At 62.5% G+C, this 97046-nt stretch carries 92 protein-coding genes, 1 tRNA gene and 3 pseudogenes; 41 read left to right on the top strand and 55 right to left on the bottom strand.

Annotation, left to right across the window (positions count from 1 at the left end; translation table 11 throughout):
* Positions 1–190 precede the first annotated feature (190 nt).
* The 5 genes from ACO2Q4_RS22000 (at position 191) to ACO2Q4_RS21980 (ending at position 5838) form a co-directional block, all read left to right on the top strand.
* A complete protein-coding gene (locus tag ACO2Q4_RS22000; RefSeq protein ID WP_311760488.1) occupies positions 191–1795 on the top strand; it encodes a peptide ABC transporter substrate-binding protein in 1605 nt (534 codons plus the stop codon).
* 75 nt (positions 1796–1870) lie between these two features.
* A complete protein-coding gene (gene oppB / locus ACO2Q4_RS21995; RefSeq protein WP_311760489.1) occupies positions 1871–2788 on the top strand; it encodes an oligopeptide ABC transporter permease OppB in 918 nt (305 codons plus the stop codon).
* Between the two features lie 3 nt (positions 2789–2791).
* Positions 2792–3715 carry an ABC transporter permease subunit gene (locus tag ACO2Q4_RS21990; protein WP_311760490.1) on the top strand — a complete coding sequence of 308 codons (924 nt, stop codon included), beginning with the start codon at positions 2792–2794 and terminating at the stop codon, positions 3713–3715.
* A gap of 1 nt (position 3716) precedes the next feature.
* On the top strand, positions 3717–4835 hold the full coding sequence (locus ACO2Q4_RS21985; protein ID WP_423321950.1) for an oligopeptide/dipeptide ABC transporter ATP-binding protein: 1119 nt from the start codon (positions 3717–3719) through the stop codon (positions 4833–4835).
* A complete protein-coding gene (locus tag ACO2Q4_RS21980) occupies positions 4825–5838 on the top strand; it encodes an oligopeptide/dipeptide ABC transporter ATP-binding protein (protein ID WP_395133508.1) in 1014 nt (337 codons plus the stop codon). Before ACO2Q4_RS21985 ends, ACO2Q4_RS21980 begins: the two co-directional genes overlap by 11 nt.
* Before the next feature lie 64 nt (positions 5839–5902).
* Here ACO2Q4_RS21980 and ACO2Q4_RS21975 read toward each other — a convergent pair whose 3' ends face one another.
* The 3 genes from ACO2Q4_RS21975 to acs form a co-directional block, all read right to left on the bottom strand.
* Positions 5903–6271, bottom strand: a complete 369-nt coding sequence (locus ACO2Q4_RS21975; protein WP_311760521.1) for a response regulator transcription factor — start codon at positions 6269–6271, stop codon at positions 5903–5905.
* A 58-nt stretch (positions 6272–6329) separates the two neighbouring features.
* Complete coding sequence (locus ACO2Q4_RS21970; protein ID WP_311760493.1) at positions 6330–8120, bottom strand: MFS transporter; 1791 nt, start codon at positions 8118–8120, stop codon at positions 6330–6332.
* Between the two features lie 271 nt (positions 8121–8391).
* Positions 8392–10347 (bottom strand): acetate--CoA ligase, encoded by a 1956-nt coding sequence (acs, locus tag ACO2Q4_RS21965; protein WP_395133510.1) that lies wholly within the window; start codon positions 10345–10347, stop codon positions 8392–8394.
* A gap of 243 nt (positions 10348–10590) precedes the next feature.
* Between acs and ACO2Q4_RS21960 the strand changes: the two genes are divergently transcribed.
* On the top strand, positions 10591–11079 hold the full coding sequence (locus ACO2Q4_RS21960) for a HugZ family protein (protein WP_423321949.1): 489 nt from the start codon (positions 10591–10593) through the stop codon (positions 11077–11079).
* A gap of 36 nt (positions 11080–11115) precedes the next feature.
* On the opposite strand, the gene ACO2Q4_RS21955 is transcribed toward ACO2Q4_RS21960, so the two are convergent.
* From ACO2Q4_RS21955 to ACO2Q4_RS21945, 3 genes are all read right to left on the bottom strand, one after another.
* Positions 11116–13074, bottom strand: coding sequence for a glycosyl hydrolase family 28-related protein (locus ACO2Q4_RS21955; protein ID WP_423321948.1), 1959 nt, complete (start codon positions 13072–13074; stop codon positions 11116–11118).
* A 24-nt stretch (positions 13075–13098) separates the two neighbouring features.
* Entirely contained in the window at positions 13099–13410 is a 312-nt protein-coding gene (locus ACO2Q4_RS21950; RefSeq protein WP_423321947.1) for a hypothetical protein, read from the bottom strand.
* A gap of 137 nt (positions 13411–13547) precedes the next feature.
* Positions 13548–15137 (bottom strand): lysine--tRNA ligase, encoded by a 1590-nt coding sequence (locus ACO2Q4_RS21945; RefSeq protein ID WP_395133513.1) that lies wholly within the window; start codon positions 15135–15137, stop codon positions 13548–13550.
* 86 nt (positions 15138–15223) lie between these two features.
* Between ACO2Q4_RS21945 and ACO2Q4_RS21940 the strand changes: the two genes are divergently transcribed.
* Positions 15224–15646: a tellurite resistance TerB family protein gene (locus ACO2Q4_RS21940; RefSeq protein ID WP_311760498.1), complete on the top strand. Its 423-nt coding sequence runs from the start codon at positions 15224–15226 to the stop codon at positions 15644–15646.
* Between the two features lie 3 nt (positions 15647–15649).
* On the opposite strand, the gene ACO2Q4_RS21935 is transcribed toward ACO2Q4_RS21940, so the two are convergent.
* The 7 genes from ACO2Q4_RS21935 to ACO2Q4_RS21905 all read right to left on the bottom strand — a co-directional run bounded on the left by ACO2Q4_RS21935 (position 15650) and on the right by ACO2Q4_RS21905 (position 25449).
* Positions 15650–17119, bottom strand: a complete 1470-nt coding sequence (locus ACO2Q4_RS21935; protein WP_423321946.1) for a D-alanyl-D-alanine carboxypeptidase/D-alanyl-D-alanine-endopeptidase — start codon at positions 17117–17119, stop codon at positions 15650–15652.
* Positions 17116–17721, bottom strand: coding sequence for a nicotinate-nucleotide adenylyltransferase (locus tag ACO2Q4_RS21930; RefSeq protein WP_311760500.1), 606 nt, complete (start codon positions 17719–17721; stop codon positions 17116–17118). The genes ACO2Q4_RS21935 and ACO2Q4_RS21930 overlap by 4 nt, the downstream gene beginning before the upstream one ends.
* Before the next feature lie 3 nt (positions 17722–17724).
* The gene (locus tag ACO2Q4_RS21925; RefSeq protein ID WP_423321945.1) at positions 17725–19395 is read right to left on the bottom strand and encodes a formate--tetrahydrofolate ligase; all 1671 of its coding nucleotides are present in this window, start codon (positions 19393–19395) and stop codon (positions 17725–17727) included.
* A 76-nt stretch (positions 19396–19471) separates the two neighbouring features.
* Positions 19472–20602 carry an OpgC domain-containing protein gene (locus ACO2Q4_RS21920; protein WP_311760502.1) on the bottom strand — a complete coding sequence of 377 codons (1131 nt, stop codon included), beginning with the start codon at positions 20600–20602 and terminating at the stop codon, positions 19472–19474.
* Positions 20599–22770 carry a glucans biosynthesis glucosyltransferase MdoH gene (gene mdoH, locus ACO2Q4_RS21915; protein WP_423321944.1) on the bottom strand — a complete coding sequence of 724 codons (2172 nt, stop codon included), beginning with the start codon at positions 22768–22770 and terminating at the stop codon, positions 20599–20601. Before mdoH ends, ACO2Q4_RS21920 begins: the two co-directional genes overlap by 4 nt.
* Before the next feature lie 4 nt (positions 22771–22774).
* Entirely contained in the window at positions 22775–24352 is a 1578-nt protein-coding gene (locus ACO2Q4_RS21910) for a glucan biosynthesis protein (RefSeq protein WP_311760504.1), read from the bottom strand.
* 203 nt (positions 24353–24555) lie between these two features.
* The gene (locus ACO2Q4_RS21905) at positions 24556–25449 is read right to left on the bottom strand and encodes a hypothetical protein (protein WP_423321943.1); all 894 of its coding nucleotides are present in this window, start codon (positions 25447–25449) and stop codon (positions 24556–24558) included.
* Positions 25450–25582: 133 nt separating this feature from the next.
* Between ACO2Q4_RS21905 and ACO2Q4_RS21900 the strand changes: the two genes are divergently transcribed.
* The 7 genes from ACO2Q4_RS21900 (at position 25583) to ACO2Q4_RS21870 (ending at position 32133) form a co-directional block, all read left to right on the top strand.
* Positions 25583–26014, top strand: coding sequence for a PepSY domain-containing protein (locus ACO2Q4_RS21900; RefSeq protein WP_423321942.1), 432 nt, complete (start codon positions 25583–25585; stop codon positions 26012–26014).
* Positions 26011–26673 carry a response regulator transcription factor gene (locus tag ACO2Q4_RS21895; protein ID WP_311760507.1) on the top strand — a complete coding sequence of 221 codons (663 nt, stop codon included), beginning with the start codon at positions 26011–26013 and terminating at the stop codon, positions 26671–26673. Before ACO2Q4_RS21900 ends, ACO2Q4_RS21895 begins: the two co-directional genes overlap by 4 nt.
* Entirely contained in the window at positions 26670–27995 is a 1326-nt protein-coding gene (locus ACO2Q4_RS21890; protein ID WP_423321941.1) for an ATP-binding protein, read from the top strand. Before ACO2Q4_RS21895 ends, ACO2Q4_RS21890 begins: the two co-directional genes overlap by 4 nt.
* Positions 27996–28101: 106 nt before the next feature.
* Positions 28102–29442: an NAD(P)-dependent oxidoreductase gene (locus ACO2Q4_RS21885; RefSeq protein ID WP_423321940.1), complete on the top strand. Its 1341-nt coding sequence runs from the start codon at positions 28102–28104 to the stop codon at positions 29440–29442.
* Entirely contained in the window at positions 29429–30664 is a 1236-nt protein-coding gene (locus ACO2Q4_RS21880) for a glycosyltransferase (RefSeq protein ID WP_423321939.1), read from the top strand. The genes ACO2Q4_RS21885 and ACO2Q4_RS21880 overlap by 14 nt, the downstream gene beginning before the upstream one ends.
* A 19-nt stretch (positions 30665–30683) precedes the next feature.
* Positions 30684–31982: an NAD-dependent dihydropyrimidine dehydrogenase subunit PreA gene (gene preA, locus ACO2Q4_RS21875; RefSeq protein ID WP_423321938.1), complete on the top strand. Its 1299-nt coding sequence runs from the start codon at positions 30684–30686 to the stop codon at positions 31980–31982.
* Between the two features lie 61 nt (positions 31983–32043).
* Positions 32044–32133, top strand: a tRNA-Ser gene (locus ACO2Q4_RS21870).
* A gap of 141 nt (positions 32134–32274) precedes the next feature.
* Here ACO2Q4_RS21870 and ACO2Q4_RS21865 read toward each other — a convergent pair.
* From ACO2Q4_RS21865 to ACO2Q4_RS21855, 3 genes are all read right to left on the bottom strand, one after another.
* Positions 32275–33039 (bottom strand): hypothetical protein, encoded by a 765-nt coding sequence (locus ACO2Q4_RS21865; protein ID WP_423321937.1) that lies wholly within the window; start codon positions 33037–33039, stop codon positions 32275–32277.
* Complete coding sequence (locus tag ACO2Q4_RS21860; RefSeq protein WP_423321936.1) at positions 33036–33257, bottom strand: hypothetical protein; 222 nt, start codon at positions 33255–33257, stop codon at positions 33036–33038. Before ACO2Q4_RS21860 ends, ACO2Q4_RS21865 begins: the two co-directional genes overlap by 4 nt.
* Positions 33258–33879: 622 nt before the next feature.
* Positions 33880–34215 carry an excisionase family DNA-binding protein gene (locus tag ACO2Q4_RS21855; RefSeq protein ID WP_423321935.1) on the bottom strand — a complete coding sequence of 112 codons (336 nt, stop codon included), beginning with the start codon at positions 34213–34215 and terminating at the stop codon, positions 33880–33882.
* 112 nt (positions 34216–34327) lie between these two features.
* Between ACO2Q4_RS21855 and ACO2Q4_RS21850 the strand changes: the two genes are divergently transcribed.
* Positions 34328–34585: a hypothetical protein gene (locus tag ACO2Q4_RS21850; RefSeq protein WP_423321934.1), complete on the top strand. Its 258-nt coding sequence runs from the start codon at positions 34328–34330 to the stop codon at positions 34583–34585.
* 500 nt (positions 34586–35085) lie between these two features.
* Here ACO2Q4_RS21850 and ACO2Q4_RS21845 read toward each other — a convergent pair whose 3' ends face one another.
* From ACO2Q4_RS21845 to ACO2Q4_RS21730, 24 genes are all read right to left on the bottom strand, one after another.
* On the bottom strand, positions 35086–35565 hold the full coding sequence (locus ACO2Q4_RS21845) for a hypothetical protein (RefSeq protein WP_423321933.1): 480 nt from the start codon (positions 35563–35565) through the stop codon (positions 35086–35088).
* Between the two features lie 2 nt (positions 35566–35567).
* Positions 35568–36173, bottom strand: coding sequence for a hypothetical protein (locus ACO2Q4_RS21840; RefSeq protein WP_423321932.1), 606 nt, complete (start codon positions 36171–36173; stop codon positions 35568–35570).
* Positions 36174–36203: 30 nt separating this feature from the next.
* On the bottom strand, positions 36204–36557 hold the full coding sequence (locus tag ACO2Q4_RS21835) for a phage tail assembly chaperone (protein WP_423321931.1): 354 nt from the start codon (positions 36555–36557) through the stop codon (positions 36204–36206).
* On the bottom strand, positions 36557–38974 hold the full coding sequence (locus ACO2Q4_RS21830) for a phage tail tape measure protein (protein ID WP_423321930.1): 2418 nt from the start codon (positions 38972–38974) through the stop codon (positions 36557–36559). Before ACO2Q4_RS21830 ends, ACO2Q4_RS21835 begins: the two co-directional genes overlap by 1 nt.
* A 9-nt stretch (positions 38975–38983) precedes the next feature.
* Positions 38984–40639, bottom strand: coding sequence for a terminase large subunit (locus ACO2Q4_RS21825; RefSeq protein ID WP_423321929.1), 1656 nt, complete (start codon positions 40637–40639; stop codon positions 38984–38986).
* Positions 40639–41031: a phage terminase small subunit P27 family gene (locus ACO2Q4_RS21820; RefSeq protein ID WP_423321928.1), complete on the bottom strand. Its 393-nt coding sequence runs from the start codon at positions 41029–41031 to the stop codon at positions 40639–40641. Before ACO2Q4_RS21820 ends, ACO2Q4_RS21825 begins: the two co-directional genes overlap by 1 nt.
* Positions 41028–41345: a head-tail adaptor protein gene (locus ACO2Q4_RS21815; protein ID WP_423321927.1), complete on the bottom strand. Its 318-nt coding sequence runs from the start codon at positions 41343–41345 to the stop codon at positions 41028–41030. Before ACO2Q4_RS21815 ends, ACO2Q4_RS21820 begins: the two co-directional genes overlap by 4 nt.
* Positions 41342–41749 carry a DUF3168 domain-containing protein gene (locus tag ACO2Q4_RS21810; RefSeq protein ID WP_423321925.1) on the bottom strand — a complete coding sequence of 136 codons (408 nt, stop codon included), beginning with the start codon at positions 41747–41749 and terminating at the stop codon, positions 41342–41344. The genes ACO2Q4_RS21815 and ACO2Q4_RS21810 overlap by 4 nt, the downstream gene beginning before the upstream one ends.
* Positions 41746–42204, bottom strand: a complete 459-nt coding sequence (locus tag ACO2Q4_RS21805; RefSeq protein WP_423321923.1) for an HK97 gp10 family phage protein — start codon at positions 42202–42204, stop codon at positions 41746–41748. The genes ACO2Q4_RS21810 and ACO2Q4_RS21805 overlap by 4 nt, the downstream gene beginning before the upstream one ends.
* Positions 42204–42500, bottom strand: a complete 297-nt coding sequence (locus ACO2Q4_RS21800; protein ID WP_423321921.1) for a head-tail connector protein — start codon at positions 42498–42500, stop codon at positions 42204–42206. The genes ACO2Q4_RS21805 and ACO2Q4_RS21800 overlap by 1 nt, the downstream gene beginning before the upstream one ends.
* A gap of 30 nt (positions 42501–42530) precedes the next feature.
* Entirely contained in the window at positions 42531–42977 is a 447-nt protein-coding gene (locus ACO2Q4_RS21795) for a hypothetical protein (protein WP_423321919.1), read from the bottom strand.
* A 3-nt stretch (positions 42978–42980) separates the two neighbouring features.
* Positions 42981–43460 carry a hypothetical protein gene (locus ACO2Q4_RS21790; RefSeq protein WP_423321917.1) on the bottom strand — a complete coding sequence of 160 codons (480 nt, stop codon included), beginning with the start codon at positions 43458–43460 and terminating at the stop codon, positions 42981–42983.
* Entirely contained in the window at positions 43457–43753 is a 297-nt protein-coding gene (locus tag ACO2Q4_RS21785; protein WP_423321915.1) for an HNH endonuclease signature motif containing protein, read from the bottom strand. The genes ACO2Q4_RS21790 and ACO2Q4_RS21785 overlap by 4 nt, the downstream gene beginning before the upstream one ends.
* Before the next feature lie 83 nt (positions 43754–43836).
* Positions 43837–44217: a hypothetical protein gene (locus ACO2Q4_RS21780; protein WP_423321913.1), complete on the bottom strand. Its 381-nt coding sequence runs from the start codon at positions 44215–44217 to the stop codon at positions 43837–43839.
* A gap of 12 nt (positions 44218–44229) precedes the next feature.
* Positions 44230–45750, bottom strand: a complete 1521-nt coding sequence (locus tag ACO2Q4_RS21775) for a phage major capsid protein (protein ID WP_423321911.1) — start codon at positions 45748–45750, stop codon at positions 44230–44232.
* On the bottom strand, positions 45750–46136 hold the full coding sequence (locus tag ACO2Q4_RS21770) for a hypothetical protein (protein ID WP_423321909.1): 387 nt from the start codon (positions 46134–46136) through the stop codon (positions 45750–45752). The genes ACO2Q4_RS21775 and ACO2Q4_RS21770 overlap by 1 nt, the downstream gene beginning before the upstream one ends.
* The gene (locus ACO2Q4_RS21765) at positions 46123–47349 is read right to left on the bottom strand and encodes a phage portal protein (RefSeq protein ID WP_423321907.1); all 1227 of its coding nucleotides are present in this window, start codon (positions 47347–47349) and stop codon (positions 46123–46125) included. The genes ACO2Q4_RS21770 and ACO2Q4_RS21765 overlap by 14 nt, the downstream gene beginning before the upstream one ends.
* Positions 47350–47411: 62 nt before the next feature.
* On the bottom strand, positions 47412–47636 hold the full coding sequence (locus ACO2Q4_RS21760) for a MerR family transcriptional regulator (protein ID WP_423321905.1): 225 nt from the start codon (positions 47634–47636) through the stop codon (positions 47412–47414).
* Between the two features lie 169 nt (positions 47637–47805).
* Positions 47806–48018, bottom strand: a complete 213-nt coding sequence (locus ACO2Q4_RS21755; protein WP_423321903.1) for a hypothetical protein — start codon at positions 48016–48018, stop codon at positions 47806–47808.
* Between the two features lie 119 nt (positions 48019–48137).
* A complete protein-coding gene (locus ACO2Q4_RS21750) occupies positions 48138–48650 on the bottom strand; it encodes a hypothetical protein (protein WP_423321901.1) in 513 nt (170 codons plus the stop codon).
* Positions 48651–48870: 220 nt separating this feature from the next.
* Entirely contained in the window at positions 48871–49083 is a 213-nt protein-coding gene (locus ACO2Q4_RS21745; protein ID WP_423321899.1) for a hypothetical protein, read from the bottom strand.
* An 8-nt stretch (positions 49084–49091) separates the two neighbouring features.
* A complete protein-coding gene (locus ACO2Q4_RS21740) occupies positions 49092–49274 on the bottom strand; it encodes a helix-turn-helix transcriptional regulator (protein ID WP_423321897.1) in 183 nt (60 codons plus the stop codon).
* Positions 49275–49378: 104 nt separating this feature from the next.
* A complete protein-coding gene (locus ACO2Q4_RS21735) occupies positions 49379–50224 on the bottom strand; it encodes a hypothetical protein (RefSeq protein ID WP_423321896.1) in 846 nt (281 codons plus the stop codon).
* Entirely contained in the window at positions 50224–51444 is a 1221-nt protein-coding gene (locus ACO2Q4_RS21730) for a tyrosine-type recombinase/integrase (protein WP_423321894.1), read from the bottom strand. The genes ACO2Q4_RS21735 and ACO2Q4_RS21730 overlap by 1 nt, the downstream gene beginning before the upstream one ends.
* Positions 51445–51934: 490 nt before the next feature.
* Between ACO2Q4_RS21730 and ACO2Q4_RS21725 the strand changes: the two are divergent.
* The 5 genes and pseudogenes from ACO2Q4_RS21725 to ACO2Q4_RS21705 all read left to right on the top strand — a co-directional run bounded on the left by ACO2Q4_RS21725 (position 51935) and on the right by ACO2Q4_RS21705 (position 56151).
* Positions 51935–52765, top strand: a pseudogene (locus ACO2Q4_RS21725) (DUF3883 domain-containing protein).
* On the top strand, positions 52762–53889 hold the full coding sequence (locus ACO2Q4_RS21720; RefSeq protein WP_423321892.1) for a hypothetical protein: 1128 nt from the start codon (positions 52762–52764) through the stop codon (positions 53887–53889). The pseudogene ACO2Q4_RS21725 and the gene ACO2Q4_RS21720 overlap by 4 nt, the downstream one beginning before the upstream one ends.
* Positions 53886–54995 (top strand): radical SAM protein, encoded by a 1110-nt coding sequence (locus ACO2Q4_RS21715; RefSeq protein WP_423321890.1) that lies wholly within the window; start codon positions 53886–53888, stop codon positions 54993–54995. The genes ACO2Q4_RS21720 and ACO2Q4_RS21715 overlap by 4 nt, the downstream gene beginning before the upstream one ends.
* Complete coding sequence (locus ACO2Q4_RS21710; protein WP_423321888.1) at positions 54986–55579, top strand: PolC-type DNA polymerase III; 594 nt, start codon at positions 54986–54988, stop codon at positions 55577–55579. Before ACO2Q4_RS21715 ends, ACO2Q4_RS21710 begins: the two co-directional genes overlap by 10 nt.
* Positions 55576–56151, top strand: coding sequence for an AAA family ATPase (locus tag ACO2Q4_RS21705; RefSeq protein ID WP_423321886.1), 576 nt, complete (start codon positions 55576–55578; stop codon positions 56149–56151). The genes ACO2Q4_RS21710 and ACO2Q4_RS21705 overlap by 4 nt, the downstream gene beginning before the upstream one ends.
* A gap of 145 nt (positions 56152–56296) precedes the next feature.
* Here ACO2Q4_RS21705 and ACO2Q4_RS21700 read toward each other — a convergent pair whose 3' ends face one another.
* The 3 genes from ACO2Q4_RS21700 to ACO2Q4_RS21690 all read right to left on the bottom strand — a co-directional run bounded on the left by ACO2Q4_RS21700 (position 56297) and on the right by ACO2Q4_RS21690 (position 61027).
* Complete coding sequence (locus ACO2Q4_RS21700) at positions 56297–58330, bottom strand: molybdopterin cofactor-binding domain-containing protein (protein WP_423321884.1); 2034 nt, start codon at positions 58328–58330, stop codon at positions 56297–56299.
* 668 nt (positions 58331–58998) lie between these two features.
* Positions 58999–60135, bottom strand: a complete 1137-nt coding sequence (locus ACO2Q4_RS21695; RefSeq protein ID WP_423321882.1) for an MFS transporter — start codon at positions 60133–60135, stop codon at positions 58999–59001.
* A 10-nt stretch (positions 60136–60145) separates the two neighbouring features.
* The gene (locus tag ACO2Q4_RS21690) at positions 60146–61027 is read right to left on the bottom strand and encodes a sugar phosphate isomerase/epimerase family protein (RefSeq protein WP_423321880.1); all 882 of its coding nucleotides are present in this window, start codon (positions 61025–61027) and stop codon (positions 60146–60148) included.
* A 195-nt stretch (positions 61028–61222) separates the two neighbouring features.
* On the opposite strand from ACO2Q4_RS21690, the gene ACO2Q4_RS21685 reads away from it, so the two are divergent.
* Complete coding sequence (locus ACO2Q4_RS21685; protein WP_423321878.1) at positions 61223–62812, top strand: GMC family oxidoreductase; 1590 nt, start codon at positions 61223–61225, stop codon at positions 62810–62812.
* 21 nt (positions 62813–62833) lie between these two features.
* Positions 62834–63712, top strand: a complete 879-nt coding sequence (locus ACO2Q4_RS21680; protein WP_423321876.1) for an alpha/beta hydrolase family protein — start codon at positions 62834–62836, stop codon at positions 63710–63712.
* A 33-nt stretch (positions 63713–63745) separates the two neighbouring features.
* Here ACO2Q4_RS21680 and ACO2Q4_RS21675 read toward each other — a convergent pair whose 3' ends face one another.
* The 5 genes from ACO2Q4_RS21675 to ACO2Q4_RS21655 all read right to left on the bottom strand — a co-directional run bounded on the left by ACO2Q4_RS21675 (position 63746) and on the right by ACO2Q4_RS21655 (position 68158).
* A complete protein-coding gene (locus tag ACO2Q4_RS21675; protein WP_311761655.1) occupies positions 63746–64123 on the bottom strand; it encodes a VOC family protein in 378 nt (125 codons plus the stop codon).
* A 3-nt stretch (positions 64124–64126) separates the two neighbouring features.
* The gene (locus ACO2Q4_RS21670) at positions 64127–65128 is read right to left on the bottom strand and encodes a glycoside hydrolase family 3 N-terminal domain-containing protein (protein WP_311761656.1); all 1002 of its coding nucleotides are present in this window, start codon (positions 65126–65128) and stop codon (positions 64127–64129) included.
* Complete coding sequence (locus tag ACO2Q4_RS21665; protein WP_311761657.1) at positions 65109–66500, bottom strand: aspartate ammonia-lyase; 1392 nt, start codon at positions 66498–66500, stop codon at positions 65109–65111. The genes ACO2Q4_RS21670 and ACO2Q4_RS21665 overlap by 20 nt, the downstream gene beginning before the upstream one ends.
* Before the next feature lie 11 nt (positions 66501–66511).
* Entirely contained in the window at positions 66512–67207 is a 696-nt protein-coding gene (locus ACO2Q4_RS21660; protein WP_311761658.1) for a hypothetical protein, read from the bottom strand.
* A 117-nt stretch (positions 67208–67324) separates the two neighbouring features.
* A complete protein-coding gene (locus ACO2Q4_RS21655; RefSeq protein ID WP_311761659.1) occupies positions 67325–68158 on the bottom strand; it encodes a helix-turn-helix domain-containing protein in 834 nt (277 codons plus the stop codon).
* Positions 68159–68311: 153 nt separating this feature from the next.
* On the opposite strand from ACO2Q4_RS21655, the gene ACO2Q4_RS21650 reads away from it, so the two are divergent.
* From ACO2Q4_RS21650 to ACO2Q4_RS21615, 8 genes are all read left to right on the top strand, one after another.
* A complete protein-coding gene (locus ACO2Q4_RS21650; protein WP_423321873.1) occupies positions 68312–70114 on the top strand; it encodes a thiamine pyrophosphate-binding protein in 1803 nt (600 codons plus the stop codon).
* A gap of 102 nt (positions 70115–70216) precedes the next feature.
* Positions 70217–71524 carry a histidinol dehydrogenase gene (gene hisD / locus ACO2Q4_RS21645; RefSeq protein ID WP_311761661.1) on the top strand — a complete coding sequence of 436 codons (1308 nt, stop codon included), beginning with the start codon at positions 70217–70219 and terminating at the stop codon, positions 71522–71524.
* Between the two features lie 70 nt (positions 71525–71594).
* A complete protein-coding gene (locus ACO2Q4_RS21640; RefSeq protein WP_423321871.1) occupies positions 71595–72848 on the top strand; it encodes an ABC transporter substrate-binding protein in 1254 nt (417 codons plus the stop codon).
* Positions 72849–72906: 58 nt separating this feature from the next.
* On the top strand, positions 72907–73803 hold the full coding sequence (locus ACO2Q4_RS21635) for a carbohydrate ABC transporter permease (protein ID WP_311761663.1): 897 nt from the start codon (positions 72907–72909) through the stop codon (positions 73801–73803).
* A complete protein-coding gene (locus tag ACO2Q4_RS21630; RefSeq protein WP_311761664.1) occupies positions 73793–74671 on the top strand; it encodes a carbohydrate ABC transporter permease in 879 nt (292 codons plus the stop codon). Before ACO2Q4_RS21635 ends, ACO2Q4_RS21630 begins: the two co-directional genes overlap by 11 nt.
* Positions 74672–74674: 3 nt before the next feature.
* The gene (locus ACO2Q4_RS21625) at positions 74675–75772 is read left to right on the top strand and encodes an ABC transporter ATP-binding protein (RefSeq protein WP_311761665.1); all 1098 of its coding nucleotides are present in this window, start codon (positions 74675–74677) and stop codon (positions 75770–75772) included.
* 10 nt (positions 75773–75782) lie between these two features.
* A complete protein-coding gene (locus ACO2Q4_RS21620; RefSeq protein ID WP_423321868.1) occupies positions 75783–77306 on the top strand; it encodes a GMC oxidoreductase in 1524 nt (507 codons plus the stop codon).
* Between the two features lie 412 nt (positions 77307–77718).
* Positions 77719–78264: a L,D-transpeptidase family protein gene (locus tag ACO2Q4_RS21615; protein ID WP_423321866.1), complete on the top strand. Its 546-nt coding sequence runs from the start codon at positions 77719–77721 to the stop codon at positions 78262–78264.
* A gap of 217 nt (positions 78265–78481) precedes the next feature.
* Here the strand turns inward: ACO2Q4_RS21615 and ACO2Q4_RS21610 are convergent.
* A pseudogene (locus ACO2Q4_RS21610) lies at positions 78482–79047 on the bottom strand (tyrosine-type recombinase/integrase); the annotation flags it as partial.
* On the opposite strand from ACO2Q4_RS21610, the pseudogene ACO2Q4_RS21605 reads away from it, so the two are divergent.
* From ACO2Q4_RS21605 to ACO2Q4_RS21570, 8 genes and pseudogenes are all read left to right on the top strand, one after another.
* Positions 79037–79231: pseudogene (locus tag ACO2Q4_RS21605) on the top strand (transposase); the annotation flags it as partial. The pseudogenes ACO2Q4_RS21610 and ACO2Q4_RS21605 sit on opposite strands and share 11 nt — an antisense overlap.
* Before the next feature lie 493 nt (positions 79232–79724).
* Positions 79725–80783 (top strand): ABC transporter substrate-binding protein, encoded by a 1059-nt coding sequence (locus tag ACO2Q4_RS21600; RefSeq protein ID WP_423321864.1) that lies wholly within the window; start codon positions 79725–79727, stop codon positions 80781–80783.
* Positions 80784–80798: 15 nt separating this feature from the next.
* Complete coding sequence (locus ACO2Q4_RS21595) at positions 80799–81704, top strand: ABC transporter permease (RefSeq protein WP_423321862.1); 906 nt, start codon at positions 80799–80801, stop codon at positions 81702–81704.
* A 3-nt stretch (positions 81705–81707) separates the two neighbouring features.
* The gene (locus ACO2Q4_RS21590; RefSeq protein ID WP_311761671.1) at positions 81708–82490 is read left to right on the top strand and encodes an ABC transporter ATP-binding protein; all 783 of its coding nucleotides are present in this window, start codon (positions 81708–81710) and stop codon (positions 82488–82490) included.
* On the top strand, positions 82487–84028 hold the full coding sequence (locus ACO2Q4_RS21585; RefSeq protein WP_423321860.1) for an amidohydrolase family protein: 1542 nt from the start codon (positions 82487–82489) through the stop codon (positions 84026–84028). Before ACO2Q4_RS21590 ends, ACO2Q4_RS21585 begins: the two co-directional genes overlap by 4 nt.
* Positions 84029–84046: 18 nt before the next feature.
* Positions 84047–85615 carry an amidohydrolase family protein gene (locus ACO2Q4_RS21580; RefSeq protein ID WP_423321858.1) on the top strand — a complete coding sequence of 523 codons (1569 nt, stop codon included), beginning with the start codon at positions 84047–84049 and terminating at the stop codon, positions 85613–85615.
* A 516-nt stretch (positions 85616–86131) separates the two neighbouring features.
* Positions 86132–87397: an NAD(P)/FAD-dependent oxidoreductase gene (locus tag ACO2Q4_RS21575; protein ID WP_423321856.1), complete on the top strand. Its 1266-nt coding sequence runs from the start codon at positions 86132–86134 to the stop codon at positions 87395–87397.
* Positions 87398–87486: 89 nt separating this feature from the next.
* The gene (locus ACO2Q4_RS21570) at positions 87487–88458 is read left to right on the top strand and encodes a LysR substrate-binding domain-containing protein (protein ID WP_311761675.1); all 972 of its coding nucleotides are present in this window, start codon (positions 87487–87489) and stop codon (positions 88456–88458) included.
* Here ACO2Q4_RS21570 and ACO2Q4_RS21565 read toward each other — a convergent pair.
* The 6 genes from ACO2Q4_RS21565 to ACO2Q4_RS21540 all read right to left on the bottom strand — a co-directional run bounded on the left by ACO2Q4_RS21565 (position 88436) and on the right by ACO2Q4_RS21540 (position 93945).
* Positions 88436–89215 (bottom strand): ABC transporter permease, encoded by a 780-nt coding sequence (locus ACO2Q4_RS21565; RefSeq protein ID WP_311761676.1) that lies wholly within the window; start codon positions 89213–89215, stop codon positions 88436–88438. The two genes, ACO2Q4_RS21570 and ACO2Q4_RS21565, sit on opposite strands and share 23 nt — an antisense overlap.
* Before the next feature lie 2 nt (positions 89216–89217).
* Complete coding sequence (locus ACO2Q4_RS21560; RefSeq protein WP_395133599.1) at positions 89218–90027, bottom strand: ABC transporter permease; 810 nt, start codon at positions 90025–90027, stop codon at positions 89218–89220.
* 32 nt (positions 90028–90059) lie between these two features.
* Positions 90060–91148, bottom strand: a complete 1089-nt coding sequence (locus ACO2Q4_RS21555) for an ABC transporter ATP-binding protein (protein ID WP_423321853.1) — start codon at positions 91146–91148, stop codon at positions 90060–90062.
* Positions 91149–91538 (bottom strand): RidA family protein, encoded by a 390-nt coding sequence (locus ACO2Q4_RS21550; RefSeq protein ID WP_423321851.1) that lies wholly within the window; start codon positions 91536–91538, stop codon positions 91149–91151. It abuts the gene before it with no gap.
* Between the two features lie 18 nt (positions 91539–91556).
* Positions 91557–92636 carry a polyamine ABC transporter substrate-binding protein gene (locus ACO2Q4_RS21545; RefSeq protein ID WP_395133605.1) on the bottom strand — a complete coding sequence of 360 codons (1080 nt, stop codon included), beginning with the start codon at positions 92634–92636 and terminating at the stop codon, positions 91557–91559.
* Positions 92637–93063: 427 nt separating this feature from the next.
* Positions 93064–93945, bottom strand: a complete 882-nt coding sequence (locus ACO2Q4_RS21540) for a LysR family transcriptional regulator (RefSeq protein WP_395133607.1) — start codon at positions 93943–93945, stop codon at positions 93064–93066.
* A 114-nt stretch (positions 93946–94059) separates the two neighbouring features.
* Between ACO2Q4_RS21540 and ACO2Q4_RS21535 the strand changes: the two genes are divergently transcribed.
* From ACO2Q4_RS21535 to ACO2Q4_RS21525, 3 genes are all read left to right on the top strand, one after another.
* Entirely contained in the window at positions 94060–95433 is a 1374-nt protein-coding gene (locus ACO2Q4_RS21535) for a nucleobase:cation symporter-2 family protein (protein ID WP_311761682.1), read from the top strand.
* Positions 95434–95459: 26 nt separating this feature from the next.
* A complete protein-coding gene (locus tag ACO2Q4_RS21530) occupies positions 95460–96827 on the top strand; it encodes an amidohydrolase family protein (protein WP_423321848.1) in 1368 nt (455 codons plus the stop codon).
* A 59-nt stretch (positions 96828–96886) separates the two neighbouring features.
* Positions 96887–97046: 2Fe-2S iron-sulfur cluster-binding protein (locus ACO2Q4_RS21525; RefSeq protein ID WP_423321951.1), on the top strand; the 160-nt coding region annotated here is incomplete at its 3' end.

Raw genomic sequence — 97046 nt, 5'->3', positions numbered from 1 at the left:
GACTTGCCGGAACGCGCGCCGCCGGTCACCATCGTGATGCGTGGGATGCTTGTCATGACCGAGTTGTTTCACATGCGGCAGCATCGGGAAAGCCGCAATCGCGCTTGCTGCCTGACAGGTTCCACGCTAACGTTGACTTTCGCCCGCGGTGGAGGACCGCGGCGACAATAACATCTTCAGAGAGGTTTCAATGAAACGCCTGTTCCTGACCACGGCCCTGACCCTCGGTCTGACCGCGCCCGCCTTTGCCGTTCAGCCGGCCGCGGGCGAGAAGCTTGCCGAGAACCAAACCTATACCTTCTGGCTGCTCGACGCGATCAAGACCTCGGATCCGCACAAGAACACGGATGTCGAAGGGTCGGACATCATCCGCCAGCTGTTCGAAGGTCTGCTCAACGAAGATGCCAAGGGCGCGCCGATTCCGGGCGTCGCGACATCGTTCGACCTGTCGGACGACAAGATGACCTATACATTCCACCTGCGCCCCGAGGCGAAATGGTCGAATGGCGATCCCGTCATCGCGGGCGATTTCGTCTATAGCTGGCAGCGCCTCGCCAATCCCGAGACGGCGTCGGAATATGCCTGGTTCATGGAGTTGATGAACGTCGAGAACGCGACCGCCGTGGTCAAGGGCGAGAAGAAGCCCGAAGAGCTGGGCGTGAAGGCGGTTGACGATCACACGCTGGTGGTCAAGCTGACGACCCCCACCCCGTATTTCCCCAAGATGGTGACCCATGCCTCGACCTTCCCGGTCAATCCGAAGGTCGTCGAGGCCGAGGGTGACAACTGGACCCAGCCCGGCAAGCTGGTCGGCAACGGCGCCTATGTCCTGAAAAGCCACGATCTTGGCGTTCAGATCAGCATGGACAAGAACCCCAACTATTGGGACGCCGCCAATGTCGTGATGGAGCATATCAAGGGCCTGACCGTGAACGACAACAACGTCGCCCTGACCCGCTTCCAGGCCGGTGAGCTTGACCGCGTGCAGATCCCAGCCGGGCAGTACCCGCGGCTTGAGAAGGAGTCGCCGAACGAGGCGATCTCGATCCCCTATTCCTGCACCTATGCCTATCTCTTCAACCTGCGCGACAACGGGCCCGAGGCGCTGAAGGATGTCCGCGTCCGCAAGGCGCTGTCCTATGCGATGCAGCGCGATGTCGTGGTGAACCAGATCCTGCAGGGCGGCCAGAAGCCCGCCTATAACTGGACCCATTGGGCGATCGAAGGCTTCAAGATGCCCGATATCGACTATGCCAAATGGACCCAGGCCGAGCGGCTGGAAAAGGCCAAGGCGCTTCTGGCCGAGGCAGGCTATGGTCCCGACAAGCCGCTGAAGCTGACGCTGCAATACAATACCGACGAGAACCACAAGAAGATCGCGGTCGCGGCGCAGCAGTTCTACAAGCAGCTGGGCGTCCAGATCGAGCTGAACAACGTAGAATGGAAGGTCCATACCGACCGCTTGCAATCGGGCGATTTCCAGATGGGCCGCTATGCCTGGTGTGCGGATTACAACGAGGCCTCGACCTTCCTTGATTATTTCCGAACCACGGGGATGAACTACGGCAAATATTCGAACCCGGCCTTCGACAAGCTGATGGACGAATCCAAGACGTCGGAGGATCCGAACGCGCAATACACCGCTGCCGAGCAGATCCTGGCCGAGGACATGCCCCTGATCCCGATCTATCAATACGCCAAGGTCGACATGATCCGTGACGACATCAAGGGTCTTCCGACCGAGAACGTCATGAACGACTGGTATGCGAAGGACATCTACCGCATCCAGAAATGACCCGGCCCGGTGGCGGTCCCCGTTTCGGGACCGCCCCGCGGTTGTCGTCCGGCACCTCGTTTCAGGAACCTGTACGTGTTCGGTTACATTCTCCGGCGCATCGCCGTCGCCATCCCGACGCTGCTTCTGCTGATCGTCGTTTCCTTTCTGCTGATGCATGCCGCGCCCGGCGGTCCCTTCACGCAGGAACGCGCCCTGCCCCCGCAGGTGCTTGCCAATCTGAATGCGAAATACGGGCTGGACGATCCGCTATGGCGCCAGATCGTCAACTATGTCTGGGGCATCGTGGCGCATTTCGATTTCGGCCCCAGTTTCGTCTATCCCGACCGCTCGGTGAACCAGATCATCGCCGCGGGCTTTCCGGTCACGTTGACCTATGGCGCGCTGTCCTTTGCGGCGGCCGTGCTGGTCGGGGTCTCGCTGGGGGTGACGGCGGCGATCCGGCAAAATTCGTGGATCGACTATCTTGCCGTCGGAACCTCGATCGGAGCGCAGGTCCTGCCCAACTTCGTGATGGCACCGATCCTGGTCCTTGTCTTCACGCTGTGGCTGGGTTGGCTGCCGGGCGGGGGATGGGGTGGCCCCATCTTCTGGATCATGCCCGTCATCGCCATGTCGACAAGCTTCATGGCCTCGATCGCGCGGATCACGCGTTCCTCGATGCTGGAGGTGCTTGGCTCGAACCACATCCGCACCGCGCGGGCCAAGGGCCTGCCGGAACGCAAGGTGATCTTGCGCCACGCGCTGAAGCCCGCGCTGCTGCCGGTGATCTCGTATCTGGGTCCAGCCTTCGTGTCGATGATCACCGGGTCGGTGGTCGTCGACATGTATTTCTCGACCGGAGGCATCGGGCGCAGCTTCGTCGATTCCGCGCTGAACCGCGACTATGCGGTGATGATGGGGATCACCATCCTGGTCGGCGCGCTGACCATCCTTTTCAGCCTTGTGGTCGACGTGCTTTACGCGTGGATCGACCCGAAGATCAGGTACTAGGCCATGATCGACACCCAACAGATGAACTCGCTGGCGGCCCGCATGGCCGAGGCCGAGGTCAAGGGCCGCAGCCCCTGGGCAGATGCCCGCCGCCGGTTCCGCCGCAACAAGGCCGCCATGGTCAGCCTGGTCGTGCTGGTCGTGGTCATCCTGTTCGCCATCTTCGGCAGCCATCTTGCCGCCTGGTCGAACGAGGAGATGGATTTCTCGGTCATGGGTCAGGCCGCGCAGCTTGGTGCGCCGTCCTGGGCGAGCGGCCATTACTTCGGCACCGACGACCTTGGCCGCGACCTGTTCTCGCGCACGATACAGGGCACCCAGGTCTCGCTGATGGTCGGGCTGATCGGCGCGGGCATTGCCGTGGTCGTCGGCACACTTTACGGCGCGACGGCTGGCTATGTCGGGGGCCGCACGGATGCGGTGATGATGCGGATCGTCGATATCCTGCTGGCCATCCCCTATATGTTCGTGCTGATCCTGCTGCTGGTGGTCTTTGGCCGCTCAATGTCGATGCTGTTTCTCGGCATCGGCCTGATTTCCTGGCTCGAAATGTCTAGAATCGTTCGCGGTCAGACTCTTAGCCTGAAGAATCGAGAATTTATCGAGGCCGCGCGGGCGACCGGCGTTCCGGGGTGGAAGATCATCATCCGGCATATCGTCCCGAACCTTCTGGGCGTGGTCGCGGTCTATGCGACGCTATTGGTGCCGCTGATGATCCTGTCAGAAAGCTTCATCAGCTTCCTTGGCCTTGGCGTGCAGGAACCCCTGACCTCCTGGGGGGCGCTGATTTCGGAGGGTGCGGGCACCATGAACTATGGCACGCTGTGGCAACTGGCCTTTCCGCTGTTCTTCTTCTGCATCACGCTGTTTGCCTTCTTCTTCGTCGGAGATGGGCTGCGCGATGCGCTTGACCCGAAGGATCGCTGAGATGAGCCTTTTGCAGATCCGCGACCTGAACGTCCGTTTTACCACCACTGATGGCGAGGTCTCGGCGGTCAATGGCATCGACCTGGACCTGGCGCGGGGCGAGACGCTGGGAATTGTCGGCGAATCCGGTTCGGGCAAGTCGCAACTCGCCTTTTCGATCATGGGGCTGCTGGCCCGGAACGGCCGCGCCACCGGCTCGGTCAGCTTCGACGGCACCCAGATCCTGAACGCGCCTCCGACGATCCTGAACCGCATCCGCGCGGAACGCATCGCCATGGTCTTTCAGGATCCGATGACCAGCCTGAACCCCTATATGCGCGTATCGGACCAGATGGCCGAGGTGCTGGTCCTGCACAAGGGCATGACCAAGCGCGAGGCCGTGGCGGAATCCGCCCGGATGCTGGAGGCGGTCAAGATCCCCGATGCGCGAGGCCGGATCGGGCTTTACCCGCATGAATTCTCGGGAGGTATGCGCCAGCGGGTAATGATCGCGATGGCCCTGCTTTGCCGCCCCGACCTGCTGATCGCGGACGAGCCGACGACCGCGCTGGACGTCACTGTGCAGGCCCAGATCATGGAACTGCTGGCCGACCTGCAGCGCGAATTCGGCATGGCAATGATCCTGATCACGCATGACCTGGGTGTCGTCGCGGGGTCCTGTGAACGGGTGATGGTCATGTACGGCGGCCGGGTGATGGAGCGCGCGCCGGTCGATCCGCTCTTTGCCGATCCGGCCCATCCCTATACGCAGGGCCTGCTTGCCGCGATCCCGCGCGTGGATCAGAAAGGCGATCAGCTTTCCGCGATTCCGGGCAGCCCGCCCAACATGACCCATCCGCCCGCGGGCTGTCCCTTTGCCCCGCGCTGCGCCTATGTCATGGACGAATGTCGCGTTCAGATGCCTCCGTTGATCGGCTTCGCAGCGGACCGGGAACGCGCCTGCCACGCGACACTTGCGACCGTGCGCGGCGGGCATGCACCGCAGGCGGATTTGCCAGAACCCGCCGCCGCCGATCTGGCCGAAGAGACGTTTTCCGATCCCCATGATTGGGTGCCGCAGGGTGCCGTCCTGGGCACCGGCGCCGCCGGAAACCCGCAGGAGCCTGCAGATGACCGCTAGACCCCTGATCTCGGCGCGCGACCTGCGTGTCACGTTCGAACTTCCCGGATCGGGTGATCTGCCATGGACGCCGCCTCGATTGCTGCAGGCGGTGGGCGGGGTCGATTTCGACCTGATGCCGGGCGAGACACTGGGCATCGTCGGCGAATCCGGCTCGGGCAAGTCCACTCTGGCCCGAGCCCTGATCGGGCTGGTCCCGTCGACGGGCCGAGCCATCTGGCAGGATGGCACCAACCTGATCGGACTTTCGCCCCGCAAGATGCTGAAATACCGCAGCGAGATCCAGATGGTCTTTCAAGACCCGCTGGCCAGCCTGAACCCGCGCATGACCGTGGGCCAGATCATTGCCGAGCCTTTGACCACGCATCACAAGGGTCTGGGCCGGGACGAGGTCAAGCGTCGCGTCAAGGACATGATGGACCGCGTCGGCCTGTTGCCGAACCAGATCAACCGCTATCCGCACGAATTTTCGGGCGGTCAGTGCCAGCGGATCGGTATCGCACGTGCGTTGATCGTCCAGCCCCGGCTGGTAATCTGCGACGAGCCGGTTTCGGCGCTGGACGTCTCGATCCAGGCGCAGGTCATCAACCTGCTGGCCGAGCTTCAGCGCGATCTGGGCCTTGCCCTGATCTTCATCGCGCATGACCTGTCGGTGGTGAAGCATATCTCGGACCGGGTGCTGGTGATGTATCTGGGCCGGGTCATGGAACTGGCCGATGCCGAGGTGCTGTATGGGTCGCCGCAGCACCCCTATACGCAGGCGCTGCTTTCCGCCGTTCCCATACCCGATCCGCAGTTGGAGCGGCAAAAGCGGATGATCCCGCTGAAGGGTGAGCTGCCTTCGCCCATGAACCCGCCCTCGGGCTGTGTGTTCCGAACGCGTTGCCCCCGCGCCCAGCCCCTTTGCGCGGCCGAACGCCCCCTTCTGCAAGGCGCGGCGCATCTGACGGCCTGCCACTTTCCGGGCGCATTTCGACCCGAGGAACTGGTGCAAATCGCCTGATGCAAAAATGAGGGACCCGGCGCACAGGCCGGGTCCCCGCTTTCCATCCCTGTCAGTTTCTTGTTCAGGCCGCGCCCAGAAGGCGGGCCATTTCATCGCGCAACTCGGCCAGTTCGAACGGCTTGGCGATAAAGCCGTCAGCTCCCAATTCCATCCCCCGCCTGCGCTCGACAACCGAGCCGCGGGCCGTCATCAGCAGCACGCGGATGTCGCGCAGGCCAGGATCGGCACGCATCGCCTCGATGATCTCATAACCCGAAACATCGGGCAGCATCACGTCCAGCAGCACGAGATCGGGGCGGTTGCCACGGATCACGCTGAGCGCCTCGGCGCCGCTGGCCAGGCGCTGGTGGCGGTGGCCCGCGCGGGCCAGAAGGAATTCCAGTGCGAGGGCGATATTGTCCTCGTCCTCGACGATCAGGATGTTTGCCATCATCAGGCCCGGTTGGAAAAGGTCCGGGCCCGCTGTCGCAGGCCCGGCAAGGCGGTCGTCAATCCTTGAAGATGTCCTTCTTGTGGGTGCCGTTCGGAACGAAGATCGCCCCGATCACCACCGTGCAGGCCGCAACGATGATCGCATACCACAGGCCTGCATAGATGTTCCCCGACTGCGCCGAGATCGCAAAGGCGGTCGCAGGAAGCAGGCCACCGAACCAGCCGTTGCCGATGTGATAGGGCAGCGACAGGCCGGAATAGCGGATACGGGTCGGGAACAGTTCGACCAGCATGGCCGCGATCGGGCCATAGACCATCGTCACCAGGACGATCAGATAAGTCAGGATCAGGACCACCGAGAGTTTCTGGATGGTGAAGATGTCGAAGAAGTGGTTGGCCTTGGCGACGGTGGTGTTCGCCTCGGCGGTCAGCGGATAGCCGGCACCGCTCAGCGCGGCGTTCACCGCCTTTTCGAAGCCGGATTTGGCTGCGGCCAGGTCGGCGCCGGTCAGCGTTGCCGCGTCATAGGACGGGATCACGGTATCGCCGATCTTGACCTCGGCCACGCCACCCGTCGTGGCTGCACTTACGGTTTCATAGTTCACCGAAGATTTCGCAAGCAGCGCCTTGGCGATGTCGCAGGACGAGGTGAACTTGGCCGTCCCGGTCGGGTTGAACTGGAACGAGCAGGTGTCCAGGTCGGTCGAGACGGTGACCGGAGTCATCTGCGCGGCCGCCAGAGCCGGGTTCGCGGTCTTGGTCAGGATGTGGAAGACCGGGAAATAGGTGATCGCGGCCAGAAGGCAGCCCCCAAGGATGATCGGCTTGCGCCCTATCTTGTCCGACAGCGCGCCGAAGAACAGGAAGCCGCCGGTGCCCAGGATCAGCGACCACGCCACGAAGACGTTGGACGAGAAGCTGTCGACCTTGACCACGTTCTGGATGAAGAACAGGGCATAGAACTGGCCGGAATACCAGACGACCGCCTGGCCCGCCGTCAGGCCCAGCAGGGCGATCAGGGCGATCTTGCCGTTCTTCCAGGTACCGAAGGCCTCTTTCAGCGGGGCTTTCGACTGCGCGCCTTCTTCCTTCATCTTCTTGAAGGCCGGGCTTTCGTTCATCTGCAGGCGGATATACAGCGAGATCCCCAGCAGGAAGATCGAACCCAGGAACGGGATCCGCCAGCCCCACAGGTCAAACGCCTTGATCATCTTGGGCGTGCCGTCCGCGTTCAGCACAGCCTGGCCGGTCGCATCCAGAACCGGCGTCGGATCCCAGTTGCCGTTGATATAGCTTTGCACGATCAGGATCACGATCAGCGACAGCAGCAGGCCCAGCGTCGCGGTGGTCTGGATGAACGCGGTGAAGTAGCCGCGCTGCCCCTGGGGCGCGTGTTCGGCCACATAGACCGCGGCGCCGCCATATTCGCCGCCAAGCGCCAGGCCCTGCGCCATGCGCAGGATGATCAGGATGACCGGCGCGGCAACGCCCCAGCTGCTATAGCCCGGCAGCAGGCCGACCAGGAATGTCGAAAGACCCATGATCAGGATGGTGGCAAGGAAGGTGTATTTCCGTCCGATCAGATCGCCCATTGCGCCAAAGACCAACGCGCCGAAGGGCCGGACGATGAATCCCGCCGCGAAGGCCAGCAGAGCAAAGACGTTGCGCGTGGCTTCGGGGAACGAGGTGAAATACTGCGCCCCGATGATCGCGGCGAGCGAGCCATAAAGATAGAAGTCATACCACTCGAAGATGGTCCCCGCCGAGGAGGCGAGAATGACCTTCTTCTCCTCGGCGGTCATGGGCCGCGAGCGGGTGCTCGCCACATCCGTCTGATTATATGCCATATAGGCTCCTCCCTGTTGCCAGTCTCCTCTGACCGGCTGTTGTCGGATTGAACGGGACCGTCCCCTGCCGCGGCATGGCCGCAGGGCTGATGAGGGGTCCTGCCCTCCTCGATGCTGGTAGTCCGCACTTCCTGCGGTTATTCAGTTCCCGTGTCCGAAAACCTCCCCCTTCGGGCACGGCCTTCTGCATGGGACGCAGCGCGATCAGGCCTGCGTCAGCCGGCTTTCTGCCGGCGGATGCACCGGGCCGTGGGGCCCGGTGCCACGTTCATTACGGCCGGTTCATCCGGTTCTCGATCAGATCCTCGACCACTGCCGGTTCGGACAGGGTCGAAATGTCGCCAAGCGCGCCATAATCGTTTTCGGCGATCTTGCGCAGAATGCGGCGCATGATCTTGCCCGAGCGCGTCTTGGGCAGGCCGGGCGCCCACTGGATCAGGTCGGGCTTCGCGATCGGCCCGATTTCGGTGCGGACCCAGGTTTCCAGCTCGCGCTTCAGCTCGTCGCTGGGATCGACCCCGTTCATCAGGGTGACATAGGCATAGATGCCCTGCCCCTTCAGGTGATGCGGATATCCGACCACTGCGGCCTCGGCGACCTTTTCATGGGCGACAAGGGCGCTTTCCACCTCGGCCGTGCCCATCCGATGGCCCGAGACGTTGATCACGTCATCGACCCGACCGGTGATCCAGTAATACCCGTCCTCGTCCCGGCGGCAGCCGTCGCCGGTGAAGTAATAGCCCGGATATTGCTGGAAATAGGTCTCCATGAAACGCTCGTGGTCGCCCCAGACGGTACGCATCTGGCCGGGCCAGCTGTCGGCGATGCAAAGCACCCCCTCGGCCGGATTGCCCTTCAGCACCTCGCCGGTCTGGGCATCCAGCACCTCGGGCTTGACCCCGAAAAAGGGCAAGGTCGCCGAGCCTGGTTTCGCCTCGATCGCGCCGGGCAGCGAGGTGATCATGTGACCGCCGGTTTCCGTCTGCCACCAGGTATCGACGATCGGGCAGCGTCCCTTGCCGACATGCTTGTCGTACCAGACCCAGGCCTCGGGGTTGATGGGCTCACCCACGGTGCCCAGAATGCGCAGGCTGGTCAGGTCATGCTTGTCGACCCATTCCGGTCCCTGTCCCATCAGCGCGCGGATGGCGGTGGGGGCGGTATAGAACTGCGTGACCTTGTGCTTTTCGCAGACCTGCCAGAAGCGGCTGGCATCGGGCCAGGTCGGCACACCCTCAAACATCACGGTGGTTGCGCCATTGGCCAGCGGACCATACAGGATATAGCTGTGGCCGGTGACCCAGCCCACATCCGCGGTGCACCAGAAGACGTCGCCGTCGCGATAGTCGAAGACATACTTGAACGTCATCGCCGCATAGGCAAGATACCCGCCCGAGGTATGAACGACGCCCTTGGGCTTGCCGGTCGAACCCGAGGTATAAAGAATGAACAGCGGATCCTCGGCGTTCATCGGCCGCGGCGGGCATTCAGGGCTGACTTCGGACATCAGCTTCAGGACGTCGACATCGCGCCCCTCGATCCATGTCGTCTGGTCCCCGGTATGCTTGACGACCAGGCAGCGCACCCGATCCGAGCAATGCAGAAGCGCAGCGTCGGTGTTGGACTTCAGCGCCGTGCGCCGGCCGCCCCGTGGCGCGGTATCAGCGGTGATGACAAGCTTTGCCCCGCTGTCATTGATGCGGTTGGCCAGAGCGTCCGGAGAAAATCCTGCGAAGACAACGGAATGTACTGCCCCGATCCGCGCGCAGGCCAGCATCGCATAGGCCGCCTCGGGGATCATGGGCATGTAGATGACGACCCGGTCGCCGCGCATGACGCCCTGGCTCAGCAGCACGTTGGCGAAACGGTTCACCCGGTCCGACAACTCGGCATAGGTGATGTGGCGGGTCGGCGCCGTCGGATCGTCGGGTTCGAAAATGATCGCGGTCTGGTTTGCGCGCGTCGGCAGGTGGCGGTCGATGCAGTTGACCGCGACGTTCAGGATGCCGTCCTCGAACCACTTGATCGAGACCTGGCCCATCGTGAAATCGGTATTCTTGACGATGCTGTAAGGATGGATCCAGTCCAGCCTCTTGCCCTCGCGCGCCCAGAATCCTTCGCTGTCAGAGATGGATTCGTCATAAAGGCGTTCGTAATCCGCGGCGTTCACCAGCGCATCCTCGAAGCCGGCGGGGATCGGGTGTTTGGCAGTATTCTCAATGGACATGGCGGGCCTCCTCTACTCGCTCGTCGAAGGCCTTGCAGGCGCGCCACTCCCCCTGGCACGACCGTTTCCTGGCAAGGCTCCGGTTGTGCGATACGTTAATACCAACCTGACATGTCCGTAAACCTTTTTTTCATAACGACAATTTTGTAAATTAATTCACTGCATGGTCGGTGAAATAGTAAAACTTTGACAAAGCGAGCAATGGCCTTGCATCGGGTTAAACACAATGCTGAAACTCTCGTCATGGAAACCAACCCGATCCGCCCGACCGACGATCAGGCACGCGAACTGGCCCGGCGGCTGATCGCGCAGATGCGGCATGCCGCCCTTGGAACGCTGGATTCAGAAAGTGGCATTCCCCTTGTCACCCGGATCGCGGTGCAAGCGGATGCGGACGGCACGCCGCTGGCGCTGCTGTCGGGACTGGCCGCGCACAGCCGAGCGCTGGCCGCCGATCCGCGCGTCGGATTGCTGGTCACGGACGACGCCGCGGCCAAGGGCGACGCCATGACCCATGCGCGCTTGTCGATCCTCGCCAACGCCGAACTGGCGCCCCCTGATCCGCAACGCCGCGACCGCTGGCTAGCCCGCGATCCCAAGGCCACGGTCTATATCGACCTTCCTGATTTCCGCTTCTGGCGGTTGGTCCCGGTGTCGGCCTTGCTGAACGGCGGCTTTGGCCGCGCTTTCCACATCCAGCCGGCGGACATGGTGAAACCCCCGGTGGCCTAAGGCCACCGGGAGCGTTGAGATTTGTGCCATCTCAGCCTATTCGGGGCTGTCCATCCTGACGCGCAGTGCCACGGATCCCTTGGTGGCCGCGCTCCAGTTGATGCCGATCTGCTTCTTGCTGCTGCCTTGGGCAAGCTGGAACCAGGGCATCTCCATGACCCGCCCGTTCGAAGCCGTCGTGATCGGCCCCGTCGCCACCAGTGACTCGACCCGCTTGGCCCAGCCGTTGAAAGGCAAAGCCACGTCCACCGGCACCAACCAGCGCGACGCCGCCGAGCTTTGGGTGAAGCTGACATCCACGGGGTTCGCGACATAGGTCAGCACGCCGTTGAACATATTCCCTTGGAACTGGATGTTACGCATCCGGGTATAGTCCAGGTTGGCAAAGGTCGTATCGACCTTGTCGATGCGGTTGATCTTGTTGTTCAATGACTTGAAGACGTTTCCCAGAACTGCAAGGCCATGGATGAAATGGCCGGTGCCATAGGGCTTCACCACCAGCCAGTTGAATCCCAGGCCGGTATCCGATGCAAGAAAGGTGTTCCCGGTGACCGTCAGGCCTCCAAAGGAATACTCGTTGCCCTCGAAATTCGGGCGCGCGTCATGTTCGTTCGTCCACTCGATCGAGCAGTTGTCGATATAGTTGCCGGTAATGGTCGCCTGCACATTGGGCTGCGTCAGGATCAGCCCGCCAAAGCGGACGCCATTCTGTGCGGCGTCACCCTGAAACCAGTGGTTCCCTTCGATCATGTGTCCACCGCCGCTGGCCACCATGAAGTGACCAAAGCGGATGAAGCGGCTGTGGCGGACCTTGGTATCATTGTTGTTGACGTTCAGCGCGATCGTGGTGCGGTTCTGCGCCAGCTCGCCCATTTCGTTCGACAGGAACTCGCAGCGATCGACCAGCATCCCCTGGCACGCGGTCCCGATTGAGGTGATGCCGCGGTCCTTTGGACGGGTGAAATAGCAATCGCGGAAGCAATTCATCGATCCGTTCTGCGCCAGCATGACGCCGCTGGCATTTCCGTCCAGAAGGAACTCCACATCGTCAAAATTCAACCGGCTCAGTTGTTCCATTTCGGAAAAGTCGAAGGCATAGCGGTAGCGCTCGAAAGTATAGCTGCGCGTGCCCGCCCCGCCATAAAGCGGCTGGGACAGCGTCAGGGTGCTCGCAGCGATGTTGCGCGCGCGGACATAGACCTCGCGACCGACACCGTTCCCGATCACGCGCGAACCAATCTCGATGCCCGACACGTTCGAGACAGCAGTCATAACCAGCGGATTTGCCGGATTATATGTCGCCTTGGCCGCGACAGAGCCGGTATTCCACGCGGTTCCCGGCACGATCGAGATCTGGCCGTTGGTGATGACCCTGCGGTTGGCAAAGCTGCTCAACCCCGGCGCAAATTCCGAGGTCTTGATCGGCTGCGTCAGATGGACCGTCCGCCCGCACAGGTCCAGCGAACCGTGATCGGTAAAGCCGAACAATGCCTGCAACGCCCGACGCATCCCTTCGGTCTCGTCCCCGAAGGCCGCAGCATAGGTCGGATAGTCGTAGCGGCCTGTCAGCACCAGCTTGGCTGCCCGCGGCATCTTCAGCGTGCCGACGAACCGGACCGGAGCGCTCAGGTTCAGGTCTGAGCCGATGTAGTAACTCCCCTCGGGCACCAGAATCTGGCCTGATCCTGCCGCCTGGTTTGCCGCGACAAAGGCCGCACGGTCGTCGACCACACCATTCCCGACCGCGCCGAAGTCCCGGACATCGACCCAGTCGAGCATCCCGGGCACGAAAGCCGCTGTCACGTCCTCGATCACCATGTTCTCGATGCGGATGGCGCCGTTGTTGTCGCCCAGAAGGTCCAGACCGAAATAGCCGAAAGCGGCGTTCCGGCCCCAGGCCATGTCGACGCCCGGCCTGCTGCCACTGCCGACGATGGCTGAAACCTCGACAACTTCGCCGTAATTGGCGACGGTAAAGGTTGGGCCGACCTGCACGACATTGGCAAGGTTCGCCCCGCCCTAGGCAGCAGCAAACCCCGCGATGCGCACTTGGGGGATGTTCCCGGCGATCACCTTCATGCGGGTGGAAATACGCAGATAGATGCCGGGGTTGATCGGCGTCTGCCGCATATGTCGCAGCGACGTCACGTTTTCCGTCTTCAGGATTTCAAGGCAACTCCCGAAATCCTCGTCGGCGGGCACGACTGAGGCATTTGGTTGGGCTGCCCAGGTCGGCGATCCCGCGCTGCCGTCGGTGCGCGACCAGAATTGCAAGCCCAGCCGGAATTCACGCGGCATCAGCGTTTTGCTGCCAACAATGGCGATCGTCATGCCAATATCTCCCTTTCCCAATCAAGCGAGGCCGGGGCCGCGCGTTCGGGTCAGAAACTGGCAATCTCTTGTTAACGAAGCTTTAACCATGCGCGCGCGGCAACGGGGCCGCGCGCAACAGGAGTGGGAGCAGGGCCTTAGTTCGCCGGTTCGGCGACCAGCTCGCCTGCAAGCGCCCGTTCGATCAGCTTGCGGGTTTCCCCGACGCCGTAAAGCGCGATGAAGCCACCGAAGCGCGGGCCCTGATCGGCACCAAGCAGAACCTGGTAAAGCGCTTGGAACCAGTCCTTCATCGGCTCGAAACCATGCTCGCGACCGATGGCGAAGACCATCGTCTGCAGCGCCTCGGCATCGGCTGGCTGATCCCACGCGGCCAGGCGGCCCGCCAGATCCTCCATCGCGCGGCGCTCGATCTCGGTCGGGGCGCGGAAAGTCCGGGTCGGCGCGACGAAATCGTTGAAGTAGCGCACAGCGAACTCGGCTGCGGCATCCATGGCCGGGTTCGTCTCCGGGCTCGCCTCGGGCGCGTAGCGGCGGATAAAGCCCCAGAGCCCCGTCTTGTCCTTGGCCCCCGCGACCGAGGCAAGGTTCAGCAGCATCTGGAACGGCACGACCATGTCCGAGGCCGGAACCTCTCCGCCATGGATGTGCCAGACCGGGTTCGCCAATTGCTGTTCGGGCGTCTGGTCGGGATAGGCGCGCAGTTGCTGATGATATTCGTCGACGGCTTTGGGGATCACGTCGAAATGCATCCGCTTGGCGGTCTTCGGCTTCTGATACATGAAATAGGACAGGCTCTCGGTCGCGGCATAGGTCAGCCACTCGTCGATCGACAGGCCATTGCCCTTGGATTTCGAGATCTTCTGCCCATGCTGATCCAGGAACAGTTCATAGGTGAAATGCTCGGGTTTGCGACCGCCAAGGATTTCGCAAATGCCGTCATAGATCGGCGTATTCGTCGAATGATCCTTGCCATACATCTCGAAATCGACGTCCAGCGCGGCCCAGCGGGCGCCGAAGTCGGGCTTCCACTGCAGCTTTACCTGACCGCCGGTGACCGGCAGCGTCAGTTCCTGCCCGTCCTCGTCAAAGGTGATGGTGCCGTTTTTCGCGTCGACATGCTTGATCGGAACGTAAAGCACCTTGCCGGTCTTGGGGCTGATCGGCAGGAAACAGGAATAGGTCTGCTGGCGTTCTTCGCGCAGGCTGGCCAGCATGACTTCCATGATGGCGTCGTAGCGTTCGGCCGCCAGCAGAAGCGTGGCGTCGAACTGCCCGGATTTGTAGAACTCGGTCGCGCTGATGAATTCGTATTCAAAGCCGAACGTATCCAGGAAGCGGCGCAGCATCGCGTTGTTGTGGCCACCAAAGCTGTCATATTCGCCGAACGGATCGGGCACCGAGGTCAGCGGTTCCTGCAGGTGTTCGTGCAGCATCTCTTGCTGGGGCACGTTTTCCGGAACCTTGCGCATCCCGTCCATGTCGTCCGAGAAGCAGAACAGCCGCGTTGGGATGTCCGAGATCATCTGGAAGGCGCGACGGATCATCGTCGTGCGCGCAACTTCGCCGAAGGTACCGATATGCGGCAGACCCGAGGGACCATAGCCCGTTTCAAACAGGACATAGCCCTTTTCTGGGTCCTTTTTCTCGTAACGCTTCAACACACGGCGGGCCTCTTCAAAGGGCCAGGCCTTGGATTTCATCGCGGCGTCACGCAGAACGGTCATTTCGGGTCTCCATTGCTGAACCTTCCCCGTATTGAAACCATACCAAATGGTCAATAATTACCCCCGAAACGCAACGGAGTTTTGCCATGGTCGACAACCTGCCCTCTTTCTCGCCCTGTGACGCGCTGGTGGCGGTCATGGTCGGGGTCTCGGCGTCGGACCAGAACCTCCGCACGGCGGAGCTGGTGGCGATCGAGCGCGCGGTGAACCACACGCCGGTCTTCGCGAATTACGACATCGACCGCATCCGGGCGATCTCGCAGACCGTCATCTCTCTGTTCGAGGAAGAGGACGGGCTGGATGCGCTGTTCGGGCTGGTCCGCGACTCGCTTCCCGAAAGGATGTACGAGACCGCCTATCTTCTCGCCTGCGACGTCGCCGCATCGGATGGCCGGCTGGGCGAGGTCGAGGCCGAGATGCTGGCCGAGATTCGCGACCAGCTTGACATTGACCGCCTGCATTCGGTGGCCATCGAATTCGCGACGCGGGCGCGCCACCGCATCCTGTAAGGCTCAGCGAACGACGCTGGCCTGACCTGCCGCGACAGCCGGACCTGCGATCTGCGCGGGTCCGCGATCAAGCCAGCCCTCGATCATCGCCTGCTGCATGATCTTGGACCGTCGTGTCCAGCTTCTGACGCCTTCGGGCAGTTCGCGCCCCTCGTTTGCGGCCCGGCGTGGTTCATCGCCGGTCAGGATGGTGAAGGCGATCTCGCGCCCATCCGCGGCCTTGGCATAACCCGACAGGTTCGACACGAAGTTCAGCGTCCCGGTCTTGGCAAGGACGGTGATGTCGCTGTCCTTTGCCTGCCCCTTCTCGTCGCGCAGGGGGATGTGCTTCAACAGGTCCCGCAGGCCGTCCCGGTCACCCTCCTTCACCAGAAGTCGCGTCAGCGAGACGGCGGTCAGCCGGTTCTGGGCGGACAGGCCCGAGTGGTCGTGGAATTCAAAATGATCCTCGGGCAGAATGGTGCGCAGCCAATCCTGCATCTGCTGTGCCGAAGCCTGCGGGCTGGCCGCCCCGCTGGCCGAAAGCCCGATCGCCTCGGCGGTCAGGTTGGTCGAGTATTTCAGCATCCCGCGAATGATCTGGGACAACGGGGCGCTGGACAGCGTCGCGACCTCGGTCCCGTTCGGTGCGGCATCCTGCACCTCAGGTGTTGGCAGAACCAACCCCTTGGCGCGGCAAAGCGTCTGGAACACGTCACCTGCATAAAGTTCAGGGCGGCGGACGGGCAACCAGCGCGCGCCGGATTTCCCCATCGCGCTGCGCGCCATGGTCCAGCTTTCCTTCTTGCCGCTGCCATCATAGGTGAACAGCGGCGAGGCGCGGTCCGCCGCCCCGACGGCGACGGTATAGGACCGCGGCGACTGGCTGCCGCCCCGGGCCTCCAGCATGAACTGCCCGGCTTTCCAGCCCAGATGGACCCGGTTGAAGTTCAGGATCATTCCGGAAATTGCCGGATTATAGGGCAGGTAATCGTCCTGCTCTTCGGCGATGCGGTCGCGGCGCGGCAGCGCCCCACCCCAGACAAGGAACCTTTTGGGCGGGGTTCCCTGCCACGCCTTTGCCGTATCGGCGGCAAGCCTGGCCAGCCCGTCGGTATCCAGCAGCGGATCCGCGCCCCCGGCAAGGATCAGGTCGTCGCCGCTGCGCAAAACTCGGGTGACGAAGCGATGGTCCGGCCCCAGCTTTTGCAACGCGTAAAGACTTGTCACCACCTTCAGCGTGCTGGCCGGGGCCATCATCGCATCGGCATGGCGCTCAGCCAGGACAGCCCCCGTTGCGGCATCCATCACCGCGAAGGAAACCTCTCCGCCAAGCTTCGCCTTGGCCACCGCGGCCTCGACATCGAACAGCACCTCCGGCAGCGTCGCCACCGGTGCAACCGCCCCGATCTGGGCCTGCGCGCGCGCCAGCACCGGATACATGACGACCGTGGCCCCCAGACCGGCCAGCAGGCCCCTTCTTGTCAAATTCATCCGTTCCCTCCGGCATCATTCGCCCGGATTGCAGTCGAGGACTGCTTGTTCAGCGGCACGTTTATCATGGCCCAAGCCGGCGGGGAACGATCGGCCAACCCGCCTGCATGCATTTCCGGTACACGATTTCGCCATAAAATGCGAGCGGTGCGGGAAAATCTCGCGGGCATCCGCCACCCCGGACGTGCGATGATACCGATCGGCACGCGAGACGCGATCTCGGTCCAGCGGTCCCATTTGTCGAATTGGACCAGATTGTCGGCCCCCATCAGCCAAACGAACCGCACCCCGGGATATAGCCCCTGCAAGGCGGCGATCGTATCCGCGGTCATGCGGGTGCCAAGCCGGGTCTCGATATCGGTGACGCTGACACGAGGATCGCGCAGAACCTGACGGGCCCGCGCAATCCGCTGATCCAGCGGCGCAGGACCGTGCGGCTTAAGCGGGTTGCCGGGGCTGACCAGCCACCAGACCCGGTCCAGACCGAACCGTCGCAGCGCCTCCTCGGTGATGTTGACATGCCCTTCATGCGCGGGGTCGAACGAGCCTCCAAGCAGTCCGATCCGCATTCCTGCGCGCGCGTAAGGCAGCCCCACACGCACCGTTCAGAACAGTCCGTCGATCCGGCCGCGTTCGTCCAGCCCGATCCGCACGGCCGCAGGAACACGCGGAAGGCCGGGCATGGTCATGATGTCGCCGCAGATCGCGACGACGAATCCGGCCCCGGCGGACAGGCGTACCTCGCGCAGCGGGATGGTGAAACCGCTGGGCGCGCCAAGCGCAGAGGGGTCGGCCGAAAAGGAATATTGCGTCTTCGCCATGCAGACCGGCAGAGAGCCATGGCCCGCAGCCTGCCATTCGGCCAGCTTCTCGTGGATCGCGGGAGGTGCCTCGACGTGATCGGCGCGGTAGATGCGCTTGCAGATCGTCTCGATCTTCTGCCACAGCGACATTTCGTCAGGGTAAAGCTTCTCGAAGCGCGCCTCGTCGCCCTCGGCCAGTCGCGCGACGGCACGGGCCAGCTCTTCGGCGCCCTTGCCGCCTTCCGCCCAGTGGCGACACAGGACCGCCTGCACCCCATGCCCCGCGCAATAGTCACGGACGGCCGCGATCTCGGTTTCGGTGTCCGAGGTGAAGTGGTTGATCGCAACGACGACGGGCAGGCCATAGCCGCGCAGGTTCTCGATATGGCGGCCCAGGTTGGCGCAGCCTGCTTCCAGCGCGGGCACGTTTTCGGTCCCCAGATCGGCGCGCGCGACGCCGCCATTCATCTTCAGCGCGCGGACAGTCGCGACCAGCACCACGGCGGCGGGGGAAAGCCCTGCAAGGCGGCACTTGATGTCCAGAAACTTCTGCGCCCCCAGATCCGCGCCGAAACCAGCCTCGGTCACGACGTAATCCGAGGTCGCAAGCGCCGTGCGCGTCGCCACCACCGAATTGCAGCCATGCGCGATATTGGCAAATGGCCCACCGTGAACCAGCGCGGGATTGTTCTCAAGCGTCTGGACAAGGTTGGGTTGCAGTGCGTCGCGCAACAACGCCGTCATTGCCCCATCGGCCTGCAATTCGCGCGCGGTCACGGGCTGGCGGTCGAAGGTCTCGGCAACGATGATCCGCCCCAACCGCGCCTGCAGATCCGCCAGGTCCGAGGCAAGGCACAGGATCGCCATCACCTCGGACGCCACGGTGATGTCAAAGCCGCTTTCGCGCGGATGCCCGTTCGACGGACCGCCAAGCGCGACAGTCGTCTGGCGCAGCGCGCGGTCGTTCATGTCGATGACCCGCCGCCAGGTTACCCGCCGCGGATCGATGCGCAGGGCGTTGCCCCAGTGGATATGGTTGTCGATCAATGCGGCGAGCAGGTTGTGCGCACTGGTGACGGCATGGAAGTCCCCCGTGAAATGCAGGTTCATTTCTTCCATGGGGACGATCTGGGCCATGCCGCCACCTGCGGCACCGCCTTTCATGCCGAAATTCGGACCAAGGCTGGCTTCGCGGATGCAGATCGTCGCCCGCCGCCCGATCCGGTTCAGCGCATCGCCAAGTCCGACGGTAGTTGTTGTCTTTCCCTCGCCCGCGGGGGTCGGATTGATCGCGGTGACAAGGACAAGCCTGCCATGGCGATGGCTGTTCAACCTGCCGATGAATTCATGCGTGATCTTGGCCTTGTCATGGCCATAGGGCAGGAAGTCATGCGGGCCCAGCCCAAGCTTGGCCGCGATCTCTCCGATCGGGCGCTTGCGGGCTTCGCGGGCGATTTCGATGTCCGATTTCATGCTGTCCCTCATGGTCAACCTGGCGCGCCGCTGCCTTGCGGACGGCAGCGCGTGGTCGACGTTTCCTTGCTTGGCGTTAACGGGTCAAGAGTGCGCGAAAGCGCCCCATCCATTGGTCCCGTCTCAACCACAGCGCCGAGGACACCCAAAGGGCAATAATGACCCACGCATCGATGCCCAGCCGCAGCAGGAAGCCCATTCCGCCCTCGGGGACGGTCATGTCAAGCGCGTCGCCCCAGATCGACAGAAGAACGCAGGTGACAAAGGACCAAAGCCCGCCGCGCCCGATCTCGGACAGGGCGCGTCCCAACTCGGTATTGGCCATCCATTCGAAGGCTGGCGCCAAAGGCACCGTCACCAGCCAGCTTGCGGCAAGGATCGAGATCAACCGCAAGCCGTCCAGCGACCACTTGTCGATCGAGCCATAGACCAGCTTCAGCATGTCCGCGGCGGGTTTTGCGGGCTCGCCGATCCGCCAGCAGACGATGATCGCCAACCCGAAAAGCAGGATCGAGACGGAAACCCCCGTCAGGACGCCCGACCTTTGCCGCAGCACCGGCATGATCTGGCTGCGGAACGCACCAAGCGCGACCCCGATGAAGAACAGAAGCTGCCAACCGAAGGGATTGAACAGCAGGCCCTGCTGTTCTCGCTGGTTCGGGATCAGAGTGTTCAAAGGCCCGGAAAGCCACCAGATTCCGACCGAAACCGCCATCGCGGTGAATGGCATGCGCAGCAGGAAAGGCACGGTGACGGGTGCCGTCAGGATCAGCAGCACATAAAGCGCCAGCACGTCCAGCAGGTTCGGCTGCATCCACATCAGCGCGACCGTCGCGATGTATCCAGCCGGGTTCTCGATGATCCAACGGGCATACTGGAACCAGACGGCGGTGTGGTTCAGCTTCAATTCGAACAACAGCCGCGACAGCAGCGCCAGCAGGACCGCCCCGATGATCAGGGCAAGCCAGACCTCATAGGCGCGTTTCAGGAAACGCCATTGCGCGGCCCGGCGCCCCTGCCGCGCCTCGACCTTGATCCAGACCATGCCGACCAGAAAGCCCGACAGCAGCACGAACAACTCTGCCGCGTCAAAGACGGTGAAATTGGCAAGGGTCAGGTTTCGCATGATGCTGAGCGGCATGTGATCCAGCATGATGCAGACCAGCGCATAGCCGCGCAGCATGTCCAGCGTGACGATCCGTTTCATTTCGGCAACTTCGCGAAGATGTCGACCAGGGTCCGGTTCTCAAGCATGGCAAGCTTTTCGGCCTCGGTCAGGAAACTCAGGGCCTCGGCCTGGGTGCCGGCATGGGCAAGCTTGGCCTCGGCCGAGATGGCGTCCAGCCGGCCCGCCGCCGGGCCGGAGGGCGCCCCTGCCCGCAGAAGCGAGGCGACGCGCGCCTGCATGGCCGGATCGCGGCCTACGGCGGCCAGGCCGTCTCGTGGCAGTGTGCCGGCGATGCGGTAATCCAGGGCGTTGGCGGCGGTCAGGATCTCTGGCGGATCGCGCTCTTCGGGCGTGACCAGAAGGCCGTGGCGGCGCGCCCAGCGGCCAAAGACCGGGCTGGCGGACCAGCGCGAGGTCATGGGCGACAGAATCAGTCCCGCCAGAATCGGCGACAGCCAGATCAGCTGGCCGGGGGAAAGGATCGCCAGCACGATCAAAGTGCCGATCCCCAGCGTCATGTGCAGCGAATGGCGGCGCAGCACCACCGACCATTGGGGCATCTGCCCGGCGCGGACCTGCGCCTCCCACCCGGAATCCCGCCCGCGCAGGATGTCGATGATCTGGCGGGTCTGGATCAGCATCTGAACCGGCGCGATCAGGGCCGAGAGCGTGATCTCGAACAGGGCCGAGGCCAGCAGCCTTGCGCTGCCCCCAGAATTCCGCGCGAGCGGCCGCAGCCAGGCGCGGAAGATGCCAATGAACTTCGGAATCAGCAGGAAGCACATCGCGGCAATGAACAGCCACAGCATCCGTACCGGGTCGAAGGTCGGCCAGTCAGGGAAAAGCTGGTAGGTCTGTGGGAAGTAATCCGGGCGTGACAGAAGCACATTTGCCGACAGCGCCAGTCCCACCAGAAGCATCGCCAGCCAGATCGGCGACATCAGGAAGCCCATGATTCCGATGACGAAATGCGCGCGGCTGACCCAGGTGAACCCGCGCGAGAAGATCAGGCGCGAATGTTGCAGATTGCCTTGCGCCCAACGGCGTTCCCGAACGGCCATGTCCAGCAGCGTGGGCGGGCTGCCCTCGAAGCTTTCGCGCAGGTCGTGGTCCAGCCGCACCTTCCAGCCCGCGCGGCGCATCAGCGCCGCTTCGACGAAGTCATGGCTGAGAATCGTGCCCCCGAAGGGCGGCTTGCCGGGCAGTTCCGGCAAGCCGCAGCATTCCGCAAAGGCCTTCACCCGGATGATCGCGTTATGGCCCCAGAAATTGCCGTTGTTGCCGGACCAGGCGGCGACGCCGCGCGCGATGGCGGGGCCATAGATGCGGCCTGCAAACTGGGTCAGGCGTGCAAAGATCGTCTGGCCTCCGACCAGCATCGGCATGGTCTGGATCAGGCCGACCGCGGGGTCGGCATTCATGCGCGCGGACAATGCCTTGATCGTGGTCGCGCCGACGACGCTGTCGGCGTCCAGCACCACCATCTGGTCATAGCGACCGCCCCAGCGAGTGACGAAATCGGCGATGTTTCCAGCCTTGCGCCCCTTGTTGCTGCGTCGCCGCCGATACCAGATCGGAACTGGAGATATGTCTCGCAATCTGCTGATTGCAATCATTTCCTCGAATACGGCGCTGGGTTGGCGGCTGTCGGACAACACGAAAATTTCGGTCCGGTGGCCCAAGCCCACGCGATACAAGTCGCGCGCTAGCGCCGCGAGCAGACCCGCGGTCGCCGCGGCATCCTCGTGATAGACGGGCATCGCCACGGCCAGTCGCGCCTCGTTCTCGCCCTCGGGTGTCGACAGGCGCGGCGCCAGGAAGCCCGCGATCATCGACGCGAACGAAAACCCGACCCAGGTGAAGGTCAGGCCAAACAGGACCAGCAGGACCGTCTGCAGAAAGGTCGGGTTGTCGCCGAAGACGGCGCGCATCTCTCGCAGGCCGGCCCAGGCGATCGCGGCCGCTCCGCCAAAGGCCACCAGTCGCGCAAGCATGGTGCGCAGGCTGGGCCAGCCGCTGTCGGGACCGTGCGGGGGCCTGCCGCGGAAATCCTGATCCGGCATCTCCAGATGGGCTTCGGGCGGGGTCGCGGGGCCGCCCGTCAGTTCAAGGTCAAGCGCCGCCCACTCCGCCTCTTCGGACAGGGGCAGGTCAACGCCGCCGTCGGCAGGCGATTGCAGCGGCATCAGCGGTTCGGTCTCGTTCACAATGTCACTCGCGCGTCCAGCGTGCGATCCACGTTTCGCTTAACGGGCCGTCCGGTCCATTCAGAACCGCCGAAAGGTCGGCGGGTTTCGTTCCGTCGGGAATATATTCAAAGGCCAGCCGCATTCGTCCCTGCTCGGGCAGGCGCAGCAGGTAGCTGTGCCCGATACTGCCGCTTGAAGCGCGGACCTGCGGAACCGGATCGTCGGCCCCGAACAAATCCAGGTCGAAGTCGATGACATAGGTGCGGGCCGTCGCGTTGTTTACAGATTGCCCCGACATCGTCTCCAGCACGCGCGCGATCGGGGCGCTGTCCGGCGGCTCGGGCGAGAAGCTGAGCATATAGTTGAAGTCGTAACGCTCATTCGCCTTCAGCGCGTCGGCGGGCTGCCAGAAGGTAACGATATTGTCGTTGAATTCGTTCTGCACCGGGATCTCGACCAGCGAGACGGTACCTTTGCCCCAGCCATCCTGCGGCGCGATCCAGGCCGAGGGCCGCTTTTCGTAACGCGCCTCGGCATCCTGATAGGCGTCGAAGTTGCGCGCACGCTGGGCTAGACCAAAGCCCAGCGGGTCCTGATCCACGAAGGCCGAGACCTGCAGCGTATTGTGCCCCGACAGAACCCGCCACAGGCGCTGCTCGCCCCCCGTCAGCATTTGCAGCCCGTCGCTGTCATGGACCGCCGGCCGATAGTCGTCAACGCGCGTGCGATCCGTCGGACCGAACCAGTACATCGAGGTCAGGGGCGCGATGCCGGCATTGGTCATGTCCTGCCGCGGGAACAACGCGACGCGGGTATCAAAGACCGTCTCGGCGCCCGGCGTGACGCGGAATTCATAGGCACCCGCGACCGAGCGGCTGTCCAGCAGCGCGTGGATCAGGACCGAGCGCTCCTGACCGCTCGGCTTGTGGATCCAGAAACCGCGGAACAGGGGAAACTCCTCTCCCTCGGCGGTGCCGGTGCCGATCGCCAGCCCGCGGGCCGAAATGCCGTAAAGCGTCCCGCGCGCCACGGCACGGAAATAGCTTGCACCCTGGAATACCGCGAATTCGTCCATCACGTCGGGGCGGTTCAGGGGCGCGCGCAGGCGGAAACCGGAAAAGCCCATGTTTCCGATGGTTTCGTAGTCGACGCCGTCAGGAAAAAGCGTCTGATCGAACTCGAACATATGGGGATCGAACTTGACCGGGATGACGATCCCCTCCTCGTCCACCAGGCTGATATCGACCGGCTCGTGGAAGATCGCTCCGGGCGGCAGAAGGTCCAGCGCAAAATCGCGGCTGCCCAGCCAGGGGTCCCGATCGCGACGGAAACGGATGCCACGATACTGGTCATAGGTCAGGTTGCCGAAGCTGCCCACCAGGTCCGCATCGCGATAGGCATAGGGGTTGGCCGCAAGATCGCGCGCCATGGCCGCCACATCTTCGAAGCCGAAGGGCTTGGGCTTTTCGGGGACCGGCGCCTCGGGCGCTGCGGGAGTCGCCGGAGCCTCTTGTGCGAAGGCCGCGCCAAGGCCCGAGCCGAGCGCCGATGCGGCCGTCATGGCGGCTCCGGCAGAGATGACGAACTCACGACGATACATTCACTTGTCCCAACTTTAGGTCCATCCCCCTCAGGGTCCGGAAATTCGGTGCGGATTTGGCATTGTGACAACAATCAGGCAAGCCTTTTCGAGACCTGTGGCGAGCCCTTGCCAAATCTTGATCGAATTTTTCCAAATAGAAAAGGCGCGGCAATTCACCGCGCCCATTCCAGCCGACAAGTTTCGACCGTCTTTGGTATCGCTTAGCGATTCAGCTCTCGAACGACGCGGCCATTCGGCGCGATTTCGACCAGCACCGGCTCGCCTTCGGGGTTCGTGGCCTGGGCCACCGTGACCCGCCCCTGCTGGAGAATCTGGCCCAGTTCGGTGTAGCCCGCCTCGGTCAGGGTGGAGCGGATGGCATCCGGGGTCAGCGGATCGCCGCCTGCCGGCGGGTTCACGCCGTCCGGGCCGTCACCGGGGCCCATGCGGCCTTCATGGCGCGGGCCCTTGTGGTCCCGGTCGCCGCGGTCATGGTCGCCGTGGTCGCGGCCACCGTCGCGGCGCCAGTGACCACGATCGTCGTCGCGGCCCCGACCGTCGCGGTCGCCGTCATGACGGCGGTGATGGCGATCACCGTCCGGACCCATGCCCGGCCCGTGACCTTCGTCGTCACCACGGCCAAAGCGCATCAGGGTGCCGTCCTCGGCAAAGGCGGCGCGCACCGATTTCGACTTTGCGTCCTGCCCTGCCAGCATGACGCCGCGGTCGCCAAGGAAGATCGCCTCGATCTGACCCAGTTCGCCGAAAATCTGCTGACCGCGCACGGCCTGCGGCACCAGTCGCTCGACCAGCGCGGACGGCAGCGGCGCGTCATCGCGGCTGCGGATGCCGCGAAGGCCACCCTGTTCGTCCAGCATGATCCCGATCTCGGTGCCGTCCGGCAGCTTGCCGGACACGCGCGAGCCGTGGCGCGACGACTTGCTGGTCAGATCGGTGAGCCCCGCATCGCGCAGCGCCTCGGGCAGCACCACCTGCGCCTGCGCCCCGGCCTCGGCAGCCTCGGGCTGCTGCGGTGCGGTCTGGGCAAGGACCGGCCCGGCCAGCAGCGACATCAGGGCCGCCGCGGCGACCGATGAGGTGAAATATCTGCTCATGTCTTCATCCTGGTTCTTGTTGTCCATCGGGGCGGATGCGCCCCATGCGAATCACATCTAGCCGGCCTGTCACCAACCGAGTTCCAATGTCCCGTTTGGCTTTCGTTTGGATTTCTCGCAATATGGTCTTCGCATGTTCCGGCTTGCTCCGATACCCGCCCTGATGCGCCCTGCGCTGATCCTTGCCGCGACCGGTCTGGCGCTGCTTGTTCCGCTTGCCGGACTGCATGCGGATCCGGACGATCGCGGCTATTCCCGCGATTACGACGACGATACCGAACGCGAGTTCGACTTGCTGGAGCAACCCGGCTTTCGCATCATCCCCTTGCAGGATGCCGTGCGTCGTGCGACCGACCGCTTCCGCGGTCGCCTGATCGCCGCCCGGCTGCGCCCCCCCTATCCCGAGGAGGAGGAGCGCGGGGTTGAACTGGTCCACGAATTGCGGCTGCTGACCCCCCGGCGCGACGTGCTGCTGATCCGTCTGGACGCGCGCACCGGCGACTTTCTGGAGGTTCGCGGCGCGGGCCTTGCCGAGGCCCGCCGCAAGAATGGAGACGACGAATGAGATGCCTGATCGTCGAGGACGACCCTGTCCTTGCGACCCAGCTGGCCCAGGCGCTGGGTGATGGTGGCTTTGCCTGCGACACGGCGGCGGACGGGGAACGCGGCGAATACCTGGGTGCGACGGAAAGCTATGACCTTGCGATCCTTGACCTTGGCCTGCCGGGTCTTCCCGGAATCGAGGTGCTGACCCGCTGGCGCGAGGCGGGCGTCTCGATGCCGGTGCTGATCCTGACCGCACGGGGCGACTGGACCGACAAGGTCGCGGGTTTTCGCGCCGGGGCCGATGACTATGCGGTAAAGCCCTTCCGGCTTGACGAGGTGGTCATCCGCGCCCAGACACTGGTGCGCCGCGCAGCGGGGCATGCGCAGGCCGTCATCAAGGCGGGACCGCTGAAGCTGGACAGTCAGCTTGGCGTCATTACGCGCAATGGGATGGCGCTGCGGCTGACCGGGTTCGAAACGCGGATCCTGTCCTATCTTATCCATCACCAGAATCGCATCGTCAGCCGGACCGAGCTTTCAGATCACCTGTATGACGCCGCCGCCGACCGCGACTTCAAGTCGATCGAGGTCGTCATCGGCCGCTTGCGCAAGAAGATCGGCGAAGGCCTGATCGAGACGCGGCGCGGCGAAGGCTATGTCCTGCGGGCTCCGGATTGAAACGCCCCCGGTTCTTTCGAGATTCGATCCGGGCGCGGCTGATCGGCCTGTCCGCGCTGCTGATCGGTGCGGCGCTGGTCGCCGGATACCTGACCATTGCCGCCATTCTGGACAGCTTCATCACCGACCGTTTCGACGCGGAATCCGAAGCGGTGGCCGATGCGCTGATCGCCGGGGCTACCGTGGACGACGCGGGTCGTCTGGTCGCGGGGCCTGCACCCACCGACCCGCGCTTTGGCATCCCCCTTTCCGGCTGGTTCTGGCAGATCCAGCAGGATGGCCGCGTCGCCGCGAAATCGGCCTCGCTTTTCGACATCGTCATGACCCCGCCCGAGGCGGATTTCATCGGCGGGGCCGGAACCGGTCCGGGGGGCCAGCCGCTGCGCGTGCTGCGTCATACCTTTACCCTGCCCGACAGCAACTCGGTGATGGCGGTGGTCGTATCGGCCCCGCGCGCGGAAATCGACGAAAGCGTGTCGCGCCTGCGCAGGCCGCTTGCCGTATCCTTGTCCGTACTGGGGCTGGCTTTGGCGCTGGCCAGCGTGCTGCAGGTCGCGGCGGGGCTGCGCAGCCTGGACAAGCTGGGGCGCGACCTGCGCGCGATCCGTTCGGGCAAGGCCGATCACCTGCCCCTGCCCCCGGTATCGGAACTGCGCCCGGTCGCGTCTGAGATCAACGGCCTGCTGGAGCAGAACCGCCGCGTCCTGTCGCGGACGCGCGAGCATGTCGGGAACCTTGCCCATTCGCTGAAGACGCCGCTTGCGGCGCTGGACAACACCCTGCCCGCCGACCACCCCGGCCACGCGCTGGTCGCACGCATGGACCGCCAGATTGGTTGGCACCTGCGCCGTGCCCGCAGTTCCGGCGCATCACGCGTTCTGGGGCAGCGCACCCCCGTGACACCGGTGGCCGAGGATATCCTGATGGTCCTGCGCGGCCCGATCCGCGACTCCGGTCTGCAAATCGATCTGGACCTGCCCCCCGCGCTGGCCTTTGCCGGAGAGCGGCAGGATCTTGAGGAGATGATGGGCAACCTGATCGAGAACGCGGTGAAATGGGCGAATGCCCAAATCCATATCTCGGGCCGTCCCGATGGCACCGATCGTCTGCTGGTGCGGATCGAGGATGATGGCCCCGGCATGTCGGCCGAGGATCACGCCCTTGCGATTGCGCGGGGTGGCCGGCTGGACGAAAGCGGTCCACCCGGAACGGGGCTGGGGCTGGCAATCGTCGCCGATCTGGCGGCACTGCATGGCGGGCAATTGCGGCTGCAGCGATCTGACCTGGGGGGACTCGCGGCGATCCTGGCTTTGCCTGCCTGAAATATTCGCAGTCCTCCGGTTCCCGGTTTTTTACCATTTGATAAAAAAACGGACCTGTGCCAGCCTGATTCCAACAAAAGAACAAGCAAGCAGGGAGGTCACGCGGATGACCAACAGCCAGCTCACGCCCGGCGTGGTGTCGGGACGTTTGCCAGCATCTTCCTATGCCGAGAATTTCGCGGATGTCGCGCCCCCGCTTGTCGGGAACGAGGCGCGGATCGCGGCGGACAGGTGCTATTTCTGCCATGATGCCCCTTGTGTCACGGCCTGTCCGACCTCGATCGACATTCCGCTGTTCATTCGGCAGATCGCAACCGGAACGCCCGACGCGGCGGCCCGGACCATCTTTCACCAGAACATCCTGGGCGGCATCTGCGCCCGCGTCTGCCCGACCGAGAACCTGTGCGAAGGTTCCTGCGTGCGGATGGAGGCCGAGGGCAAGCCGGTCGAGATTGGCGCGCTGCAGCGCTATGCCACGGACCATCTGATGGCACAGGATGAGCATCCTTTCCGTCGCGGCCCTGCGACCGGTAAAAGGATCGCGGTCGTGGGGGCCGGCCCCGCCGGGCTTTCCGCCGCGCACCGCCTTGCGGCCAAGGGCAATGACGTTACCCTGTTCGATGCGCGGCCCAAGCCCGGCGGCCTGAACGAATATGGGATCGCCAGCTACAAGGCCGTCGACGGCTTCGCCGGGCGCGAGGTAGAATGGCTGATGGGCATCGGTGGCATCACTTTGGAAAGCGGCAAGGCGCTGGGTCGCGACATCACACTCGACGCACTGCGCGAAGGGTTCGATGCGGTGTTCCTTGGGCTGGGCTTGCAAGGCGTGAACGCGCTGGGAGCTGAGGGTGAAGAGCGTGGCAATGTCGGTCATGCCGTTGATTTCATCCGCGATCTGCGCCAGACCGGCGATCTGTCGAGTCTGCCCATCGGGCGGGATGTGGTCGTGATCGGGGGCGGCATGACCGCGATCGACGCGGCCGTGCAGGCCCGGCTTCTGGGGGCGCAGAACGTCACCATCGTCTATCGCCGCGATCAGTCGCGCATGTCAGCCAGCCGGCACGAACAGGACCATGCCACCCAGTCCGGCGTCCGCATCATCTGCAACGCCGCGCCCGTGAAGGTGCATGGCAATGGCACGGTCAGTGAAGTCGAGTTCATGTATACAAGCGAAGGCCCGAACGGGCTTGAGGATACCGGTCAGCGATTCCGCCTGCCCGCCGACCAGCTGCTTCGCGCCATCGGCCAAAAGCTGGATGGCGCGCCGGCGGACCTGGCCATGTCGGGCGGCAAGATTGCCGTCACCGGGCGTGGCCGCAGTTCCTTGGCCGGTGTCTGGGCCGGGGGCGATTGTGCCGCGGGTGGGGATGATCTGACCGTGACCGCCGTTGCCGAGGGTCGCGATGCAGCCGAGGATATCCACGAGGCGTTGAATGGCCGTGCCTGACGATTCCCTGCTGCTCGGCTTCAGCGCCCCGCTGTTTCGCGATCCGGGCGGGCGGCTTCTGGCCGAGCGGCAGACAATCCTTGGGCTCAAGGCATGGCGTGACAACTTTTCGCACGTCACGGCCTTTTCAATCTGCCATGACGGCCCCGCGCCGCCGGGCTGGCAGGATGTCGAGGCCGAGGGCATCGGCCCCGAGGTCGAGACGGTGCCCCTGCCCAATACCTATCGGTTCAAGACCTTGATGCGCCAGCGGCGCGAACTGTCCGAGTCGATGCGTGTCTTGATGGGAAAGGCGCGCTACCGGACCTTCGCCTATGGCGGCTGGATCGGCGATCCGGGTGAAATCGCGGCATCGGTCGCGCGACGAAACGGGCTGTCTCATGCCATCTGGTTCGACCGTGTCGAATCCCAGGTCGCCCGGACCGAGGCCGGGGCTTCACTGGCGGCCCGCACCAAGGGAAATCTGCGCGCGGCAGTTTTTACCTATCACGAAAATCGGGCCGCGCGCGCTGCCGACCTGACACTGCTGCATGGCGCGACGGTCTTCGATCATTTCAAGGGCATCGCCCGCAACCCCCACCAGGTCGAGGATATTCACTATACCGAAAGTGACCATGCCCCCGCGGACTTCATCGAGCGCAAGGCCACCGAAGTCGGCGATGGGGTCCTGAACATTCTTTACTGCGGTCGTGCCGCCGCGATGAAGGGGCCGCTTGACTGGATCCGCACCATCGCCGCGCTGAAGGAACGCGGCATTTCATTCCGCGCCCGCTGGCTTGGCGACGGAGAGATGCTGAACGAGATGCGCGTCGCCGCCGCCCGCGCCGGACTGACCGGAACCGACCTGACGTTCGAGGGGTTCGTCAGCGATCCCGACAAGGTTCGCGAGGCCTATCGCAAGGCAGATCTGCTTCTGTTCTGCCACCTGACCGACGAATCCCCACGCAACCTGATCGAAAGCCTGCTCTCCGCCACGCCGATCATCGGCTATCGCGATCCCTATTCCGCTGGACTGGTAGAGGAAAAGGGCGCGGGCATGCTGGTGCGCCGCGGCGACGTGGCGCGACTGGTCGAAGCCGTCGCCGCGCTGGCCACCGACCGCGCGCGCCTTTCCGACTTGATCCGGCGGGCAGGCGCGTCGGCCAGACATCTTACCCAGGCCAATGTCTTCCGCCGCCGCAGTGAAATCATTCGCAGCCAACTGAACCAGCCACGTCGCTGACGTAGCCAGAGAGGGTCACATGTCCAGTCTCAGCACCGAATTCGTGGGGATCAAGTCGCCCAATCCGTTCTGGCTTGCCTCGGCCCCGCCCACCGACAAGGAGATCAACGTCCGCCGGGCCTTTCAGGCCGGTTGGGGCGGCGTCGTGTGGAAGACCCTGGGATCCGAGGGGCCGCCCGTCGTGAACGTGAACGGCCCGCGTTATGGCGTTGTCTATGGTGCCGACCGGCGCGTCCTTGGCATCAACAATATCGAACTGATTACCGATCGCCCGCTCGAGGTGAACCTGCGCGAGATCAAGTCCGTCAAGCGCGACTATCCCGACCGCGCGCTGGTCATCAGCCTGATGGTGCCCTGTGACGAGGAAAGCTGGAAGGCAATCCTGAAGCAGGTCGAGGATACCGGTGCCGACGGGGTCGAACTGAACTTCGGCTGTCCCCATGGCATGGCCGAACGCGGCATGGGTTCCGCTGTGGGCCAGGTGCCGGAATATATCGAGATGGTGACACGTTGGGTGAAGCAGCATTCCCGCATGCCCTGCATTGTCAAACTGACCCCGAACATCAGCGATATCCGTAAGCCAGCCGAGGCCGCGATGCGCGGCGGAGCCGATGCGGTCAGCCTGATCAATACGGTGAACTCGATCACCTCGGTCGACCTCGACCTTTTCGCGCCGCAGCCGACCATCGACGGCAAAGGCAGCCACGGCGGCTATTGCGGCCCCGCGGTCAAGCCGATCGCGCTGAACATGGTGGCCGAGATTGCGCGCAACCAGGCGACCCGCGGTCTGCCGATTTCAGGCATCGGGGGCATCACGACCTGGCGCGACGCGGCCGAGTTCATGGCGTTGGGGGCCGGAACCGTGCAGGTCTGCACTGCCGCTATGACCTATGGCTTCAAGGTGGTTCAGGAAATGATCTCCGGCCTGAAGGAGTACCTGGAGGACAAGCAGATCTCGATGTCGGACCTGATCGGACGTGCGGTCCCGAACGTCACCGACTGGCAGTATCTGAACCTGAACTACACCACCAAGGCGGTGATCGATCAGCAGGCCTGCATCGGATGTGGGCGATGCTATGCCGCCTGCGAGGACACGTCGCACCAGGCCATCGCCATGGGCCCGGGCCGCGTCTTCACCGTCAAGGACGATGAATGCGTGGCCTGCAACCTTTGCGTCGATATCTGCCCTGTCGAGAATTGCATCACCATGCGTGAGCTTGCCGTGGGCGAGATGGACCCTCGCACCGGCCGCACCGTCCAGCCCTATGCCAACTGGACGACGCATCAGAACAATCCGATGGCGCAGGCGGCAGAATAAGTCGCCCTGGCCTTCGGCACCCCTTGTTCCCCGTACGGCTTCGCGCTAGTCCCATGCGGTCGGAGGAGTGGCAGAGCGGTTTAATGCACCGGTCTTGAAAACCGACGTGGGGGCAACTCCACCGTGGGTTCGAATCCCACCTCCTCCGCCATTTATTTGTGTAAGTGTATGTTTTTACTAAATAAATTGGCAGCTACGATATAGCGACCCCTCAGTCATTCCCCCATCCGATTTGGGAATATCCCGGACGATTCGGGAAGGATGCCCCCGACCTAAGCCGGGGGCGATCTGGTCAAATCACTTCCAGCAACGCCGCGCCGAGCATTCCCGCAAGGCTGGTCTTGTGAGTGAGGCTGTCGTCCATATGGCCGAGATAACAATCTGTCCGATGCATGCGGCTGAGCGCTGCACAGGCCGCGGCCTTGATCTTGACGCCTTCCATGGTCCGCGACGGTTCCGTAACGATCCTGCGGACCAAGGCAAATAGATCGCTTGAGGTAGTGTTGCGCTTTTTGTGGATCTCGGCAAAGCCGCTCTCGCGAACGATCCGCGCGCGTTCGGCCAGATAGCCGGGAAGCAATGCCAAACCAAGCTCGGCAGTGGCTATTTCCTGATATCGGTATCGGCGGAAGCCTTTGCCGAGAGATCGTTTGCGCTTGTCGTCCTTCGCCAATAATGCACGGGCGCGATCGATATCTTCTTCCATTTCGGCGGCAGTCTTGATGCTCCACGGCGCCGCTTCACCGTCCCGGATCAGGCCGCATCCGACGAGATCGCGCTCAAGCTCGCGACCGTAGCCAAGCCCTCCCCATTTGTTGCAGCATTGCTCCGGGGCGAGCGGCCATTGCGGGGACCAGAACTCCCAAGCCTCGAACCAAGCCGCGCGGGCTTCCTGATAGGCTTGTTCGATCTCGGGCAACTTCTCCCCGAGGACTAGCAACTCGGGGTTCTCTTGGGTCTGCGCTTCTGCCTCCACCGCGCGATCGAGTGCAGCAACCGGGACCGTGCCAGCAGCAAAAGCAGCTGGGGCGAGCTTAAGAAATCCACGGCGCTTCATGCTTCACCCCCCAGCCGGGCAAGCCGGCGATGAGCGGCGCGCAGGGCCTCACGTTGGAAGCGCACGGCGTTACGGATGGAAAAGAAGCCGCCCGCGCCGGTTTCGATCTCGTCCAGCGCCAGGCGCAGCTTTTCAGAGATCAGGACGCGTTCGCTGTCCTTCATCGCATTCTTCGGGACGGCCGAGTTTGACGGCGCGTTGTGGGAAATGGTGATCATGTCGGTTCTCACAGTTTGGCTTTCCACAGCCGTAGCTGGTAGCGGACCAGCAGCCGGGGGTTGGAAACCTGCTGTGAGACAGGTCGGATGACTTTAAGGTTTCCCTCTGGACATAGCATCCGCCCCCGGCCATATTGGTCGGGACGCAGATGCCCGCCAAGGCATCCGTCAATTCAACCGCGAGCGCCCGCGCCAACGGATGCTCAACCTCGCCAAAGGTATGCGGTCTATCACAGTCAGGGTTTCCACACCCACTGACTAGGCTACACCCACATGACGATCGGATGCAAGTCTTGCCCTTCGGGGCTATCGGCTTGCCTGCGCTGTCGACGTCAGCTTAGGTGTGGGAACGAAACCGCTGAGGTGTTCCAACTTGCCGATGACAGTCGAAACCAGAGCAGTTCGGCTTGTAGCTGCACTTGAGCGGGCCGGAAGGCCGGTGAGTTCGCTGACGATCACCCGCGAAGAAATTAAGGTTACCTTCACTGACCACGAAGAACCCGTTGTAAGCCCCATCGATCTTATCGATTGGCGTCAAATTCCGTTCGCCAAGAAGAGACCCGATAGAAAATAGTGCCGAGGCTAAGCGGATGGGCCGGTCAGATCCTCTCAGAAGGCGGTGCTAATCCAGCTTGCTGCGCGACTTTTTCAACGCCGCCGCAGCTTTTTGCGCTCTGTCCATGGATTGGTCTTCGTCATCTTTCATGGTTCGCCTTCTGCGCGGTGTCGTATGCCGAACGAATATAACGTCTCCGGTCGGTGGCTGCGCTGGTGCTTTCTTCTCGATAGCGGCCGCCGCTTCGTATTCTTCGACAGCAGCATGTGGGATGCGATACAATTTTCCTACTCGAAAGGACCGGATTTGCCCCGATGCAGCCATGTTGCGCACCATTGTGGCTGAACACTCCCAGCGGTCCGCCAAAGTTTCGGGAGTGAACGGCCGTCGTTCATCGAACATCGTTTTTCTCCGTACCAAAGGCCAAAAAGTTTATGTCTAAATCTAGCGTTTGCAATTGATTTCAGTCGTTTGAATCCTATGTCACGAATCCGGTTCACAACGGAGTTACCAAATGCCTCGCGTTCTAGATGAAACAAAACGAGATGAACTACTTGCGACGATCGTCGAAAGCTACCCGGATGAGGTGGATGTGGGTGCGCTGGGTATCGATGATGAGGGCGTGTGTCGGGCCACGCTTGCCTACATGGAAGAAAATGGCTTCATAAATGTTCGGTGGATACCGGCGATGGCAGGCAAGTCACCGCTTAACGTATCGGCGACTGCATACGGCTATGACTATGCTGAAAAGGCCGGTCTTCTCGAAGATTGAACCGTAAGGTATGCGCAAATTTGCGCATACCTTATCCGTTCTCACTGTTGCCACTCGCACAAACCGTTCCATCGCGCCTCAGAAAGTCATCACCCTAGCCAGTATCCGGTCGAGGCGGACGGGCGTGAGGCGCTGGACGTAGCGGCGCTTCGGGCGTCCGACGCTTGCGGCAAGAGCACAGGGATGGCAGCAGAAGCGGTGCTTGCGGTATGACCGGAAAACCTTTCCGCAATGGTCGCAGGAGCGAGGCGTTCCAATCACCTTGCGCCGCGCGCAGAACGCCGCATAGGCGCATCGATCGCTGCAATAGACCGCGTGTCGCCGCATCGTCACCGGCATATCGTGCCCGCAGTGAGCGCATTTGCGATCAGCGATTTCTTCCAGTCGCGCCGCCTGTTCGAGCGCAATGCGACTCGCGTTGCAGCATTTTGCCGAACAATACTTCTGGCTCGCCCTCGCCCTGTCCGGAAGGTCGCGGCCACACTGCTCGCAATGATGCGTCAGATCCAGCGGATCGCTGACCTCACCACGCGATCCTCGTCCATCTCCTTGAGACGAGTGATCCGGGCGCCGTGCGCCACTGCGCAACTGTTGCCGCAGAACTTGTGATGTCCCTCGGGCAATGGCTTGTGACAGCGAACGCAAAGGGTCCGCTCGATCAGGGTTCCGGCGTGAACGGTCCATTCAGGTTGTCCTTCATTCCAGCTTGGTCGCGTCGCCCGAACGACCGAGAACGCGTTATCCAGAAGCTCGCGGGCCATGCCGTCGGCGTCCTGCCAGCGCCAGCCAATGCGGCACAGGTCAGCGCGGATCGCCGCCCGAAGCGGTCCTTCCAGGCCGAACAGCGTGGCCGTCGCCCCCGCCTCAAACGCCAGACGGATCGCCGCGACTAGCTCTTTCACCAGCGCATCGAAGCGGCCCGCGCCAAGGCGACCACGGCGGGCCTCGGTCTCGCGCCGGGCCATGATGCGATCGTGCATCTTCATCCGCGCCAGCGCACGTTGTAGCCGTTGGCATAGAGCGGCAGGCGCTCCAGCCCTTTGTCGCCGGGATACCGTGCCTTCTGGTCTGCATCAGTCCATCGGCCACGCGGCGCCATGTTGCGGCGGAAAAAGTTTCCCTCAGCCTCAATGCGGATCGTCCGCTGATTGGAGCCAGTCGCAGACCAGGGCATGCGCTGCATCGTTCCCGAATAGAGAGCCATTGGACTGCCAACCGGCTGACCATGCTGGATCTCGCTGCCAGAAACCTCCACGTCATCCATAGCGAACAATTGCAAAAACACGGTCACGGCGCGATCGCGAACCCGGTCCTTGGCACTCAGCGCCAGCGCCAACATCTCGGGCGTGGCAGCGACATCGAACGTCACTTGCTGTGCGCTTACCTGATAGGTCGAGCTGATCTCGCTGATGGTGATCAGATCCCCGAGGCCCTGCCAAGTATGACCTGCAACCTCCAGATCGCCAAAGCCAGTCCACCAACGTTTGGGGCTGTCCAGAAAGTCCATGTGAACCAGCACCGCCTGTCCGATACGACCGGAGCGCAAAACCTCGTCAGGGATCGCAAGAAGATCTTCACGTGCGCCCATGCTGGCGTCCTTTCATCATGTTGATTGGGTTCATCCGAGCATCGCGTCCAGAAGCGCGGTCGTAAGCGGCATCTTCGAGATTGGCGGCAGCACGTTCACCCCGTCCGGTGCCTTGGTCCGGGAATAGGCGTGATCGAGCCACGCGACATCCATCGCCAGCAGCGCGGCAACGTGCCTCGGCTCCAGCGGCAGGCGCATCAACTGGCACCATGCAGCCATCTCCGAGGGCTGGATCGGGTTAGGCCCTGCCGGGTTGTAGGTGCGGGTGCCGGAGAGGCTATGGAAGGCGTTCCAGATGGCCCGGCCAGCCTCGGGGGGCGCCACCTTCTGCCCGGCCAAAGCGGCTTTCACGGCAGCGCATAGTTGCTTGGTAAGCCGGTCCATCAAGCGTTCCTTTTTTGATAGTCCGACAGCCAGTCGGGAGTTTGCCTCTTGGCGCTCTCAAGGATCGCCTTGCCTGCCTTGGCAATTTTTGCGTCCAGCTCCTTGTCGCCGCTGGTGCCGCGCAGATCGATGGTGGAGTGGTAGGTGACGCTTCCGCCTCCGCTGCGGCCGCCGCCGCCCTGCCCGCGGGTCAGGTCCTGGACCCGTTCGCGGGGGTGCATCATGGCGAGGAAGCCGCCCTTGCCATCGAGGCCGCCAGAGCGGGGACCATCCGGGGTGTCGCCTCCGCCGTCGAAGGACAGCAGCTTTCCTAGTCCTGCGAGGAAGCCGTTGCCGCTGCCCGCAAGCCCGGCCATCGACTTCTGGATCTGCACCTGAATGATCTGCTGGATCAGTTGCAGCACGGCTTCCCTTGCCGCATCGGCCCCATCCATCGCTGCGGTGAAGATGCCCGCCACTGCTTCAGCGCCGGCTTTTCCAGCCTCTTGCACCTTTTTCAGCCGTTCAGCCGCATCGTCGGCGTTCTGCCCGGCCTTGGCATAGGCTTGCGCTAGCTGGTCGATCTGCGCCTCAAGCTCGGGCGTGATCGTCAGTCCTTCCTCCTGCGCGGAGGCGAGGAGCCGTGCCTTCTCGCTGGCATAGGCCATGGTGTCGCCGTAGTTCTCATTGCTCAGGGCCGCGGCTGCGAGAACCTGCGTCTCGATGTTCAGGGCCTCGGTGCGTTCTTTGATTTGCTGCACGTCGCGATCGAAGCCCTTGAGGCCACCCGAGCCGCCCTTGCCCTTCGACTTGCTGCCACCCCTGCCAGAGGCAGAGCGGGCCGCATCTCCGGCCAGAGACGCCGCGGCAAAGTCCGCCACCTCGGCATCGGTCAGGGTCGCCCCCATCTGCTGGGCGCGCCTGCGCACATCAGCCTTCTCCCGCTCCAGTGCGATCTGTTCCTTGGTCGCGGTGTTGCGGGCAGTCTCGGATGCGGTGAACTTGTCGTTTGCCTCGGTCATCGCCCCGGCGCTGTCCATTGAAGCCTGTTCCGCAGCCTGCCGCTGTCGCATGGCGTCCAGGTTCTTCTGATCCGCAGAGACCCCCGCAGCGCTGGCAAGCGCTCCCTTCATGCGCGAGGCGAGGGAGATGATGCCCGCGATCACGCCGCCAAGCCTGCCAAGCTGGCTGATGACGCCCTCAAAGCTCACCCGGTCGCCGGCCTCCAACTCGTCAAAGGCGTCCTTGGCCTTGACCTGCAAGTCACCCAGCTTGACCGCGAAATTCTCGCCGCTGATCTCGCCGTCACGGAAAGACCGAACCACGTCGTCCATTTCCGCCGAGACTTGCCGCAGGGCATCCGCAGCCCCGTCATAACCCCATACATCGAGCTTGCCGATCGCATCTCGGATCGCCATGCCTGCCGTGGTCGCTTCTTCGCCAAGCGCTTGATACTGGCCTTCCAGCGCGCCGAGTGCCTCCGCATTCTCGTCAACGGCATCCCGGTTGCGGGCCAAGGCATCATAGATCTCATCACCAAGGATCGCCCGGCCCTCGGTTTCGCTGTCGAAAATCTTGTCCAGCTTGGCGCGCAGATCGGTGATTTCCACCGCCGCATCGGCGGCCCCGACGATCAGGCGCTTGAAGAAATTCCCCGCCGTGGTTTGAAGGTCGCGGAAACGCTGGTCCAGTTCCTCGGCCTTCGCAATCAACTCTTGATCGAAGACCGCCCCGGTTTCATGGGCGCGATCAATGGTCGCCTGCAACGCGCCTTCGCCCTGACCGAGAAGCTCCACGAAGCGTTCGCCGCCAGTGCCGCCAAAAATCTCGTCGGCGATGCGGATCTGCGCCGCCTTGTCCATGCCCTCCAGCCGTTGCATGATTTCCAGCATCAAGGCCGAAGGGTCTTTCAGCTTCTTCTTCAGGTCCTCGGCCCGCAAGCCAAGCCGACCGAAGGCCTCTGCCGCCGGCCCGACGCCCGTGGTGATGAACTCGTCCGCGCGCAGGGAAAGTTCCTTGAAGCCATCGACCAAGGAATCAACGCTGATCCGGTTCGCCTCGGCGACATATTTCCATTCCTGGAAGGCCTGCGCCGAAAGACCGGCGCGCTTTGCCTCGTTGCCGATTTCCGCCATACTCTTAATGACCTGTCGCGAACTGCCGACGACCTCGGCCAGCCCGCCCACTGCCACGCCGCCCAGGAAGCCACCGGCCAGAGCCTTGCCCAGGCTGCCAACGCTGCCCGTCACGCTGGCGACTGACTGCCGGATATTGGCGGCAGACCGCGCCATGTCCTGTTCCATCTGCCGGGTGGCAGATCGGGAACTCTTGCGCAGGCCCTGATAGGTGCGGGTGCCACTGTTCTCGGCCCGCTTCATGTTCTTCTCGAAATCGTTGATGCGGGCTTCGAGCCGCACAACTAGCTGTTCGTCAGCCATCATTCCCTCCTAGACCGGTCCCCAGAGATCTTCGGTGAACCAGCTTGCCTTGGTGGTCATTGCGTTCTCATTGGCGGATGCGCGGGCGACGGCCATAGCAGAGGCCACTGCGCCGTCGATCGAAAGCCAGCGCTTCGGCTTGGTGAACTTCACGACATGGCCGTGGTCGTTGCGCTTCACCACGACATTGGCGAAGCAGTGCCGCAGGACCGGATGTCCCCCGTGGAAGAACTCGCCGCCAAGAAGGGCGCGTTCCAGTTCCAGCACCGCAGGCATCATCAGCGAGGGCACCTGCCGGAAATCGACCGCGGGCAATCCGGCCTCAAGGATCTTCGGCTGCACCTGGCGCGCCATGTGCGGGTCGAAGGCGATCTCCTGCACATTGAGCTCATCGCAGAGTTCGATGATGCGGCTTTCGATCTCGGCATAGTCGATGACGTTGCCGGGGGTCGCGGTGATCAGGCCTTCCTCTTGCCAACCGACATAGTTCGCGCCCGACTTGTCGGCCCGGCCCGAAACGCCGTCATCGCTCTCGGTGAAGTCGTCGCCCTCTTTCCCCTCAATCATCTCCTCGGGGCAGAAGAACCACGGCTTCACGAAATAGCCCTCGGCCAGCCGCCAGCAGGCGACAATCACCGAGAGGTCAACCGTCGAGGACAGGTCAACACCGAGCCAACACGGCTCATCCTTCAGGGCTTCCAGGTCGAAATCCTTGGCCCCGGCGTCGTAAATATCCATGTCCACGAAGGGATCGGTGGAGGCATCGAGCCAGATATTCAGCTTCAATTGCTTGAAGGATTGTCGGTCGCCGATGCTGCGCTGCGAGCGCTTGGCGTGGCGGCGGAAACCGGCAAGGCTCGGATAGCCATGTTGCAGGCCGGGGTTCACCCGGTGCCAGAGATCCTCGTCCTCCCAGTCCTCGCGCCGGTCAGCCTCGAACAGGATGGGCAGGATGGATTCGTCATCGACCTTACCCCGCGCGACATTGCGGGCATCCTCGAAAAATTCGAAGGCCAGATTGTCCTGTCCCCGCCCAGCGGTCGAGGCGACGACAAGCAAGCTGTCATCGATCTTCTCAAGGCCGGTGGTCAGGGCCTCCCAGAGGTCGCGGCCCTTCCAGATGTGGATCTCGTCGGCCAGCACGAAGCCGGGTGTGCGGCCATGCTGCGGCCCGCCATCGCCGGAGATGACTTCAAGGTAGGAGGCTTCCTTACGATAGAGCAGCTTCTTCGGCGCGTTGTGCGCGTCGTAAATATTGACCGCTGAGACCAGCCGCTTGTCCTCGCGGATGATGCCCGCCGCCTCGCGAAAGCCGATGCCGGCCTGCTTGCGATCAGCCGCGGCGAAGATCGCCTCGCCGCCCGGTCGCCGCTCCGGACCGATGGTATGTAACAGCGCCAGTGCCGCCGACAGCGAGGTCTTGCGGTTGCCGCGCGGCAGTAGCAGCGCCACGGTGTTGACGATGCGGGTTCCGTTCTCGTGCCGGGGTCCATAGATCCGGCGAACGATGCGTTCCTGCCATGGATCGAGTTGAAAGGCCCGGTTCGGCAGGATGGATTTCGGGTGGCGCAGGGCGCGCAGGAATTGCACCGCGCGCTCGCCATGGCCGAAGGGATCGGGGATCTCCGATCCGTCATACATCCATTCAGGGAAGGTGTCGGCCATCAGACAAGCCCCAGCGGGTTCGGGCTGTCGTCGCCGTCCTCGTCCTCGCGTATCGCAGGACGGGAACGGGAAACCGGTGTCAGGCCAAGTTCCGCCGCAAGCTGGCGGGCCGATGCCATAGCCTTGTCCTGCACCCGGATCAGCTTGAGCATCATCTCCGGGTCGGTCTCGATCTGGATCTTGGCCTCGGTCTCGCGCACGCGGCCGATGCAGATGCAGTAATTCTCCAGCCCGCCGAGGTCGGCGTCGGTCAAAATCTTCCGGTCCAGAAGAATTGGCATCACCCGGTCCCATTCCTTGCGGGCTTCCTCGGCCAGCCATTCGGGGGCGGCGGTAACTTCCGCAATTTCTTGCGGAAGTGCTTCGCGCAGTTGCGGCTTGGTGCCCTTCATTCCGGCCACCTCACGCAGCGCAGTTCGATGCCCTTGCGGCGGCCGATGGGCGTCACCTGCTTGATGTTGAAAGCGCCACCGTTCCAGATCACGCGATCGGCGGTGGTGATGCCGTCGAAGAAGCGGGCGCGGAAAATCACCAACTCCTCATCGCTGGCCCCGAAGCCGCGAATGAATTCTTCTGTGGTCTGATCCACCCGCTCGGTCCGAAGTTGAGCCAGCGAGGCCCAGGCTTCCACGGGCGTGCCTGCATCGTTGATGGTGGTGGTGACACGCTCGATGCGGATGGTTTCGACCAGCTTGCCCGACTTCACGCCGCCACCTCCGAAACCAGCACCTCAACCACGACCACGCCGTGCGAGTGCTCGCCATCGGGGTCGCGTAGGAAGCGCATCGAGGAGACGCAGGCATCGGCGCAGTGCAGCCCCGGAGCCAGCGTCAGACGGGCGGAGTGGATCGCGGTGCGGATGGCACCGCCGATGGTCTTCACCCCCTCCAGCGAGGGTTCCTTCTTCCAGACATGCAGGGTGTGATAGACGCGAGTATGCGTGCGGCGCAGGCTGGTACCCTCGTCCACGGCCTGACTGTCACCGAGGACGATTGCTGGCAGGACCGGCGCGGGCTGGTTCGTGTCGAGGATCTGGGCAGGCGGAACACCCACCGCCGAGGTGGTCAGGCGGGCGCGGATGGCTTTCTGCACTTCGAGATCGATGTTCATTTGGCCTCCCGTATCGCCTTGCCGATTGCCCGCTTGATCCGACCGAGGGCGCGCTTGCGACCGAGACGGAAGCCCGGCCAGAAGAACGGTTGCGCGGCGGTGCCTGGGTGCGTGCCCGCCTGCGTGCCGCTGGTGAGCATTCGAGCGCGGGTGCCAAACTCGACCAGGTGGGCATAGCGCACATCGGTATTGCCGACGGTGATGACGGCCTGGTTCTCAGGCACGGTCATTGAGCCGCCGGGCTGGGAATAGGGCGGGGTCGTGCCGCCGGGTCCAGTTACCTTGATGCTGTCGATCAGCGCGCCGGTGTCGCGTGAAGACTGAGCGGCAAGCCGCTGTAGCGTGGCGATCTCCTCCGCTGATTTCACCAGCGCAGGCTTGACCGCATCGCGTGCCGCTTTCGGGATCGCCTGCATCCGCGCCTGAAACCGGGCGAGACCTCCATCATCGGCCATCAGAAGCTCCATTCCCGATATTCGTTGACGATCTCGGTCACGCCGAAGGGCAAGAGCTTGTTCATGTCGGTGGCAGCTTCGCGGTTTTCATACCACCAGGCGGCAAGCTGCATCACTGCTTCGACCAGAGCGGGCGGCACATTCGCCGTCACCGCGCCGTCCGCTGGCGCAGGCCAGCGGGTGCGCATGGAATAGCCCAGCAGCCGGTCGATATGGTTCTCGGCTGCATCGACCTTTCCCTCGATCAGCGCGTCATCTTCGTCCTGACTTGGGGTCAGCCCGAGTTGCGCTTTCATATCCTTAAGGGGGATGAAACTATCGGGCATTCAGGCCTCCGCATTTCGGACAAGAGCGCTGGTGGGCAGAAGGTCGGCCTGTAATTTCATGATGGAATTGGCGCCGTCGAAGACCTCCAGCAGGCTCGTCACCAGCGCAAACCACGACCGGGTGGAACCGTTGGCATCCACAAGCCTGAATGGGTAGTGGTCGGGAGACCGCGCCGCCCGCCACAGGACGATCTGCCCTGCGTCTTCGGGATCGTTTGCAAGGACGATCTGCATCGGTGAGGGGGCCTGGTGGCTTTTGACAGTGAGAAGGCGCGCACCATCGTCGCAGCCCGCTGCCAGCGCCTGCGCCGTCTCCCACTCCACGCCGATCATTCCGAGTGCTTCGGTTTCCCCGATCTCCACCCAGCCGGCACCAGGCAGCGCCCCCGGCCACTCAGTGGGAGCGTCTGCGATATAGAGGCGCGCGCCAGCGGTGGGATAGAGCATGGCTCAGGCCTCGCCCGCGTCCACCTTGACGATGTTCGAGTTGACCCAGAGCGCGATGTTCAGCTTCATCACCGAGTTGGCGCTGTCGAACTGTTCCGCCGCCGAGGCTACCTTGGCGACGAAGTAGCGCTCCGAAGGGGTTCCGCCCGCAGGGGCATCGTTCAGCACCATCTTGAAGGCATAGTCGAGCGGGGTCTTTTCCGCCGCAATGACCGCGATCTGGCCGAGATCGGCCGAGTCGATGCCGCAGACGACCTCCATGCTGCCCGCATTGCGGGTGCCTTTCAGGCGGCGGGTGCGGGCCGAGTTGATGCCGTCGAAGGTGATCTCGGCGGCGGTATCGCCAACCGTGCCGAGGCCTTCCGTCTCGCCGATCTCCACCCAACCGGTGGTCGGGAAGTCAGAGAGGATGAAATCGGTCTGCTTCGTGGCAAGTGCTGCGCCGATGAAGATCTTGGTGCCGTTTACTGCATAGATGGTCATTTCTGAACCTTTCCAGAAAGACGGCGCTCCTCGCGTTGCTTCGCGCCGGAATGACAGGGAGTGCAGAGGCGCTGCCAGTTGGTCTTGTCCCAGAACAGTTTCTGGTCGCCTCGGTGCGGGGTCTTGTGATCCACCACCGCCGCGCGGGGCTTGCTGAGATCCAGCGCCTTGCCGCAGCGGGAACAGAACGGGCAGCGTTCGAGAAAGGCCCTGCTGGCCTTCTCCCATTCGCCCGTATAGCCGCGCTCGCGGCTGGTGGGTCGCTTCTTGTCAGCGCGCGCGTCACGCTCCACCTTCCGCTTCGCCTGGCAGGCACAGGTAGCGCCCGAAGGAACTACCTTGCCGCAGGAGCAGATACGGGGCGCGCGGGCTGCCATCAGGCGACGGGCCGGGTGTTAGGCGAGGTGATCGCCACAGCGCCCGCTGCAATGCTGGTGCCGCCTGCCTTGGTAAGGGCAAGGCGCACGTAGCGCTTCCAGCCGCGGTAGCCGAGGCGATAAGCACTGTCCGCCGCCAACGTGGCGGGGGCAGAGCTGTCCACCTGTTCAGCTGCAACGTCCGCCCAGCCGCTGGTGCCGGTGTCGCTTTCCTGAAGCTTCAGGCCGAAGTCGCCCGCGCTGGCAATTGCGCCGGTGTTGACCAGGAAGGCCACACCGCCGGTTTGCAGAAGGTCGATCGCCGCGCCGTTGGCTGCCGCTGCCTGAACCGCAGGGGCCAGGGCCGGGAGGGCTGCGATATTCGAGAAAAGGTCACGCATCGGTCATGCTCCTCAGCTGGTCGCCATGCGAAGTTTGCGGAAGCGCGCGGGTTGCAGCACTCCGCCGCCGACACGCCGGGTGGCGTGGATGCGGGTGATGCCGTTGATCGCGCGGGTGTAGGGATCGACCAGGACAGACATCTGGGCGCGGTCGATGATCCGATAGGCTTGCAGGTCGCCGTAGAGGATGGGTTCCTCGCCCGAGGTGCTGTCGGGCATGTCCACCATCTCGACCACGGGGCGGCCGAGGATCGTCTCGGGCTGCCCGGCCTGATAGCTGGGCTGCCACAGATAGTTGTTCTGACCATCCTTGAGGGAGCGCACGACGCCCAGCGTGGTGCCGTTCATCACCCATGCGCCGCGGTTGCGATATTGCGCCGGCAGCGCATACATCAGCTTGATCAGCGCATCGGTCGAAAGATTGGTGGCGTGGCCGTTCGCCGTGGTCGGGATGTCCGGATTGACCATCAGGCCTTCCGGTTCCAGAACGCCTTGGCCCCACAGGAAAGCCGTCGCCTCCTTCTTGCCGAAGTCCTCGGCCAGGGCGAGGCGCACTTCGGTTTCCGCTTGCGGCGCGTCTTGCAACAGGCGGTTCGAGATTTCCACGAAGGTCGCAAGTTCCTTGATGTCGATTTCCTTCTGGCCGAAGCTGATCTCCGACTCGGTGCGGGTCTGGGTCTCACCCACCCAGCGGGCATTGGTGATATCTCCGCGCGTCGGGTAGATCACCGAGGGCGCCGAGGTCGAACGCACCGAGGCATATTGCCGGATCGGGCTATACTCGATCAGGTCGCGGATGATCTCGGAGGACATCTCCGGTGGGGCGAGATAGCCGCCCTGCGGGTCGCTGGCGACAATAAGGGCCTTGCGGTCAACCTCCGGGATGTTCTGGCCGACGCGGAGATAGTTGGCGAAGGCCTTCCGTTCCTCGGTCGGTTCGTCATCGGCCTTGGTTTCGTTCTGGGGGCGGTTCAACTTCGCCTCCAGCTTGTCGAGCCGCGCGATGATCGGCGCGGGATCGGCCTTTTTCTCAAGATCGGTCATCTTGGCTTCGAGCGCCGCGATGTCCGGGGTTTCGGTGGTGTCGGTCATACTCATGTCCTTTGCTGACGTGATGCGCGCGCCGGGATGCATCGGCACCGCGACCACGCTGATTTCCAGAAGCTCGACGGTGTGGAGATCGCGGCCACCGCCCCGCCGTGCTGCCTTTCGGGTGGCCAGATAGCCGATGGACAGGCCTTGCAGCGCCTTGGCGAGGATCAAGTCCCGGATCTCGCGTGCTCGCTGGACGGATAGGGTTAGCTGCCCCTTGACGGTCAGCCCCTCGACGGTCTCGACGCCTTCTTGCCAAACCCCGATCACCTCGCCCTGATCGTGGCCGGCCAGCATCGGAAGCGGAAAGGAAGCGCCGGCGAAGGCCCCCTTGTGAACGATGTCGCCGCCACGATCCGCGGTGCCGAATACCGAGGCCAGACCCTCGATACGGCCTTCCTCGTCAACGCTGAAAGCGGCCTTGCATTCGATCCGCTCCATCAGCGCCCCCTGAACGCGGCACGGTCAGAGGCAAAACCATCGACCTGCTGTTGCACCCACAGAGCCGCCTTGAGCAGGCGCAGGACGTTGGCGTGGTTGAACGGGACCGGTTCGCCGTCTTCCTTCACGTCCCAGCCGAGAACGCAGCGGGCCAGTGAGTTGAGGCGGGCCTTCTCGCGATCGAGGGCAGAGACCATGCCATCGGCATCTGCCGCGGCTGCGAGGTCATCCACCATCTGAAGCCGTGCGCGCGCTTGGGTGGCACTATCGGGGCCGGCGATGCGCAGAGTGATCCCGGTTGCCTTGCCGGACACAGGGTCCAGCAGGTCGAAGTCACGACCGCGATCCTGATCCTGCGCGTCTGCGAGAATGTCATTCAGTTGCATTGTCGTCCTCGTCAGTGGGCTGACCTTCTTCTGATCTGGAAGAAGGTTTCGCAGGGGTCTCGGAGATGTGCGGGTTCAAAAACTCGTCGCCGCCTTCGCGGGGCGGCAGGCCGATCCATGCCCGGCTTTCGTTCGGATTGATGACCTGCGACGAAATCAGGCTGCTGATCGTCGTGGCGCGGGTCTGGAGATCCGCCCGCGTCAGGTCATCACGATCGAAGCGAATGACGTGGTTCTGCCGCTCCTCGTCCGAGAACAGCGCCCGGCGCAGCGCGCCTTCCAAGCCTCTCAGCCAAGGCTCCAATGTGTAGCTCAGGAACTCGCGGCCCTTTTGTTCCGAGTTCGACCAGGTTGCGCGCTCCAGGTCGCCCAGCATCGGCGACGGGATGTTGAACGCACGACCAATCTCCTGGATCTGGAACTTGCGGTTTTCGAGGAATTGCGCGTCGGTCGAGGCGAAGGTGAAAGGCTCGAAGGTCATTCCGTCGAACAGGAACGCCGTGCGACCCTGATCCTCGCCCTCATGCGCCACGCGCCACGCCGCACGCGCCGCCTTGATGGCTTCCTCGCCCATGCCTTTGGGGATCATCAGCGCGCCCGAGGGACGGGCACCACGACCGAACAGCTTGGCCGCATGACGGTCCAGCGCCACGGCAATCCCGATGGCTTCCCGTGCCAGTGACAGGGGCGCACGTTCCAGAGGCGGCAGAAGATGGATCACGTCACGCGCGGGAACGGGCCGATTGCCAACCCGATACTTGCGCTCGCCGGTCTCCAGATCGAGGTCGAAGGTCAGCACAGAGCGGCGATAACGGATAATCTCTTGCGGCCGGTCGTTCGGGCGGTTGATCCACGCCAGCCCGCCGCGATCGTCCATCAGGGCGTCCCTGACGATCTGTCGGATCATCTCGAAGCCGGATGTCCAGTCGTTCGACTCGTTGCGCAGGAGATCCAGAACCGGATGGTCCGGCACGTCGATCTCGGTCTCGCCCTCGATGCGTTTGACGTAAACATCGAGCGAGGCGACAGCTTCGGAAATCAACTGAACTGCGTTCGCCACGGCGGGAACCTGCATTGCGTCCGCTTGGGACACGACGATGCCGGTTGAGGTGGCCTCGGTCAGACCGAAAATGGCCAGCACCGCCTGATCAGGCGAGGCCAGCGACTTCTGTTCGGTCGGCTGCACTTTGCGGGTGAAGGGCCACAGTTTCATAGGGCCATGATACGGCCCCACGATTTACCACGTCAGATTGCAAAACCTTGCAAAACATAGGTTTATCTGGCGCAGAGCCAGTTTTTCAGCGCGATCCGGGTGGAGTAGTAGCGACCACCTGGCTTGCTGATGGGCGCGTCTGTCTTTCTATGCCAACGGCGCACCGTGTCAACGCTGACGCCGGCCACGCGGGCGATTTCGGGCAGTCCCCAGAGCGCCCGATCCGGGTCCAGCACCTCGTCTGCACGCCAGCGATCGAGCGGCGGTTGATCGAAATTCTGCGTCACTTCGAAAACTCCAATTTCGTCATATCTTGCACGCGCTTCCCCGCGCCGGTCCCCACCCTTGGGGCAAAGGTCCAGACCACCCCCCGGTTGCGTCCCGCGATGCTGCTGCTGCCTGCGCCCCAGACGCCGTTCCGCCTGCCGGCGGGCGCTTTGCGCCGTTCATGCTGGATCATGTCGCCACCCGGTCAATGACGGGCAGACCGTGCACTCGGGCGACCCTTTCAGCATCGATGATGGCGTCTTCGTAACTGCGCCCGCTCCAGAGCAACTGATGCGAGATCTCGCCACTCACACCGAGGTCAACGATCAGGAGCGTGACGAACAAGTCGGGGCCGATGCAGACGATCGCCACATAGTCCAGGCAGTTGGCAGGCCGGGTCATCTTCACCTCTGGTAGTGGTAGATAAGGATGTCCTGATTTTGATGACTGGCGAGGTCCTGAAATCGGCTGTTTTCGTCTTGGTTTTGATGACTGGCCGTCATGGTTTTGATGACTGGGGTTCACGTTTTCGTCCTCATTTTGATGACGTTACGTCCTGATTTTGATGACGGGGTTTTGTTTTCACGACCGTTGCGACCAGTCGGGTTCACCGGGGCATGCCCACTGACAGGGAAGTCATGTCCGGGGCGCCAATGCAGATACAGCTTCTTGCCAGAGTTGCTGTCGCTTCCCGGTATCGCCAGTTCGGTGATCTCATAGGTGGGCGGCGCACCCTTGCCCTCGACGCCCATCCGGCCATGGCTGGTCAGTAGAAGGAAGCCCTTGGCCTGTAGGTCGTGGAAGGCCCGAGCCGCTGTATCGCGACCGCAACCCACGCGCTCAGCGGCCGTGCGGACTGCCAAGCTGATCTTGCCGTTGTTATTCGCCTGAGGGCCTTTCCATTCCATCTTGATCCACGGATAGAGCGCCTGCCCGGTTGCGGTCAGCGCGCGCCATGCGGGCGTCTCCATGGTGCTGCGGAGCATCTTGGTCCAATGCTCCGTGGCTGCCTCATTCTTGCGGTCGCGCCCCATTACTTACCCCGCGCATGCAGTTGCCGGTGATGCTGCCGGCAGAGCCAACGCACATCGCCAGGGCGGTCATAATCAGGATGATGAGCCTCGGCCTTGGCCCCGCATTGTTCGCAGGGCTGGGGCGTGAGAACGCCGAGGCGCTTGAGAGTTTCGACGTAGAGGTGAGCGGCGTAGCGCCGGGGATTTGCCCGACGCCATTTCTGTTGACGGGTGGGGGCTTTCAAAGGCTGCCCTCCACCAGTCCCGTCAGCCCTTCGTCAGAGAGAGCCTGGCGAACCTGATTGGCGTGGCCGGGCGAAAGACAGAAGATGGTCTCTTCCAATTCCCCAGGGCGATTTACCAATACGGCGTGCTGGCCGCAAAGGGTGGTGACGCGGAAATGCCCCTTCGGCTTGAGAAGGAGCAGTTCGTCCAGAGTGCGTGCGATAATCATTAATCACCTCACGCAGCCACAGGACGCGAGGCCAGCCACTCGAGGATCTGCTCCTCAGGCCACGCGACGGCTTTTCGGGTGAGTTTGATGGGCTTGGGGAATTCCCCGTCGCTCATCATGCGATAAATGGTCGAACGGCCAAGGCCGGTGAGAGACTCAACCTCAGTGCGGCGAATGTAACGAGATGCCATAACGGATTCTCCTGCATGGTAAGGGCTTATGCAGGAATAATAATGGCGCGCCCTGCTGGGACATTGGCGGGCACTGTCACAGATTTCATTGGGACAGTGCGGGGCTATGTCCCAGAATTATGCCGATACCACGCCTTCCTGTTGGCATCCCCGCTCTTTCCAATTCCCCGTCTGGCCGCAATGTCGGCAGCTTGTGCGGGCTTCTTGCCTTGAGCGATAAGACGAGACATCTCATCCAAGATCGCTTCACGACTAGCGACTGCCGCCATGGCGCGTGCTTCTCCACCGGCCTTCGCTGCGGCCATAATTGCATCTGCTTTAACGGCGCCACTTTCCACGCCATAGACTAAACATTCTAAGTCACGGAGGATGTAGCCGGCCGAAAAGTCGTTTCCGGTAATGTAATAGTGGAAATCATAAAGCGCCGCTAAATATGCAGGAGAGGAATGAGGCAGCTCAAGATAGCAGTATTCAAATTCCGCAGCCGTTGCCCAGTTCTCACCGAATTTTTTCTTTATGCGGCTAACACGCTTAGGCCCCAAAAACTCTAGCACATGAGGAGATGTTACAAGGCCGTTGTTTATACCTGCGTCCTTCAGAACTTGCCAAGGCAGGGCGCCATCACTATCACCTATATTTAGCCAATCCCCCGCTGCGTCAGTATCCATCAAATTTTCTATTCGAGTTCGCATATATGCGGAGTGCCGCCTCATGTCCAATTTATCGGTAATATCGGCTCCTGGAGGGAATTGATCAACGAAGTCGCGCGCTGAGTCTTCGGAATCAAATGGAAAGAAGGACGTTTTCGACGGAAGTGTGCCGGCCTTCGTGGTTATCATCACCAGCCAAGTTGGTTCGTTTGATGGGTAGGAGGAGTTTGGGAAATGTCCGGGAGCAAACACTTCGGCATGCTTGAGAATAGTTTTTCTTGCGGCGTCCCTGATTTCCATCACCCAATCCTCACGACTTTGGCGCTCTGGTCCGCCAGGTAGAATGCCCACGCCTCGCCAAGAGCGCGGCGCTTATCCATCAGTTCCGAGCGAGCATAAGCCGCCTCGGCCTTGTCCTTGATCGTGTGCGCCAATGCAGCCTCAGCGACCTCTCGTGCGAACGTGGTCTTCTCCTGAGTCCAAGTGCGGAAGGACGTGCGGAAGCCGTGAATGTCGATGTCATATCCGTTCTCACGCACGAGCTTGAGAAGCGTGGCGTCTGAAAGGGGCTTGCCTTTCACCGTTCCGGGGAAGACCAGCGCCTCGGGGTCCATGTGATCGGAAATGGTCTTGGCCTGTTCCAGCACCTCTGCTGCCGCCTCTGCTAGTGGCACGCTATGCGCCTTCTTCGCCTTCATCACCTCGGCCGGCCGCGTCCACACGGGACCACCTGCGGCCTTCCAATCCACCTGCCCCCATCGCGCCAGCCTGACCTCGCCAGAGCGGCTGGCGGTCAGGACAAGAAGCCTGAGGGCGAGCTTAGTGGAGATCCCTGCCCCACTACTCTCTATGATCTGCATGCAGGTCGCCACATCGGTATAGGCCAGTGCTTTGCGGTGCGCCTTCTCCTGCTTGTCCTTGGGCAAGGCCTGCGTGATCGCCATTGACGGGTCATCCTGTCGCCAGCCCTTCGCCACCGCCCATTTCATGACCATCCCAATCCGCTGCTTAAGGCGACGGGCTGTCTCCCGCTTGGTGTTCCAGATCGGGGAAAGCACGGCCAGCACATCAGCGGTCGTCACGTCGCTGACCTTCCTTTTGCCGAGGCGTGGGAATGCATAGGTTTCGAGAGTGGTGATGAACTGCTGCCCATGCTTCACGTTCCGCCACGTGGGGAGGTGGAGCTTGTGAACGGTGCGGGATGCCTCAGCGAAGGTCGGCACTTCCTCAGCGTCTCGGCGGGCTTGCAACGGATCTATGCCGGCGTGAACGGTCCGCTTGTTCTCCAGCGCGGCCTCTCTCGCCTTCGCCAATGTGACGACAGGCGGGCTTCCCAGACCAAGCTCCCGCCGCTTGCCGTGGACCGTGATCCTCTGCACCCAGGACCGGGCGCCGTTCGGCTTGACCATGAGGTAAAGCCCCAACCCGCCGCCGTCATGATACTTGCCAGGCTCAAGTGGATTTTTGACTTGCATCGCCGTCAAGCGGTTGCTTGGTCTTCGGGTTGTGGTTTCCTGCAAATGATCCCCCTGCCGTTCCCCCTGCATGATTGTGAAGGTATGGGACGAAGCGGGAACATTCAAGACATATCGACCTACCTTTATCGTTAGTTTTCATGGGGGTTAGGACGACGTGGGAAGGCGCGGGAAGGTCTCCTTGTGGACACCTCCTCCGCCACTTGGCTTGGCAAAACCAATCTCCTCGCATGGCGGCACTCCTATTTTCTCGTTGTTTTCGAGGGTTATGGCTGTGCGCCGCTTCACCGACGATGATCCATTAGGTGCGAACTTCGTTCTCCACTCGCCAAATTCTCCAAAACTGTTGCCTGAGCCATTTTCGGTGAAGTGAGCATATCGGTATGTTTTAGCTAAATAATTTTGCGACACTTCGTCGAGTTCGATCTCTGTTCCAAGCCAAGTGGAAGGTACCGAAATCGAGCATTCGCCAAGCTTTGGCGTCGGATCAACTTTGCCGGTGACAGCCGGATGCTCCCGCCCTAGCCTCACACACATGACATCCGAGAACTGGTCAGACGCTGAAAACGACATGATCGTCGCGGCTTGGTTCACCATGCTCGGCGCCGAAATCGGCGGAACTGCCTATAACAAGGCGGCTCAGAACCGGGCATTGCAAGCGGCCCTCGGCCGAAGTCGGGGCTCGATAGAATTCAAGCTCTGCAACATTTCGGCAGCTGCGAAAGCATTCGCCTTGCCGGTGATCGAGGGATACAAACCTCGGTTCAACTTTCAGATGTCACTTGCCGAGGCGATCTCCCGCTGGCTGGCGAAGCATCCGGCAGGGGAGGTCGCGCTCAGCCCGCGATCTCAATCCGGTCTGGCGGAGGTCGGTCCGCTCTTCGTTGGTGTCGCGCTCACGCTGCGCAACTCTCCCTCGCCCATAGAGCTGACCCAGCTTTAGGCCGTCGCGCGACGCTTCGACGTGGCCGGGCGGGATGCCCGCAATCGAGCGCTCGGCCATGCGGGCGAAGAGCGCGCCTTCCATCATGAGCGCATGGTGCTGCGACAGCACGGCCGGTATGACCTGGCAGGAAGGGTCCGCTGGGTTTCGGCTGAGGATGGCGATGGAGCCGGCTATGATATCGCAAGCTTCACCCCCGAAGGACGAGAGCGGCTGATCGAAGTCAAGACCACCACGGGCTGGGAGCGCACCCCTTTCCATATCTCGAGCAACGAACTCGAGGTCGCCGAATCCCGGCGCGAGGACTGGTGCCTGTTTCGACTCTACGACTTTGCCCGGGAGCCGCGCGCCTTCGAGCTGAGGCCTCCGCTGGAGGCCCATGTTGCGCTGACCCCGACCAGCTTTCAGGCGAGCTTCCAATGATCGATCAGACACCCGCTGAGCGCCACTTCGCCCGCACCGTCGGCATCGATTACTCCGGGGCGGAGACAGCCGAGTCGAGCCTGAGGGGGCTGCGGGTTTACCGCTCGGACGATGATCTCGCGCCGGAGGAGGCCGCACCTCCGCCAGGCGCAAGGAAATACTGGACCAGACGCGGTCTCGCGGATTGGCTGATCGCACTCGTCTCGGACGGAATCCCCACGATCATCGGTATCGATCATGGCTTCTCCTTCCCGATGCGCTATTTCGAACGACATCGCTTGGAGCCCGACTGGTCGTGCTTCCTCGAGGACTTCTGCGCCCATTGGCCCACCGATGCACCCAACACCTATGTCGATTTCATCCGCCACGGTGCCATGGGAGCAGGACGAGATCGGCAGGGCGAACGACGCTGGAGGCGCCTGACCGAAGAGGCCGCCGGGTCCGCGAAATCGGTCTTTCACTTCGACGTCCAGGAATCGGTGGCCAAATCCACACATGCCGGGATCCCATGGCTTCGTCACATCCGTGCCGCTCGGCCCGAGCTTCACTTCTGGCCCTTCGACGGCTGGTCGCCAGCGCCCCGAACCTCAGTAATTGCCGAGGTCTACCCGAGGCTCTGGAGCGCTGCTTACCCACTCGAGGGACGCAGCGCGGATCAGCACGACGCCTATTCGGTTGCCCGCTGGCTGCAGGAGGCGGATCGGGACGGTACCCTTCAAAGCGCGTTGCGGCCACCTGAGCCGCAACCGATCGCCACGACGGCTATGGTGGAAGGCTGGATCCTCGGAGTGGAGTGGTCTGAAGCGCCCAAGCTGAGCGCGAGGAGGACGAAGGTTAAATCGACCCCGCACCGCACAGTATCACTGGGAATCTCGGTCGAAGATCTTAGCCTACTGGAGTACGATCTTCCGGATCATTCTGGCGAGGACGGCCTGCACTACGGTTACAACGTCTACTTCCTGGAAGGCTCCGACGCTGAGGGCCTCGCGCGTGTTTCAGGGCTAGGCGAACAGGATTGGTTGCGGATCGGTCCGCTGGGTGCCAACGATGGCGAGGCCGAGCAGGACCGTTTGACTCGACCTCGGCCATATCTGTTCATCATCGCGCGGAAACGTCATACATGAAAGAACTGAGGATCGCTGGCCACGAACTACCTGCCGCCTTGCGGCAGGTTGTCGACTACCGGAAATCCGGCCTAAGTCTTAACCATGTTGTGGGTTGCCCGCTCGATTGCGGTTATTGTGTTCGGCATCTCTTCGACAACTTCGACATGAAAAAGCCTCACCTAGTCATGTCGGATGAAGAGGCTATTGCAACGCTGGTTGGCCACTGGGCATTCAGGGCGCACGGGACCCCCATCCAGATATTTAACCGTGCCACCGACCCCTTTCTCCCCACAGTCAAGGATCATCTCTTCCGCTGTCTGGAGAGCCTTGATGAGCGCGGACTGAGGAACCCCGTCCTAGTGATCACGCGATGGCACGTGCTGCCTGAGGACGTCGGGCGCTTGGCTCGCCTCAAGAATCTAAGAGTGACGGTGCTCGTAACTTGGTCCGGGATAGAGGATGCAAAGATTGAGCCTGTCGACTGCGCGATCGCCGAGGAATCCCTCCGGGTATTGGCGAACGGAAGGGGCCGGGTGCACTCGATCCTCTACTGGCGACCAATCGTGGCGGGGTTGAATGACGGAGATGAACACATCGCGAGGGCAAGGGAGCTTGCCGCGCTCGCCGATGCCACGGTGTTCACCGGGTTGTTCTATCGCAACGAGATCCGCGACTATTTCGAGTCCATCGGGGTGCCCGATCTCTATGACGATGTTGCGCGGCGCAAGATCCTTCCCAAGGCCGTCGAAGCGAAGATCATCGCAGCCTTTGATACTCTGCCAATCTTTCGGAAGACGTCCTGCGGTATCGCCTATGCCCATGGCATCCCAGACTACAATGGCCACTACGGAATTCGGGAAATCTGCGACATCTGCCCTTCGCGGCAATTGGAGGTTTGCAAAGATGCTCATCGTGTACCCGACGAAGCGGAAATCCATGCTCTGGCGCTGAAGGCAAGCCTATATACTGATCAGATCACTTGGGACGACCGAAGGATTGTGGTTGCCGAAAGTCAGGAACAGCAGCGATACTTCATGCAGCACTCTCTGAATTTCCAAGTTCATGACCGCAATCAACCGCATTACTACGGACGGCATGGGAAGGCTGACATCGGATGGACTTGAGCCGAGAGACCTTCTGGGCGGTCGACGTTGAGGGCAACGGCGCCACGCCACCGGAAATTGTCGAGATTGCAATTGTCGAAGTGCGCGACCTCATGCTGGAGCAACGCCGCTTGGAATGGCTCGTCAAACCCCAAGGGCAGATCTCGCCGCGGGTTACCCGTATACATGGCATCACCGATGAGGATGTAGCTCGGTCCCCCGACATCGAAGAGATTGCCGATGACATAATGACCTGGACCAGTGAGGGCAAGATTCTTGGCCACAACGTGAAGGTCGAGGTAGACGCGATTACGCGGGCAATTCCGGAGTGGCGACCGACGGTGGCCATCGACACGCTAAAGCTCGCCCGGATCGCCTTACCGGGACGAAGTTCCTACAGCCTCGAGAATTTGGGCAGCGATCTTGGCCTGAGCGAGATCGCGGCGCGGGAGAGCGGCAAGCGGCACCACTCGGCATTGTTCGATTCAATCCTGACAGGCCTGCTCTTCATCCGCCTAGTGTCCGAACTTCCCGAAGGCCGGAGGCAGTCGGTGCTTGCCAACTGCGACATTCTGAACTCCAATCAAGGAGAGCTGCGGCTGTGAAGCGACCCTTCAAAATCGGCGTGGCCGGCTCGCATTCCACAGGCAAGTCCACCTTAGTGAAGGCCCTCGGTGATCGTCTTGTGGGCCGGGGTCTCAAGGTGGGCCATGTCGATGATCTCGCGCGGCGCGCCCGTGACCTCGGGTTTCCGATCTTGCGCGATCACACCTTCGAAAGCACAATCTGGATCATGGCGGAGTGCATGAGGCAAGAGGCCGAGCAGTCCCGTTCCTGTGATGTCATCCTGGTCGACCGGCCCGTTCCTGATGCTCTCGGTTATCTGAATGCTGCACTCGCCGTCACCGGCAGGAAAATCGATCCAGCTCGGCTTCTAGAGCTCGAGAGCATAGCGCGCGCCCACATGGGCGAATACGACGTTCTCGTCGTTACCACCCTCGACACTTCGATACCGCTGGGACCAGGGCGGGATGACGATCCGTTATTCAGAAAAGCTGCGTCGGATGCTGTGGCGAGTTTGATCAACGAAGCCCGCCCGGATGCACTGTCGATGACTTCGGGCAATCCTGCAGAGATGATCGAAACGATACTCGGGAAACTCGAAATGCGTGCGTGATGGAAGTACGATCGACCAATTGGGATCTGCGCGGAAACGGGTGGATGAGAGTGCGACACGTTGCAAGGGCATAGAACGGAAGCACACGACTGATCACTGGATAACTGGCTCACCGAACTCGCGATGGGTCAACGTCCGCAAGCCTTTACGCGGCAGAATGAATCGCAGTTTCTTCTTTAAAGGCAAACCGTCGTGAAATACACACGCTGTCCCTCCGCGGGCCTCGCGATAGCTCTAGTGTGAGCAAGCTATCCTCTGGAAACGCTGGGCTGAGTTCAAGCTTGAGATATTCGAAGAGTTGACGGTCGTGCACTGCAATCATCACTTGCCGTCCATGCTCCTTGGAGAGCGTCCTCAACAGCGCTGAAAAATGGGCGATATGAACGTCATCCATGGATTGTACTGGATCGTCTAGGATCATCCATGGCAGTTCGTTAGGAACGCAGAGATGAAGCGCGATGAACAAGGTCAATGCAGCGGTATTGAGATTGCCGGCACTCAACATGGCACCCGGCGTTCCGCCCTCATTACCGCCATCTCGATGTTCTGTGACAAGCTTGGGTTGAATTTTCTGCGTGGATGCTTCTGGGATCGAGCATGCCCCGAAGCTGCCGCCCGAACCCGCGCCAAGGGGCAGTTGGCTCTCGCCCAGCTCGACCCGGACTTGAGCTATGGGTACGCCCAGCATCTCTCCTGCGATCTGGCCCAGGATCGCGTAACTGCCGGTCCCGATATCGGTCTGGTCGCTCTGCACCAGAAGGCTGCCATCTGCCTCGAGCCGCACCCGCGCTGCCGCCGGCATCAACATGTTGACCCGCGCTGCCGAGGCCACGCCCATGCCCACCCACCACTCGCCATCGCGGCTCATGCAGGGGCGCGGCTTGCGATTTTCCCAGCCGAATGCCCGCGCACCCTGATCCAGTGCCTCAACCAGCATACGCGAGGAATAGGGCCTGTCCTTGCCGGGCTGGCTGGCGGGCAGGTTGCGCTTGCGCAGCTCGACCGGATCGATCCCGGCCTTCTCGGCAAGCTCGTCCATCGCAGCTTCCCGCACTTGCATGCCCACGGCCTCGCCCGGTGCGCGCACCGAGCCCGAGGTCAGCCGGCTGATCCGGGCGATGTTCACCACAAGCTTGCGGTTCGCGCCGCCATACAGGAACTCGGTAGCTTGGGTGACAGGCTCGGCGAGTTTCTCATCGGGCAGATTCGATACCCATGCCTCATGCCCGAGCCCAGTCAGTCGTCCGTTGGTGTCGGCGGCAAGTCGCAGCCGTTGCCGCGTTTCCGAGCGACGCATGATGGTGGCAAAGACCTGCTGTCGGGTCAGGACGACACGCACTGGGCGTCCCAGTCCCCGCGCGGCGATGGCGGCAGCGATGGCATCATGCGAGATGCCCAGTTTCGATCCGAAGCCACCGCCGACATAGGGCGAGACGATGCGGACATTGCGCGGCGATATGCGCAGGGAATCCGCCAACTCCTTCACATTGTGCGAGATCATCTGAAAACTGCCCCAGAGGGTCAGCTCATTCCCCTGCCATTCTGCGATCGAGGCATGCGGCTCCATCGCGGCACTGGCATGGCCCTCTGTCGCATAGGTCAGATCGACGCAATGGGCGGCCTGGGCCATCGCCTCCTCGAGATCGCCCAGCACGACAGGTTTGCGGGCGGGGTGATATTCCGAGCTTTCCGGATCAAGGGGCACCTTTGGCGCGGATTCGTAGTCGATCCGCAAGGTGTGCGCCGCATGGCGGGCCTGCTCGAAGGTTTCGGCGACGACCAGCGCGACGGGCTGGCAGTAGTATTCCACCTCGCCCACGTTCTGCACCGGCGCCTGCCCTGCCGTCCCCTGTGCCGGGCGCCGCAGCATAAGCTTGTCGGCAAAAACTCCCAAAACGCCCGGCATCGACCGGATTTGGTCGTCATGCAGGCGTAACACCTTGCCCTGCGCAATCTTCGCCGTGACAAGCACCCCCTCGGCGCAGTTTTCCGGACGATATTCGGCGGCATAAGTGGCCGTCCCCGTTACCTTCAACGCTGCTTCCGGACGATCGAGCGGCTTGCCAATGATGCCCTGCCGGGTCTCGTCCCAATGCGCCGATATCGTTGCAAAATCATTCTGTTGATTGGCAGGGCGTGGATGAGGAAATGAGAGAAGATCAAGACGGCCCCCGGACACGAGGTGAGAACTTCCCCGGCTATCAGCATGAGGCGGGCGACAGAGCATTTGTCGTGGCACAGCACTTCAACGATTTCGTTCAAGAGCATCTGACATGCGCACGCATGATCTGTGCATTCCACAGATCATTCTGCACTTCATCAATAGCAGCTAACGTATCCTGCAGTTCATTGAAGACAAATGAGACGATTTCTGGCCACGGCAGCGATTTTTTCATGAAGGGATGGCTACTCCCCTACGGATTGGACCGCAATGAACTCGTGAACGAGGGTTTGGCCAGAGGACGATTACAAGTCACTTGAAAAGATAGTTTGAGGGGCCCTTGACCTGATCACTTTGCAACTGCCTCTCCACTACATCAAAGGCGAACCGACGTCCTACGGCGTGGTGTTCTTCACCTCGAGAGGCGATCTTTGCCAGAAGCAACCCGCACCTTCCCCAAGCAGGTTGGCTAAGAGTTCAATCTTCTGATGCGACTTTGCTGACGGACCAGGTCATCGGCGACAATCAGGCGTCCGTAGTGAGTAATCGGGCTCAACGCGGTTCTGCCCCCCTGACGTGCGCGGGGCGGCGATCCCGGACGCGAGGTCGGCGCCCAGCGCTGAGGCAATACAGGTATTCGCCTGTCTCTCCTCCCGCAGAAGAAAGGCTTTACCAGTACTGACATATTATCCGAGTGCCGCCTTGCCGAAGAACATCATCGCTGCAACGCTTGTCAGAACCAGCATCAGGCTGAACTGCAGGGAGGAGGCCTCGGCTACGAAGCCGATCATTGCAGGGCCGAGCAGAATGCCCGCATAGCCCATCGTCAGCACACGTGACAGCGAACGCCCGCCATCGGCGGCACCAAGGCGACCAGCCGTCGAAAAGATCAGCGGAATGATGTTCGACATACCCAGCCCGCAGAAGATCAGCGCCACAAAAGCGGCTAAAACACTGTCCGACAGCAACAAGCCCGCAAGCGAGACCGTCACCAGCATCGTTCCCAGCGCAAAGAGCCGCAACGGACCCAAGACCTGATTGACGCGGTCGCCCGCCAGCCGTCCCGTCAGCATGGCTGCAGCAAAGACACCGTAACCCGCTGCCCCCGTGCTTTCTGTTGTTCCCAATACGCGCACCAGATAGACCGCCGACCAGTCCATGATCGCACCCTCGGCTAGAAAGATCACGAAGGCGAGCAACCCGAGCCGTAACGCGCTCAGACCGGGCTTCGCAGCCGCGGACCGGTGGTCAATGGTCGCATTGTGGTCGGGCGCGGGAGACGTGCGCAGGAATGTCGCCGCGGCAATCGCGAGAATGATGCAGCCTGCGCCCAGAAGGATTGAGGAACTTCCCATTCCGCCCCGCGCCAACGCGGCATAGGCCATGGCCCCCGCCAGCGTGCCGCCGCTGAACATGGCGTGAAGCGTGGACATGATCGGCCGCTTGGCCCGCGCCTCGAGATCGGCAGCATGGCTGTTCATCGAGACATCGAGCGCGCCGAAGGCCGCGCCGCACAACCCCGCGATCACCATCGCCACGCCGAACTGGGCGGCCGTGGCGACCAAGGCAATCCCCATTCCGAAGAGGCCGACCGCAAGCGTGGCAAGGCGAGCGGCCCCGATGCGCGCGATCATCTGCGGCGTGCGGTTCATCGCGAGGATGGCACCCGCCGCATAGCACAGGAGTACAATGCCGATGCCGCTTTCGTCCAGCGCCGCGCGGCGACCCAGCGCGGGCAGGTTCGCGCCCCAGGTACCGATGCCGAAGCCACCGGCAAGAAAACACGCGCCAAGAGTGATCCGTGCCGTCGAATAGCCAGTCAATTCTTGTGCCTCAATGGATCAGATCTTCAAAGAGTCTCTTCATTTCGGCAGCCACTCGGAAACTGTCGTCCTGATGCTGTCTTCGGCAGAAAAGCTCGCCGCTCCACCACCCGACATAGCCAGTTGATTTCACCGCATCCACCCATTCGCGCAAGTTCAGCACGCCCTCACCCGTGGCCACGTCGCGCAGCACACCTTCGTCCGGAATGCCGCCAAAATGGGGGCGCGAGTCGCACAGATGGACGCCGTAGATCAGGTCCCTGTCGATCAACGCCACATCTTCCGGCCTGTCGCCCGACGCATAACAATGCCAGAAATCGACCACCATTTTCAGGTTCGGCCGCCCGGCACGGTCTAGCAGTTCAAGTTGGTCCGCTATCCTGTTCAGCGGGCACCATGCCAGCGCCTCGAAATAGAGAATTAGCCCCTTTTCAGCTGCCATGTCGGACAGACGGGCAAGATTGGCGGCGGTGATGCGCATCTGCTCGTCCCTGGTCAGCCCTAGGACGCCGCAATATCCATCCACCGCCTGCCCCGCCGCATGCGCACGGACCGCGGCCAGCGACACCGGCCCAGTGATCGCCTGCACCCCCTTTGCCCCGGCGATGTCCGCCAGCTGGAAGAGAGCCTCGGCCTCCTGCATCAGCGCCGCCTGATCCGCCCCGTGCCTCTCGATATCGAGGAGAAAGCCGATGCCCGGGATGTCGAATGGGCGCAGGCGTTCCGCGAGATCCGCCTCGGACCAGCCTGCGGCGAGGAAGGCGCGCATCTTCGCCGCCGAAAGCTCGATCCCGTCATAGCCAAGTTCGCGAGCGATCTTCAGGTCCATCGCCATGGTCGCGTCCCGTGCGACCAGGGAATGGAGGACAATTTTTTGGTCTGATGCGCTCACGATGGCCTCCTTTGCTTTACCACGGGCAACTCTCTGCCGCGCGCTCGGCTCGGGCAATTTCGCAGCACCGCTAATCATGACGCATTCTGGCGCATTCGAGGCGTCCATCTGCGTCAGGACAATTGAGCTTGCGAAATTGTGGCAAGGCAGCCGCATCCGCTTAACTCCGGTATCAGAGCGGAAAGGATGCACGGGATGACAGAGGCGGATTACATCATCGTCGGCGGCGGATCGACCGGTTGCGTCATGGCCTCGCGCCTCAGTGAGGATCAGGATGCCCAAGTCGTCCTGCTCGAGGAAGGACCGCGCGACCGCAATCCCTACATCCATATCCCTGGCGCCTATTACAAGACCGCGCAAGGCCCGCTCTTGAAGCGCATGCCGTGGGAGCCGACGGACGCCCAGAACCGCGAGGAACAGCCGACGATGGTTCAGGCCAGCGTGCTGGGCGGCGGCTCTTCGGTCAATGCGATGATCTATATCCGCGGCAATCCCGACGATTACGCGATGTGGGAGAGTCTTGGCGCGACCGGCTGGGGCTATGGCGATGTCCTGCCCTATTTCCGCAAGGCCGAAGCCAACAACCGCTTCTGCAACGAGGCGCATGGCATCGACGGGCCGCTCGGTGTCTCTGACATTGACCATATCCACCCCCTGACCCGCGCATGGCTGCAGGCCTGCCAGCAAAAGGGGCTTCCGCTGAACCCGGATTTCAACTCGGGCGATCAGGCGGGTTGCGGGCTTTACCAGATCACCGCGCGGAACGGGCGGCGCAGCAGCGCTGCGGTGGCATATCTGAGGCCCGCTAGGAAGCGGCGCAACCTGACGGTCACGACCGGGACAAGAGTCCAACGCATCCTGATCGAAAAGGGCCGCGCGGTAGGCGTCGAGTATGTCACGGGCGGCAATGTCCGGACCCTCCGTGCGCGACGCGAGGTCATTCTGTCGGCCGGGGCTATCAACACGCCAAAGCTACTGATGCTGTCGGGGATCGGGCCTGCCGAGGAACTCCGCCGCCACGGGATCGCGGTCACTCATGACCTGCCCGGCGTGGGCCAGAACCTTCAGGACCACATCGAGATCTCGCTGATTTACCAGTTGAACGGACCCCATAGCTACGACAAGTACAAGAAGCCGCATTGGAAGGCGCTGGCGGGCCTCAACTACCTGCTGTTCAAGGGCGGCCCGGCGGCGTCGAACCTGATCGAGGGCGGGGCGTTCTGGTGGGCCGATCGCGCCGAGAAACATCCCGACATGCAGTATTTCATGGTCGTCGGTGCCGGAATCGAGGAAGGGGTCGAGGCGGTACCCGGTGGCAATGGCTGCACCATCAACCTCGGTCAGATCCGCCCGCGCTCGCGCGGGGAGGTGCGGCTGACCGGCGCCGACCCGGCGATGCATCCGCGCGTGATCCCGAATTACTTCGGCGATCCCCAGGATCTGGAAACGATCACCGACGGCACGCTTTTTGCGTTGGAATTGATGGAGCAATCCGCCATCAGCCGCTATGTCGCGCGCCGCCAACTGCCCGAGGCGGGCCCCATCACCCGCCAGCAGGTGCGCCGGTTCTGCCAGACCGCGGCCCATGCCGCGCTGCATCCGGCGGGCACCTGCCGCGCGGGCCGCGACGACATGGCCGTGGTAGATCCCGAACTGCGCGTCCACGGCATCGACGGGCTGCGTGTCGCCGATGCCTCGATCATGCCGACACTGATCTCGGGCAATCCCAATGCGGTCTGCATCATGATCGGCGAAAAGCTCGCCGACATGATGCGCCGCGCCTGATCCCCAACGAGGAATGAGCACATGACCCTGAGACTGGTGGCCTTTGGCCTAGCGGCGCTGTCGGCCACGATGGCCGTGGCGGGCGAAGAAGCGGTGACCGTGGAGCGGGCCAACAAGCGGATCGCGGGCATCCTGAACCGGCCTGACGGCATCGAGAACCCGCCCATCGTGCTGATGCTGCACGGCTTCACCGGCTCAAAGAACGAATTCACCGTTGCGGGAACCGAGACGGGCCTTTTCACCCTGATGGCAGAGGAGCTCGCCAAGGCTGGAATCGCCTCGCTTCGGATCGATTTCGCCGGATCAGGCGAAAGTTCGGGAACGTGGGAGCAGACGACCTTCTCGGGGCAGATTGCCGATGCGGTCGATGCCTTCGACTATCTTCAGATCATGCCGGGTGTCGATGCCCACCGCATTGGCATATTGGGCTATAGTCAGGGCGGACTGGTCGGCGCGCATCTGGCGGCCGCCCGCCCCGAGACGCGTGCGGCGGTGCTCTGGGCACCTGTCGCCAATCCGATGGCGACCTATGCGACCATCATGGGCAAAGAGAAGGTGGCCGAGGGCCTTGCCGCCGCCAGCGACCAGCCCGTCACCGCCAGCCTGTCATGGGGTGGGGAGACCACGCTGAATGGAGCCTTCTTCCACGAATTGCCAGAGGCGTCGGCGGCGGGGGCGCTTGCATCATACTCCGGCCCGCTCCGGGTGATCGCCGGTCGGAACGAGACCATCGTTGCCCCACAACCCTATCCTGCGCAGCAATTGCTTCGCTATCACACGGGGATCGAGGACCTCGTCCTTCTCGATTCCGACCATGATTTCGGGGCCGGGACATCGGACGCGCTGGTCCGGGCCGAGCTTGCGCCGCAGACTGTCGAGTGGTTCCGCGACAACCTTTGACAAGGGCGGGCCCGACCAGGGCCCGCACCGTGATCAGACGGTGATCTCGATCAGGGTACCGTCGGGGGCGGCGATCGTCGCCTCGAAATAGCCGTCGCCGGTCCAGCGCGGCCCCGAGAGCAATAGCCCCATCGCGGCAAAGTCCCCGGCCTTGTCGCGAACCGCCTGCTCGCTGCCAAGGGCCAGCGCGACATGCGCCCAGCCCTCGGCTTCGGGCGGGGCCGCGACGATCCAGGGGCCCGTCATCAACTCGATCCGCGCCCCCTCGGGCAGGCTCAGGAAAACCGAGCGGAAGCCCGGCCGGTTGAGGCTGGTATATTCGGACGACGCCGCGGCGCCAAAATGCCGGCACCAGAATTCGGCTGCGCCCGCGAGGTCACGGGTCCATAGCGCGACATGCTCGATCCGCATCGCTCAGACCCCGGTGCTGTCGGCAAGGGCGCGGACGCGGGCGGCAGCCTCGGCCAGTCGCGCCTCGGGCAGGGAGCCATCGGCCACGGCGGAGAGGATGCGCGCGCGGATGTCCCGAAGGTCGTTCGCGGCCGACAGAAGCAGCAGGTCCGATCCCGCTGCCAGCGCCGCGACGGCCGCGCCTGCCACGTCCCGCTCGCCCCGCAGGGTGCCGATGGCGTCCAGATCGTCGCTGACAACCAGCCCGGCAAAGCCCATCCCGCGCAGAGCGGCAATGGTCGGGGCGGAGAGCGAGGACGGCATCACCGGGTCCATCCCCGGCACCAACGCAGGGCCGGTCATCATCGCCCGCGCGCCGGCATCGATTGCTGCACGCATCGGGATCATTCCCGGATCCAGATCCCCGGCCCTGCCGCTGACCGTCGCGACCTCGATAGCCGGGTCGCCGTCGATGTCGTGATGTCCAGGAAAATGCTTGGCGCAGACGACGACGCCCGCCTTCTCGACACCCCGGATAAATGCGGCGCCGATACGCGCAACTTGATCCGGATCGGTCCCAAGCGTTCGGCCCGTGAGCCACGGATTGCGGCCCGTTACTACGTCCAACACCGGGGACAAGAACATCGTCACCCTCATCCCGCGCGCAGCTGCGGCAATGTCGAAGGCGATGCACTCGATCTCTGCCGTAGAGGTCGAGTTCAGGTCAACCGGCAGTTCCGCGACCAGACCGTGAAGTCGGCAGATGCCTCCGGGTTCCTGATCCAATGCGATCAGCGCGGATCCGGCGCGGTCGCGGATCTGCTGGGTCAAGTTGCAAATGACATCGGCAGTCTCGGTTGCACGACGCGCCTCGGACATGGCGCGGCCGACATATTCGTCGCGAGTCTCGCCGATCAGAAAGGCGCGCCCGCCCTCGTCGAGAAACCGCGCCAAGGGATCAGTCAGGGTAAGATCGTCAATCGCGGGCAAGAGGACGGCATAAGCGTCAAAATTGGGGTTTGTCATGGGTATCCGTAGCAAAAGTAAGCGGGCCAAGCCCGTGGTTGCGCAAAGCCTCGTCAAGCGCTGTTCCTGCGGCGACGGATGAGGCGATGGCAGCGGCGACCTCGGGGCCGACCAGGGTCGTCAGCCCCGCGATCAGCGTCTGCGGGGCCGAGAGATGCGCGGCGCAGGCGGCAGGATCGGGGCGGATGCCCTCGACGCAGCGCCGGGCCAGGATGCGCGCGGCACTGGAGATCATGCCGATGCTGGTCAGCAGGCAATGCGCGATCAGCGGCTCGAAGGGATTGCGCTGCAACTGCCCCGACTGCGCGGCCATCCCGACCGAGGCATCGGCCCCGGCGACATGGATCGCTACTTGATTGATCATTTCCGGGATGACCGGGTTCATCTTGCCCTCAACCAGCGGCGAGCCGTGTTGCACGGCTGGCAGGATGATTTCACCCAGCCCCCCGCGCGGACCACAGGAGAGCAGGCGCAGGTCGCTGGCGATCTTGGACATGGTCAGCGCCAAACCGCGCAGCATGGCCGAGAATTGCACCAGATCGGCGGTGCTCCACGCGGCCGAGACCAGATCCTCGGCCCGGCGCAGCGGCAATTCGGTCAGGCGCTGCAATTCGGCAATCACCGCATCGGCAAATTCGGGCTGGGCGGTCAGGCCGCTGCCGACCATGGTGCCGCCGAGGTTCAGCCCGGCCAAAGCCTGCGAGGCGGGCGAGATCCGCGCGCCCTCTTGCCGCAGCGCGCTGCCGAATGCGGCAAATTCCTCACCCAAGGTCATCGGTACGGCGTCCTGCAGATGGGTGCGGGCAAGCTTCAGGATGCCCGCGAATTCCTGCCCCTTGGCGGCAAAGGCGTCCGCGAGATCCCGGATGGCCGCTTCCAGCCCCGGCGCGGCCTGCATCAAGGCGATGCGCAGTGCGGTGGCATGGACATCTGTCGTCGATTGTGACCGGTTCACATCGCGGACCGGGTGCAAATGCTCGTATTGGCCGCAGGCATGGCCCATCAGTTCCAGCCCGCGATTGGCGATGACCTCATTCATGTTCATATGGCTCGAGGTGCCGCCGCCGCCCTGAAACACGTCGACAATGAACTGGCCGGCATGCTGGCCCGCCATCAGCTCGTCACAGACCCGGCCGATCACCTCGGCCTTGCGCGCCGAAAGCTTTCCCAGACGGTGATTGGCCATCGCCGCCGCCTTCTTGGTCAGAGCCATGGCATGGATCAGGGGCGAAAGCGCCTCGATCTGCATGCCCGACACCGGGAAATTCTCGGCGGCGCGCAGCGTGTTGATCCCGTAAAGCGCCTCGCCCGGCAGCTTACGGCTGCCCAGCTCGTCCGTTTCGGTCCGGGTCCATGATCCTTCGGAGATCATCGCGAAACCTGTCAGCCCTGCGGGTGCAGTTCGACCGCGAGCCAGACCGAGTCGGTATCGGCATAGTAGCGGTGCCAGGGATAGGTCCACGCGCTCGGGCCGGTGACGCGGCAGAACGGGTCATGCGAATAGCCGATCGGCATCACAACATCCTCGTATAGCGTCGCGGCATCGCGTTCGCGGAACTTCTGCATCCGGCCAAGGCCGTGGATCTGGGTATGCACCTCAAGGAAGGGGTGCTCGTTATGGATGAAGCAGTCGGTATCGCCCGGCGACCACCACAGGTTCAGCTTCAGCTCGAACTGCTGCGGCGCCTCGGCGGTCTTGCGTTCATTGGTGAAGACATGGGCATCGGTCGTCACCATGCCGATGCTGTCCTGGGCCGAGATGAACAGCGGCGTGTCACGCGGAAAGCTCTTGATCCGGTTGCCAAGCCAGTCCCAGCCGCGAAACATGCAGCCGCCGAGATTGGTGGCCTGACGCACCTTGATGATCGCCGCGCGCTCGGCCGACATGATCGTCCCGCCCTTGAGCCAGGTCGATTTCCAAGCCGGGACGACGCCCGGATGGTCGGTGCCGGTCACCATGGGCTCGGGGCTCAGGTTGACGACGATGGCATCCTCGACGGCAAAATCGCGGGCGTTTTCAACAAGCTTCGCCAGAATGAAGTCATCGGCAAAGGCAAGGTCTCGAGTCTGGTTGTACATGGCGGGCGCCTTGATCGGGTTCTGTTGCACCCAAGACAGCACGGAACCATGGCGCAAACCATTGCGCGACAGATGTAAAACTGACGCAGACTGACGCGGAAAAATCCGCCCCCCGCGTCAGGCCGGTTTGATCATGTCGGGGCTTTCACCCAGATACTCGCGCGCCTCGCGCGGGATCGACGGGTCGTTCATGTCAAGCGTCGTCGTCGACTGCAATTCGGCCCGGCTCAGGAGCCCGGCCTTGCGATAATGCAGCACCGCCCGGGTCGAGAAGGGCTGGCGGAACATGGTCGCCGCCACCCCGCTGACGATGCCGAACATGAAGCGCTTCGAGCTGCGCTGGACATTCGAGAAGATGCCGAAGGTAAATTCGTTCCGCTGCACGGTCTCGAAGTCGATGGTGAAGACCCTGTCCTCCACCGGGAAGGTGAAACCGTGGTACTTGAAGATGTATTCGGTCCGGGCCGGATTGTCGTAGCTCGGAAAGCGTTCGATGTAATAATGGTTCAGAAAATCGCCGTTCTGGAAGATGCAGAAGGCCGAGCGCAGGATCTTGCGCGAATAGATCGAGGAATATTGGTAGCGGTCATAGCAGCCGACATATTCCCCCATGTCGATCTTGGTCGAGACGGCGACCGTGTCGAGAAAGCGCACGACCTGCGGCGCGCGGCGCAGATGGTCCAGCACGTCAAAGAAATTGCCGTCGACCAAAGCGCGGAAATGCTCATGCTCGGCGAAAAGCACGTCGGGGCCAAGGCCGAAGTAATTCGCGATGACACGGATATTGCCCGATGAGGGCATGTGCCGCCCGGAAAGATACTTGTTGAACTGCTGCCGGTTGATCCCAAGCTTGCGGCAGATCTGCGAGATCGACCCCTGCCGGTCGCAGAGCAGCCGCAGATTGGCAGCGAAATTGGTCATCTTGTCGTCACTGCCGGCCGTTTCACTCATCATCCCATGCCTTCGCACTCGGTGCGTCAGTTTGCGCCATGATTCATAGCGATGCGAAATTGCGACAAAATCGTCAAGCCCGCAGCATCAGGGAAAGTGAAATCAGACTTGCACCTGACCAAGATCGGTGCAGCCAACCAGACGGGGAATGCGATGAAACTTACCGGTGGCCAGGTCGTGGCAAAGGCGCTGAAGGATTACGGCGTGGAATATGTGGCGGGCGTTCCGGGCCACGGCATCTGGGCGCTGTTCGACGCCTTCCTGCAGGAAGGATCAGAGATTCCCTTCATCCAGGTCATGCATGAGCAAAGCGCCGTGCATATGGCGGATGGCTATTTCCGCGCCTCGGGGAAACCGATGGCCTGCTCGACCTCGGTCGGGCCGGGTGCGGCGAATACGATCATCGGCCTTGCCACCGCCTATTGCGACTCGACCGCGGTGTTCTACGTCTCGGGCTCGCCCCAGACCTACATGCAGGGCCACGGCACCATGCAGGAGCTGGAGCGCCAGCAGGACAATGCCTTCCCCCGCATTACCGAGCAGGTGACAAAACGGGCATGGCAGGCGCAATCGACCACGGCGCTGCCGACGATCATGCACCGCGCCTTCAACGAAATGCTGACCGGCCGCCCCGGCCCGGTCCATGTCGAGGTGCCGATGGATGTGCAGGTCGAGGCCGCAGATGTGACGATCCACCCGCTGGAGAAGCGGATGCCGCTGGGCGTCGCCCATCCCGACCCCCGCGCCATTCAGGCGGCGGTCGACCTGCTGCTGGGCGCGCGGCGTCCGGTCATCGTCGCCGGAGGCGGCGCGATCACTGCAAATGCCTCGGCCGAGTTGACCGCGTTGGCTGAACGGATCGGGGCCGCCGTTTCGATCACCTGGAACGGTAAGGGCGCGATAGCCGAAGACAATGAGCTTTTCATCGGTGCGGTCGGGCAGACCGGCACGACCTGCGGCAACAAGATCACCGCCTCGGCCGATGTTGTGATCTCGGTCGGTTGTCGCTTCACCGACTGGTCGGCCTCGTCCTATGCCAAGGGCGTCTCCTTCAGCTTCCCTCCCTCCAAGCTCATCCACATCGACCTTGACCCGCGCGAGATCGGTAAGACCTATCCGACCGAAGTCGGCATTGTCTCGGACGCCAAGATTGCGCTGGAGCAAATCCTTGCCGCGATCCCGGCCGAGGATGGCCAAAAGTTGCGGGCGCGGAATGCCGATTTCCATGCCGATGTCGCACAGGCCAAGGCCGATTGGCGCGCGCTGGTCGAGCCGCGCGAGTCTAGCCGCGAGACGCCCTTTACCTCGCAGCGGCCGCTGGTCGCGCTGCGCAAGGTACTGCCGCGCGACGGGATCGTCGTTGTCGGTTCGGGGAATACCCAAGGCTCCGTGAAGCAAAGCTTCCCGGTCTACCTGCCGCGCACGCATCTGACCTCGGGGTCCTACTCGCCGATGGGCTGGGCGGTTCCGGCGGCGATGGGCGCGAAGCTTGCCTGCCCCGATCAGAAGGTCGTGGCGATCGTCGGCGACGGCGATTTCATGATGTCGCTGCCGGAAATGGGCACGGCGGTCATGAACGGGATCAACGTGGTGTTCCTGGTGCTGAACAACCAGGGCTACATGTCGATCCGCGGTGGGCAGCGCAAGTTCATGGGCCGGCATGTCGCGTCGGAGTTCAACCGCCATGCCGGAAACGGCGAGCCCTATTCCGCCGATATCGCGGCCTCGGCCCGGGCCTTTGGGCTTGAGGCGTGGAAGGTCGAGAAGGACGACGATCTTGAACGCGCGCTGCAGGCGGCGCTGGACACCGAGGGACCGACGCTGGTCGAGGTGATCGTCTCGCGCGACGCGGCCGGACCCTTCGCGACCGGCTGGTGGGATTTCCCCTCGCCCGCCTATTACGAAAAAGAACAGGAAGCCTACGCCGAGATGCGCGCGAAAGAGCAGATGTTCTGACCTGCGCGGGGGCGGCGCGCCCGCCCCCGGCCTTCTTTTCTTCTCCCTTCCAGAAATCAGATCGGGTGGCCGCTGCGGCGCACCCCGTGAGGTAGATTTGCCATGATCCGGCATCTGAAAACCGCGCGCCTCAGCCAAGGCGACCAGACCGACCCGGCGGTGACCGAGGCTGTCGAAAAGCTGCTGGCACAGGTTGCGGAAGGCGGCGACAAGGCCGTCCGCGAACTCAGCATCAAATTCGACGGCCTCGACCGCGAGAGCTACCGCCTGACCGACGCCGAGATCGCCGCCTGCATCGACGGGTTGACCTGGCAGGAACGTCACGACCTCGACTTTGCGCAGGAGCAGATCCGCAATTTTGCGCAGGCGCAGCGCGACTCCATGTTGGATCTTGAGGTCGAGACGCTGCCGGGCATCATCCTCGGCCACCGGAACGTGCCGATCCGAAATGTCGGCTGCTATGTTCCGGGGGGTAAATATCCGCTGCTCGCCTCGGCCCATATGACGGTACTGACCGCGAAGGTCGCGGGTTGCGGGCGCGTCATTACCTGCGCGCCGCCGTTCAAGGGCAAGATCGCCGAGAAGATCGTCGCGGCGCAGGCATTGGCCGGGGCGGATGAAATCTATTGCCTTGGCGGCGTGCAGGCCATCGCGGCCATGGGCATCGGCACCGAGAGTATCGCGCCGGTCGATATGCTCGCCGGCCCCGGCAATGCCTTTGTGGCCGAGGCCAAGCGCCTACTTTTCGGACGCGTCGGCATCGACCTTTTCGCCGGTCCGACCGAGACGCTGGTCATTGCCGATGACACGGTCGATGGCGAGATCTGCGCAACCGACCTCTTGGGGCAGGCCGAGCACGGCGCGAACTCGCCCGCCGTGATGATCACCAATTCCGAGAAACTGGCGCGCGACACGTTGGCGCAGATCGACCGCCTGCTGGCGATCCTGCCCACCGCCGAGATCGCGCGGCAGGCGTGGCAGGATTATGGCGAGATCATCCTGTGCGACACGCTCGACGAGATGGTGGCCGAGGGCGACCGCGTCGCCTCGGAACATGTTCAGGTGATGACCGCGGACCCGGATTACTTCCTGAACAATCTGACGAATTACGGCGCGCTGTTCCTTGGGGCCCGCACCAATGTCGCCTTTGGCGACAAGGTTATCGGCACAAACCACACCCTGCCGACACTTAGGGCCGCGCGCTATACCGGCGGGCTTTGGGTCGGCAAGTTCCTGAAAACCTGCACCTATCAGAAGGTCCTGACTGACGAGGCCTCGGCCATGATCGGCGCCTATGCCTCGCGGCTCTGTCACATGGAGGGCTTCGTCGGCCATGCCGAGCAAGCCAATATCCGCGTCCGCCGCTACGGCAAGCGCAACGTCGGATACGGAGCCGCTGTCGATGCCTGAACCCATCACATCCCGAGACGCGCGGAACGCCGCCGGGCTTTCTCATCTCATCCAACACGGGGAATCCACCATGAGAAAACTGTCCTCCACCCTGATCACCAGCACGCTGGGTCTTGCCGCCGCGCTGCCGGCGCACGCCGAAACCAAGATCGAGGTGCTGCACCACTGGGTCTCGGAATCCGAAGTCGCGGCGCTGAACACCATCCGCGAGGCACTTGCCGCCAAAGGCTATGGCTGGCAGGACAGCGCCGTCGGCGGGATGTCCGGGGGCAACATGCAGCAGGCGCTGCGCTCGCGTCTCGCCGCAGGCAACCCGCCCGGCGCGATGCAGTTCATCGGCTGGGAGGGCATCGACTGGTCCTCCGAAGGCGTGATGCGCGATCTGAACGACCTCGACAAAGCCAATGGCTGGGAGGCGACGATCGCGCCCCAGGTGCTGCCCTTCGTCAAGAATGGCGAGAACCTGATCGCGGTGCCGATCAACATGCATCGCCAGAATTGGGTCTGGGCCAACAAGGCCGCCTTCGACAAGGCCGGGATCGCCGAACCGAAGACTTGGGCCGATCTGATCGCGGACGGCGATAAGCTGAAGGCCGTAGGGATCATCCCCCTCGCCATGGGTGACGAGCCCTGGCAGATTCAGGTGATCTTCGACGCGCTGGTCGCGGATATCGGGGGCCCCGATTTCTACCGCAAGGCACTGGTGGATCTGGACCCCGAGGCGCTCAACTCGGACACCATGAAGCAGGTCTTCGACACGCTGCGTCAGGTGCGGGGTCTGGTGGACGATGGCTTCAACGGTCGCGACTGGGCGGTGGCGACCGGCATGGTGATCGACGGGCAGGCCGCGATGCAGGTCATGGGCGACTGGGCCAAGGGCGAGTTTCTGGCCAAGGGCCTGAAGCCCGGCACCGACTTCCTGTGCTTTGCGACGCCGTCGGAGACACCCTCGTTCCAGTTCGTGATCGACAGCTTCGGCATGTTCAAGGTCTCGGACCCCGAAGTGTCGAAGGCTCAGGTAGCGCTGGCCGAGGTCGTCATGGACCCCAAGGTCCAACATGATTTCAACCTGATCAAGGGCTCGATCCCGGCGCGCACCGACCTTGGCGTCGACGATTTCGACGATTGCGCCAAGAAGGGCTTTGCGGAACGCGCGACCGCGATCGAAGGCAATGCGATGCTGGGCGGGGCGACACATGGCTTTGCGGCGCAGCCGCAATTCGCGGCCGTGTTCGGCGACGTCGCCGCCCAGTTCTTCGTCAACGAAATGTCCTCCGAGGACGCAGTGCAGTTGCTGGTCGATGGCATCGATAACGCCCGCTGATCCGCAGCCCGCTGATCTCAGGATCGGCGGGTCCACCCCCACCCCGCAGAGGATCGTCATGGCCCGAAGGAAAAGCATCGCGGACCGGTTCGCCGACTGGTTGCCGCGTCTGGTCATGGCCCCAAGCCTTTTCGCGGTCATCGTGGGGGTCTATCTCTTCATCGCCTGGACGGGCTGGATTTCGCTCTCGTCCTCCAAGATGGTACCGCAATACGATTTCGTCGGACTGGAGCAATATTATCGGCTCTGGGCCACGCCGCGCTGGCACACCGCCGTCGCGAACCTCTTCATCTTCTCGGCGCTGTTTCTGACCGTTACCATCGCAGTCGGGCTGCTCATGGCGATCCTTCTGGACCAGAACATCCGGGCCGAGGGCGCCCTGAGAGCGATCTACCTCTATCCAATGGCTTTGTCCTTCATCGTGACCGGCACCGCATGGAAATGGATCCTGAACCCCAATCTCGGGATCCAGAAGGTGGTGAACGGACTCGGCTGGGAAAGCTTTGTCTTCAACTGGATCACCCAACCCGATTTCGCAATCTATACCATCGTGATCGCGGCGGTCTGGCAAAGCTCGGGCTTCGCCATGGCGATCTTTCTGGCCGGGCTGCGCGGCATCGACAATTCGGTGATCAAGGCGGCGCAGATCGAGGGGGCATCCCTGCCCCGCATCTATGCCAGCATCATTGTGCCGATGCTGCGCCCGGCCTTCCTGTCGGTGATCGTGCTTCTCAGCTACATCTCGATCAAGAACTTCGACCTGGTTCTGGCGATGACCAATGGCGGTCCGGGCAGCGCGACCGAGGTGCCCTCGACCTTCATGTTCTCATCGGTCTTCCGGAGAAACCAGATGGGTGTCGGTGCCGCCAGCGCGATCATGATGCTGATGACCGTTGCCGCGATCATCGTCCCTTACCTTTATTCCGAGCTGAAGGAGGGTCGTGATGGCCATTGAATACGGCTCTGCGGCACGCTCGCGCATGATCGGGCGCATGATGATCTATGGCGGATTGATCGGGCTTGCGGGTTTCTACCTCATGCCGCTCTGGGTCATGGTCGTGACCTCGCTGAAACCGCTGGACGAGATCTATGGCGGCTCCTTTATCGGCCTGCCGAAAATCCTGACCTTTGAGGCCTGGGCCAAGGCGTGGAGCCAGGCCTGCATCGGCACCGCCTGCACAGGATTGAAGCCCTATTTCGTCAATTCGCTGATGATGGTCGTCCCGGCCGTCCTGCTTTCGACCGGGATCGGGGCGCTGAACGGCTATGTCCTGACGAAATGGCGCTTCAGGGGATCGAACCTGATCTTCGGATTGCTGCTCTTCGGTTGCTTCCTGCCGTTCCAAGCGGTGATCCTGCCGATGGCGCAGGTTCTGGGCGCACTGGGCCTGTCAGGGACGATCTCGGGCCTCGTGCTGGTCCATACCGTCTATGGCATCTGCTTCACGACGCTTTTCTTCCGCAACTACTTCGTAACCATCCCGGACGAGCTGACCAAGGCGGCGCAGATCGACGGTGCGGGCTTTCTCCGCATCTTCTTCTCGATCATGCTGCCAGCGGCGCTGCCGATCATGGTCGTGTCCTGCATCTGGCAGTTCACCCAGATCTGGAACGACTTCCTGTTCGGCGTCTCGTTCACCGCAGGCGAGTCCTCGCCCGTCACGGTCGCGCTGAACAACGTGGTTAACGTGACCATGGGCCGCAAGCAATACAATGTCGACATGGCCGCAGCCATGATCGCCGCCCTTCCCACCCTTTTCGTCTATGTCGTCGCGGGCCGCTATTTTGTCCGTGGACTGACTGCCGGCGCAGTGAAAGGCTGACCGATGGCTACTTTGGAAATAGATCGCGTCCGCAAGGCCTATGGCACGATGGAGGTGCTGAAGGAGGTCAGTATCTCGATCGGCAGCGGCGACTTCCTTGTCCTGCTCGGCCCGTCGGGCTGCGGGAAATCGACGCTGCTGAACATGATCGCGGGACTTGAAACCATTAGCGGGGGCGAGATCCGCATCGACGGCGAGACCGTCAACGACCTGTCGCCCAAGGACCGCGATATCGCGATGGTGTTCCAGTCCTATGCGCTTTACCCCACGATGACCGTGCGCCAGAACATCGAATTCGGCATGAAGATACGGGGCGTCCCGCCTGCCGAGCGCGAGCGCGCGACCCGCGACGCGGCCGAACTGCTACAGATGTCGCATCTCTTGGACCGCAAGCCCTCGCAACTGTCGGGGGGACAGCGCCAACGGGTCGCGATGGGCCGCGCGCTGGTGCGCCACCCCAAGCTCTTCCTGTTCGACGAGCCGCTGTCGAACCTTGACGCGAAGCTGCGGGTCGACATGCGGACCGAGATCAAGCGCCTGCATCAGCGCCTTGGCACCACTATCGTCTATGTGACGCATGACCAGATCGAGGCGATGACCCTTGCCACCCGCGTCGCGGTGATGAAGGACGGGATTGTCCAGCATCTGGACGAGCCGCAATCCGTCTATGACCGTCCGGCCAACGTCTATGTGGCGCGCTTTGTCGGCTCGCCCGCGATGAACATCATCCCCGGCAGATTGGTCGACGAACCGGGTGGTCCGGTGTTGGTCATGGACCAGCCGAACGGCGGCAAGTCACGGATATCGGGGGTGGCTATCAGCGACGCCGCTCGCCAGCGCTACTTGGGCCAGCCGGTACTAGTGGGTATCCGCCCCGAAGGCTTTTCGGTCGCGACGGACGCTCCCGATTGCGTCGAGGTGATGATCGAAGTGGTCGAGCCGACCGGTCCCGACACGCTGGCCAACTTCACCTTGGGCGGCGCCGATGTCATCGCGCGGCTCGCGCCCCTCGCCGTAAGTGCGGGGCAGACCGCACGGCTCGCGGTCGAGACCGCAAAGGTTGTTCTCTTCGACCCCACGACAGAACTGCGCATTGATTGAGGCACGCGAAATGACCACCGACAGCGACGTGATCATCATCGGCTCGGGCATCGGCGGCAGCACGCTGGCTTCGGCCATCGCGCCCTCGGGCGTCCGGGTCCTGATCCTCGAAAGGGGCGAATATCTGCCCGACAGCCCCGACGCGCGCGACGATGTCGCGATATTCGAGAAGGGCGTCTACCGATCCTCCGAGGAATGGACGGGCTCCGACGGGCAGAAATTCCTGCCCGGCAACTACTACTATGTCGGTGGCAATTCGAAATTCTACGGCGCGGTCATGTATCGCTACCGCGCAGAGGATTTCCGGCCAAGGCGGCATCTGCGCGGCAATTCCCCCGGCTGGGACATCTCCTATGCCGAGATGGAGCCCTGGTATGCCAAGGCCGAGGCGCTGTTCCGCGTGCGCGGGACGGCGGATCAGGACCCGACCGAGCCTCCCCGGTCGGGTCCTTTCCCCTACCCCGCCGTGCCGGATGAGCCTGCCCTGCGGCAGGTGCGCGAAAGGCTTAAGCGTGCTGGTGTCCATCCGGCAAGCCTGCCCCTTGCCATCGACATCGAGGCCTGGCTGGCACGGGGCAAAACGGGTTGGGACGCCTTCCCGAATACCGGCGGCGCGGGCAAGATCGACGCCGAGGTCGGCCCGCTGGCCGAGGCCCTGACGCATCCGAATGTCACGCTGATGACCGGGGCGCAGGTGACCCGCCTTGAAACCGACGAGTCGGGCAGCCGCATCACTGCCGCCATCTTCCGCCGGAACGGGCGCGAGGAGCGGCTGACGGCCCGCCATTTCGCCGTCGCCGCGGGTGCCGTGCAATCAGCGGCGCTTCTCCTGCGATCGACCAATGCCGCGCATCCAACAGGCCTCGGCAACCGCTCCGACCAGCTCGGGCGGAACTTCATGAACCACAATACCAGCGCGATGATCACGCTGAACCCACTGATCCGGAACGACTCCGTCTATCAGAAGACCCTGTGCTTCAACGATTTCTACAATGACGACCCCGAGGCGCATGCGCCACTCGGAAATGTCCAGCTCTTGGGTCGCATCACCGGCAATATCCTGAAGGCGCAGATCCCGGGCCTGCCGCGACCGCTCGCACGCCTCGTCGCCGACCGCGCCTTCGGCTGGTTCCTGACCAGCGAGGATCTGCCCAATCCCGACAGCCGCGTCCTTGTCCGGGGCGGGGATATCGTCGTCGACTGGCAGCGGTCCAACATGGACGCGCATCATATGCTTATCCGGCGCACCCGGCAGGTCATGCGACGGGCGGGCTTTCCGGTGACCCTGGTGCGCATCTTCGGCAACCGCACCACCTCGCATCAATGCGGCACGGCGCGGCTGGGCATTGATCCGGCCACCTCGGTTGTGGACCCCGATTGCCGCAGCCACGACATTGCGAACCTGTGGGTGACAGATGCCTCGGTGCTGCCGACTTCGGCGGCCGTCAACCCCGCGCTGACCATCGCGGCGCTCGCCCTTCGCGCAGGACAAGCGCTCGCGCACGACTGCCGCACTCGCCGCTCATCCTGTTGAGATAAGGAACGCCATCAAGACGTACGCCAACAATCTGAACGACGCGGCGAAGGAGCCATCCGCTGCAGGCATGTGGGGGTTGAGATTCTTCGACATCAGTCTCATCCCCTCCGCCAGTTATCCTTGTAAAAAAACAATAATCGGGCACAACAGATGATCTAGCCCGGATAATACCCGTCTAAACGTATAGCGGTAAAGGTACCTCAGGCCGGGACCACTTCGCCATAGACCATAAAGTGTCCACGCGGGCCAACTACGCTTAATTAGTGCTTGGTGGGTCAACCGACACCATACACAGTGTCGATATGTCTAGATGCGGCGGAACGGAAGGTCGCGACTCTCAAAACACTTGCATCGGCGTAGGTGTGGCCTCATCCACGGAATACTCCCTTCTGCGGCAACCGGAGGCAAGGTGCTGAAACCGCTACTCCTTCTTCTTGTGCTCTGCAGCCTGGGCGCTGTGGGCTATGCCAAGGTCATGGCGCGCCTTGCGCCGGGGACGCCGCCCGCAGCCGCCGCTCCGACCGAGCAGGCCGACCTCATCACCGTATCGAAGGCCGACCGACAGATGCATCTGCTACGCGACGGCAAGGTGATCCGCACCTACCGGATCTCGATGGGGTCCAATTGGGACCGGGGCCACAAGTACGCCGAAGGGGACGAGCGCACGCCCGAGGGGAGCTACGTGATCGACTGGCGCAACCCCCGCTCCATGGCACATCTGAGCCTGCATATCTCCTACCCGTCGCCCGAGGACCGTCAGACGGCGGAACGGGCCGGGCCCGATCCAGGCGGCAACATCATGATCCATGGCCTGCCGAACGGTTGGGGAGCGCTCGGCCCGGTGCATCACCTGATCGACTGGACCGACGGCTGCATTGCCGTCACCAATGCCGAGATGCGCGAAATCTGGTCGCTCGTCCCGAACGGCACACCGATCGAGATCGAGGGCTTGTAACGAAGCCCAGATCGCGGCAACCCCAGATGCGGTGCCGCGGTCGGGTCCCTGTCCTGCCCTCTCCGCCTGCTGGGTCCCAAACGCTGTCTTTCCGACACCCGATTTTCTGCGTCACTCGCCAAATGACCGCTTCCGGGAGCGACGCCGCGCAGCATGCGCCGCAGTCTAGCGACAGGAATGGGCCGACCGACAAGCATTGTAGCGGCCGGAGCACCGTCTACAAATCAATCCCTTCTGACAATGTGAGCGCATCTCATGATTGATGCCGAGATATCGAACTGTGCTGTCCATCTTGGTGTGGCCCAGCAGAAGCTGCACCGCCCGCAAATTTCCCGTATTTTTATAGATCTGCGCCACTTTCGTACGGCGCATCAAATGAGTGCCATACGGGCTTGGCTCCAATCCGATCGACATCACCCATTCACGCAGAATCCGCGCGTACTGCCGTGTCGACAGATGCGGGCTGTGGTGCAGGCGACTGGGCCACAGATAATCGAGGCCAATCATCTCCGGGTCGGCGATCCAGCACTCAAGGGATTGACGCGTTGTCTCAGTGTTTTCGAAGCGGACCGGCTTGCCGGTCTTGCTCTGGATGATCGATGCGCGCTCTTTCACTAGGCACAGGGCGAAAACATCGCGGACTTTGAGACAGACCAGGTCACAGTCTCGCAACTTGCTGTCGACGGCCAGATTGAACAGCGCCAGATCGCGTTTGTTGCCCGCCATTTCCAGACGAACGCGGATCGACCACATGTGCCTTGGCAGCAGCGGGCCCTGCATCCCCGGCCGGAAATCGCGCGGCAAGCCCATCAGGTATGACAAGCGTCGCTACAAACGCCGTAACAGGATCGAGATCATGTTCGGCCGTCTGAAGGATTGGCGAAGGGTTGCCACTCGCTACGAACGATCACCAAAGGTCTTTCTGTCAGCAGTCGCCCTCGCCGCTACCATCATGTTCTGGCTATGATCCTAGAACGAGTCCTGATCCAAGGGCGCGACCCGGCTTTTCCCCACCGTCGAGCCGGAAGGCCATGACCGTCAGAACAAAAAACGAAGACAGCGAGTTTCGCCCTTTAAGACGAGGCATCGGGGTTGTCTCAAACGTGCAGTTTCGGCTGACCAACATTGGGTGACAGGGCAAGAGGGGGCGGCCCAACTCCGTTGCAGGTGACGGCAGATCCGCCATCTGCCGATTATTCGCGCAGCGGACGATCCGCGTCTGAGCAACCTTGAAACTTTACCCTCGAGCCGCATTTTGCAGTTCTTCCCGAGAGGCGGCGCAGGATAGCCATTGGGTCAGCGCAGGGAGGGCAACCCCGCCCGATGAGACGCTCGGCCATCTGGCGGTGTTTCACCCTCTTCTTCTGGTTGGCGTGCCAAGTGTCATTGGCGATTTGGCAAGGCGCGTCCGGCACGAAGACGCCCGTCACATCGTCACGCTCCAACAGTGAGGGTTCGCGATGTGCGACAGATGTGGGAATAGCTATCACAACATGATGCAGGCCAGCCGCCGTGGCTTTCTGAAGGGTGGCGCGGCCGCGATGGCCAGCCTTGCCATACCGGCAGGTCTTCTGGCTCCAAAGCAGGCGGCAGCCGCCGGCCTGACGACGATCAAGGCGACCCATGGCGCGGGCCTGTGCAACCTCGGCATCTTCATCGCCAAGGAACGCCACCTGACCGAGGCCGACGGGGTCGAGCTGGATTTCGTGGTGACCCCGACCACCACCGACGTGGTGACGCTTTTCGGCGCGGGCATGGTCGATATCTCGGTCATCCCCTATTCGAACTTCATCACCCTGGTCGATGCCGGAGCGCCGGTGAAGATGATTGCCGGCGCCGGGGTCGAAGGGTGCATCCTGATCGGGGCCGAGGGCATCAAGTCCGCAGCAGACCTCAAGGGCAAGTCGATCGGCACCTTCCAGGCGGATACGCTTGAAGTCCTGGCCTACGACTACCTGGCCAAGGACGGTGTGGCCTTCGCGGATGTCGATGTGAAGTATTTCAACACCTCGCCCGAACTCGCGGCCGCCTTCATCAACGGCGCGATCGACGCGGTTTGCCATATCGAGCCCTATGCGACGCAATGCCTTGAGCAGCGTGCAGGCGCGACGATCCTCAGCGACGGGATCGACCTCTACGGCAAGGGCTATGCGGATTGCGTACTGGCGGCTCGCACGCCCCTTCTGGAAGAGAATCCCGCAGCGGTGAAGGCGGTGATCAAGGGCATGTTGACGGCTCAGCAGCAGTCCGAGCAGGATATCTCGAAGGCGCTCGAGGAGACTGCCGGGACCTATTACAAGTCATCGTTCGAGGCGCTGAAGCTTGCTCAGTCGCGCCAACCCGTCAAGATCGACCAGCGTGACAATGACCGCTTCTTCGCCGACCGCTCACAGTCGATGAAGGACATGGGCTATGTCCGCAACCTGCTTCCACCCGAGGCACTCGACTGGACACTGCTGAGCGAGGTGATTTCGGAGAATGCCGATCTCTATGCCTCGCTGAAGCTGAAGACGGCCTGACGAAAGGGATCTCTCATGACCGATGGAACCGTGGAAACGCGGCAGGACGGGGTGGGCCGGAACATGCAGCAGAAGCCCCGCAGCCCCGGCGCATGGATGCGCAAGGCCGAACCTGTGCTGTGGTCGCTGACATCGCTCGCGATTTTCGTCGGCCTGTGGGAGTTCGCGTGGTGGCGGGGCTGGGCAAATCCGCTGCTGCTGCCACCACCGCATATCTTCCTGGCGAACCTTCCAGACCAGTTTCGCTTCTTCGATCCGACCGGCGCGCGGGCTGGGGCACTGGGGCAAGGCGGTTCGATCTGGTCGGTCCTTGGCGTGATCGGCTGGACCGCGCTGCGGGTCACGGCTGGCCTGATCCTGGGCTTTGCGCTGTCACTGGCGACCGGACTTGCCATCCGTTACTTCCGCATTTTCGGCAAGCTCAGCCTGCCGCTGGTTACCATGCTTGCCCCGATCTCGCCCGTGGCATGGATCCCGGTCGCGGTCTTCGTCTTCGGGATCGGCAATCCGCCCGCGATCTTCCTTGTCTTCATCGCGATCTACTTCGTGATGACACTCGCGACGCTTTCACTGATCGACAGCGTACCCAAGAACTACATCCAGCTTGCCAAGATCATGGGCTGCTCCAAACGCCAGATCTATCGCCACGTCATCCTGCCCGCGATCCTGCCCGAGCTTTTCGTCACATTGCGGGTGAACCTTTTCGGCGCGTGGATGGTGGTCCTGATCGCCGAGGCCGTGGGCGTCGGATCCGGTCTGGGGCAGGTCACGATGATGGCACGCAACACGTTCAACGCCAGCCTTGTCTTCTTCACCATGACACTGATCGGCATCACCGGCTTCCTCTTCGACCAGGCGCTGCGCCTGATCCAGCGGAAGGTGCTGTGGTGGGTCGGTCCCGGAAATGCAGGAGGTCTTTGACCCATGCTTGGATTGTCGATCAAGAATGTCTCGAAAATCTGGAATGCGGACGGGCCTGACCCGGTCCCGGCGGTCAGCAACCTGACGCTGGATGTCGCACCGGGCGAATTCGTCGTGCTGCTTGGCCCCTCGGGCTGCGGGAAAAGCTCGCTTCTCTATATTGTCGCGGGGCTGGAAAAGCCGACTTCGGGGAATGCCAGTTTCGACGGAATCGAGATCACCGAACCCTCTCCCGATCGCAGCCTGATCTTTCAGGAAGCCTCGCTGTATCCGTGGCTGACGGTGCGGGATAACGTGACCTTCGGGCTGAAGATCGCGGGCCACCCGCCCGCGAAACGGACGGAGGCGGCGGAACGCCTGCTGAAGCTGGTCGGCCTTGCCAATTCCGGCGGCAAGCGCCCGCATGAATTGTCGGGCGGGATGCGGCAGCGCGCGGCGCTGGCACGGGCTCTGGCGATGCGGCCCCGGGTGCTGCTGATGGACGAACCCTTCGCCGCGCTCGACATCCAGACGCGGGCAAGAATGCAGCAGCATCTGCTGGACATCTGGGAGAGTTCGAAGGCCTCGGTCCTTCTCGTCACCCATTCCATCGACGAGGCGCTGGCACTGGCCGACCGCATCGTTGTCTTCACCTCTCGCCCCGGCCGCATCAAGGCCGAGATAACGCTCGACATGCCGCGCCCCCGCGACCTGCGCAGCCCGGAAATGATCGAATGCGCCCGCCGCTGCGAAGCGCTGCTGGCCGAAGAGGTCGAGAAAGCCTTCAGGGAACAGGAACTCGCATGAGCGTCGAAATCGTAACCGCGCGCTGGATCGTCACCGGCGCGCAGGATGAAACTACCCCCGTCATCCATGATGATGCGGCGCTGGCCAGCCGCGACGGCATCGTGCTGGCGGTCGGACCGGCGGCCGAGATCAAGGCCGCGTATCCCGAGGCGACCGTCACCGATTACCCGCACCATTTGATCATGCCGGGGTTGGTCAACAGCCACCATCACATCGGCCTGACGCCCCTGCAGCTTGGTTCGCCGGACTACGCGCTGGAGCTATGGTTCGCGGCGCGCCTTTCGATGCGCAAGCTGGACCCTTATCTCGACACGCTTTATTCGGCCTTCGAGATGATCTCCTCGGGGATAACCACTGTCCAGCACATCCAGGGCTGGGCGACCGGTGATTTGGGTGAGGTGCTGGGCGCGGCGCGGGGTGTCCTTGGTGCGTATGAGGCAGTGGGGATGCGCGCCTCCTACTGCTATGCTGTGCGCGAGCAGAACCGCTTCGTCTATGAGGCGGACGAGGATTTCTGCGCCCGCCTGCCCGCTGAGGCCAGTCGCGTCATGGCCGCGCATCTTGCCCGGCAGAAGATGAGCTTCGCCGATTTCATGACGCTCTATGACGAGCTGAAGGCCGGCAATCGCAATCCGCGCGCCCGCATCCAGCTTGCACCGGCGAACCTGCACTGGATGACGGATGACGGCCTGCTCGCCATCAAGGAGAAATCCGACGCCGAAGGCGTGCCGATGCACATGCATCTGCTCGAGACCGCCTATCAAAAGGAATATGCCCGCCGCCGCACCGGAACTACGGCGGTCAAGCACCTTGAAAAACTTGGCCTCCTGGGTCCGCAGCTGACCCTCGGCCACGGCGTCTGGATGACCGAGGAAGATATCGAGATCTGCGCAGGGACCGGCACCTGCATCTGCCACAACTGTTCCTCGAATTTCCGCCTGCGCTCCGGCGTCCTGCCGCTGATGGAATTGCAGCGGCGTGGCATGGTCGTCGGCATGGGCATCGACGAGGCCGGGATCAATGACGACCGAGACATGCTGCAGGAAATGCGGATGGCCCTGACCGTCCATCGCGGTCCCGGCATGGATCATTCTGCGGTGCCCACGCCAACGCAGGTGCTGCGCATGGCATCGGAACATGGCGCGCTGACGACCGCTTTCGGGGCCGAGATCGGCCGCCTTGACCCCGGTCGGCGGTTCGACGCGGTTGTCCTCGACTATTCCTCGGCCACCTGGCCATATCAGGACCCGGACATCGCGCCCCTCGACGCGCTGATCCACCGCGCCAAGACCAAGGACGTCCATGCGGTTCTGGTCGATGGCGAGGTGATCTATCGCGACGGCCAGTTCACACGGATTAACCGCGAAAGCATCCTAGCCCAGATCGCCGAGGCGCTGGCAAAGCCCCGCGATACGTCCGAGCAGGAGACGCATTGGTTGCGCGCGCAGGTCTTTGGCGAGGTCGAGAGGTTCTACGACGGCTACGTCCCGGCGGACACGCCCCGCATCCCCTTTCAGCAAGGCTCTTCCCGCGTCTGACGCGGCCAGGAAACCATCATGACAACGATAATCCGCAATGTGCGCCTGCTGGACCTCGACCGGCAGGAGGGCATGACCTCAACCTGCGACATCAGCATCACCGGGGGGCGCATCGCCGGGATTGGCGAGTGCCTTGCCATTCCCGAAGGCGCGAAACTGATCGAAGGAAACGGGAACCTGCTGATGCCGGGCCTTGTCAACGGTCACTTCCATTCGGCCGTGAACCACATGAAGGGGCGGCTGCCGTCGCTGCCGCTCGAAGTCTTCATGCTCTACGAATGCCCCGAGCTGGACGTGCTGCGACCGACCCCGCGCGAGGCCTATCTGCGCACCATGCTGGGCTGCATCGAGATGCTCAGATGCGGTACGACCTCGGTCCAGGATGACTGCTTCTTCGTGCCGCGCCCCGAACCCGAGATCATCGACGCCGTGGCGCAGGCCTATGTCGACAGCGGCATGCGGGCGCGTCTTGCGTTGGATCAGCCCGAGGTCAGCGAGCTGGAAAAGCTGCCCTATCTGCGCGAGTTGCTGCCCGACGACCTGCGTCCCGAGCTTGGCCGACCCTCGCCCACATCGCGAGATGACCTGCTGGGCCTCTACGATCATCTCCTGTCCCGATGGCACGGTGCGGCAGGCGGACGGATCAAGGCGGCGGCCTCATGCTCGGCACCACAGCGCGTCAGCCCCGAATACTTCGCGGCGCTTGACCAGTTAAGCCGTGACCACGATCTGCCCTTCTATGCCCATATGCTTGAAACCAAGTTGCAGCGTGTCTTCGGCCGCGAATGCCTGAACGGGCGTTCATTGGTCCGCCATACCGCCGATCTTGGGCTGCTGACGGAACGGATGAACGTGATCCATGCGATCTGGGTGGACGACGCCGACCTTGACCTGCTCGCGGAAAGCGGGGCGTCCGTGGCCCATAACCCGGTGTCGAACCTGCGCCTTGGCAGCGGCGTCATGCGCTGGCGCGCGATGCAGGACCGGGGCATTCCGATCTGCCTTGGCGTGGACGAGGCGATTGCGGACGACGCGGTCAACATGTGGTCGGTGATGAAGACCGCCGCCCTGATCCATTGCATCACCGAGACGGATTACGAACGCTGGCCGAACCCGCGCGAAATCCTGCGCGCCGCGACGACGGGCGGCGGTCATGCAATGCGCGAACCGATGCTGGGCCAGATCTCGGTCGGCGCCCCGGCCGACCTGAACCTGATCGATCTCGGCACCATCGCCTATGTGCCATTGAACGACCTGCCTCGCCAACTTGTCCACTGCGAATCCGGAACTTCCGTCCTGCTGACCATGGTCGCCGGTGAGGTCGTTCGCGATGGAAATGGGCTGACCCGGATCGACGAGGGTGCACTGCTCGCGGAAGCTCGCGAGATATTCGAGCGCAAAATCGGTCATATGGACGAGGCCGACCAAAGCGTGGCGCGATACCTGCCCTACTACCGCAAGATGTACGACCTTGCCTGCGAACAGGACGTGGAAATGGAACGTAGGGTGCCGCATGCCTTGGTCGAAGGGAACCGCGCGCCCACCCCATGGCACGTTGGCCGAAGTGCGGGTCGGCCGTATCAATAGTGCTGGCCAAGTAACGGTGTCAGATCAGCAGATCAATCCGTTCAACTCTATGGCAACGGACCCGCACTGACGCACCGGTTGGAGTCACAGATCGGTTTGGATCAGATTGCCGTCTCGAGCGATCATCCTGTTGCGCCACAAACGAACAGCGAAGCCATCAAGATCGTGCTGCTGCGCCCCTTCCCCGCCGTCCGGAAGTCGGAAGGTCGGATGGTGGTTCGTAATCAGGGTTCATCGGAGTTGAAACGCTGAAGGGGAAATTTTCGTGGTCGACCTGCGGTCGCCGCCCCTCAGTAGCCCCGGCACGGCTGCAGGACATGAATACCTCTGACGGTTCAGCAAATCTGACACCAGCAGCACAATTCGAAATGAAGGAATGGGATCCGCTCATAACCGCGGCGGATGCGATCGAAGCCAGTGGGGGAAGCTTATCCGCTATAAGCGGTTCGAATATTGAGTGCCATTCCGTCATCCCGCATGAGTCTGGGAAAAGTCATTCAGCACCATGAGGCGATCATGCCCCCCCATTCAGCCGACACCATTATCATCGGCGGCGGTACCGTCGGATTATGTGCTGCGGTCTACCTGCAGCGCTCGGGCAGGAATGTGATGGTGATCGATCCGCTCCCCTCTCCGGGGGGGGCGTCTTTCGGAAATGCCGGAATGATCAGCCCCGACACCGCCGTCCCGATCTCGCTGCCCGGGATGTTGCGCAAGGTCCCAGGCTGGCTGATGGACCCCATGGGTCCGCTGGTCGTTCGTCCCGCCTATTTCGCGAGAGCCTTTCCGTGGCTGATGAAATGGATATCGGCGGGGCGCTGGACAAACGTCCTCAATATTTCGGACGCCATGCGGAGCTTGCACAAGGACAGTTTTGCGTATTGGCGCGAGCTGGTGGGCGAGGCTTATGGCGATCTGATCCGCAATGACGGGCAGGTTCATTTGTGGGAAAGCGAGCATGAAAGCCTGACTGCCGCGCGCGAGCGGGAAATCCGCGAACGGCATGGCATCGAAGCACGAGCTTTGACACGCGATGAGATTTCCGACCTGTTCCCAGACATGGCCACAGGTCCGAAACGCGCGGTTTTCGTACCCGGCAATGGCTATACCGTCTCGCCGGCCCGCCTTGTGCGAAAGCTGGAAGAGATTTTTCTGAAGGGCGGCGGACAGCGCGTGCACGACCAGGTGGGGAAAGTCATCCCCGCTCCGGGCGGCCGGAACTTCACCGTGCTGACGGGCGTCGGAAACTTCACGGCCCCGAACGTGGTCGTTTGCGCCGGTGCGCATTCGGCACGGCTTCTTGAGCCGCTGGCTGTCTCGGTCCCGCTTGAGATCGAACGTGGCTATCACATCATGCTGCGCGATCATGGCCTGCGCGTCGGCACGACGCTTTCGAACAAAAGCCGCAGTTTCGGCCTGACTCCGATGGCCGATGGGTTGCGGGTCGCGGGCACGGTCGAGATATCGGGGCTGGACACCGTTCCGGACGAAAGGCGCGCCTTCATGCTGACGCGTCAATTGAAGCAGTCGTTTCCCTCGGTCAATGTCGAGAACCTGACCTTCTGGGCGGGAATGCGCCCCTCGCTGCCCGATAGCCTGCCGGTGATCGAGGAAAGCGCACGTCATCCGGGCCTGTTCCTCAATTTCGGCCACAGTCATTTCGGAATGACGGGGGGGCCGGGCAGCGGCCTGCTGTTGTCGCAGATCATGAACAGGGAAAAGCCTTTCACCGACCCTGCAGCCTATTCACTGCAGAGAAAAACCATCCGCTTGCTGAGCTGACCTTGTGGCCCGGCCGCCCGGCTGCAAGACTTGCCGGCGGAAGGCCGGTTTGTGCCTTGCAGACCCGGCAGCAGTCAGAATGGTAGGGGATGAGACGCCAACTCAGATTTCGACACATCGAAGGGCTTCAGGCTATTCTGTCCTCGGGGACGGCGACTGGCGCTGCTGCCATGATGAACGTCACGCAGCCCGCCGTGACGCAGCTGATCAAAGAGGCCGAGGACATCGTCGGTTACACGCTGTTCGACCGGCGTGGCGGCCGTCTTTCGCCTACCAACGAGGCGCGGCTTCTCTACGAGGAAATCCATCGCTGCTACACCGGGATCGAGCATATCAACGCCTTCTGCGACAAGTTGCGGGCGGAAAAGGGTCATTCTCTGGTTTTGGCCGCCGTGCCCAGTCTGGCGCTCTCCATTCTGCCAAAGGCACTCGCCTCGTATCACCGGCAGGACCGGGGCACCTATTTCAAGGTGATGCCACGGCATTCGAACGACGCACTTGAGCAGGTCGGATCGCAAAAGGGGGATATCGGCTTTGGCACGCGCGAGGTCAGGGTTCCGGGGATCACCTGCTCGCTCATCAGCAGTTTCCCCCTGCTGGCAGTACTGCCCGCCGGCCATGAACTGGCTGCCAAGGAACAGGTTGCGCTGGAGGACTTTCAGGGAGAGCGGTTTATCCGCATGTCGCCCAGCGAGGGCCTGAACGACGTCTTCACCGAGATGCTGGACGAACGCGGGATCGAACTGACACCGGTCGGTGAATCCCCGATGGCGACGGTCGGCTGCGCCCTGGTCGAAAGCGGCATCGGCATCACCGCCGTGGATCACTGCGCAGCCTATCTGTTCCTCGACCGCGACGTGGTCATCCGGCCCATCGCCCCCCGGATCACCTCCACCTATTACGCCTATTGGCTGACCCGGAACATCCGTGAGCGTGTCATCGATCGCTTCCTTGGCCACCTGCGGACCGAGGCTGCCCAATACGAGCAGCACTTGCAGGAATGGTTGCGCAAGGACGGCAGGCGCCTGCCCTGCGCGATCAGCCGGCCCGGCGACGCGTGACCAGATAATTCAGCAGCAGGACAAGGCAGGTCAGACCGATCAGGAAAGCCGACACCGCCGCGATTACCGGTTCGACCTCAAGGTGCAGGCTGTTCCAGATCCGGACCGGCATGGTCTGTTTGCGCGTCCCAGCCAGAAACAGGGAAATGATCAGCTCGTCGAATGACGCAAGAAACGAAAACAGCATTGAGGAGACGATGCTGGGATAGGTCAGCGGAATGATGATCCGCCGGAACAGATAAGCCTTGCTGGCCCCCAGGCCGACGGCAGCACGCTCGATGTTTGGATCGACCGATTTGACGCCCGCGATCATGATGATCAGCACGATCGGGACCGAGATCACCGAATGGCAGAAGGCCAGCCACACCATGTTGCCCATCAGCCCGATCTTGGCGGTCATGAAATACAGCGACACCGCGATAATGACCGACGGCGCGATGATCGGCATCAGCATGGTCGCAAGGAAAGCCTTCTTGAATCGAAAGCTTTTGCGAACGAAGGCATAGGCGGCCAGAAAGCCGATCGTAGTGGAGATCAGGCTCGACAGCACGGCCACGGTGGCGCTGATCGACATCGACCGGCGCCAGGCGGCATCGCCCAGAAAGGCCTCGAACCAGCGCAGAGAGTAGGATTCCGGCGGAAACGACAGGTAGCTCTCATTGCTGAAGGACAGCACCAGGACAATCGCAACGGGCGCGATCATCGCCACGCAGAAGATCCCGACGTAAACGCCAAGCAGACGCGAAAGAGCGAACATTCTCAGGCCCCCATCATCTTCTTGGAGTCCGTGACCCAGTAATAGACGAAATAGATCGCAAGCGTGACGACGAGCAGCTGGATCGACAGGATGGCCGCACTGGTCCAGTCGAACATGATCTCGACCGAACGCTGGATCAGCATGGCGGTCATGGTGTCCTGCGGTCCGCCCATCAGCGCGGGCGTGATGAAAAAGCCCACCGCAAGGATGAAGACGATCAGCGAGCCCGAGACGACGCCATGCGCCGTCAGGGGAAAGTAGATCCGGCGGAAGGCATAGAACCGGCCCGCCCCAAGGGATCGAGCCGCGCGCATGAACGATGGATCGACACTTTTCATGGCCGCAAACAGCGTCAGGATCATGTAGGGCAACAGGATATACGTCATGCCGACGATGACACCGAACCGGTTATAAAGAAGCGCAAGCGGCGCGTCGGTGATCCCCAGCGACATCAGCGTGTTGTTCACGACGCCGTTCCGCCCCAGCAGGATCATCCAGGAGTAGGTGCGCACGATCATGCTGGTGAAATAGGGCACCACGATGCAGAAGATGACCAGCGTGAAGCGGAAGCGGCCCGCCAGACAAAGATAGGCCGCAACCGGATAGGCGATCAGCAGCGCGCAGAGCGTGACGACCAGCGCGATCATGTTCGAGGTGATCATCGCACTGATGGCAGCGCGCGACCCCGCGGTCCGCACGAATGTCGCGGCGATTTCGGAAAGGCTGCCGATCTCGGCGATGCTGGTCCACAGGAACGAGATGATCGGGACGGCAAAGCCGAACAGGAACATCAAGATGACTGGACCCAGCAATAGTGAGGTCTCTAGCTTCGAACCGGAATTTCTCATCGCGTCAGGATCTTCGCGTCTGCCCTGTTCCAGTTCACGAAAACCGGCTGACCATGAGCATGGCGCGAGTCGTCGGAATTGGCACAGTCGATGACGAATCCCTCGGGACCGTCCCAGTCGATTTCGTATCGGGTGATATTGCCGAGGAATGCGATCTTCTCGACCCTGCCCGGCACGTGGCAGTACCCTGGCAGCGCTGCGCCAACCGAAAGCTTCAGGCGCTCGGGCCTCACGAATAAGGCACATTCCTCACCGGGCGAGGGCAACTCTCCTGCCCCATCGACGCCAAGTTTCAGCCCGGCGACCTCGACGGCGGCTTCTCCGTCCGCCAGCCGGGCCATCTTCCCCTCGATCACGTTCGCCTCTCCCAGAAACCGCGCGACGAAGCGTGAGCGGGGGCTCTCATAGACTTCAAGCGGCGGACCCATCTGCGCGATCGCACCGTTTGCCATGATCGCGATCCGGTCCGACATGTTCATCGCCTCTTCCTGGTCATGGGTGACATAGATAACAGTGAGGCCCAGGCGCCGTTGCAGTTCCTTGATCTCGATCTGCATGGCATAGCGCAGGTTCTTGTCCAGCGCGCCCAGTGGCTCGTCCATCAGCACGACGCCCGGCTCGAAAGAAATCGCGCGGGCGATGGCCACCCGTTGCTGCTGACCGCCCGAAAGCTCGCGCGCAAAGCGCCCGGCCAGATGCTCCATCTGAACCGCACGCAAGGCTTCGCGGACCTTTGCTTCGATTGTCTGACGCGGCAGCTTTCGGGCTCGCAGCGGAAATGCCACATTCTCGTAGACATTCAGATGCGGAAAGATGGCGTAGTTCTGGAATACCATGCCGAAGCCCCGCTCGCCCGGCCCCGTCCGCGAAATATCGACGCCGTCGACCGTAATGCTACCCGAGGATATGTCGGTAAATCCCGCCAGCATCATCAACGTCGTCGTCTTGCCCGACCCTGACGGACCAAGCAGCGAGAAGAACTCGCCGGGCCGGATATCGACGGTGAACCCGTCGACCACGGCCAGCTTGTTGTAAAGCTTGCTTACCGACTGGAAACTGATCTGGTTTCCCTTGAGTTCGACCATTCAGCTTCGACCTCTATTCCCGACAAAGGCACGGGCGACAATCTCGATAAGGCAGGCTTCGTCGACCATATCCGCGATGATGGTTGCCCGACTGGGAAAATTCTCAGGGAAATACTTGACGTAGACCTCGTTCATTCCGGCGAAGTCCGAGCGCCGCTTGAGATAGATCACGACCTCGTAGACATCGGCGAGCACGGCCTCCGCCCCCCCGATCGCCTGCTTCAGGTTCTCAAGCGTGCGGGTCGTCTGTTCGGTGATCCCGCCATCCACGGTCTTTCCCGTAGTCTGGTCGCGCGGCACCTGCACCGAGGTGATGTAGTCGCCAGCCTTCACCGTGCCGTTGACCGGGGCGCTTGAGGGCAGCAAGCCCGTCTTGACGATATCAAACATTTTCACGTCCCTTTCTGTTTATGCCGCAATCCAGGCGGACCAGCGATTGTTGACCTCGGCCCGGTTCTCTGCCCACCACTTGATGTCCCGTACGAAACCGCGGGAAATCGTGAACGGCGTCTTGGTGTCGGGGTCCAGTAGTTCGGGTGCAGTCGCCTCGTAAGCGAGCTTGTTGACAGGAACGGCCTTATAGTTGGAGAACCAGGCCTTCTGAATCTCGGGACTGGCGTTGAAGTCGATGAACTGCAGGGCAGCCTCTTTCATCGACGATCCCTTTGCGATGCCGATCGCCTGGCCCAGAACGGCATTCTGGTTCCATTGCAGCGCCACCGGCGCGCCGCTGTCGATGGCGACGCTGGCACGCGTGCTCCACAGGCTGGCAAGGTAGACCTCGCGATCGGCAAGCATCTGGGCCGAAAGCGCGCCGGTATCCCAGAATTTCGTCACCGCACCCTTGATGCGCGAAAGCGATGCAAATGCGCGATCGATATCCAGCGGGTAAAGATCCGCCACGGCCACCCCATCGGCCAGCAGCGCGAACTCCAGATCCGGCGCGCCGCTTGACATGTCGGGCATGGTGCGCGGACCCGCAAAGCGGTCGGCATCCCAGAAATCGGCCCAACTTTGGGGCGCCGTCTCGGCGGTGAACTTCTCGGTATTGTGTGCCATCACCATGGCGTAGTTGAACGAACCCGTGAAACTCGGATGGCGAACCGTCTCCTCGATATCGTCGGGGTTGGTGTGGCTGAACTTGCCATAGTCGATCTGCTCGAGTGCACCTTCGGCATCGAGTTGCAACAGGACATCGTCACCCGTGTCGATTGCATCGACCTCCATCTGGCCCGAGCGGTGCATCGCAAGCAGGCGCGCAGCCGTCGCCGGAACAGGGACGATGGTGACGCCGGTCAGCTTGCGGAATGGCTCGTAGACGATGGTCTGCCGCACATCATCAAAGACGCCGCCCGGCGTGCGGACGAGCATCTCGTTCGCGGCAGCGTGCGCCTGCGAGGACCAAACCCACGGCGCCGCCATGACCGCGCTGCCGGCACCGAGCGCGGACAGCACTGTTCGCCTTGTCACCTTGCTTTGCATCGACATCTTCGCTCCCCTGTTGTCCATCTGGCTTTGCTGCTTCAGGGAAGCTTATTCGGACACCCGCACCAGCAAAGAAGAGAACGACTTATGCCCTATAAGGCGAGTCCATTTTGGACCCTGTCGACAGGCGCTCTTCGGCCTGCCAAGCGGGGCTCTCAGGACCAAAGGTCCAGTTCAGACGAAAGCGGTGATGGCATTGACCCGCAACATGTGCGGGTGCCCTGCGAAGTTCCGTACGGGGGCAAAGCGCACTACGAACTCCGGACGGGAGTGGCTGAAACTCTGTGTATCTGACGCGGTCCATGCGGTTTCAGATACTCAAGCGCGATCGGACCACAAGCTCAGGCGGCCTCGAAGCGCCGGAAGGTCGCGGAAAGTCCCTCCTGGTCGCCTGGAGGGGATGCGCTCCTAAATGATCACCGCTGCGCGCTCATTCGGTTTCCATTGCCAGCACCAGCGACTTCAGGCGGGCCCCCACAGCGGTGAACGGGACACTGGACTTCCACAGAAGATCGATGCCGACCGTCCAGTCGGTCTTCGGATAAGCATTCAGGTTGATCTCGGTCAGCACACCCTGAAGGATGTCTTGCGTGACCAGGCGTCCGGGTACCGTGGCCCAACCAGCACCCTCGCGCAGCAATTCAAGCAAAGCGTTCTGGCTTTCGACGTGGATGCAGCGCGGTGACTTGAGGTACTCGCTGGTGGCAATCCTGTCGAACTGCCCCCGCAACGCCAGCCGCGTATGGTCCCGCAGATGCGAAAACCTGACATGGTCGCGATTGGCCAGCGGATGATCCGAGCGCACGACATTCGTCAGGGTGACGTTGCCGACCCTGATGAAGGACAGCTCCGACGGATAGTTGCCGCGAGCGCAACCCATGCCGAAATCGGCCGTGCCGTCGGCAACCGCACGCACGAGGTCGCTGGGGCAGATCACCGCAATCTGCAGACCAGCGAAGCGATCCTGAAGGTCTGCTAGCACGGGAACCAGCCTTCCGGCGGGCACCGCGTCCTCTACGGCGAGGGTCAGGCTGTGATTGCCGGATTCCAGCAAAAGCCCCGCCTGTTCACGCAGCGTATGGCAGTGGGACAGGATCGCCTCGACTTCCTGCAGCAGGGTCTCGCCCTCGACCGTCAATAGAGGATAGCGGCCGCTACGGTCGAACAATGCGACCCCCAGATCAATCTCCAGATCAGATATCGCTGTGCTGACCGCGGACTGAACTTTGCCCATTTTCCGGGCAGCTTCGGAAAAAGAGCGAGACTGTGCGGCTGTTTGAAACGCAACCAACTGATCAAGGCTGAACGCCATCCCCCACCTATCTGATTTTTAGATCGGTCCCAACTTGCGCCAACCGCGACCGCGGACCGACAACATCCGAAAACAAAGACTCAAAGTCGGATCGGATTCAACAGAGAGACCATGATGGAAAACACTCCCCACGAGGTGGACCGCAAATTGCCACCCGCGCAAACCTTCGCGCTTGGGCTTCAGCACGTGCTGGTCATGTATTCGGCATGCATCGTCGTTCCGCTGATCGTCGGAGCGGCGCTTGACCTGCCGCAGGACCAGCTGGCGGTCATCATTTGCGCCGACCTTTTTGCCGCGGGCCTGATCTCGATCATCCAGTCCCTTGGCCTGTTCGGTTTCGGGATCCGGCTGCCGGTGATGATGGGCGTCACCTTCGTCTCGATCGCACCCATCATCTCTATCGGTGCCAATCCCGAACTTGGTCTGCCCGGAGTTTACGGCGCAATCATCGTCTCGGGCATTTTCGGAATTGCGATCGCTCCGTTCTTCGGGCGCTTCCTGCGGTTCTTCCCGCCTGTTGTCACCGGTTCGGTGTTGCTGGTCATCGGTATCAGCCTGCTGAAGGTCGGCATCGAATGGTCGGCCGGGGGATCGCCACTGCTGCCCGACGGCACACCAAACCCCGACTTCGGCAAGCCCGTCTATCTGCTGATCTCGCTGTCCCAGCTTGTCCTGGTCCTCGTCCTGGTGAAGTTTGCCAAGGGCTTCATCGCGAATATCGCTGTCCTGATCAGCATTATTGCCGGCTATGCAGCCGCGGTGGCGCTGGGGGAAATCCACCTGACCGGCATGGATCAGGCGCCCTGGCTGCGCGTCGTGACCCCCTTCCCGTTCGGCGCGCCCACCTTCGATCTGGCCGCTTCGCTGGCGATGTGTCTGGTGATGGTCGTGACCCTGGTCGAATCCACCGGCATGTTCCTTGCGCTTGGCACGATCGTCGGACGGCCCACGACCAACAAGGCGCTTGTCCGCGGTCTCAGGGCGGACGGGATGGGTGCCGTGCTGGGTGGAGTGTTCAACGCTTTCCCATACACCTCCTTTTCGCAGAACATCGGTCTGGTCACCCTGACGGGCGTCAAAAGCCGCTTCGTCTGCGCGGCAGGCGGTTTCATTCTGCTGGCGATGGGACTCGTCCCAAAGCTGTCGCATGTCGTCGCCGCGACACCCCCTTTCGTCATGGGAAGCGCCGCCACCGTCATGTTCGCGATGGTTGCCATGATGGGCATCCGGATCATCGCCACGGATGACTTCAAGAAAAACTACAACACGGTGCTCATCGCGGCCGTCAGTGTTTCGGTCGGGGTCATTCCGCTGATGTCCCCGCAGTTCTTTGCGCAACTGCCGGGTTGGACGCATCTGTTCACCGAAAGCGGGGTGATCCTTACCACCTTCACCGCCATCGCGCTCAACATCGCCTTCAATGGACTGGGTGACGCCGAGCGCGCCCAGGCCGATGCGGCCGACGCCGCGCTCGCCGTCGAAGCCTAGAAATTTTCACAGAAATCGGAAACACCATGAACAATACCATTCTTCACGCCGACCATCTCGTCACCATGGATGCCACGAATACCGTGATCCGGGACGGTGCCATTCTGGTCGGTAGCGCGGGCCGGATCGACGATGTTGGCACCTTCGAACAGGTGCGCTCCCGTGCCCCGGATGCAGCCGTCAAAAGGCTTGCCAATCGCATCCTGATGCCTGGACTGGTCAATACGCACGCGCATTCAGGCATCCTGCGCGGCACGGCAGAAGGGCTACCGGTGTGGGAATGGCTGCAGAAGTTCATCGACCCCATGCACCGTGTCGTGAATGAATACGAGGCGCGCCTCGCCTCGGAACTTTGCTATTCCGAAGCGCTGCTGTCGGGCACCACGACCATCGTGGACATGTGGCGGCACATGCATGGCAGCGCCGAGGTTGCCCGGGATCTGGGCATCAGGGCCGTGCTGGTACCCTATGTCGGCGAGCATCCCGATCACGACTACTTCGAGACACTCTCGACGAACGAGGCCCTGATCCGCAAATGGCATGGCGGCGCCGACGGCCGCGTCAGCGTCTGGGTCGGGCTGGAACATCTTTTCTACGGCACTCCAGAGGCGTGGACCCGCGCGGCCCGGATAAGCCGCGAATATGGCGTCGGCTTTCACACGCACAGCAACGAAAGCCGCTTCGACGTGACCGAGACCGAACGCCGCTACGGCGTCCGCCCCATCGAGGCGCTGGAAAAGTTCGGTCTGCTGGACTGCCCGCGTATTTTGCTGGCGCATTGCGTCTGGCTGTCGAGTGAAGAGATCAAACTGCTGTCCCAGCATCCCGCGGGTGTGGCCCACAACCCCGTCAGCAACATGAAACTCGCAAGCGGCGCCGCGCCGGTGATCGAACTGCGCAAGATGGGCGTCCCGGTCGGGATTGGCACCGACGGGGAAAAAGAGAACAACAATCTCGACATGTTCGACGAGATGAAGGCTGCGTCTCTTCTTGCGAAGGTATCCACGCTTGACGCGGCGGCGCTGGACGCCTGGTCCGTGTGCCGGATGGCCACGATTGAAGGCGCCAGGGCAATCGGCTTGGAAGACCAGATCGGCTCGATCGAGATCGGCAAGCAGGCCGATATCATTGCCGTTCGTTCGAACATTCCGCGCCTGACGCCGCTCATCGGCGGCACCGACGGAAATATCCACCACAACCTCGTCCACGCTGTCCAAGGCGGAGATGTGGACATGACGATGGTCGCGGGCAAGATCCTCGTCGAAAATGGCGAGCTGCTGACCACCGATCTCGGACAGGTGATCTCGCGCGTCAATGCCGCGGCACCCCAACTGTTCAGTCGCCGAGACGAATGGCTCGCATCCAATTCGGCGGTCGCGGAAGTCACGGCGTGAATGAGAAAACGCCGGGGGCGGCGATCCTGTCGTCGCCCCCGGACCACAGGAGAACCAAAGTGCCATCCCAATTCCGTTTCCTATTGAACCACACCGAGATCAGCCTGAGCGCGGCGGGATCTCGGGATACGTTACTTGACTATCTTCGCCTGAGCCGCCGGCTGACGGGGACGAAGGAGGGTTGTGCCGAGGGTGATTGCGGCGCCTGCACGGTTCTGG

Source organism: Paracoccus sp. KR1-242, from assembly GCF_049446195.1.
GTDB classification, from domain to species: domain Bacteria; phylum Pseudomonadota; class Alphaproteobacteria; order Rhodobacterales; family Rhodobacteraceae; genus Paracoccus; species Paracoccus broussonetiae.
This window is presented reverse-complemented; position numbering and strand designations above follow the sequence as displayed.

Coding starts and splice junctions, on each gene's coding strand:
- ACO2Q4_RS22000 (WP_311760488.1), top strand. CDS start 191: ATGAAACGCCTGTTCCTGACCACGGCCCTGACCCTCGGTCTGACCGCG.
- ACO2Q4_RS21990 (WP_311760490.1), top strand. CDS start 2,792: ATGATCGACACCCAACAGATGAACTCGCTGGCGGCCCGCATGGCCGAG.
- ACO2Q4_RS21985 (WP_423321950.1), top strand. CDS start 3,717: ATGAGCCTTTTGCAGATCCGCGACCTGAACGTCCGTTTTACCACCACT.
- ACO2Q4_RS21980 (WP_395133508.1), top strand. CDS start 4,825: ATGACCGCTAGACCCCTGATCTCGGCGCGCGACCTGCGTGTCACGTTC.
- ACO2Q4_RS21975 (WP_311760521.1), bottom strand. CDS start 6,271: ATGGCAAACATCCTGATCGTCGAGGACGAGGACAATATCGCCCTCGCA.
- ACO2Q4_RS21970 (WP_311760493.1), bottom strand. CDS start 8,120: ATGGCATATAATCAGACGGATGTGGCGAGCACCCGCTCGCGGCCCATG.
- acs (WP_395133510.1), bottom strand. CDS start 10,347: ATGTCCATTGAGAATACTGCCAAACACCCGATCCCCGCCGGCTTCGAG.
- ACO2Q4_RS21960 (WP_423321949.1), top strand. CDS start 10,591: ATGGAAACCAACCCGATCCGCCCGACCGACGATCAGGCACGCGAACTG.
- ACO2Q4_RS21950 (WP_423321947.1), bottom strand. CDS start 13,410: ATGACGATCGCCATTGTTGGCAGCAAAACGCTGATGCCGCGTGAATTC.
- ACO2Q4_RS21945 (WP_395133513.1), bottom strand. CDS start 15,137: ATGACCGTTCTGCGTGACGCCGCGATGAAATCCAAGGCCTGGCCCTTT.
- ACO2Q4_RS21940 (WP_311760498.1), top strand. CDS start 15,224: ATGGTCGACAACCTGCCCTCTTTCTCGCCCTGTGACGCGCTGGTGGCG.
- ACO2Q4_RS21935 (WP_423321946.1), bottom strand. CDS start 17,119: ATGAATTTGACAAGAAGGGGCCTGCTGGCCGGTCTGGGGGCCACGGTC.
- ACO2Q4_RS21925 (WP_423321945.1), bottom strand. CDS start 19,395: ATGAAATCGGACATCGAAATCGCCCGCGAAGCCCGCAAGCGCCCGATC.
- ACO2Q4_RS21920 (WP_311760502.1), bottom strand. CDS start 20,602: ATGAAACGGATCGTCACGCTGGACATGCTGCGCGGCTATGCGCTGGTC.
- ACO2Q4_RS21910 (WP_311760504.1), bottom strand. CDS start 24,352: ATGTATCGTCGTGAGTTCGTCATCTCTGCCGGAGCCGCCATGACGGCC.
- ACO2Q4_RS21905 (WP_423321943.1), bottom strand. CDS start 25,449: ATGAGCAGATATTTCACCTCATCGGTCGCCGCGGCGGCCCTGATGTCG.
- ACO2Q4_RS21900 (WP_423321942.1), top strand. CDS start 25,583: ATGTTCCGGCTTGCTCCGATACCCGCCCTGATGCGCCCTGCGCTGATC.
- ACO2Q4_RS21895 (WP_311760507.1), top strand. CDS start 26,011: ATGAGATGCCTGATCGTCGAGGACGACCCTGTCCTTGCGACCCAGCTG.
- ACO2Q4_RS21885 (WP_423321940.1), top strand. CDS start 28,102: ATGACCAACAGCCAGCTCACGCCCGGCGTGGTGTCGGGACGTTTGCCA.
- ACO2Q4_RS21880 (WP_423321939.1), top strand. CDS start 29,429: ATGGCCGTGCCTGACGATTCCCTGCTGCTCGGCTTCAGCGCCCCGCTG.
- preA (WP_423321938.1), top strand. CDS start 30,684: ATGTCCAGTCTCAGCACCGAATTCGTGGGGATCAAGTCGCCCAATCCG.
- ACO2Q4_RS21865 (WP_423321937.1), bottom strand. CDS start 33,039: ATGAAGCGCCGTGGATTTCTTAAGCTCGCCCCAGCTGCTTTTGCTGCT.
- ACO2Q4_RS21860 (WP_423321936.1), bottom strand. CDS start 33,257: ATGATCACCATTTCCCACAACGCGCCGTCAAACTCGGCCGTCCCGAAG.
- ACO2Q4_RS21855 (WP_423321935.1), bottom strand. CDS start 34,215: ATGTTCGATGAACGACGGCCGTTCACTCCCGAAACTTTGGCGGACCGC.
- ACO2Q4_RS21850 (WP_423321934.1), top strand. CDS start 34,328: ATGCCTCGCGTTCTAGATGAAACAAAACGAGATGAACTACTTGCGACG.
- ACO2Q4_RS21845 (WP_423321933.1), bottom strand. CDS start 35,565: ATGCACGATCGCATCATGGCCCGGCGCGAGACCGAGGCCCGCCGTGGT.
- ACO2Q4_RS21840 (WP_423321932.1), bottom strand. CDS start 36,173: ATGGGCGCACGTGAAGATCTTCTTGCGATCCCTGACGAGGTTTTGCGC.
- ACO2Q4_RS21835 (WP_423321931.1), bottom strand. CDS start 36,557: ATGGACCGGCTTACCAAGCAACTATGCGCTGCCGTGAAAGCCGCTTTG.
- ACO2Q4_RS21830 (WP_423321930.1), bottom strand. CDS start 38,974: ATGGCTGACGAACAGCTAGTTGTGCGGCTCGAAGCCCGCATCAACGAT.
- ACO2Q4_RS21825 (WP_423321929.1), bottom strand. CDS start 40,639: ATGGCCGACACCTTCCCTGAATGGATGTATGACGGATCGGAGATCCCC.
- ACO2Q4_RS21820 (WP_423321928.1), bottom strand. CDS start 41,031: ATGAAGGGCACCAAGCCGCAACTGCGCGAAGCACTTCCGCAAGAAATT.
- ACO2Q4_RS21810 (WP_423321925.1), bottom strand. CDS start 41,749: ATGAACATCGATCTCGAAGTGCAGAAAGCCATCCGCGCCCGCCTGACC.
- ACO2Q4_RS21805 (WP_423321923.1), bottom strand. CDS start 42,204: ATGGCCGATGATGGAGGTCTCGCCCGGTTTCAGGCGCGGATGCAGGCG.
- ACO2Q4_RS21800 (WP_423321921.1), bottom strand. CDS start 42,500: ATGAAAGCGCAACTCGGGCTGACCCCAAGTCAGGACGAAGATGACGCG.
- ACO2Q4_RS21795 (WP_423321919.1), bottom strand. CDS start 42,977: ATGCTCTATCCCACCGCTGGCGCGCGCCTCTATATCGCAGACGCTCCC.
- ACO2Q4_RS21790 (WP_423321917.1), bottom strand. CDS start 43,460: ATGACCATCTATGCAGTAAACGGCACCAAGATCTTCATCGGCGCAGCA.
- ACO2Q4_RS21780 (WP_423321913.1), bottom strand. CDS start 44,217: ATGCGTGACCTTTTCTCGAATATCGCAGCCCTCCCGGCCCTGGCCCCT.
- ACO2Q4_RS21775 (WP_423321911.1), bottom strand. CDS start 45,750: ATGGAGCGGATCGAATGCAAGGCCGCTTTCAGCGTTGACGAGGAAGGC.
- ACO2Q4_RS21770 (WP_423321909.1), bottom strand. CDS start 46,136: ATGCAACTGAATGACATTCTCGCAGACGCGCAGGATCAGGATCGCGGT.
- ACO2Q4_RS21765 (WP_423321907.1), bottom strand. CDS start 47,349: ATGAAACTGTGGCCCTTCACCCGCAAAGTGCAGCCGACCGAACAGAAG.
- ACO2Q4_RS21755 (WP_423321903.1), bottom strand. CDS start 48,018: ATGACCCGGCCTGCCAACTGCCTGGACTATGTGGCGATCGTCTGCATC.
- ACO2Q4_RS21750 (WP_423321901.1), bottom strand. CDS start 48,650: ATGGGGCGCGACCGCAAGAATGAGGCAGCCACGGAGCATTGGACCAAG.
- ACO2Q4_RS21745 (WP_423321899.1), bottom strand. CDS start 49,083: ATGATTATCGCACGCACTCTGGACGAACTGCTCCTTCTCAAGCCGAAG.
- ACO2Q4_RS21740 (WP_423321897.1), bottom strand. CDS start 49,274: ATGGCATCTCGTTACATTCGCCGCACTGAGGTTGAGTCTCTCACCGGC.
- ACO2Q4_RS21735 (WP_423321896.1), bottom strand. CDS start 50,224: ATGGAAATCAGGGACGCCGCAAGAAAAACTATTCTCAAGCATGCCGAA.
- ACO2Q4_RS21720 (WP_423321892.1), top strand. CDS start 52,762: ATGATCGATCAGACACCCGCTGAGCGCCACTTCGCCCGCACCGTCGGC.
- ACO2Q4_RS21715 (WP_423321890.1), top strand. CDS start 53,886: ATGAAAGAACTGAGGATCGCTGGCCACGAACTACCTGCCGCCTTGCGG.
- ACO2Q4_RS21710 (WP_423321888.1), top strand. CDS start 54,986: ATGGACTTGAGCCGAGAGACCTTCTGGGCGGTCGACGTTGAGGGCAAC.
- ACO2Q4_RS21685 (WP_423321878.1), top strand. CDS start 61,223: ATGACAGAGGCGGATTACATCATCGTCGGCGGCGGATCGACCGGTTGC.
- ACO2Q4_RS21680 (WP_423321876.1), top strand. CDS start 62,834: ATGACCCTGAGACTGGTGGCCTTTGGCCTAGCGGCGCTGTCGGCCACG.
- ACO2Q4_RS21675 (WP_311761655.1), bottom strand. CDS start 64,123: ATGCGGATCGAGCATGTCGCGCTATGGACCCGTGACCTCGCGGGCGCA.
- ACO2Q4_RS21670 (WP_311761656.1), bottom strand. CDS start 65,128: ATGACAAACCCCAATTTTGACGCTTATGCCGTCCTCTTGCCCGCGATT.
- ACO2Q4_RS21665 (WP_311761657.1), bottom strand. CDS start 66,500: ATGATCTCCGAAGGATCATGGACCCGGACCGAAACGGACGAGCTGGGC.
- ACO2Q4_RS21660 (WP_311761658.1), bottom strand. CDS start 67,207: ATGTACAACCAGACTCGAGACCTTGCCTTTGCCGATGACTTCATTCTG.
- ACO2Q4_RS21655 (WP_311761659.1), bottom strand. CDS start 68,158: ATGAGTGAAACGGCCGGCAGTGACGACAAGATGACCAATTTCGCTGCC.
- ACO2Q4_RS21650 (WP_423321873.1), top strand. CDS start 68,312: ATGAAACTTACCGGTGGCCAGGTCGTGGCAAAGGCGCTGAAGGATTAC.
- hisD (WP_311761661.1), top strand. CDS start 70,217: ATGATCCGGCATCTGAAAACCGCGCGCCTCAGCCAAGGCGACCAGACC.
- ACO2Q4_RS21640 (WP_423321871.1), top strand. CDS start 71,595: ATGAGAAAACTGTCCTCCACCCTGATCACCAGCACGCTGGGTCTTGCC.
- ACO2Q4_RS21635 (WP_311761663.1), top strand. CDS start 72,907: ATGGCCCGAAGGAAAAGCATCGCGGACCGGTTCGCCGACTGGTTGCCG.
- ACO2Q4_RS21630 (WP_311761664.1), top strand. CDS start 73,793: ATGGCCATTGAATACGGCTCTGCGGCACGCTCGCGCATGATCGGGCGC.
- ACO2Q4_RS21625 (WP_311761665.1), top strand. CDS start 74,675: ATGGCTACTTTGGAAATAGATCGCGTCCGCAAGGCCTATGGCACGATG.
- ACO2Q4_RS21620 (WP_423321868.1), top strand. CDS start 75,783: ATGACCACCGACAGCGACGTGATCATCATCGGCTCGGGCATCGGCGGC.
- ACO2Q4_RS21600 (WP_423321864.1), top strand. CDS start 79,725: ATGTGCGACAGATGTGGGAATAGCTATCACAACATGATGCAGGCCAGC.
- ACO2Q4_RS21595 (WP_423321862.1), top strand. CDS start 80,799: ATGACCGATGGAACCGTGGAAACGCGGCAGGACGGGGTGGGCCGGAAC.
- ACO2Q4_RS21590 (WP_311761671.1), top strand. CDS start 81,708: ATGCTTGGATTGTCGATCAAGAATGTCTCGAAAATCTGGAATGCGGAC.
- ACO2Q4_RS21585 (WP_423321860.1), top strand. CDS start 82,487: ATGAGCGTCGAAATCGTAACCGCGCGCTGGATCGTCACCGGCGCGCAG.
- ACO2Q4_RS21580 (WP_423321858.1), top strand. CDS start 84,047: ATGACAACGATAATCCGCAATGTGCGCCTGCTGGACCTCGACCGGCAG.
- ACO2Q4_RS21575 (WP_423321856.1), top strand. CDS start 86,132: ATGCCCCCCCATTCAGCCGACACCATTATCATCGGCGGCGGTACCGTC.
- ACO2Q4_RS21570 (WP_311761675.1), top strand. CDS start 87,487: ATGAGACGCCAACTCAGATTTCGACACATCGAAGGGCTTCAGGCTATT.
- ACO2Q4_RS21565 (WP_311761676.1), bottom strand. CDS start 89,215: ATGTTCGCTCTTTCGCGTCTGCTTGGCGTTTACGTCGGGATCTTCTGC.
- ACO2Q4_RS21555 (WP_423321853.1), bottom strand. CDS start 91,148: ATGGTCGAACTCAAGGGAAACCAGATCAGTTTCCAGTCGGTAAGCAAG.
- ACO2Q4_RS21550 (WP_423321851.1), bottom strand. CDS start 91,538: ATGTTTGATATCGTCAAGACGGGCTTGCTGCCCTCAAGCGCCCCGGTC.
- ACO2Q4_RS21545 (WP_395133605.1), bottom strand. CDS start 92,636: ATGTCGATGCAAAGCAAGGTGACAAGGCGAACAGTGCTGTCCGCGCTC.
- ACO2Q4_RS21540 (WP_395133607.1), bottom strand. CDS start 93,945: ATGGCGTTCAGCCTTGATCAGTTGGTTGCGTTTCAAACAGCCGCACAG.
- ACO2Q4_RS21535 (WP_311761682.1), top strand. CDS start 94,060: ATGGAAAACACTCCCCACGAGGTGGACCGCAAATTGCCACCCGCGCAA.
- ACO2Q4_RS21530 (WP_423321848.1), top strand. CDS start 95,460: ATGAACAATACCATTCTTCACGCCGACCATCTCGTCACCATGGATGCC.